Origin of the sequence: Janthinobacterium sp. GW456P, assembly GCF_002127655.1 — a bacterium.
In the GTDB taxonomy this organism is placed as follows: Bacteria; Pseudomonadota; Gammaproteobacteria; order Burkholderiales; family Burkholderiaceae_D; genus Janthinobacterium.
The window spans coordinates 414,911-525,944 of the sequence record NZ_NEHB01000001.1 but is presented as its reverse complement, the minus strand read 5'-3'; the positions used below and the strand labels follow the sequence as shown (position 1 = coordinate 525,944).

The 111,034-nt window shown below is 63.1% G+C and carries 116 protein-coding genes and 5 tRNA genes (1 of these 121 only partly in view); 27 read left to right on the top strand and 94 right to left on the bottom strand.

Translation table 11 applies throughout. The features are described from left to right. The 19 genes from nuoG to rpsO all read right to left on the bottom strand — a co-directional run. Positions 1-1,569, bottom strand: partial view of an NADH-quinone oxidoreductase subunit NuoG gene (nuoG, locus tag CBW66_RS02305; RefSeq protein WP_086140201.1) — the 5' portion only. Its footprint begins 765 nt before the window's first position; the window shows 1,569 of its 2,334 coding nt (coding positions 1-1,569); it begins with the start codon at positions 1,567-1,569; its stop codon lies beyond the left edge, outside the window. A 22-nt stretch (positions 1,570-1,591) separates the two neighbouring features. Then, positions 1,592-2,887: an NADH-quinone oxidoreductase subunit NuoF gene (gene nuoF / locus CBW66_RS02300; protein WP_086140200.1), complete on the bottom strand. Its 1,296-nt coding sequence runs from the start codon at positions 2,885-2,887 to the stop codon at positions 1,592-1,594. Further along, positions 2,884-3,363, bottom strand: coding sequence for an NADH-quinone oxidoreductase subunit NuoE (gene nuoE, locus CBW66_RS02295; RefSeq protein WP_035820520.1), 480 nt, complete (start codon positions 3,361-3,363; stop codon positions 2,884-2,886). Before nuoE ends, nuoF begins: the two co-directional genes overlap by 4 nt. Positions 3,364-3,375: 12 nt before the next feature. Then, positions 3,376-4,629, bottom strand: coding sequence for an NADH-quinone oxidoreductase subunit D (locus CBW66_RS02290; protein ID WP_034749992.1), 1,254 nt, complete (start codon positions 4,627-4,629; stop codon positions 3,376-3,378). Next, the gene (locus tag CBW66_RS02285; RefSeq protein ID WP_086140199.1) at positions 4,629-5,222 is read right to left on the bottom strand and encodes an NADH-quinone oxidoreductase subunit C; all 594 of its coding nucleotides are present in this window, start codon (positions 5,220-5,222) and stop codon (positions 4,629-4,631) included. The genes CBW66_RS02290 and CBW66_RS02285 overlap by 1 nt, the downstream gene beginning before the upstream one ends. 17 nt (positions 5,223-5,239) lie before the next feature. Beyond that, the gene (locus CBW66_RS02280; RefSeq protein ID WP_010399733.1) at positions 5,240-5,716 is read right to left on the bottom strand and encodes an NADH-quinone oxidoreductase subunit B family protein; all 477 of its coding nucleotides are present in this window, start codon (positions 5,714-5,716) and stop codon (positions 5,240-5,242) included. A 3-nt stretch (positions 5,717-5,719) separates the two neighbouring features. Beyond that, positions 5,720-6,079, bottom strand: coding sequence for an NADH-quinone oxidoreductase subunit A (locus CBW66_RS02275; RefSeq protein WP_010399734.1), 360 nt, complete (start codon positions 6,077-6,079; stop codon positions 5,720-5,722). Positions 6,080-6,256: 177 nt separating this feature from the next. After that, positions 6,257-6,341, bottom strand: a tRNA-Leu gene (locus CBW66_RS02270). Between the two features lie 191 nt (positions 6,342-6,532). Continuing rightward, on the bottom strand, positions 6,533-6,937 hold the full coding sequence (gene secG / locus CBW66_RS02265) for a preprotein translocase subunit SecG (RefSeq protein WP_034749996.1): 405 nt from the start codon (positions 6,935-6,937) through the stop codon (positions 6,533-6,535). Between the two features lie 28 nt (positions 6,938-6,965). Continuing rightward, a complete protein-coding gene (gene tpiA, locus CBW66_RS02260) occupies positions 6,966-7,715 on the bottom strand; it encodes a triose-phosphate isomerase (RefSeq protein WP_086140198.1) in 750 nt (249 codons plus the stop codon). A gap of 73 nt (positions 7,716-7,788) precedes the next feature. Then, positions 7,789-8,769, bottom strand: a complete 981-nt coding sequence (locus CBW66_RS02255) for an NAD(P)H-quinone oxidoreductase (protein ID WP_086140197.1) — start codon at positions 8,767-8,769, stop codon at positions 7,789-7,791. A gap of 73 nt (positions 8,770-8,842) precedes the next feature. Beyond that, positions 8,843-9,451: a tetratricopeptide repeat protein gene (locus CBW66_RS02250; protein WP_070288760.1), complete on the bottom strand. Its 609-nt coding sequence runs from the start codon at positions 9,449-9,451 to the stop codon at positions 8,843-8,845. A 62-nt stretch (positions 9,452-9,513) separates the two neighbouring features. Next, positions 9,514-10,275, bottom strand: a complete 762-nt coding sequence (locus CBW66_RS02245; RefSeq protein WP_070224115.1) for a DUF2807 domain-containing protein — start codon at positions 10,273-10,275, stop codon at positions 9,514-9,516. Between the two features lie 109 nt (positions 10,276-10,384). Continuing rightward, entirely contained in the window at positions 10,385-10,594 is a 210-nt protein-coding gene (locus tag CBW66_RS02240) for a hypothetical protein (RefSeq protein ID WP_086140196.1), read from the bottom strand. A gap of 154 nt (positions 10,595-10,748) precedes the next feature. Next, entirely contained in the window at positions 10,749-12,701 is a 1,953-nt protein-coding gene (locus tag CBW66_RS02235) for a methyl-accepting chemotaxis protein (RefSeq protein ID WP_172402223.1), read from the bottom strand. A 135-nt stretch (positions 12,702-12,836) separates the two neighbouring features. Next, positions 12,837-13,133: a hypothetical protein gene (locus tag CBW66_RS02230; RefSeq protein ID WP_086136418.1), complete on the bottom strand. Its 297-nt coding sequence runs from the start codon at positions 13,131-13,133 to the stop codon at positions 12,837-12,839. A 9-nt stretch (positions 13,134-13,142) separates the two neighbouring features. Then, on the bottom strand, positions 13,143-13,838 hold the full coding sequence (locus CBW66_RS02225) for a hypothetical protein (protein ID WP_086136417.1): 696 nt from the start codon (positions 13,836-13,838) through the stop codon (positions 13,143-13,145). A gap of 216 nt (positions 13,839-14,054) precedes the next feature. Continuing rightward, positions 14,055-16,172 carry a polyribonucleotide nucleotidyltransferase gene (pnp, locus tag CBW66_RS02220; RefSeq protein ID WP_086136416.1) on the bottom strand — a complete coding sequence of 706 codons (2,118 nt, stop codon included), beginning with the start codon at positions 16,170-16,172 and terminating at the stop codon, positions 14,055-14,057. 221 nt (positions 16,173-16,393) lie between these two features. Beyond that, positions 16,394-16,663 (bottom strand): 30S ribosomal protein S15, encoded by a 270-nt coding sequence (gene rpsO, locus CBW66_RS02215; protein ID WP_010399743.1) that lies wholly within the window; start codon positions 16,661-16,663, stop codon positions 16,394-16,396. Positions 16,664-16,848: 185 nt separating this feature from the next. On the opposite strand from rpsO, the gene bamE reads away from it, so the two are divergent. Continuing rightward, complete coding sequence (bamE, locus tag CBW66_RS02210; RefSeq protein WP_086136415.1) at positions 16,849-17,346, top strand: outer membrane protein assembly factor BamE; 498 nt, start codon at positions 16,849-16,851, stop codon at positions 17,344-17,346. A gap of 141 nt (positions 17,347-17,487) precedes the next feature. On the opposite strand, the gene CBW66_RS02205 is transcribed toward bamE, so the two are convergent. The 9 genes from CBW66_RS02205 to CBW66_RS02165 form a co-directional block, all read right to left on the bottom strand. After that, a complete protein-coding gene (locus tag CBW66_RS02205) occupies positions 17,488-19,032 on the bottom strand; it encodes a 2-isopropylmalate synthase (RefSeq protein ID WP_086136414.1) in 1,545 nt (514 codons plus the stop codon). A 48-nt stretch (positions 19,033-19,080) separates the two neighbouring features. Further along, on the bottom strand, positions 19,081-19,932 hold the full coding sequence (pssA, locus tag CBW66_RS02200) for a CDP-diacylglycerol--serine O-phosphatidyltransferase (protein ID WP_086136413.1): 852 nt from the start codon (positions 19,930-19,932) through the stop codon (positions 19,081-19,083). 155 nt (positions 19,933-20,087) lie between these two features. Further along, complete coding sequence (locus CBW66_RS02195) at positions 20,088-20,852, bottom strand: SIMPL domain-containing protein (RefSeq protein WP_086136412.1); 765 nt, start codon at positions 20,850-20,852, stop codon at positions 20,088-20,090. A 113-nt stretch (positions 20,853-20,965) separates the two neighbouring features. Continuing rightward, on the bottom strand, positions 20,966-21,721 hold the full coding sequence (locus CBW66_RS02190) for an SIMPL domain-containing protein (protein WP_086136411.1): 756 nt from the start codon (positions 21,719-21,721) through the stop codon (positions 20,966-20,968). A 208-nt stretch (positions 21,722-21,929) separates the two neighbouring features. Next, positions 21,930-23,138, bottom strand: a complete 1,209-nt coding sequence (locus CBW66_RS02185) for an MFS transporter (RefSeq protein WP_230491971.1) — start codon at positions 23,136-23,138, stop codon at positions 21,930-21,932. 207 nt (positions 23,139-23,345) lie between these two features. After that, positions 23,346-23,756 carry a hypothetical protein gene (locus tag CBW66_RS02180; RefSeq protein ID WP_086136409.1) on the bottom strand — a complete coding sequence of 137 codons (411 nt, stop codon included), beginning with the start codon at positions 23,754-23,756 and terminating at the stop codon, positions 23,346-23,348. A 150-nt stretch (positions 23,757-23,906) separates the two neighbouring features. After that, positions 23,907-24,923: a ketol-acid reductoisomerase gene (ilvC, locus tag CBW66_RS02175; protein ID WP_086136408.1), complete on the bottom strand. Its 1,017-nt coding sequence runs from the start codon at positions 24,921-24,923 to the stop codon at positions 23,907-23,909. A gap of 77 nt (positions 24,924-25,000) precedes the next feature. Next, positions 25,001-25,492, bottom strand: a complete 492-nt coding sequence (ilvN, locus tag CBW66_RS02170; RefSeq protein ID WP_086146454.1) for an acetolactate synthase small subunit — start codon at positions 25,490-25,492, stop codon at positions 25,001-25,003. A 2-nt stretch (positions 25,493-25,494) separates the two neighbouring features. Then, positions 25,495-27,225 (bottom strand): acetolactate synthase 3 catalytic subunit, encoded by a 1,731-nt coding sequence (locus CBW66_RS02165; RefSeq protein ID WP_086136407.1) that lies wholly within the window; start codon positions 27,223-27,225, stop codon positions 25,495-25,497. A 496-nt stretch (positions 27,226-27,721) separates the two neighbouring features. Here CBW66_RS02165 and CBW66_RS02160 point away from each other — a divergent pair, with 496 nt between their 5' ends. From CBW66_RS02160 to CBW66_RS02140, 5 genes are all read left to right on the top strand, one after another. Beyond that, on the top strand, positions 27,722-28,291 hold the full coding sequence (locus CBW66_RS02160; RefSeq protein ID WP_086136406.1) for an RNA polymerase sigma factor: 570 nt from the start codon (positions 27,722-27,724) through the stop codon (positions 28,289-28,291). Next, complete coding sequence (locus CBW66_RS02155; protein WP_086136405.1) at positions 28,288-28,692, top strand: DUF3619 family protein; 405 nt, start codon at positions 28,288-28,290, stop codon at positions 28,690-28,692. Before CBW66_RS02160 ends, CBW66_RS02155 begins: the two co-directional genes overlap by 4 nt. Further along, positions 28,693-29,457 (top strand): DUF3106 domain-containing protein, encoded by a 765-nt coding sequence (locus CBW66_RS02150; protein WP_086136404.1) that lies wholly within the window; start codon positions 28,693-28,695, stop codon positions 29,455-29,457. It abuts the gene before it with no gap. Further along, a complete protein-coding gene (locus CBW66_RS02145) occupies positions 29,447-29,980 on the top strand; it encodes an RDD family protein (RefSeq protein WP_086136403.1) in 534 nt (177 codons plus the stop codon). Before CBW66_RS02150 ends, CBW66_RS02145 begins: the two co-directional genes overlap by 11 nt. A gap of 62 nt (positions 29,981-30,042) precedes the next feature. Further along, entirely contained in the window at positions 30,043-30,471 is a 429-nt protein-coding gene (locus CBW66_RS02140) for a group III truncated hemoglobin (protein WP_086136402.1), read from the top strand. Here CBW66_RS02140 and CBW66_RS02135 read toward each other — a convergent pair. The 12 genes from CBW66_RS02135 to CBW66_RS02080 all read right to left on the bottom strand — a co-directional run bounded on the left by CBW66_RS02135 (position 30,468) and on the right by CBW66_RS02080 (position 39,809). Then, entirely contained in the window at positions 30,468-31,226 is a 759-nt protein-coding gene (locus CBW66_RS02135) for an rRNA pseudouridine synthase (protein ID WP_086136401.1), read from the bottom strand. The genes CBW66_RS02140 and CBW66_RS02135 overlap by 4 nt on opposite strands. Positions 31,227-31,428: 202 nt before the next feature. Next, positions 31,429-32,268 (bottom strand): SAM-dependent methyltransferase, encoded by an 840-nt coding sequence (locus CBW66_RS02130; protein ID WP_230491992.1) that lies wholly within the window; start codon positions 32,266-32,268, stop codon positions 31,429-31,431. Between the two features lie 64 nt (positions 32,269-32,332). Next, the gene (gene iscX / locus CBW66_RS02125) at positions 32,333-32,527 is read right to left on the bottom strand and encodes a Fe-S cluster assembly protein IscX (protein WP_086136400.1); all 195 of its coding nucleotides are present in this window, start codon (positions 32,525-32,527) and stop codon (positions 32,333-32,335) included. A 13-nt stretch (positions 32,528-32,540) separates the two neighbouring features. Next, on the bottom strand, positions 32,541-32,882 hold the full coding sequence (fdx, locus tag CBW66_RS02120; RefSeq protein WP_034750070.1) for an ISC system 2Fe-2S type ferredoxin: 342 nt from the start codon (positions 32,880-32,882) through the stop codon (positions 32,541-32,543). A 71-nt stretch (positions 32,883-32,953) separates the two neighbouring features. Then, on the bottom strand, positions 32,954-34,834 hold the full coding sequence (gene hscA / locus CBW66_RS02115; protein WP_086142853.1) for a Fe-S protein assembly chaperone HscA: 1,881 nt from the start codon (positions 34,832-34,834) through the stop codon (positions 32,954-32,956). Positions 34,835-34,942: 108 nt separating this feature from the next. Continuing rightward, complete coding sequence (hscB, locus tag CBW66_RS02110; RefSeq protein WP_086136398.1) at positions 34,943-35,458, bottom strand: Fe-S protein assembly co-chaperone HscB; 516 nt, start codon at positions 35,456-35,458, stop codon at positions 34,943-34,945. Positions 35,459-35,524: 66 nt separating this feature from the next. Then, complete coding sequence (iscA, locus tag CBW66_RS02105; RefSeq protein WP_034750079.1) at positions 35,525-35,845, bottom strand: iron-sulfur cluster assembly protein IscA; 321 nt, start codon at positions 35,843-35,845, stop codon at positions 35,525-35,527. Between the two features lie 51 nt (positions 35,846-35,896). Beyond that, complete coding sequence (iscU, locus tag CBW66_RS02100; protein ID WP_076567031.1) at positions 35,897-36,286, bottom strand: Fe-S cluster assembly scaffold IscU; 390 nt, start codon at positions 36,284-36,286, stop codon at positions 35,897-35,899. Between the two features lie 54 nt (positions 36,287-36,340). Beyond that, positions 36,341-37,567 (bottom strand): IscS subfamily cysteine desulfurase, encoded by a 1,227-nt coding sequence (locus tag CBW66_RS02095; protein WP_276206280.1) that lies wholly within the window; start codon positions 37,565-37,567, stop codon positions 36,341-36,343. Positions 37,568-37,637: 70 nt separating this feature from the next. Then, positions 37,638-38,114: a Fe-S cluster assembly transcriptional regulator IscR gene (gene iscR / locus CBW66_RS02090; RefSeq protein WP_065310626.1), complete on the bottom strand. Its 477-nt coding sequence runs from the start codon at positions 38,112-38,114 to the stop codon at positions 37,638-37,640. A gap of 325 nt (positions 38,115-38,439) precedes the next feature. Then, on the bottom strand, positions 38,440-38,991 hold the full coding sequence (locus CBW66_RS02085) for an NADAR family protein (protein WP_086136396.1): 552 nt from the start codon (positions 38,989-38,991) through the stop codon (positions 38,440-38,442). A gap of 38 nt (positions 38,992-39,029) precedes the next feature. Beyond that, positions 39,030-39,809 carry a uracil-DNA glycosylase gene (locus CBW66_RS02080; RefSeq protein ID WP_086136395.1) on the bottom strand — a complete coding sequence of 260 codons (780 nt, stop codon included), beginning with the start codon at positions 39,807-39,809 and terminating at the stop codon, positions 39,030-39,032. Positions 39,810-40,078: 269 nt separating this feature from the next. Between CBW66_RS02080 and CBW66_RS02075 the strand changes: the two genes are divergently transcribed. Further along, entirely contained in the window at positions 40,079-41,824 is a 1,746-nt protein-coding gene (locus CBW66_RS02075; RefSeq protein ID WP_086136394.1) for a diguanylate cyclase, read from the top strand. Between the two features lies 1 nt (position 41,825). On the opposite strand, the gene maiA is transcribed toward CBW66_RS02075, so the two are convergent. From maiA to CBW66_RS02060, 3 genes are read right to left on the bottom strand one after another with little or no spacing between them, the layout of a single operon-like run. Then, on the bottom strand, positions 41,826-42,476 hold the full coding sequence (gene maiA, locus CBW66_RS02070; RefSeq protein WP_086136393.1) for a maleylacetoacetate isomerase: 651 nt from the start codon (positions 42,474-42,476) through the stop codon (positions 41,826-41,828). A gap of 12 nt (positions 42,477-42,488) precedes the next feature. Beyond that, on the bottom strand, positions 42,489-43,511 hold the full coding sequence (locus CBW66_RS02065; RefSeq protein WP_086136392.1) for a fumarylacetoacetate hydrolase family protein: 1,023 nt from the start codon (positions 43,509-43,511) through the stop codon (positions 42,489-42,491). Between the two features lie 52 nt (positions 43,512-43,563). Further along, positions 43,564-44,097 carry a VOC family protein gene (locus tag CBW66_RS02060; RefSeq protein ID WP_070224143.1) on the bottom strand — a complete coding sequence of 178 codons (534 nt, stop codon included), beginning with the start codon at positions 44,095-44,097 and terminating at the stop codon, positions 43,564-43,566. A gap of 126 nt (positions 44,098-44,223) precedes the next feature. Here CBW66_RS02060 and CBW66_RS02055 point away from each other — a divergent pair, with 126 nt between their 5' ends. Both CBW66_RS02055 and CBW66_RS02050 read left to right on the top strand, forming a co-directional pair. After that, positions 44,224-45,189: a LysR family transcriptional regulator gene (locus CBW66_RS02055; RefSeq protein ID WP_086136391.1), complete on the top strand. Its 966-nt coding sequence runs from the start codon at positions 44,224-44,226 to the stop codon at positions 45,187-45,189. 29 nt (positions 45,190-45,218) lie between these two features. Continuing rightward, positions 45,219-45,854: a gamma-glutamylcyclotransferase gene (locus CBW66_RS02050; protein WP_230491993.1), complete on the top strand. Its 636-nt coding sequence runs from the start codon at positions 45,219-45,221 to the stop codon at positions 45,852-45,854. A 105-nt stretch (positions 45,855-45,959) separates the two neighbouring features. Here CBW66_RS02050 and CBW66_RS02045 read toward each other — a convergent pair whose 3' ends face one another. The 12 genes from CBW66_RS02045 to CBW66_RS01990 all read right to left on the bottom strand — a co-directional run bounded on the left by CBW66_RS02045 (position 45,960) and on the right by CBW66_RS01990 (position 58,817). Further along, positions 45,960-47,102, bottom strand: a complete 1,143-nt coding sequence (locus CBW66_RS02045; protein WP_086136454.1) for a PA0069 family radical SAM protein — start codon at positions 47,100-47,102, stop codon at positions 45,960-45,962. Between the two features lie 128 nt (positions 47,103-47,230). Then, positions 47,231-47,938: a tRNA-uridine aminocarboxypropyltransferase gene (locus CBW66_RS02040; protein ID WP_086136389.1), complete on the bottom strand. Its 708-nt coding sequence runs from the start codon at positions 47,936-47,938 to the stop codon at positions 47,231-47,233. Between the two features lie 71 nt (positions 47,939-48,009). After that, positions 48,010-49,767: a methyl-accepting chemotaxis protein gene (locus CBW66_RS02035; protein ID WP_086136388.1), complete on the bottom strand. Its 1,758-nt coding sequence runs from the start codon at positions 49,765-49,767 to the stop codon at positions 48,010-48,012. A gap of 264 nt (positions 49,768-50,031) precedes the next feature. Further along, complete coding sequence (locus tag CBW66_RS02030; protein WP_086136387.1) at positions 50,032-50,544, bottom strand: lipocalin family protein; 513 nt, start codon at positions 50,542-50,544, stop codon at positions 50,032-50,034. 21 nt (positions 50,545-50,565) lie between these two features. Beyond that, a complete protein-coding gene (locus tag CBW66_RS02025) occupies positions 50,566-51,378 on the bottom strand; it encodes an ABC transporter substrate-binding protein (RefSeq protein ID WP_086136386.1) in 813 nt (270 codons plus the stop codon). Positions 51,379-51,411: 33 nt separating this feature from the next. Continuing rightward, positions 51,412-52,449 (bottom strand): type VI secretion system protein TssA, encoded by a 1,038-nt coding sequence (gene tssA / locus CBW66_RS02020; protein WP_086136385.1) that lies wholly within the window; start codon positions 52,447-52,449, stop codon positions 51,412-51,414. A gap of 34 nt (positions 52,450-52,483) precedes the next feature. Continuing rightward, a complete protein-coding gene (tssH, locus tag CBW66_RS02015; protein ID WP_086136384.1) occupies positions 52,484-55,126 on the bottom strand; it encodes a type VI secretion system ATPase TssH in 2,643 nt (880 codons plus the stop codon). Beyond that, positions 55,123-55,599: a type VI secretion system baseplate subunit TssE gene (tssE, locus tag CBW66_RS02010; protein WP_086136383.1), complete on the bottom strand. Its 477-nt coding sequence runs from the start codon at positions 55,597-55,599 to the stop codon at positions 55,123-55,125. The genes tssH and tssE overlap by 4 nt, the downstream gene beginning before the upstream one ends. Before the next feature lie 65 nt (positions 55,600-55,664). Next, a complete protein-coding gene (locus tag CBW66_RS02005; protein WP_034750126.1) occupies positions 55,665-56,156 on the bottom strand; it encodes a type VI secretion system tube protein Hcp in 492 nt (163 codons plus the stop codon). 31 nt (positions 56,157-56,187) lie between these two features. Beyond that, the gene (gene tssC / locus CBW66_RS02000; protein ID WP_086136382.1) at positions 56,188-57,678 is read right to left on the bottom strand and encodes a type VI secretion system contractile sheath large subunit; all 1,491 of its coding nucleotides are present in this window, start codon (positions 57,676-57,678) and stop codon (positions 56,188-56,190) included. A 1-nt stretch (position 57,679) separates the two neighbouring features. After that, positions 57,680-58,189 carry a type VI secretion system contractile sheath small subunit gene (gene tssB / locus CBW66_RS01995; protein WP_086136381.1) on the bottom strand — a complete coding sequence of 170 codons (510 nt, stop codon included), beginning with the start codon at positions 58,187-58,189 and terminating at the stop codon, positions 57,680-57,682. A 37-nt stretch (positions 58,190-58,226) separates the two neighbouring features. Further along, complete coding sequence (locus CBW66_RS01990) at positions 58,227-58,817, bottom strand: tetratricopeptide repeat protein (protein WP_086136380.1); 591 nt, start codon at positions 58,815-58,817, stop codon at positions 58,227-58,229. Positions 58,818-59,089: 272 nt separating this feature from the next. Here CBW66_RS01990 and tssJ point away from each other — a divergent pair, with 272 nt between their 5' ends. From tssJ to icmH, 3 genes are read left to right on the top strand one after another with little or no spacing between them, the layout of a single operon-like run. Beyond that, positions 59,090-59,686: a type VI secretion system lipoprotein TssJ gene (gene tssJ, locus CBW66_RS01985; RefSeq protein ID WP_086136379.1), complete on the top strand. Its 597-nt coding sequence runs from the start codon at positions 59,090-59,092 to the stop codon at positions 59,684-59,686. 37 nt (positions 59,687-59,723) lie between these two features. Further along, the gene (tssK, locus tag CBW66_RS01980) at positions 59,724-61,094 is read left to right on the top strand and encodes a type VI secretion system baseplate subunit TssK (RefSeq protein ID WP_086136378.1); all 1,371 of its coding nucleotides are present in this window, start codon (positions 59,724-59,726) and stop codon (positions 61,092-61,094) included. Further along, positions 61,091-61,876 carry a type IVB secretion system protein IcmH/DotU gene (gene icmH / locus CBW66_RS01975; protein WP_086136377.1) on the top strand — a complete coding sequence of 262 codons (786 nt, stop codon included), beginning with the start codon at positions 61,091-61,093 and terminating at the stop codon, positions 61,874-61,876. Before tssK ends, icmH begins: the two co-directional genes overlap by 4 nt. Positions 61,877-61,890: 14 nt before the next feature. Here icmH and CBW66_RS01970 read toward each other — a convergent pair whose 3' ends face one another. The 4 genes from CBW66_RS01970 to CBW66_RS01955 all read right to left on the bottom strand — a co-directional run bounded on the left by CBW66_RS01970 (position 61,891) and on the right by CBW66_RS01955 (position 68,532). Then, entirely contained in the window at positions 61,891-62,676 is a 786-nt protein-coding gene (locus CBW66_RS01970) for an OmpA family protein (protein WP_086136376.1), read from the bottom strand. 9 nt (positions 62,677-62,685) lie between these two features. Further along, entirely contained in the window at positions 62,686-63,666 is a 981-nt protein-coding gene (gene tagF, locus CBW66_RS01965; protein ID WP_086136375.1) for a type VI secretion system-associated protein TagF, read from the bottom strand. Next, positions 63,663-67,475 carry a type VI secretion system membrane subunit TssM gene (gene tssM / locus CBW66_RS01960; RefSeq protein ID WP_086136374.1) on the bottom strand — a complete coding sequence of 1,271 codons (3,813 nt, stop codon included), beginning with the start codon at positions 67,473-67,475 and terminating at the stop codon, positions 63,663-63,665. Before tssM ends, tagF begins: the two co-directional genes overlap by 4 nt. A 217-nt stretch (positions 67,476-67,692) precedes the next feature. After that, entirely contained in the window at positions 67,693-68,532 is an 840-nt protein-coding gene (locus CBW66_RS01955; RefSeq protein ID WP_086136373.1) for a M15 family metallopeptidase, read from the bottom strand. Between the two features lie 139 nt (positions 68,533-68,671). Between CBW66_RS01955 and CBW66_RS01950 the strand changes: the two genes are divergently transcribed. Further along, positions 68,672-69,358, top strand: coding sequence for a hypothetical protein (locus CBW66_RS01950; RefSeq protein ID WP_086136372.1), 687 nt, complete (start codon positions 68,672-68,674; stop codon positions 69,356-69,358). 23 nt (positions 69,359-69,381) lie between these two features. On the opposite strand, the gene CBW66_RS01945 is transcribed toward CBW66_RS01950, so the two are convergent. Next, positions 69,382-69,759 (bottom strand): VOC family protein, encoded by a 378-nt coding sequence (locus tag CBW66_RS01945; protein ID WP_086136371.1) that lies wholly within the window; start codon positions 69,757-69,759, stop codon positions 69,382-69,384. After that, complete coding sequence (locus CBW66_RS01940) at positions 69,756-70,547, bottom strand: alpha/beta fold hydrolase (protein ID WP_070288798.1); 792 nt, start codon at positions 70,545-70,547, stop codon at positions 69,756-69,758. Before CBW66_RS01940 ends, CBW66_RS01945 begins: the two co-directional genes overlap by 4 nt. Positions 70,548-70,887: 340 nt before the next feature. On the opposite strand from CBW66_RS01940, the gene CBW66_RS01935 reads away from it, so the two are divergent. Further along, the gene (locus CBW66_RS01935) at positions 70,888-71,271 is read left to right on the top strand and encodes a hypothetical protein (protein WP_230491972.1); all 384 of its coding nucleotides are present in this window, start codon (positions 70,888-70,890) and stop codon (positions 71,269-71,271) included. A gap of 151 nt (positions 71,272-71,422) precedes the next feature. Here the strand turns inward: CBW66_RS01935 and CBW66_RS01930 are convergent. Beyond that, positions 71,423-71,498 (bottom strand) — tRNA-Asn (locus tag CBW66_RS01930). A 270-nt stretch (positions 71,499-71,768) separates the two neighbouring features. Between CBW66_RS01930 and CBW66_RS01925 the strand changes: the two genes are divergently transcribed. Further along, the gene (locus tag CBW66_RS01925; protein ID WP_086136453.1) at positions 71,769-72,476 is read left to right on the top strand and encodes a GntR family transcriptional regulator; all 708 of its coding nucleotides are present in this window, start codon (positions 71,769-71,771) and stop codon (positions 72,474-72,476) included. 70 nt (positions 72,477-72,546) lie between these two features. On the opposite strand, the gene CBW66_RS01920 is transcribed toward CBW66_RS01925, so the two are convergent. The 6 genes from CBW66_RS01920 to CBW66_RS01895 all read right to left on the bottom strand — a co-directional run bounded on the left by CBW66_RS01920 (position 72,547) and on the right by CBW66_RS01895 (position 78,604). Then, positions 72,547-73,845 carry an NCS2 family permease gene (locus CBW66_RS01920; protein WP_086136369.1) on the bottom strand — a complete coding sequence of 433 codons (1,299 nt, stop codon included), beginning with the start codon at positions 73,843-73,845 and terminating at the stop codon, positions 72,547-72,549. A gap of 71 nt (positions 73,846-73,916) precedes the next feature. Next, a complete protein-coding gene (locus tag CBW66_RS01915; RefSeq protein WP_086136368.1) occupies positions 73,917-74,318 on the bottom strand; it encodes a GtrA family protein in 402 nt (133 codons plus the stop codon). A 132-nt stretch (positions 74,319-74,450) separates the two neighbouring features. Beyond that, positions 74,451-75,929 (bottom strand): c-type cytochrome, encoded by a 1,479-nt coding sequence (locus CBW66_RS01910; protein WP_329957597.1) that lies wholly within the window; start codon positions 75,927-75,929, stop codon positions 74,451-74,453. Next, entirely contained in the window at positions 75,926-77,584 is a 1,659-nt protein-coding gene (locus CBW66_RS01905; protein WP_086136367.1) for a GMC family oxidoreductase, read from the bottom strand. Before CBW66_RS01905 ends, CBW66_RS01910 begins: the two co-directional genes overlap by 4 nt. After that, positions 77,581-78,240, bottom strand: coding sequence for a sugar dehydrogenase complex small subunit (locus tag CBW66_RS01900; protein ID WP_086136366.1), 660 nt, complete (start codon positions 78,238-78,240; stop codon positions 77,581-77,583). Before CBW66_RS01900 ends, CBW66_RS01905 begins: the two co-directional genes overlap by 4 nt. A gap of 130 nt (positions 78,241-78,370) precedes the next feature. Further along, complete coding sequence (locus tag CBW66_RS01895) at positions 78,371-78,604, bottom strand: hypothetical protein (RefSeq protein ID WP_139841534.1); 234 nt, start codon at positions 78,602-78,604, stop codon at positions 78,371-78,373. A 536-nt stretch (positions 78,605-79,140) separates the two neighbouring features. Here CBW66_RS01895 and CBW66_RS01890 point away from each other — a divergent pair. From CBW66_RS01890 to CBW66_RS01875, 5 genes are read left to right on the top strand one after another with little or no spacing between them, the layout of a single operon-like run. Continuing rightward, a complete protein-coding gene (locus tag CBW66_RS01890) occupies positions 79,141-79,467 on the top strand; it encodes a GNAT family N-acetyltransferase (RefSeq protein WP_086136364.1) in 327 nt (108 codons plus the stop codon). Continuing rightward, positions 79,452-79,676, top strand: coding sequence for a hypothetical protein (locus CBW66_RS01885; RefSeq protein ID WP_086136363.1), 225 nt, complete (start codon positions 79,452-79,454; stop codon positions 79,674-79,676). The genes CBW66_RS01890 and CBW66_RS01885 overlap by 16 nt, the downstream gene beginning before the upstream one ends. A 1-nt stretch (position 79,677) precedes the next feature. Next, the gene (locus tag CBW66_RS29655) at positions 79,678-79,806 is read left to right on the top strand and encodes a hypothetical protein (protein WP_268992631.1); all 129 of its coding nucleotides are present in this window, start codon (positions 79,678-79,680) and stop codon (positions 79,804-79,806) included. After that, positions 79,803-80,408 (top strand): hypothetical protein, encoded by a 606-nt coding sequence (locus CBW66_RS01880; RefSeq protein ID WP_139841533.1) that lies wholly within the window; start codon positions 79,803-79,805, stop codon positions 80,406-80,408. Before CBW66_RS29655 ends, CBW66_RS01880 begins: the two co-directional genes overlap by 4 nt. Before the next feature lie 34 nt (positions 80,409-80,442). Then, positions 80,443-80,748, top strand: a complete 306-nt coding sequence (locus CBW66_RS01875; protein WP_086142851.1) for a hypothetical protein — start codon at positions 80,443-80,445, stop codon at positions 80,746-80,748. Between the two features lie 117 nt (positions 80,749-80,865). Here CBW66_RS01875 and CBW66_RS01870 read toward each other — a convergent pair whose 3' ends face one another. The 3 genes from CBW66_RS01870 to CBW66_RS01860 form a co-directional block, all read right to left on the bottom strand. Then, on the bottom strand, positions 80,866-81,483 hold the full coding sequence (locus CBW66_RS01870; RefSeq protein WP_139841531.1) for a choice-of-anchor C family protein: 618 nt from the start codon (positions 81,481-81,483) through the stop codon (positions 80,866-80,868). Between the two features lie 370 nt (positions 81,484-81,853). Next, a tRNA-Asn gene (locus CBW66_RS01865) sits at positions 81,854-81,929 on the bottom strand. 73 nt (positions 81,930-82,002) lie between these two features. Further along, entirely contained in the window at positions 82,003-82,329 is a 327-nt protein-coding gene (locus tag CBW66_RS01860; protein WP_086136359.1) for a Dabb family protein, read from the bottom strand. Positions 82,330-82,508: 179 nt separating this feature from the next. Here CBW66_RS01860 and CBW66_RS01855 point away from each other — a divergent pair, with 179 nt between their 5' ends. Continuing rightward, positions 82,509-83,459, top strand: a complete 951-nt coding sequence (locus CBW66_RS01855; protein ID WP_230491973.1) for an alpha/beta fold hydrolase — start codon at positions 82,509-82,511, stop codon at positions 83,457-83,459. On the opposite strand, the gene CBW66_RS29765 is transcribed toward CBW66_RS01855, so the two are convergent. The 4 genes from CBW66_RS29765 to CBW66_RS01835 all read right to left on the bottom strand — a co-directional run bounded on the left by CBW66_RS29765 (position 83,428) and on the right by CBW66_RS01835 (position 85,665). Next, positions 83,428-83,952, bottom strand: a complete 525-nt coding sequence (locus tag CBW66_RS29765; protein ID WP_367301868.1) for an alpha/beta fold hydrolase — start codon at positions 83,950-83,952, stop codon at positions 83,428-83,430. The two genes, CBW66_RS01855 and CBW66_RS29765, sit on opposite strands and share 32 nt — an antisense overlap. A gap of 78 nt (positions 83,953-84,030) precedes the next feature. Beyond that, positions 84,031-84,106 (bottom strand) — tRNA-Asn (locus tag CBW66_RS01845). Positions 84,107-84,243: 137 nt separating this feature from the next. Next, positions 84,244-84,319: transfer RNA gene (locus CBW66_RS01840), tRNA-Asn, on the bottom strand. A 131-nt stretch (positions 84,320-84,450) separates the two neighbouring features. Then, positions 84,451-85,665 carry an amino acid aminotransferase gene (locus CBW66_RS01835; RefSeq protein ID WP_170932902.1) on the bottom strand — a complete coding sequence of 405 codons (1,215 nt, stop codon included), beginning with the start codon at positions 85,663-85,665 and terminating at the stop codon, positions 84,451-84,453. A gap of 112 nt (positions 85,666-85,777) precedes the next feature. On the opposite strand from CBW66_RS01835, the gene uvrB reads away from it, so the two are divergent. Further along, positions 85,778-87,865: an excinuclease ABC subunit UvrB gene (gene uvrB / locus CBW66_RS01830; protein ID WP_086136356.1), complete on the top strand. Its 2,088-nt coding sequence runs from the start codon at positions 85,778-85,780 to the stop codon at positions 87,863-87,865. Between the two features lie 35 nt (positions 87,866-87,900). Here uvrB and CBW66_RS01825 read toward each other — a convergent pair whose 3' ends face one another. Then, positions 87,901-88,398 (bottom strand): DUF3224 domain-containing protein, encoded by a 498-nt coding sequence (locus CBW66_RS01825; protein ID WP_230491974.1) that lies wholly within the window; start codon positions 88,396-88,398, stop codon positions 87,901-87,903. Positions 88,399-88,454: 56 nt separating this feature from the next. Between CBW66_RS01825 and CBW66_RS01820 the strand changes: the two genes are divergently transcribed. Next, positions 88,455-89,297, top strand: coding sequence for a helix-turn-helix domain-containing protein (locus CBW66_RS01820; RefSeq protein WP_230491975.1), 843 nt, complete (start codon positions 88,455-88,457; stop codon positions 89,295-89,297). Positions 89,298-89,325: 28 nt separating this feature from the next. Here the strand turns inward: CBW66_RS01820 and CBW66_RS01815 are convergent, their stop codons facing one another. After that, positions 89,326-90,240, bottom strand: a complete 915-nt coding sequence (locus CBW66_RS01815) for a LysR family transcriptional regulator (RefSeq protein WP_086136354.1) — start codon at positions 90,238-90,240, stop codon at positions 89,326-89,328. A gap of 296 nt (positions 90,241-90,536) precedes the next feature. Between CBW66_RS01815 and CBW66_RS01810 the strand changes: the two genes are divergently transcribed. Beyond that, entirely contained in the window at positions 90,537-91,334 is a 798-nt protein-coding gene (locus tag CBW66_RS01810) for a substrate-binding domain-containing protein (RefSeq protein ID WP_086136353.1), read from the top strand. 32 nt (positions 91,335-91,366) lie between these two features. Beyond that, positions 91,367-92,695: an MFS transporter gene (locus CBW66_RS01805; RefSeq protein ID WP_086136352.1), complete on the top strand. Its 1,329-nt coding sequence runs from the start codon at positions 91,367-91,369 to the stop codon at positions 92,693-92,695. 12 nt (positions 92,696-92,707) lie between these two features. On the opposite strand, the gene CBW66_RS01800 is transcribed toward CBW66_RS01805, so the two are convergent. Beyond that, complete coding sequence (locus CBW66_RS01800; protein ID WP_086136351.1) at positions 92,708-93,334, bottom strand: flavin reductase family protein; 627 nt, start codon at positions 93,332-93,334, stop codon at positions 92,708-92,710. A gap of 199 nt (positions 93,335-93,533) precedes the next feature. On the opposite strand from CBW66_RS01800, the gene CBW66_RS01795 reads away from it, so the two are divergent. Continuing rightward, complete coding sequence (locus CBW66_RS01795; protein WP_086136350.1) at positions 93,534-94,595, top strand: AI-2E family transporter; 1,062 nt, start codon at positions 93,534-93,536, stop codon at positions 94,593-94,595. A gap of 130 nt (positions 94,596-94,725) precedes the next feature. Beyond that, positions 94,726-95,385: a glutathione S-transferase family protein gene (locus CBW66_RS01790; protein WP_086136349.1), complete on the top strand. Its 660-nt coding sequence runs from the start codon at positions 94,726-94,728 to the stop codon at positions 95,383-95,385. 6 nt (positions 95,386-95,391) lie between these two features. Here CBW66_RS01790 and CBW66_RS01785 read toward each other — a convergent pair whose 3' ends face one another. The 16 genes from CBW66_RS01785 to CBW66_RS01710 form a co-directional block, all read right to left on the bottom strand. After that, positions 95,392-95,697 (bottom strand): NIPSNAP family protein, encoded by a 306-nt coding sequence (locus tag CBW66_RS01785; protein ID WP_034752016.1) that lies wholly within the window; start codon positions 95,695-95,697, stop codon positions 95,392-95,394. Continuing rightward, the gene (locus CBW66_RS01780; RefSeq protein WP_086136348.1) at positions 95,694-96,620 is read right to left on the bottom strand and encodes a WD40 repeat domain-containing protein; all 927 of its coding nucleotides are present in this window, start codon (positions 96,618-96,620) and stop codon (positions 95,694-95,696) included. The genes CBW66_RS01785 and CBW66_RS01780 overlap by 4 nt, the downstream gene beginning before the upstream one ends. Then, positions 96,617-97,126 (bottom strand): GNAT family N-acetyltransferase, encoded by a 510-nt coding sequence (locus CBW66_RS01775; RefSeq protein WP_086136347.1) that lies wholly within the window; start codon positions 97,124-97,126, stop codon positions 96,617-96,619. Before CBW66_RS01775 ends, CBW66_RS01780 begins: the two co-directional genes overlap by 4 nt. A 65-nt stretch (positions 97,127-97,191) precedes the next feature. Beyond that, on the bottom strand, positions 97,192-97,737 hold the full coding sequence (locus CBW66_RS01770) for a phosphoribosyltransferase (protein WP_086136346.1): 546 nt from the start codon (positions 97,735-97,737) through the stop codon (positions 97,192-97,194). Between the two features lie 66 nt (positions 97,738-97,803). Then, positions 97,804-99,117 (bottom strand): adenylosuccinate synthase, encoded by a 1,314-nt coding sequence (locus CBW66_RS01765; RefSeq protein ID WP_086136345.1) that lies wholly within the window; start codon positions 99,115-99,117, stop codon positions 97,804-97,806. 3 nt (positions 99,118-99,120) lie between these two features. Next, entirely contained in the window at positions 99,121-100,281 is a 1,161-nt protein-coding gene (locus CBW66_RS01760; RefSeq protein WP_086136344.1) for an ATP phosphoribosyltransferase regulatory subunit, read from the bottom strand. 269 nt (positions 100,282-100,550) lie between these two features. After that, on the bottom strand, positions 100,551-101,438 hold the full coding sequence (gene hflC, locus CBW66_RS01755; RefSeq protein WP_086136343.1) for a protease modulator HflC: 888 nt from the start codon (positions 101,436-101,438) through the stop codon (positions 100,551-100,553). Further along, entirely contained in the window at positions 101,438-102,730 is a 1,293-nt protein-coding gene (gene hflK / locus CBW66_RS01750; protein WP_086136342.1) for an FtsH protease activity modulator HflK, read from the bottom strand. Before hflK ends, hflC begins: the two co-directional genes overlap by 1 nt. 2 nt (positions 102,731-102,732) lie before the next feature. Continuing rightward, positions 102,733-103,956, bottom strand: a complete 1,224-nt coding sequence (hflX, locus tag CBW66_RS01745) for a GTPase HflX (protein ID WP_086136341.1) — start codon at positions 103,954-103,956, stop codon at positions 102,733-102,735. Positions 103,957-104,070: 114 nt separating this feature from the next. After that, positions 104,071-104,307 (bottom strand): RNA chaperone Hfq, encoded by a 237-nt coding sequence (gene hfq, locus CBW66_RS01740; RefSeq protein WP_008450615.1) that lies wholly within the window; start codon positions 104,305-104,307, stop codon positions 104,071-104,073. Positions 104,308-104,548: 241 nt separating this feature from the next. After that, complete coding sequence (gene der / locus CBW66_RS01735; protein ID WP_070221915.1) at positions 104,549-105,895, bottom strand: ribosome biogenesis GTPase Der; 1,347 nt, start codon at positions 105,893-105,895, stop codon at positions 104,549-104,551. Positions 105,896-105,899: 4 nt separating this feature from the next. Then, entirely contained in the window at positions 105,900-107,045 is a 1,146-nt protein-coding gene (gene bamB / locus CBW66_RS01730; RefSeq protein WP_086136340.1) for an outer membrane protein assembly factor BamB, read from the bottom strand. 88 nt (positions 107,046-107,133) lie between these two features. After that, positions 107,134-107,802: a tetratricopeptide repeat protein gene (locus CBW66_RS01725; RefSeq protein WP_070221913.1), complete on the bottom strand. Its 669-nt coding sequence runs from the start codon at positions 107,800-107,802 to the stop codon at positions 107,134-107,136. A gap of 54 nt (positions 107,803-107,856) precedes the next feature. Continuing rightward, complete coding sequence (hisS, locus tag CBW66_RS01720; protein WP_086136339.1) at positions 107,857-109,218, bottom strand: histidine--tRNA ligase; 1,362 nt, start codon at positions 109,216-109,218, stop codon at positions 107,857-107,859. An 83-nt stretch (positions 109,219-109,301) separates the two neighbouring features. Then, on the bottom strand, positions 109,302-110,576 hold the full coding sequence (gene ispG, locus CBW66_RS01715) for a flavodoxin-dependent (E)-4-hydroxy-3-methylbut-2-enyl-diphosphate synthase (protein ID WP_086136338.1): 1,275 nt from the start codon (positions 110,574-110,576) through the stop codon (positions 109,302-109,304). Between the two features lie 38 nt (positions 110,577-110,614). Further along, positions 110,615-111,034: RodZ domain-containing protein (locus tag CBW66_RS01710; RefSeq protein WP_139843040.1), on the bottom strand; the 420-nt coding region annotated here is incomplete at its 5' end.

Sequence of the window (111,034 nt, the reverse complement as noted above, 5' to 3'; positions counted from 1 at the left end):
GGCGCGCGGCTTGGCGACCAGGTGCGCGCCGACCGTGTTGGCCGCTTCCGTCAGGTAACCGAGCTTGGCGCCCGTCTGTTCGGCGATCCATTGCGCGGCAGCATGCAGTTGCGACGCTTGCGGGTGTTGCGTTGCCGCGTTACCCAGCAGCACGGCGCCGTGGTCGCCGGCCATCAGGCTGGCGGCGATGGCCACTGCCACGTCCGAAGCGGTCACCGCTTCAAAACCGGCTGGCGCGGCGATTTCTTTTGCTTTAGCAACAGCAACGACCACTTCCGACAAGGCCGCCAGCCAATCGCTTGGTGCGACAATCATCTTGTTGGCGATGGTGATCAGCTGGTCATCGTCGGAGGCGTGCAGGATCGACAGCTTGGCGCCGCCCTTGACGGACGCGCGCAAACGCGTGGCCAACAATGGGTGATCCTTGCGCAGGAAGGAGCCGATGACGAAGGCGCGCTTGATCTGGCCAAATTCGCTGATCGGCATGCCCAGCCATGGCTTCACGCCGGCGTCCAGCGCGAAGTCGGTCTGGCGCAGGCGGAAGTCCACGTTCTCGCTGCCGAGACCGTTGGCCACTTTTTGCAGCAGGACCAGTTCTTCGACGGTCGAATGCGGGGTGGCCAGCGCGGCGATGGCGTCGGCGCCATGTTCGTGCTTGATGTTTTTCAGGCCGTGCGCCACGTATTCCAGCGCCGTCTGCCAATCGACTTCTTTCCACTCGTTGCCCTGTTTCAGCATCGGCGAGGTCAGGCGTTCGGCACTGTCCAGCGCTTCGTACGAGAAACGGTCCTTGTCCGAGATCCAGCACTCGTTGACGGCTTCGTTTTCCAGCGGCAGTACGCGCTTGACCTTGCCAGCTTTCACTTGCACGATCAGGTTCGAACCGAGGCCGTCATGCGGGCTGACCGATTTGCGGCGCGACAGTTCCCACGTACGGGCGCTGTAGCGGAACGGCTTCGAGGTCAGTGCGCCGACCGGGCACAGGTCGATCATGTTGCCCGACAGTTCGGAGTCGACCGACTGGCCGACGAAGGACACGATTTCCGAGTGTTCGCCGCGGCCGATCATGCCCAGCTCCATCACGCCGGCCACTTCCTGGCCAAAGCGTACGCAGCGGGTGCACTGGATGCAGCGCGACATTTCTTGCATGGAGACCAGCGGACCGGCTTCCTTCGGCGTGACGACGCGCTTGTCTTCCTGGTAGCGCGATTCGCCCTTGCCGTAGCCCACAGCCAAGTCTTGCAACTGGCATTCGCCGCCCTGATCGCAGATCGGGCAGTCGAGCGGGTGATTAATCAGCAAGAATTCCATGACCGACTTTTGCGCCTGCACAGCTTTATCGCTGGCGGAACGCACGATCATGCCGGCACTGACCGGGGTCGCACAAGCGGGCAAAGGCTTGGGCGCCTTTTCCACTTCGACCAGGCACATGCGGCAGTTCGCTGCGATCGACAATTTCTTGTGATAGCAGAAGTGCGGAATGTAGGTTCCCAATTTGTTGGCGGCGTCCATCACCATGCTACCAGCAGGGACTTCGACTTTTTTGCCGTCTATTTCGATTTCAACCATGGTGATCGTTACCTGACGCAGCTTAGATATATGCGGGCACTAAGCAATGCTTGTGCTCGATATGATATTCAAATTCTTCACGGAAATTCTTAATGAAGGCCCGTACCGGCATGGCAGCCGCATCGCCCAGCGCGCAAATGGTGCGGCCCTGGATGTTGTCGGCGATCGAGTTGAGCATGTCCAGGTCGTCTGGACGACCCTGCCCCTGCTCGATGCGGTGCACCATGCGGTACATCCAGCCTGTGCCTTCACGGCAAGGCGTACACTGGCCGCACGATTCTTCAAAGTAGAAGTAGGACAGGCGTTCCAGCGCCTTCACCATGCAGCGTGTTTCGTCCATCACGATGACGGCGCCCGAACCCAACATCGAACCGGCTTTCGCGATCGAGTCATAGTCCAGGTCGGTCTGCATCATGATGTCGCCGCGGATCACCGGAGCGGACGAGCCGCCAGGGATCACGGCCTTGATCTTTTTGCCACCGCGCATGCCGCCTGCCAGTTCCAGCAGGGTCGCAAACGGGGTGCCGAGCGGCACTTCGTAGTTGCCCGGTTTTTCCACGTCGCCCGAGATCGAGAAGATCTTCGAACCGCCGTTGTTCGGCTTGCCCATCGCCAGGTATTTCTCTGGACCGATGTTCAGCACGAAAGGCACGGCCGCGAAGGTTTCCGTGTTGTTGATCGTGGTCGGCTTGCCGTACAGGCCAAACGAGGCAGGGAAAGGCGGCTTGAAGCGCGGCTGGCCTTTCTTGCCTTCCAGCGATTCGAGCAGGGCCGTTTCTTCGCCGCAGATGTAGGCGCCATAACCATGGTGCGCATGCAACTGGAACGAGAATTCGCTGCCCATGATCTTGTCGCCCAGGAAGCCGGCTGCGCGCGCCTCTTCCAGCGCTTCCTCGAAACGCAGGTATTCCTGGAAGATCTCGCCGTGGATGTAGTTATAGCCCACGGTGATGCCCATCGCGTAAGCGCCAATGGCCATGCCTTCGATCAGCGCATGGGGATTGTAACGAATGATGTCGCGGTCCTTGAAAGTGCCCGGCTCGCCTTCATCTGTATTGCAGACGAGGTATTTCTGGCCCGGGAACTGGCGCGGCATGAAGCTCCACTTCAAGCCGGTAGGGAAACCCGCGCCGCCACGGCCGCGCAAGGACGAGGCCTTGAGGTCGGCGATGATCTGTTCCGGCGTGATTTTCTCTTCCAGGATACGCCGCAGGGCCGAATAGCCGCCGCGCTTCACATAATCTTGCAAATGCCAGTTCTTGCCATCCAGATCCTTCAGGATCAATGGATCGATATGGCGGTTGTGGAGTGACGTCATTTCTTGAGTTCCTCCAGCATGGCGTCGATCTTCTCGTTCGACATCCAGCTGCACATGGTTTTATTACTGACCAGCAAGACAGGCGCATCGCCGCAAGCACCCATGCACTCGCCTTCAACCAGGGTGAACTGGCCGTCTGCGGTGGTTTCACGGAAATCGATACCCAGTTTCTGCTTCAGGTACTCTGCAGCGCGCACGCCGCCCGACAGGGCGCATGGCAGGTTGGTGCACACGGTGATCTTGTGCTTGCCCACGGGTTTCACGTTGTACATATTGTAGAACGTGGCCACTTCCTGCACGGCAATCGCCGGCATGCCGATGTAGTCGGCCAGTTCCTTCATGGTTTCCGGCGCCAGCCAGCCCAGTTCATCCTGGGCATGGGCCAGCGCGGCCATGACGGCCGACTGACGCTGGTCGGCCGGATACTTGGCCAGCTCGCGGTCAATTTTCTTATAGCATTGCTCTGATAACAACATACTTTTTGCCTCTTAGCGGTCAATACTGCCGAACACGATATCTTGCGTCCCGATGATGGTCACGGCGTCGGCAAGCATGTGCCCACGCGCCATCTCGTCGAGCGACTGCAAGTGGGCGTAGTCTGGCGCGCGCAGTTTCATGCGGTACGGCTTGTTGGCGCCATCGGACACCAGGTACACGCCGAACTCGCCCTTCGGGTGTTCCACGGCGCTGTAGGCCTCGCCTGGTGGCACGTGGAAACCTTCCGTAAACAGCTTGAAGTGGTGAATCAAGGACTCCATGTTGGTCTTCATGTCGACGCGGCCCGGAGGCGCCACCTTGCGGTTGCTGGTCATGACAGGACCTTCATTGTTGCGCAGCCACTCCACGCATTGCTTGATGATGCGGTTCGACTGGCGCAGTTCTTCCACGCGGACCAGGTAGCGGTCGTAGCAATCGCCGTTGGTGCCGATAGGAATGTCGAAGTCCATCAGGTCGTACACTTCGTACGGCTGTTTCTTGCGCAAGTCCCACTGCACGCCCGAGCCGCGCAACATGGCGCCCGTAAAGCCCATGGCCAGCGCATCTTCCGGCGAGACCACGCCGATGCCGACGGTACGCTGTTTCCAGATACGGTTGTCGGTCAGCAGGGTTTCGTACTCGTCCACCGAGTTCGGGAAACGGCGCGCGAAGTCTTCGATGAAGTCCAGCAGGGAACCCTGGCGGTTTTCATTGAGCTTGCCGATGGCCTTGGCGTTGCGGATGATCGACGCCTTGTGCTGCGGCATCGCGTCCGGCAGGTCGCGGTATACGCCGCCCGGGCGGTAGTAGGCCGCGTGCATGCGCGCGCCCGACACTGCCTCGTAGGCGTCGAACAAGTCTTCGCGGTCGCGGAAGCAATACAGGAACGGGCCCATGGCGCCGACGTCCAGCGCGTGGGTACCGAGCCACATCAGGTGGTTCAGGATACGCGTCATCTCGTCGAACATGACGCGGATGTATTGCGCGCGCAGCGGCACTTCCAGGCCCAGCATCTTTTCGATGGCCATCACGTACGCGTGTTCATTGCACATCATCGACACATAGTCGAGACGGTCCATGTACGGCACGGATTGCAGATAGGTCTTCTGTTCGGCCAGCTTTTCGGTGGCGCGGTGCAGCAAGCCGATATGCGGGTCGGCGCGCTGGATGACTTCGCCATCCATCTCCAGTACCAGGCGCAGCACACCGTGCGCGGCCGGATGCTGCGGCCCAAAGTTCAGGGTGTAGTTCTTAATCTCAGCCATTATTTCATCCCGTAATGTTCTTCGCGGATCACGCGCGGCACGTTTTCCCGCGGCTCGATCGTCACGGGCTGGTAAATCACGCGCTTTTGTTCCGGATCGTAACGCATCTCGACATAGCCGGAGACGGGGAAATCCTTGCGGAACGGATGGCCGATGAAACCGTAGTCGGTCAGCAGGCGGCGCAAGTCGTTGTGGCCTTCGAAGAGGATGCCCAGCAGGTCGAACGCTTCGCGCTCGTACCAGTTGACCGAACGCCAGATGCCGACCACGGAGGGCAGCAGCGGCATGTCGTCGTCGGGCGCGAATACGCGCACGCGCACGCGCCAGTTGTGCTTGACCGACAGCAAGTGCGAAACGGCCGCAAAACGCAGGCCGTCCCAGCTGCCGTCTCCATAGGTCGAGTAGTCGACGCCGCACAAGTCGATCAATTGCTCGAAGTGCAGGCTCGGATCGTCGCGCAAGGTCTGCATCACGGCCAGGTAGTCCGCGGCCTTGACCTGCAAGGTGACTTCGCCCAGCGCAACCGTCGTGCTAACGCGATCGCCCAGGGCAGTGCCGAGGGCGTTTTGCAATACTTCTAAATGTGTTGTCATAATCTGAAGCGGCCCGGTTAGCGTGCGATCGTGCTGGTACGCTTGATCTTGTTCTGCAACTGCATGATGCCGTACAGCAAGGCTTCAGCGGTCGGCGGACAGCCAGGCACATACACGTCGACGGGCACGATACGGTCGCAGCCGCGCACCACGGAATAGGAGTAATGGTAGTACCCGCCGCCATTGGCGCAGGAACCCATCGAGATGACCCAGCGTGGCTCTGCCATCTGGTCGTAGACCTTGCGCAGGGCCGGCGCCATCTTGTTGCACAGGGTACCGGCAACGATCATGACGTCGGACTGACGCGGCGACGGACGAAACACGACGCCGAAACGGTCCATATCGTAGCGGGCTGCGCCCACATGCATCATTTCGACCGCACAGCAGGCCAGACCGAACGTCATCGGGAACATAGACCCGGTGCGCGCCCAGTTGATCAGCTTGTCGGCCGAGGTGGTGATGAAACCTTCGCTTAATACGCCTTCAATAGCCATGGCTTATTCCCAGTCAAGGGCACCTTTCTTCCAAATGTACCAAAATCCGACCACGAATTCAGCGATGAACACCATCATCGTGACGAAACCGGCCCAACCCAGGTCGCGCATTGCAACGCCCCATGGGAAAAAGAATGCCGTTTCCAGATCGAACAAAATAAACAGGATTGCGACCAGATAGTAGCGCACATCGAATTTCATGCGCGCGTCTTCGAATGCTTCAAAACCACATTCGTACGGGGAGAGTTTTGCTGCGTCAGGCTTGTTAGGACCTAACAGGCGCCCCAGGAGCTGGGGAGCGATACCGACACCGAGGCCGATAATAATGAACAGCAGGACGGGGAAGTAATTTTCGAGGTTCACGATTGATAAGCTTATATTGAACGATCGGTTAAATGAGGACGCTGCGATCATTTGCAGCGTATCTAACGCACGACCCCAATCAAAGCTAAGACCAGGATCGAACGACACATCCTCGTAAAAAAAGCCAGCAACTTTGTACGAGCCATGGCTCGTGCGCCGTTGCTGGCTTCTGATTTCTGGTGCCGACGACGAGACTCGAACTCGTACAGCTTGCGCCACTACCCCCTCAAGATAGCGTGTCTACCAATTTCACCACGTCGGCGGTAAGGCCCGTATTCTACTCTGCTTTGCCGCTAAAGTTAATGCACAAATGCATCAAAACACAGATAAAAACGATAAATTTTTACATCTTCCAGCGCGCCACGATTTTTTCCTGCCGCACTGCTAAAACATTGAGCAATAATCTGCCCGTAATGAGAATTACTCTCGATGAGGCATCGAGTCGATACAAAATTACTTCGGAATTGCGCCGGCCGGGGTGCTGGCAACCGGTGCCGCCGCTGCCGGAGCGCTGGCCGCCGGCGCTGCCGCAGGCACCGTCGTCGGGATCGCGCCCGCGCCGGTCACTGGCACCGGCTTGACGACTTTGTCCATCACGCCGCCGCCCACCGTGGTGGCGCGCTGATTGGCCATCAGCGACAGGGCCAGGGTGGCGCCGAAGAAGATCGCGGCGGCAACGCCGGTCGACTTCGACATGAAGTTCGACGAACCCGTCGCACCGAACAGGCTGCCCGAGGCGCCCGAACCGAAGGCGGCACCCATGTCGGCGCCCTTGCCGTGCTGCAGCAACACCAGCGCGATAATCGACAATGCCGAAATAACCTGTACTACCACTACCAGATTGAACATCATGTTCATTGCAATTCCATTCTTAGTTTAAATTAATTCAATCGGCGGCGTGAATAATCGCCAGGAAATCCGCCGCCTTCAATGCCGCTCCACCGATCAGACCGCCATCAATATCCGGCATCGCCATCAATTCTTTTGCGTTCTCCGGCTTCATGCTGCCGCCGTACAAGATCTGCACGCCGGCGGCCGCTACCGCATTCTTTGCCGCCAGCTGGGCGCGCAATACCTGATGCACGTCCTGCGCCATTTGCGGCGTGGCCGTCTTGCCCGTACCGATGGCCCACACTGGCTCGTAAGCGAGCACCAGTTGCGCCACGTCGTCGGCCGCAATCGCCGCCAGCACGGCGCCCAGCTGCTGCGCCACGACCGCGTCGGTCTGACCCGCTTCGCGCTGCGCCAGGGTCTCGCCGATGCAGACGATAGGCGTGATGCCTGCCGCCAGCGCGGCAACCGTCTTGGCCGCCACTTGCGCATCGCTCTCGCCATGGTAGGCGCGGCGCTCGGAATGCCCGATCACCACATAGCCGCAGGCAAAATCCTGCAGCATGGCGGCCGAGATTTCGCCCGTGTAGGCGCCGCCGGCGTGCGCGGACACATCCTGCGCGCCCCAGCCCAGTGCCGTGCCTGCCAATTGAGCCTGGCACTGCGCCAGATACGGCGCGGGCACACAGACGGCGCTGGCGGCGCCAGAAGCAGGCAGGCCAGCCACTATTTCAGACAATAACACCGCGTTCGAGGTGCGACTGCCGTTCATTTTCCAATTTCCGACGACGAGTTTGCGACGCATAGTAGCCTAAATTCTTAATAACCCGTCATTCTAACTCCGGCACCGATGCCGGTCAAACAGGCAGTGCTCCGTTTCAGGCAACCTGCAACATGATCTTGCCCACGTGCGTGCTCGCTTCCATCAAGGCATGTGCCTCGTTGGCCTTTTCCAACGGGAAAGTTTGATAGATCACGGGCTTGATCTTGCCCGCTTCGATCAGCGGCCAGACGGTCGTACGCAGGTGGTTTGCGATGGCCGCCTTGAAGGCGACGGAACGGGGGCGCAGGGTCGAACCGCTGACGCTCAGGCGGCGGCGCAGCAAGGCACCCAGGTCCAGTTCCGCCCTGGTGCCGCCCTGCACGGCGATCAGGCCGATGCGGCCATCGTCGGCCAGGCAATCGATTTCACGCGGCAGGTAGTCGCCGCCCACCATGTCGAGGATGACGTCAACGCCTTTGCCATCGGTCAGTTCCTTGACGACGGCGACGAAATCTTCCGTGCGGTAATTGATACCGCGCTCGGCGCCCAGCGCCTCGCAGGCGCGCGCCTTCTCGTCGCTGCCCGCCGTGGCGAACACGCGGTGGCCGAGCGCGGCTGCCAGTTGAATGGCCGTCACGCCGATGCCGGACGTGCCGCCCTGCACCAATAACGTTTCGCCGTCGGCCAGCGCGCAGCGGTCGAACACATTGCTCCAGACGGTAAAGAAGTTTTCCGGCAGGGACGCGCCTTCCAGCGCCGTCAAGCCTTTCGGCAAGGGCAGGCACTGGCCGGCGGGTGCGGCGCAGTATTCGGCATAGCCACCGCCCTGCACCAGCGCGCAGACCAGGTCGCCCTTCTTGAATTCGGTGTTGCTGAAATCGCCATCGACGACTTCGCCCGCCACTTCCAGGCCAGGCAAGTCGGAGGCGCCGGCGGGCGGCGCATACTTGCCCAGGCGCTGCAGCACGTCGGGGCGGTTGATGCCGGCCGCGTGCACCTTGATCAGCAGTTCGCCCGCCTTACATTGCGGCATGGGACGTTCGGCGATCCGCAAAACGTCGGCGGGACCTGGCTGGCTGATGGCAACTGCACGCATGGCGGGACTCTTTCAAGGGAAAACGGCGATTGTACGCCAAGCCGTCCACCCTTGCAGGCCGCTACACGGTCGCTCAGCCACCGCCCGTTTTCGACTGGCGCGGCAAGGGCGTGCCCGGCTTCCATTGGGCCGACAGGGCCTGCCCTTCCTCGACCTGCTCATGCGTCATCTTGCGCACCACGGCGGCGCGCTGGTCGGCCGCATTCGCGTTGCCATTCGCGGCCGCCAGGTTCCACAACATGTAGGCGATGACGTTGTCCTGCTGCACGCCGCCCATGTGATAGCGGTACATCAGGCCCAGCACCTGCTGCGCCTCGGCATGGTTCTGCTCGGCCGCCTTGCGGAACCAGCCGACGGCCTGCTTATGGTCCTGCAGCACGGCGTTGCCCGTGTAATACATGGCGCCCACCACGTACTGGGCGTCGGCCTTGCCCTGCTCGGCCGCCTTGCGGTGCCAGAACATGGCTTGCTTGTAATCCTGCGGCAAGCCCCGCCCCATGTAATACATCAAACCCAGCAAATGCTGGGCATCGGCATTGCCGGTCTTAGCAAGGGGCAATATCTCCTTGTAAGCCAGCGCGTAATTCTTGTTGTTGTAGGCGCTGGCGCCTTCGGCGAAGCCAGCCCGCGCGGGTAGCTGTATCGTCAACAGCATGAGTAATGTAATGATCAGTTTTTTCATCGGAATGGGATGTGGTCTGACTGCTTGTTCTTGTCCTGCAGAAGGCCTGCGGCAGGATGCTTTTATTTCCAGCTAACTTTGCCCAGGCCCTCGACGCTGACATCGCGATTGGCCGGTTTGCCGTACACCACCACCGAACCGAGTCCACTCAGGTTCAGCTTGGCATTCGTATGGGCATTCACCGTAGCATTACCCAGGCCGCTCAATTCCAGGTTGACGGCATCGACTTCGAACTGCTGCGCATTCAGGCTGCCCAGGCCGCCCAGGCTCGCTTTCAGCAGGCGTCCGCGTCCGCCCAGCACCACGGAACCGGCGCCCTGCAAGTCCAGCTCCGCGCGCTCATTGTTGCCGATCCAGAGTTGCATGCTGCCCACGCCGCCCAGGCTGGCATTGAGCTTGCGGTAGTCGCCGACCAGCTTGATGCTGCCCGCCCCTTCCAGCGACAGGGTCAGTTCCTCGCCCTTGAAACCCGTGATGTCCGTGCTGCCAAAGCCTTCCGAGCTCAGTTCGCGCAAGTTCGGCAAGACCAGGTCGGCGCGGATCGACGAAGGGCCGAGCTTGAAGCCGCGCACTTCCGTTTCAATGTGCAGGGTGTCGCCGCTTTGCGCCGTGCTGACGTCGGCGATGTAGCGCTTGTCGGCCGTGATGCTCAGTGAAGGCACGTTGCCCTGGCGAATGCGCACCTCCATCACGCCGTCGAGCTTGACCCGCACCACGCGGGCGTCGACGTTGCGCATTTCCAGCAAGCGGGTCTCGGCGGCCACGCCGCGCACCAGGCCCAGTGTCGCCAGGAACAGCAGCGCCAGTTGCAGTATCTTTTTCATGTAGTGCATCCTCGGTATCTTGTTTTTATGTATTGCGGCGCCCGCGTCGGGCGGCCGGCATTGCATCGCGCCTTGCACTCTAGCAGCGCGGAAAATGACTGGCAATCAATTATGCGAAACGGGCTTTTTCGGCGGCGTTCAGGCGCTTGGCCTTGACGACCACCACTTGCATGGCAGCCTTGTTTGCCGGCGCAGCCACGGTGGCCGTGGAACTGGCCACTTGCAGGGCCGGGGCGGCCGGAGCGATGGCGTAGCAGCCGGCGCCGAGCAGGATGGCGGCGGCAACGGCGATGATTTCCATGTTTTTAGCGACGTTCATGTTGTTCTCCTCGGGTCTCTGGCAGTGGGCTTGCGGTATGGTGTCACTATAGCCATACCGCCCCCGCCAGACACGCCGATTGCGACGAACTGCGCTTTTGGCAGGCTGGCCTGACAAAAACGCGGATGAACGCGCAGATCGCTACGCTTGCAGCTTAAAACTCTTCCCACTCGTCGGCGCCGGACTTGGCCGCCTTGACGGGCTTGGCCGGCGACAGCGCGCGGGCCGGCGCGCGCGGCACGGCAGCCGGCGCGGCCGGTTTCGCCTTGAGGCGCGTCACGGGCGCCGGTGCCGCGGCAGGGCCAGCATCGCCCAGGCGGAACATGCCGACCGCCTGCGCCAGGTCCACGGCCTGCTCCTGCAGGCTTTCCGCGGCGGCCGCCGCTTGCTCGACGAGGGCCGCGTTTTGCTGCGTCATGGTATCCATGTGCGTGACGGCCGTATTGATCTCGCCGATGCCGGCGCTCTGTTCGCGGCTGGCCACCGTGATCTCGCTCATGATGGTCGTCAGTTGCTGCACCGAGGCGACCACCTGGTCCATGGTCTGGCCCGCTTCATTGACGAGGCGGCCGCCCGCATCGACCTTCTCCACCGAGTCGCCGATCAATTCCTTGATTTCCTTCGCCGCGCCAGCGGAGCGTTGCGCCAGGTTGCGCACTTCGGACGCGACCACGGCAAAGCCCCTGCCCTGCTCGCCCGCGCGCGCCGCCTCGACGGCCGCGTTCAGGGCCAGGATATTCGTCTGGAAGGCGATGCCGTCGATCACGCCGATGATGTCGACGATCTTGCGCGAGCTTTCCTGGATGCCGGCCATGGTGCCCACCACCTGCTGCACCACGCGGCCGCCCTTGGCCGCCACTTCCGAGGCGGACACGGCCAGCTCGTTGGCCGCATGCGCGTTTTCCGCATTCTGCTTGACGGTCGAGGTCAGCTCATCCATCGAGCTGGCTGTTTCTTCCAGCGCGCCCGCCTGCGCTTCCGTGCGCGAGGACAGGTCGGCATTGCCGGCGGCAATATCGGCCGATTCGCTGCGCACCAGGGTGCTGATGCTGCGGATCTGCACCAGCACGGTGGCGATCTTTTCGACGAACAAGTTAAACGCCTTGGCGATCTGCGCCAGCTCGTCCGAACCTTCCGCGTCGAGGCGGCTGGTCAGGTCGCCGTCTCCCGTGGCGATCGCTTCCATCGCATCGCGCACCAGGCCCAGGCGGCGCAAGGCGCGTGCCACCAGCACGCTCAAGACCGTGGCGGCCAGGGCCAGCACCAGCAAGGCCGTCAGGACCGAGGCGCGCAGCATGGAAGTCAATGCCTGCGTCGCTTCCGCCCGGTCGAGCACGGTAGCCAGCAGCCAGTCGCTGCCCGGCACTTTACTCACATGCAAGATGCCGTTACGGTCGCCCAGGCGGATGGCGGCACCGTCGCCGCTCTTTTCGATATCGGCCAGCGCCTGTGCGCTCAGGCCAGGGTCCAGTTCGGCCAGCGGCTTCAGGGTCAGCTTGCCGTCCGGGTGGGCGATGATCTTGCCGCCGCCGTCGACGAGGAAGGCGTAGCTCGATGCCGTTGGCTTGATCGAGGCGACGTTTTGCACCACCGCATCCATCATCACGTCGGCCGCCATCACGCCCGTCACGCTGCCCTTGCCGCCCAGCGGCTCGGCAAACGTCACCACCAGCTTGCCCGTGCTGGCGCCGATATACGGCGCCGTGATGATGGGGCCGCCCACTTCGGACGCCAGCTTGTACCAGGGCCGTGCCGTGGGATCGTAGTCGGCGGCGCGCTTGCGCTCCTGCGAGAAGACGGCGTGCTTGTCGGCAAAACCGATATACGCCATGTCGAACGTGCCAGCCTGCTCGGCCGCCTTCAGGGCCGGCAAGGGATCGGCCGCCGTGGCACCCTGCTTGAGCGAGCCCACGACGGCTTGCTTGGAACGCAGCCATTCGGCGATGGCTTGCGCATGGCTGTGCGACAACTGCAGCATCTGCGTGTCGAGCGCGGCCAGGGTGCTTGCGCGGGTGGTGAAGAAATTGGCGATGGCGACGGCCAGCATGGCCAGCACGACGATGGAAACGGCGATGGCGATCAGCCGCGCCTTAAGGGAGGACAACATGGTGCATCCAATAAAAAGAGAAAATCGGGAGGGATGCACCATGGTCGGCGAATAAGATTTTGTCGTCAAGCAATACTGACTATCAATTACCCATAAACAACAATTGATACCATGCATTAATCGAACAATTGCCAATCAGATATCGCCGCGCAGCTTGCGCAAGGCCGGCGATTCGCCGCCCGTCGTTTCAATGCGGAAGCGGGCAAATGCCTGCTCCAGTTCAGGGTACTGGCGCAAGCCGCCTTCCGTAAAATAGCGCCCGCCCGGGATATCGCCCCATGGCAGCGGTGCGCTCAAGGCGCCGCTGCCCGCCAGGGCCAGCAGCGGCTCGAGCGCGCTGCGCAGGTCGGCCACCTCGCCGTCGGCGGGCGCCAGGCGCGCCAGCAACTGCGCCAGTTCGGCGGCATGGGCTTGCAAACGCTGCTGATCCATCTTCTCTCCTCAATTCTTGATCGTGCCGATCAGCACGGGTGCCGACCATAAGCTGCGATTGGGAAGCAAATACTGCTGCGCCCCGCCCTTGCGCCGCACCAGCCCGCCCAACTCTTCCGTCGGCGCCACCTGGCTGACGAACACGTTGACGGTGCCCTTGGGCATGATCTGATACACATCATACAGCGGCGCCTCGCTCTTCAAAGGCAAGCCGAAGCAGTCGGCCAGGGTGGCGCAGCGGCCCGATGCCAGCTGCAATTGCGCGCTGGTGGTGAAATACGGCGAATACGGCGACACATTCTGGCCATGCGGCACGATTTTTACCAGCGCGGCGGCCATCGGCTGCAGGGCCGGCAAGGTGCTGCCGGACGCGAGCTGCTCGACGGCCCGCGCATAAATGGTGTCGGCCGAAGCGGCCGGGTCGGCGGCGCGCAGTTCGCGCAGGAATTGCTGCCCTGGCCCGCTATCGAGATAGGAGTCGATAGCCTCACGCGGCAAGCCGGCCGTCCTGAAGGTGCTGAGGTCATTGATTTCGCGCGCATGCACGGCGCGCAAGGCGTCGAGGTCTTGCGCCGGCATGGCCGTGGACGCGGCGGCAATGGGGATGGGCAGCGGCACCGGCGTGGCTGCGTTGTCCAGCTGCGCCCAGGCCCCGGGCGCGACGGCAAGCAGAAAGGCGGCGGCCAGCCCGCGGAATGTGCGCATGCTGCATCTCCTTGGAAGACTCGTTCGAGGGAAAATCCCACTCCGAATCTACAAGGCGCGGCAGCGGCCGATACGCGCTGGATCAATGTGGATGCACGAACCGGCACCCGCGTTCGATACAACGCAAACGACGCGCATAAAAAAACCGCCAGGGCTAGCGCGCTGGCGGTTTTTGAGCATGCGGACCAAGCCGCACTCAGGCTAACTCAGACGAACTTAAGCGGCTGGCGCTTCGTTGCCTTCGGCAGCTTTCATCGACAGCTTCAGGCGGCCGCGGTCGTCCGTTTCCAGCACTTTGACGCGCACCAGCTGGCCTTCTTTCAGGTAGTCGGCCACGGCGTTGACGCGCTCGTTGGCGATCTGCGAGATGTGCAGCAAGCCGTCCTTGCCTGGCATGACTTGCACGATGGCGCCGAAGTCCAGCAGTTTCAGCACGGTGCCTTCGTAGGTCTTGCCCACTTCGACGGAAGCGGTCAGTTCCTCGATGCGGCGCTTGGCTTCCTGGCCCGCTTGCGCGTCGACGGAAGCGATGGTGACCACGCCTTCGTCGCTGATGTCGATCTGGGTGCCCGTCTCTTCAGTCAGCGCGCGGATCACGGCGCCGCCCTTGCCGATCACGTCACGGATTTTTTCCGGGTTGATCTTGATGGTGATCAAACGCGGTGCGAAATCGGACAATTCGGTTTTGACGTGCGGCATGGCTTTTTGCATTTCACCCAGGATGTGCTCGCGGCCTTCCTTGGCTTGCGCCAGTGCCACTTGCATGATTTCCTTGGTGATGCCCATGATCTTGATGTCCATCTGCAGCGCCGTGATACCGTTGCGGGTACCGGCTACCTTGAAGTCCATGTCGCCCAGGTGATCTTCGTCGCCCAGGATGTCGGACAGCACGGCAAACTTGCCGCCTTCCTTGATCAGGCCCATGGCGATACCGGCCACGTGTTCTTTCATCGGCACGCCGGCGTCCATCAGTGCCAGGCAGCCGCCGCACACCGATGCCATCGACGAGGAACCGTTCGATTCCGTGATTTCCGACACCAGGCGCACCGAGTAGCTGAACTCTTCAGCTGCTGGCAAGGCGGCGATCAGCGCGCGCTTGGCCAGGCGGCCGTGGCCGATTTCGCGGCGTTTTGGCGTACCGACACGGCCCGTTTCGCCGGTGGCGAACGGAGGCATGTTGTAATGCAACATGAACGAATCGGTGAACTCGCCCATCAGCGCATCGATCTTCTGGCTGTCGCGGGCAGTGCCCAGGGTAGCGACGACCAGCGCCTGCGTTTCGCCGCGCGTAAACAGGGCCGAACCGTGGGTGCGTGGCAGCACGCTGGTGCGGATCGAGATCGGACGCACGGTGCGCGTGTCGCGGCCGTCGATGCGTGGCTCGCCGTCCAGGATTTGCGTACGCACGATTTTCGCTTCGATGTCGAACAGGATGTTGTTCACTTCAGCGCTGTCGATCGACGCGCCGCCGTTGGCAGCCGCTTCGGCCGACAGGTCGGCGATCACTTCCGACGTCGCCGCTTTCAGCTTGGCCGTACGCTCTTGCTTGTCCTTGGTTTGATACGCGTCATTGATCTTGGCGTTGGCGAAATGCGCGACGCGGGCGATCAGTGCTTCGTTTTTCGGCGCAGGCGCCCATTCCACTTCCGGCTTGCCGCCGTCGCGCACCAGATCGTGGATCGCGTCGATGACGACTTTCATCTGGTCGTGGCCGAAGACCACGGCGCCCAGCATGATTTCTTCGGACAGTTGCTGCGCTTCCGATTCGACCATCAGCACGGCCGTTTCGGTACCGGCGACCACCAGGTCCATTTGCGAGGTTTTCAATTGCTGAACGGTCGGGTTCAGGATGTACTGGCCATTGGCGTAACCGACGCGCGCGGCGCCGATAGGACCATTGAAAGGCACGCCCGACACGCACAGGGCAGCGGAAGCGCCGATCATGGCGGCGATGTCCGGATCGATTTCCGGGTTGACCGACAACACGTGAATGATGACTTGCACTTCATTCAGATAGCCTTCCGGGAACAGCGGACGGATAGGACGGTCGATCAAACGGGATGTCAGTGTTTCTTTTTCGGAAGGACGGCCTTCGCGCTTGAAAAAACCGCCCGGGATTTTACCGGCAGCATAAGTTTTCTCGACATAATCAACCGTCAAAGGGAAGAAATCCTGGCCTGGCTTGGCATCTTTGCGTGCCACCACCGTTGCCAGAACGACGGTATCTTCGATCGACACCAGCACTGCGCCGGATGCCTGACGTGCGATTTCGCCGGTTTCCAGGGTCACTTGGTGTTGACCGTACTGGAAGGTTTTCGTAACTTTGTTAAACATTGGGGTATCCCTTTTCTAATTGCCGACAGATTTTCAGGGGCTGTCGTTCACCTCACCACAGGCGGCGGAAACATCGTTGCCGCCTTTACCACTTTACTTTTAAAACATGATATCGGTAGAGAATACTGTACTTCTCGACATAAATCCGGAATTCAAATGACAAAATGCCCGCGTCAGCGAACTGGCGCAGGCATTTCTGTATAAACCTTGTACGGCAAAAATTACTTGCGCAGACCAAGTTTAGCGATCAGGTCGCGATAACGGGTAGCGTCTTTAGCCTTCAGGTAGGACAACAGGCTCTTACGACGGTTGACCATCATGATCAGGCCGCGGCGGGAGTGGTGATCTTTCGAGTGGGCTTTGAAGTGGCCGTTCAGTTCGTTGATACGAGCTGTCAGCAGTGCAACTTGCACTTCAGGGGAGCCGGTGTCGTTTTGACCACGTGCGTTGTCCGCGATGATAGCGGCTTTGTTGATGTTTTCTACTGTCATGATAAACCTTTCACATGCGGTGCACAGAGTCTGAACCCTATCCACCGTGAACTACGATTATTAAAAGTCTGGCCCTAGCTACAAACCAGACGCGCAAGTATATCGGAAAAATGCCCGCCTGTATCCTGCCGTGCGCGCTTTTCTCGGTGCATGATAGGGTTTTCCTGCATTTCAGGAGGTCAAACATGAAAAAACTGCTCAAATTAGCAACGCCGCTGCTGTTTGCCGTGCTGGCCGGCTGCGCCAGCTGGAACGTCCCGCCGCCCCAGCCGGGCGAGCCGCGCGCCGCCGTGGAAGCGCGCCTGGGCCGGCCGACCAATATCTACCAGCTGCCCACGGGCCCGGAACTCGAATACGCCACGGGCCCGTACGGCCAGTACACGTATATGGCCCGCTTCGGTCCCGACGACAAGCTCATTTCTTATGAACAAGTGCTCGACACGCCGGGCTTTGCCCGCATCAAGGTGGGCGTCTCGACCCAGCAGGACGTGCTGCACATCCTGGGCCGCCCGACGGAAACCTCCTACCTGGCGCTGCCCAAACTCCATGTCTGGTCCTACCGCTACAAGGAATCGGGCGTCTGGGATTCCATGATGCACGTGCACTTCGACCACGACGGCATCGTGCGCATGATGATGAACGGCCCCGATCCGGCCAAGGAAGAGCGGCGGTTTTTTTGGTAAAACATTGCCGGCATAACGACGCCTGATAAAAMCGTAGCGAGCGGAAGAGAGAGGTGGCTAAGAAGCGCAACCGTACTCTAGTACGGTGAGCATCGCAGGCCACCTATATCGACGCGCAGCAGGTTTAATCAGGCGTCCTCCCTAAGGCTGCGGATCAATCCTCTCATCCTTGGCATGCAGCTTGTTCAAGGCCGACAAATACGCCTTGGCCGACGCGACGATGATGTCGGGGTCGGCGCCCACGCCGTTGACGATGCGCCCGTCGCGCGACAGACGCATCGTGACTTCGCCCTGCGACTGCGTGCCCGTGCTGATCGCATTGACGGAGAACAAGACCAGTTCCGCGCCGCTGGCGGCCGCACTTTCGATGGCGTTGACGGTCGCGTCGACGGGGCCATCGCCCCGCCCTTCGCAGCTGCGCTGTTCGCCGCCGACGAGGAATTCCACGCGCGCATGGGGCACGGCGCCCGTCGTCGACTGCTGCGCCAGGGAAATGAAACGGTAGTGCTCACTCTCCTGCGCCTGCTGCTCCTCGCTGACGAGAGCCATGATGTCTTCGTCGAAAATCTCGGATTTACGGTCGGCCAGTTCCTTGAAACGCAGGAAAGCCGCGTTGACGTCCACTTCGGATTCGAGCGCGATGCCCAGCTCCTGCAGCCGCTGCTTGAAGGCATTGCGGCCCGACAGTTTTCCCAGGACGATCTTGTTGGCGGTCCAGCCCACGTCTTCGGCACGCATGATTTCATACGTCTCGCGCGCCTTTAAAATGCCGTCCTGGTGGATGCCGGACGCATGCGCAAAGGCGTTCGCGCCGACGACGGCCTTGTTCGGCTGCACGGCAAAGCCCGTGATCTGCGACACCATTTTCGAGGCGGCCACGATTTGCGTCGTATCGATGCCCACCGTCAGATTGTAATAGGCGGCACGCGTGCGCAGCGCCATCACCACTTCTTCCAGCGCCGTGTTGCCGGCCCGCTCGCCCAGGCCATTGACGGTACACTCGATCTGCCGCGCGCCGCCGATCATGACGCCGGCCAGCGAATTGGCGACAGCCAGGCCCAGGTCGTTATGGCAATGCACGGACCAGATGGCTTTATCGGAGTTCGGTATGCGTTCGCGCAAGCGCTTGATGGTGGCGCCGAAGATTTCCGGCACGGCGTAGCCCACCGTATCGGGGAAATTGATGGTGGTGGCGCCCTCGGCGATCACGCCTTCGAGCACGCGGCACAGAAAATCCTCGTCCGAGCGGCTGCCGTCTTCGGGACTGAATTCGATGTCGTCCGTGAACTGGCGCGCGTAGCGCACCGCGTTCTGCGCCTGCAGCAGGACTTCCTCGGGCGTCATGCGCAGCTTCATCTGCATGTGCAGCGGCGACGTGGCGATAAACGTGTGGATGCGCCTGCGCTCGGCAGGCTCCAGCGCTTCGGCGGCGCGGGCGATGTCGCGGTCGTTGGCGCGCGACAGCGAACAGATGGTCGACTCGCGCACGGCGCCGGCAATCGCGCGTATCGACTCGAAGTCGCCCTGCGAGGCGGCGGCGAAGCCCGCTTCGATCACGTCGACCTTCATGCGCTCGAGCTGCTTGGCGATGCGCAGCTTTTCCTCGCGCGTCATGGAGGCGCCCGGCGATTGCTCGCCGTCGCGCAAGGTGGTGTCAAAAATAACGAGTCGGTTGCTGGTGTTCATGGCTGCTCCTGGCTGGCTGAAGACTGGCGACGCTACCGACTCGCCGCATTAATGCTCGGGGTCGGTCTGGATGATGCTGACGGGCTTGCCCTTCGCCATGCGCCAGAAAAACACGGCGTAGCCGGACAGGCCATAGGCAACGAAAATCGGGAACAGCACTTTCGGCGGGTCGATGGAAATGAGCGCGAAGAACAATGCCAGCAGGAATACCACGATGAAAGGCACGGACTTGCGGAAATTCACATCCTTGAAACTGTAGAACGGCACGTTGGTGACCATGGTCAGGCCGGAAAACAAAGCGATCGTCCACGACACCCAGGCCAGCTGGTTACCGGCGAATTCCAGGTCGTTCATCAGCAGGATGAAGCCGGCCACCATGGCCGCCGCCGCCGGGCTGGGCAAGCCCTGGAAGAAGCGCTTGTCGACCACGGCTATGTTCGTGTTGAAGCGGGCCAGGCGCAGGGCGGCGCCGGCGCAATACACGAAGGCGGCCAGCCAGCCCAGTTTACCCATGCCGCGCAGCGACCATTCGTAGATCACCAGCGCCGGCGCGGCGCCGAACGACACCATGTCGGACAGGCTGTCGTACTGGGCGCCGAATTCGCTCTGCGTATTCGTCAGGCGCGCGATGCGTCCGTCGAGGCCGTCGAGGATCATGGCGATGAAGATGGCCCAGGCCGCGTGTTCGAATTTCTGGTTCATGGCCATGACGATGGCGTAGAAGCCGCAGAACAAGGCTGCCGTCGTGAAGGCGTTCGGCAACAGATAGATGCCGCGGCGGCGCAAGGTTTTCTTGCCAGTGCCATCGGTCACCGGCTGGCGCACGAATTTGCTGAAGCGGGACGCTTTGGATGCTGCGGGAGTGCCGTTCTTGCCTCTACGACGGGGGAAGTTTGCCATGTTGTTCCATATTTTGTGTGCTACGGGAATCGGTGCCAGATGGCAGGCGCAAGACTGTCAAGGCATGCGCCCGCCGATGTTGTCATTATAGAGGAGCCGCCGCCAAAGAAAAGCGCGGCGGCGTCAAGCCGGCAATATTGACGCCGATACACGCCTTATTTGAACTTGATCTTCGCCACCAGGCCCATGTTGAGGGTCGTTTCGCCCGCTTCGAAGCTCGGTTCAGCCACCTGGCTGCCGCCATACGCCATGGCGTCGGCGCTCATGGCGCGCGCGCCGGCCACGTTGGCCCGCTGCGCATAGTTGCCCGAACCTTCGAAATCGATGGTGTCGATCACGGCGTCATTGACGTTGCGGCCCATGGCGCCGGCGATGGCGGCCACGCGCTCGTTGAGGTTCTTGTAGGCGGCGGCGATGCGCTGGTCGTCGAGCTTACGCACGGTGGCGGGCGCCAGGCCGAAGTTCAGGCGGTTCAGGGTCAGCACGCCTTGCGCTGCGGAAACGGTCTTCGGTAAGGCGGCCAGGTTGGTCGTCGTTACCTGCAGATACTGGCCGACTCGCCAGCCGGTCGGCACGCGAGGTTTGGCGGCGACGCCCGGCGGCAAGGGCGCCGTTTCCGGGTACACGGCATACGTGTAATAACCCTGTGTCTTCAGCACGGCTTGCGGGTCGGCCTTCTTGACGATGGCCACGCCCTGATTCATCTTTTGGTTCACGCGCGAGGCGGCGGCGGCCTTGCCCTTGTCCTGCTCTTCGATGGCCAGGGTGACGGTCACCTGGTCGTTCGCATGCACCACTTCGCCGTTGGCGGGCACCACCACGAGGGTGCCGAGGGTGGCAGAGGCGGGCAACGCCTGGGCTTGTGCGCCCAGGGCAACGGTGGCGGCGGCTGCGGCCAGCAGCGATTTCATGAAGGTCATGGTGTTCTCCTGGAAAATAATGGGGCAAAAACGACCATGGGGCCAACAGCCCCATGATCTTTTTAAAACATGCTGACGCGGAAATCTTCCTGCGTTAATCAGCTTACTTCAGCTTACTTGAACTTGACCTTGCCGACGACGCGCATGTCGAGCGTCGTTTCGCCCGGTTCGAAGCTCGGTTCGGCGACGGTGCTGTCTTCGGCCATCTTGGCGCTGCGCATCATCATCGGCGCGGCGGCAGGACGGCTTTCCGTGGCGTAATTGCCCGAACCTTCGAAGTCCACCGTATCGAGCACGGCGTCCGAGACGTTGCGGCCCATGGCCTTGGCGATGGCGGCCACGCGCTCGTTCAGGTTTTTATAGGTGGCGGCGATGCGCTGGTCGTCCAGCAAGCGGATGGTTTCCGGCTTCAGGCCGAAATTCAAACCATTCAGGGTCAGTACGCCTTGCGCCGCCGACACGGTTTTCGGCAGGGACGCCAGATTGGCCGTCGTCACTTCCAGGTACTGGCCCACGCGCCAGGCCGTTGGCAGGCGCGGCTTGGCCACGGCGCCGGCGGGCAATGGGCGCTCTTCCGGATACACGGGATAGGTGTAGTAGCCGTACGATTTCAGCGCGGCGGAAGGATCGGCCTGCTTGACGATGGCGATACCCTTGTTCATCTTCTGGTTGACTCGCGACGCGGCGGCAGCCTTGTCCTTGTCCTGTTCTTCGACGGCCAGCGTAGCGACCACCTGGTCATTGACATGCTTGACTTCACCAAATGCGGGCACGACCACCAGGGTGCCGGAAGTCGGCAAAGATTGGGCTTGCGCGCTCAGGGCAACGGTGGCTGCGGCGGCAACAAGGACGGATTTCATCACGGTCATGGGGTACTCCTAGGTAGTTAATGTGGCTGACAAGGAGCAATGGGGCGCGCTCTGCACTACCCCATTTCTCTTGAGAAACTTGTCAAACTGTGTAGATTCTAACGCCTCGTTCCTTCCCGTGGCGCAAATTAACAAATCGTCACAAAATGCGCTTGCCTGTCACATCTGCTCACATTTCAACACACTGCCATTCAAAATAACAATGTTATTAGTGACCCAGCACCGCGCCGCCGCTACGCCGGCCTGGCTTGAAACTGTGGCGGCGCGCGCACCAGGCGACGGTCAGGGCCACCAGCAGCAAGGCCAGCATGGCCCAAGGGAACGACGCCGCGCCATAGCCGTCGAGCAGCATGCCGCCCGCCAGGCCGCCGCCCGCGATGGCCACGTTCCAGATGGTCGCCACCATCGCCTGCGCCACATCCATGCCGTCGCCGGCCGCGTCCGCCGATGCCGTCTGCAGCAAGGTGCCCGCGCCGCCAAAGGTGATGCCCCAGATGGCCATGCTGACATAGATCACGATGGGGGAATCCATCGCCAGGCCCAGCGCGACCATCACGAGGGCAAAGGCGGCGATGCAGCCCAGCACGAGCGGGCGCAGCCAGCGATCGATCAGCTGGCTGACCAGCCAGATGCCGGCCAGCGAACCCACGCCATACACGAGCAGCACCAGGTCGACGCGGGGACGCAAGCCGGACGGCGCCAGGAACGGTGCGATATAGGTATATAAAATGTTATGCGCCAGCATCCAGGCGACGATCACCGCCAGAATCGGCCGCACGCCCGGCGTCACGAACACCTGGCGGATCGACAGGCGCTCGCCATTCTTTTGCCCCGGATAATCGGGCACGGCCAGCAGCACCCACGCGACCAGCACCACGGCCATGGCGGACATGATGCCGAAGATGCTGCGCCAGCCCAGCATGCCGCCCATCAGGGTACCCAGCGGCACGCCCAGCGACAGGGCCAGCGGCGTGCCGATCATGGCGATCGCCATCGCCCTGCCCTGCTGCTCCACGGACACCATGCGGCGCGCATAGCCGGCCATCAGGCCCCAGGCCAGCCCGGCGGCCATGCCTGCGACGAAGCGCGCGACCAGAGCGACGATATAGTTAGGCGCCAGAGCCGTCGCCGTATTGAAGATCAAGAAGCCGACGACGGCCAGCAGCAAGACATTGCGCCGGCGCCAGCCGCTCGTCAGGGCCGTCAGAGGAATCGCCGTCAGAATGGAACCGATGGCGTACACGGTCACCAGTTGGCCCGTCATGACTTCGGAAATGCCGAGGTCCCGGGCAATCTGCGGCAGCAAGCCGGCCGGCAAGGTTTCCGACAGAAGGGCGAGGAAGGCCGTCATGGCCAGGGCCAGCAAGGCGAGGATGGGAAGTCGCGCGGGAATGGAAGAGTCTGCAGTGCCCGGCATGGGCACTGCGGCGGTAATACGGTCGGTCATAGGGGTCCTTCAGATTGCGCAGGCGATTAAATAACCAGCGCCTGGCGTGCTACAAAAGCGGTGATGCGCGTTGCGGTCGGCAGATACCGAAACAGATGCAGTCCACAGGAAACTGCAAAGGAAGGGCGGAATTGTAAAGCAAACGCGGCAACAGCGTGCGTACGAAAACAACCGTGCTCAAGCTGGCGTCATGCAGGCATCATTGGCTGCCTTGCGCGGCGAAAACCAGGCATTCGATTTCGGGCTGTACAGGAAGGCGCAGATGACGACGAACGTGAGCGTGCCAGGCAAGACATCCATCTTGAGCGGCACGGTCGCCAGGCAGATCACCGTATCGATCACGCCCCACGCCAGATACACGGTGCGCGCGCCACGCTGCCTTTGCAGCATGGCCAGCGCTGCCACCAGGGTGATGCCCTGACTGAAGATCAAAATCGCGTACTGCACCTGGGCGGGAATCGCGCCGTGCGCCATCGACGCCAGCATGGCGGGATCGTTGCGGCCGAGGTAAGCCGACGCCAGGGCGCACAGCGCGCCGATGATCAGGAACCAGCAGCTGATGGCGACCGAGACGGGGCGCTTGAGCACATGAAGATTCCCGACAAACACTTTAGAAAAAACAAGCATGGCGCTGGCGGTATTTTTGAAGGGCCCTGATTGTAACGGATGTGGCTGACCAGGCGCCTGCGCACAAAAAAAGCCGGCTTGCGCCGGCTTCTTGTGAAGCACACCAACTGCTTAGTTTTTCGACTGGTCAACCATCTTGTTCTTGGCGATCCAAGGCATCATGGCGCGCAGTTTCGCGCCCACTTCTTCGATCTGGTGCTCGGCCGTCAGGCGGCGGCGCGAGATCAGGGTCGGGGCGCCTGCCTTGTTTTCCAGGATGAAGCTCTTCGCGTATTCGCCCGTTTGAATGTCTTTCAGGCATTGACGCATCGCATCCTTGGTGGCCGAGGTCACGACCTTAGGACCGGTCACGTATTCGCCGTATTCGGCGTTGTTCGAGATCGAGTAGTTCATGTTGGCGATGCCGCCTTCATAGATCAGGTCGACGATCAGCTTGAGTTCGTGCAAGCACTCGAAGTACGCCATTTCCGGCGCGTAGCCCGCTTCCGTCAGGGTCTCGAAGCCGGCCTTGATCAGTTCCACGGCGCCGCCGCACAGCACGGCCTGTTCGCCGAACAAGTCCGTTTCGGTTTCTTCACGGAAGTTCGTTTCGATGATGCCGGCACGGCCGCCGCCGTTGGCCGACGCGTACGACAGGGCGATATCGCGGGCGATGCCCGATTTGTCCTGGTACACGGCGATCAGGTGGGGCACGCCGCCGCCCTGGGTGTAGGTGGCGCGCACGGTGTGGCCCGGCGCTTTCGGCGCGACCATGATCACGTCCAGGTCGGCGCGTGGCACGACTTGGCCGTAATGCACGTTGAAGCCGTGGGCGAAGGCCAGCACGGCGCCTTGCTTGGCGAACGGCGCGATGTTTTCGTTGTAGACCTGGGCGATGTTTTCATCTGGCAGCAAGATCATGATGACGTCGGCCGCTTTCACGGCGTCGTTGACTTCCGCCACTTTCAGGCCCGCTTGCTCGACCTTGGTCCACGAAGCGCCGCCCTTGCGCAGGCCGACGGTGACGTTGACGCCCGAATCGTTCAGGTTTTGCGCGTGCGCGTGGCCTTGCGAACCGTAGCCGATGATGGCAACGTTTTTACCCTTGATCAAGGAGAGGTCAGCGTCTTTGTCGTAAAAAACTTTCATGGTATTTCCTATCTATTTTGATGATGCGTTGTTGTTTTAAATGCGGCGCCAGGGCCGCGCAATGCTGTTGTGTGCTTTTATACTTTGAGGATGCGTTCGCCGCGGCCGATGCCGGAACCACCGGTGCGGACGGTTTCCAGGATGGCGGCGCGGTCGATCGAATCGATGAACGCGTCGAGCTTGACCTTGTTGCCGGTCAGTTCGATCGTGTACGTCTTTTCGGTGACATCGATGATGCGGCCACGGAAGATATCGGCGGTGCGCTTCATTTYCTCGCGCTCCTTGCCCACGGCACGAACCTTGATCAGCATCAACTCGCGTTCGATATGCTGGCCTTCGGTCAGGTCCACCACCTTGACTACCTCGATGAGGCGGTTCAGGTGCTTGGTGATCTGCTCGATGATGTCGTCCGAACCGCTGGTGACGATGGTCATGCGCGACAGGGTCGAGTCTTCCGTCGGCGCCACCGTCAATGTTTCGATGTTGTAGCCGCGTGCCGAGAACAGGCCCACCACGCGCGACAGGGCGCCCGCTTCGTTTTCCAGCAAGACAGAAATAATATGGCGCATGATTACAGATCCTCCGAACCGAGCATCATTTCGGACAGGCCTTTGCCGGCTTTCACCATTGGCCACACGTTTTCGGACTGGTCGGTAATGAAGTTCATGAATACCAGCCTGTCTTTCATGCCGAACGCCTCTTTCAGGGCGCCGTCGACGTCGCCCGGTTTTTCAATTTTCATGCCCACGTGGCCGTAGGCTTCGGCCAGCTTCTCGAAGTCGGGCAGCGAATCCATGTACGACTCGGAATAGCGCGAACCGTAATCGATTTCCTGCCACTGGCGCACCATGCCGAGGAAACGGTTGTTGAGCATGATGATCTTCGGCGTCAGGTGGTATTGCTTGCACGTGGCGAGCTCCTGGATGCACATCTGGATCGAGCCTTCGCCGGTAATACAAGCGACGGTGGCGTCCGGATTGGCCATCTGCACGCCCATGGCGTACGGCAAGCCGACACCCATGGTGCCCAGGCCGCCGGAATTGATCCAGCGGCGCGGCTTGTCGAAGCCATAATATTGCGCCGCCCACATCTGGTGCTGGCCCACGTCGGACGTGATGAAGGCGTCGCCCTTGGTAATCTGGAACACTTTTTCCACCACCGCTTGCGGCTTGATGACCAGGTCGGAGGTCGGATACTTCAGGCATTCGCGGCCACGCCATTCGGCGATCTGCTTCCACCAATTGCTCAAGGCATTGACGTTCGGCTTGGCTTCGGCCGCGTCGAGTTGCGCGAGGAACTCGATCAGCACGTCCTTGACGTTGCCGACGATGGGGATATCGACCTTGACGCGCTTGGAAATCGACGATGGATCGATGTCCACGTGGATGATCTTGCGAGGATGCGAGGCGAAATGTTTCGGGTTGCCGATCACGCGGTCATCGAAACGGGCGCCGATGGCGATCAGCACGTCGCAATTCTGCATCGCCATGTTCGCTTCGTAGGTGCCGTGCATGCCGGGCATGCCGACATACTGCTCGCTCGAGGCGCGGTAGCCGCCAAGGCCCATCAAGGTGTTGGTGCACGGGAAACCCAGGCGGTCGACCAGCTTGTTCAGCTCGGCCGAGGCACTTGCCAGGATGACGCCGCCGCCCGTGTAGATCATCGGGCGTTCGGCTTGCAGCAGCAGCTGCACGGCCTTGCGGATCTGGCCCGAATGGCCCTTGTCGACGGGACGGTAGGAACGCATCTCGACTTCCTTCGGATAGTCGAAGTTGCATTTGTGCATGCTGATATCCTTGGGGATATCGACCAGCACGGGTCCCGGACGGCCGGTACGGGCGATGAAGAACGCTTTCTTGATCGTCGCTGCCAGGTCCTTGACGTCCTTGACGAGGAAGTTGTGCTTGACCACGGGGCGCGTGATGCCGACCGTGTCGCATTCCTGGAACGCATCCTGGCCGATGGCGTGGCTCGGCACCTGGCCGGAGATCACCACCATGGGAATCGAGTCCATGTACGCGGTCGACAGGCCCGTGACGGCATTCGTGACGCCCGGACCGGACGTGACGATGGCGACACCGACTTTGTTCGAGCTGCGCGAATAGGCATCGGCGGCGTGGATCGCGGCCTGCTCGTGGCGTACCAGGACATGCTGGAATTTGTTTTGCTGGAAGATGGCGTCGTAGATGTAGAGTACGGCTCCGCCCGGATATCCAAAGACGTGCTCGACGCCCTCTTCAGCCAGACAGCGCACGACAATTTCTGCGCCGGTGATAGGTCCTGCTGCTGCTTCGGTATTCATGAAACATTCCTTTCAAGGTCCATTGGAGATTGATCGGATGTTCTTTCCTGACGAGGTACGCCTAACGCAACAGTGCTCCTGCTTCCCTTTTCATGCGGTCACGCAATTTCTTTGGGCACCCATAGATACCTTACAAAACAACGCTTAACGCAACTCGTTTGGCCGGAGTTTCTGTGGCGCCTGTACGAACCGCTCGCGCTTGTGGCGCGGGTTAGAACAAACTGCCTACAAATGAAAGCGCGTCTTGCCGCTGCTGGCCTTGTGTGCCGGTCGCGACCTGACCATAGGGCTTTGGGGTGTTCAAAGCGTCCCATACGTTATCGCGTTGCACCATTATGGTCAAGGAAAATGTCGGCCTCGCTGCATTTTTGCTCGCACAACGTGCAAAAACCCTGCGGAAACGCACATTTTTTGCTAGCATGCACGGGGTTGCAAAAAGCATACCCGCCCCCATTTCGCCCACCGCACCCCGCAGCCGCTAAGATCCCCATACCGCATGGCAACAGACAAAGAATTATCCGACTTTCTAGAAAATGTCGAGCGGCGCGCTTTCAAGCAGGCCGCCTACGCGGTCCGCAAGGAAGAATCGGCCCTCGACATCGTGCAGGACGCCATGATCAAGCTGGCCGAGAAATATGGCGACAAGCCGGCCGCCGAGCTGCCGATGCTGTTCCAGCGCATCTTGCAGAACACCATTCTTGATTATTTCCGCCGTGAAAAAGTTCGCAACACCTGGGTCAGCCTGTTTTCCGGCATGAAGCCCTCGGGCGACGAGCATGAAGATTTTGATATACTTGACACGTATGAATCGGAACAGGGCTCCAGCGCCGCCGAATCGTCGGCCGACAAGGTCGAACGCGCGCAAATCCTTGATTTGATTGATGCAGAGGTACAAAAACTGCCCTCACGTCAACGCGAAGCCTTCCTCATGCGTTATTGGCAGGACATGGATGTGGCTGAAACAGCGGAAGCGATGGGTTGCTCCGAAGGTAGCGTGAAAACACATTGCTCTAGAGCTACCCACACGCTCGCCGAATCGCTGAAAGCCAAGGGAATTAAATTATGAACACCGACGATCTCAATTTCGCTTATAAAGTGCGCCATGCACTGAACGAAAAACTCGACGACCTGCCCGCATCGACCGCCGATCGCCTGGCAGCGGCACGCAAGCAGGCCCTGTCGCGCAAGAAGGCGGACGCGCCCGCCGCCGTCGCCGTGCGCCAGAACGTGTTCGCCGGCGTGGCCAGCAGCCTGTTCGTCGAGCCGCTGTCGTGGCTGGGCCGCATGAGCGTCATCATCCCCCTGCTGCTGCTGGTCGGCGGCCTGGTGGGCATCTATCGGTTTGAGCAGGAACAACATATTGCCGAGCTGGCAGAAATCGACGCGGCCGTCCTGTCCGACGAATTGCCGCTGTCTGCGTACATGGACCATGGCTTCAACGCCTACCTGACGAAACGCGAGCAATAAATGGCAGGCACGAGCGTACGTAAAGGCTGGCTGGCCGGCGGCATCGGCCTGGGCGCCTGCGCCCTGGCGGGCGCCGCTTGGGTAGGCGCGCAGCAACATCCCGCGCCCGCCGCGCCTCCCGTGGCGGCAGCGCCCGTGGTGGCGCCGGCGCCGGCCGTCAAGCCCGGTTCGCCCCGCACAGCCGGCAAGGGCGGCACGCCGCCCAAGGCCAGCGAGAATCCATCGTGGAACAAACTGTCGCGCGCGCAGCAGGAAGCCCTGCAGCCGCTGGCGGGCGAATGGAACAAGCTGGAAACCTTGCGCAAGCAGAAATGGCTCGATATCGCCAGCCGCTTTGCCTCGATGACGCCGGACGAGCAAATCCGCGTGCATGAACGCATGCGCGAATGGATCAAGCTGACGCCGGAACAGCGCCGCTTGGTGCGCGAAAACTACACGCGCACGAAGAAGATTGATCCAGGTCAAAAAACCGCGCAATGGGAGCAATACCAGCAATTGCCGGAAGATCAAAAGAAAAAGCTGGCGACGGAACTCGTGCCGAAAAAACCGCTGGGCAAGGTGCCGGCGATCAATTCGACCACGAGCAAGCCGCCCGTGATCGTGCCGCCCGCCATGCCGGCAGCGCCTCCCGCCGCAGCGCCCGTCCTGCCGCCCGCCGCCACGCCTTCGGTGGCCGTGCCGCTCACGGATCCTGCCGCGCCCCCCGCCGCCGTGCCTGTCACGCCACCCGTCACGCCCGTACCACTGCCGACCAATGTCAAATAACACGCCTGCCGCCAGCATCACCCATCCCACGATCAAGCGCCGCCTGATCTCCATGGTGTACGAGTCGCTGCTGGCCCTGGCCGTGCTGTTTCTGCCCTTCCTGCTGTTTGAACTGGCCGTGCAGGGCGCGCATACGCCGTTGACGGAACACATGCGCCAATGCCTGGCCTTCCTCGTCATGGGTGCGTATTTCATCCATCAGTGGAGCCGCGAAGGGCAAACCCTGGCCATGAAGACGTGGCGCCTGAAAGTCGTGCTGCCGGGCCACGCCCACGTGCCGCTGCGCGTGGCCGCGTACCGCTACATCCTGTCATGGATGTGGCTGCTGCCGGCCCTGCTGGTGTCGTATTTGCTGGACTTGCAGCACTGGACAGCGCTGGGCGCCATCGGCGTGGGCATCCTGGTCTGGTCGGCCACGGCCCTGTTCACGGGCAATGGCCAATTCCTGCACGACAAGCTGGCGGGCACGCAGATCGTGCAATTGCCGGCCCCCGCCAAGAAACCGAAGAAAGTCGCCGCCTGAGCTTTATGCGGCTTGACCTGGGTCATTGAAGCGCCACGGGGGCTCTGCGATCATGGCATGCCATGAAGAATACCGCCCCCCTCCCCCACACGCGCTTCGCCCCCTACCGCGAGGAAGTCTGCAGCGAAGACGAAGTCAAGCACCTCGTCCACACTTTTTATGCGGCCGCGCGCGACGACGCCATGCTGGGCCCCATTTTTGCCGCCGAGGTCAAGGATTGGGATGCCCATCTGGCAACATTGATCGATTTCTGGTCAGGCTTGCTACGCGGCACCATGCGCTACCACGGCAAGCCGCTGGCCCAGCACGCGCAAATGGAAAACCTGACGCCGTGCATGTTCCGCCGCTGGCTGACCCTGTTTTTTGCCACGACCGAGAGCATGGGCAACCTGGCCTTGCAGGAAAAGGCCGATACCATCGCCTTGAATATTGCCGAACGGCTATGGAAAAGCTTTGCGGAAAACCACGCCATCGTGGCGCCGCAGCTTTAGAACCGTTCGTAGCCCTGCAGATAGCGCCATTGCCCCACGGGCATGGCGCCCAGCGGAATGCGGCCGATGCGCAGGCGCTTCATGCCGACGACGTCCAGTCCGACCATCTTGCACATATGGGCGATCTGGCCCGGCTGCACGTTTTTCAGGGCGAAACGCAGGCGCGTCTCGTTCTGCCAGCTGACCTTGATCGGAGGTAAAGGCTTGCCATTGAAGGGCAAGCCGTGATTCAGCAGCGCCAGGCCGTTTTCAGCGATAGTGCCCGACACTTCCACGATGAATTCCTGCTCCACCGTTTTCGCTTCATCGACCAGTTTGCGGGCGACGCGGAAATCCTGCGTGAACACCAGCAGGCCGGACGCCATGGTGTCGAGCGGATTGGTGATCGTCAGACCGATCAGGTGGCGCTTGAGAAAGCGCGTGACGGAGCTGGGCGCCACGTTCTCCGGCGTAAAAATCTCTTCCGGACGCAAACAGCTCAAGGCCGGCTTGCCTTCGCTGCCGACGCCGCCGTTGATGCCGGCCGGCTTGTGCAGCAGGATGGTCACGGGCGGCATTTCATCGAGTGTCGCGTTTGGCAGCAGCACCACTTCCTGCTTGTCCGCCACGCGCGCGCCCGCCTCTTCCACCAGCACGCCGTCGACCGTCACCCAGCCGCCCTCGATATACAGCTCGGCCTCGCGGCGTGAGCAGGGCAAGTCTTCAGCGAGGCGTTTGGCCAGGCGGACGGTGGGCATGTCAATTGGTGTGGTCATGGGGAGGCGCAAAAAGCAAGAGGAGGAGAAAGCCGGTATTGTAACCGACCCGCTCCTCGCCTTTTGTCGCTGTGTGGTGGTTGTTTGATTACGCTGCCGATTGTCGGATTACGCTGCGCTAATCCGACCTACCCGACCTGCCCGACCTGCGCGGTCGTGGCGGGTGTGGTAGGTTGGATTAGCGGAACGCGTAATCCAACAATCAGGCTTGCGCCTTCGCCAACTCTTCGGCAAAGAAACGGTGCCCCATCTCTTCCAGGCCCAGGGTCTGCAGCACTTCCTGCAAGCGCTCGGTCGGGCGCTGGCGCGGCAGGTTTTTATAACTGGCGATGATCAGTTCATTCTTCATCGAATGTTCCCAGCCCACCAGCTCCGTCACGCTGACCTGGTAGCCGTGCGCTTCCAGCTGCAGACAGCGCAGCACGTTGGTGATCTGGCTGCCGAACTCGCGCGTGTGCAGCGGATGGCGCCACAATTCCGTCAAGACGTTCTTGCCCAGGCTCTTGCCCTTGTTCTTCTTCAGGACGGACGCCACTTCCGCCTGGCAGCACGGCACCAGCACCATGAACTTCGCCTTTTTCTTCAGGGCGAAGTGGATGGCGTCATCGGTGGCCGTGTTGCACGCATGCAGGGCCGTGACGATGTCGATCTGCTGCGGCAGCAAGTTCGATTCCGTCGATTCGGCCACGGACAGCGGCAGGAACGACATGCCGGGGAACTTGAACTTAGCGGCTAGCTCTTGCGAGCGCTGCACCAGCTCTTCGCGCGTTTCGATGCCGTAGATGTGCGAACCGTCGTTGCCGTTCTTGAAGAACAGGTCGTACAGGATGAAACCGAGATACGACTTGCCGGCGCCGTGGTCGACCAGCGACACGCCGGGGTGGTCGAGCTGCACTTCGCGCAGCAGCGGCTCGATGAACTGCGTCAGGTGGTACACCTGCTTGAGCTTGCGGCGGCTGTCCTGGTTCATCTTGCCGTCGCGCGTCAGGATGTGCAATTCCTGCAGCAAGGCGACCGACTGGCCATCCTTGATCTCGGGCATGTTGCTGGCGGCCGTGATGACATCTTTCGGCGCGGAAGCTGCGGTGGCGGCGGGTGCCGCGCCCTTAGCGCGCTTCATCGATCCACGCCATCTGTATCGCTTCGAGCACTTTTTCGCCGCCGCGCGTGTGGTCATCGTCGAAGCCGTCCAGCGCCACCACCCAGTTATGCAGGTCGGTGAAACGCACGGTCAGGGGATCGATGTCCGGATGCGCGTCGAACAAAGCCTCGGCGATCGCGTGTATGTCGGACCATTTCATCTTAGTTGCCATACTAGTGGCTGCCTTCGCTGACCTGGTTGATCGTGTATTTCGGGATTTCAACGACGAGGTCGGCCTCGGCCACGATGGACTGGCACGACAGGCGCGACACGGCTTCCAGGCCCCAGGCCTTGTCCAGCATGTCTTCTTCCAGTTCCGTCGCTTCGTTCAGCGATTCGATGCCTTCGCGTACCAGCACGTGGCAGGTGGTGCAGGCGCACGATTTTTCGCAGGCGTGCTCGATGTCGATGTCGTTTTCCAGCAGGATGTCGCAGATGGACTTGCCGGCCGGGGCTTCGATGACGGCGCCGTCCGGGCAAAGCTTGGCGTGCGGCAGGATAACGATTTGTGGCATGGTTTCTTCTTTCAGTCTGTCATTCGGAGCGCGGCCGCGGCGAGTGCCTGCGGCGCGCTGTTCAATTATTTTTAAACGACCTGGTCCAGCGTTTTGCCCGTCAAGGCCGTGCGCACGCTGCGGTCCATGCGGCGCGAGGCGAAATCCTCGGTGCCGTCGGCCAGTGCTTCGATCGCCAGCTTCAAGGCCTGGTGGTCGATGGCGCCGCTTTGCGATTGCGCGATGGCGTCGCGCACCTTGTTCATCAGGCCGTCGACGGCTGCGCGTTCCGCGTCGTCGAGCAAGCCGCCGTCTTCGTCCAGCGCCGATTGCGTGGCCAGCAGGATGCGTTCCGCTTCCACCTGCTCTTCGCGCAAGGCGCGCGCCACCATGTCGGTGTCGGCCGAGGTGTAGGAATCCTGCAGCATGCGGGCGATGTCGTCGTCGCCCAGGCCATACGCCGGCTTGACGCTGATCGACGCTTCCACGCCCGAGCGCAGTTCGCGCGCCGAGACCGACAGCAAGCCGTCCGCGTCGACTTGGTAGGTGATGCGGATGCGCGCGGCGCCCGCCACCATCGGCGGAATGCCGCGCAATTCAAAACGCGCCAAGGAACGGCAGTCGCTGACCAGTTCGCGCTCGCCCTGCAGCACATGCACGGCCAGCGCCGTCTGGCCATCTTTAAAAGTCGTGAATTCCTGCGCGCGTGCGCACGGGATCGTCGAATTACGCGGGATGATTTTTTCCACCAGGCCGCCCATGGTTTCGATACCGAGCGACAGCGGGATCACGTCCAGCAGCAGCCAGTCGTCGCCGGCGGCGCGGTTACCGGCCAGCAAGTTCGCCTGGATGGCCGCGCCCAGCGCCACCACTTTGTCCGGGTCGATGTTCGCGTGCGGCGTCGTGTGGAAGAATTCGCTCACGGCGCGCTGCACGTGCGGCATGCGCGTGGCGCCGCCCACCATCACCACGCCGTCAACGTCGTCCGCATCCACGTTCGCGTCGCGCAGTGCTTTCTTGATGGCGTTCATGGTCTTGGCCACCAGGTGCTGCGTCATGGCGGCAAAGTCAACCGCCGTGATGCGCAGGTGGATCTCTTCGCCCGAGTTCAGCTTGGCGTCGATCGTCGTTTCCGGCTTGGTCGACAGCAATTCCTTGATTTCGCGCGCCTTCACCATCAGGATGGCCGTGTCTTCATCGGACAGCGGCGCCAGCTTGGCGTGCTCGCTGATCCAGCAGAACAGACGGCGGTCGAAATCGTCGCCGCCCAGGGCCGAGTCGCCGCCAGTGGACAGCACTTCGAAGACGCCCTTGCTCAGCTTCAGGATCGAGATGTCGAAGGTTCCGCCGCCCAGGTCATACACGGCGTACACGCCTTCGGATGCGTTATCGAGGCCATACGCGATGGCGGCTGCGGTCGGCTCGCTCAGCAGGCGCAGCACGTTGATGCCAGCCAGTTGCGCCGCATCTTTCGTCGCCTGGCGCTGCGCATCGTCGAAATAGGCGGGCACAGTGATGACGGCGCCCACCAGGTCGTCGCCCAGGGAATCCTCCGCGCGCTGGCGCAGGGTGGCGAGGATTTGCGCCGACACCTCAACCGGGCTTTTCACGCCGGCCACGGTTTTCAGCTGCACCATGCCAGGCGTGTCCTGGAAATCGTATGGCAGGTTTTCCGCGTAGGCGATGTCGGCCAGGCCGCGGCCCATGAAGCGCTTGACGGAGACGATGGTGTTCTTCGGGTCGGTGGTTTGTGCGGACAGGGCCTTGTAGCCGATGTTGGCGTGGCCGTTCGGCAGGTAGCGCACGACGGACGGCAGCAAAGAGTGCCCTTCGTCGTCGTTGAGCACCTCGGGAATGCTGTTGCGCACGGTCGCGACCAGGGAATTGGTGGTGCCAAGGTCAATGCCGACGGCCAGGCGGTGCTGGTGCGGCGCGGTCGACATGCCTGGTTCGGAAATTTGCAGAAGTGCCATTGTATTCGTGCCTCGATTAATTTATTGCGTGATGCAGCTGATGCCTGGTGCGCATTATAAGACGCGCGCCAGACTGGCGCTTGGCACGCCGGTCAAGCGATCGCCTGGTCAAGCCTCGATGGCCTCATAGGCAAAACGGACTTCCTCGCCGAACTTGTCGAGGAACATCAGGGCGCGCACGCTTTGCGCGGCATTCGCATAGTCGCCCGCGTCGAGCTGGGCCGCCACCTGCGCCAACAAGGCCTTGCGTTCGCCGCGCAGCTGGCGGTCCAAGGCGTCGAGCGCGTCGGCGTCCTTGCCGGCGCGCGCGTCGCCCAGCTCTTCGCGCCATTCCATCTGCTGCATCAGGAAGCTGACCGGCATGGCCGTGTTCGATTCCGTCTGCAAATCGACGCCATGGAGCTCGCACAGGTACTGCGCGCGTTTTTGCGGGCTTTTCAGGGTTTGATAGGCTTCATTGGCGCGCGTGGCCCATTGCATCGCCACGCGCTTTTCAGCGCTGCTGGCGTTAATGAAACGGTCCGGGTGGACCTTGCCCTGCACGTCGCGGTAGGCCGCGTCGAGCGCGCTCATGTCGAGCGAGAACTGCGCCGGCAACTGGAATAATTCGAAGTGGTTTTGCATAATGGTCGGTGGTCGCTGTACCGCAATCGATGGGTACAGCGCACCGACCGGGGTCTTGCCAGCTGTTTAAATCCTGAAGGACTCGCCGCAGCCGCAGGCGTCTTTTTCGTTCGGATTGTGGAACTTGAAGCCTTCGTTCAAGCCTTCGCGCGCGAAATCGAGTTCCGTGCCGTCGATGTAAGGCAAGCTTTTCGGGTCGACGAAGACTTTCACGCCGTGCGATTCGAAGACGCTGTCTTCGGCCGCCGCTTCGTCGACATATTCAAGCTTGTAAGCCAAGCCCGAGCAGCCCGTGGTGCGCACGCCGAAGCGCAAGCCCATGCCCTTGCCGCGCCGCTCGATATAACGGTTGATGTGTTTCGCCGCTTTTTCGGTCAGTGTGATCATGTATTTCTCCGCAACTGCCCCGGCCTTGCGGCTGGGGCGGGCTGCCAACGTTTAAGCTGCTACAGGATGGCGGGTCTGGTAATCCAGAACGGCCGCCTTGATGGCGTCTTCCGCCAGGATGGAGCAGTGAATCTTCACTGGCGGCAGGGCCAGTTCTTCGGCGATCTGCGTGTTCTTGATGGCCAGCGCCTGATCCAAGGTCTTGCCTTTGACCCATTCCGTCACCAGCGAGCTCGAGGCGATGGCCGAACCGCAGCCGTAGGTCTTGAATTTCGCGTCTTCGATCAGGCCATCGGCGCCGACCTTGATCTGCAGTTTCATCACGTCGCCGCAGGCGGGCGCGCCCACCATGCCGGTGCCGATGGTTTCATCACCCTTGTCGAAAGCGCCCACGTTGCGCGGGTTTTCGTAGTGATCGAGTACTTTGTCCGAGTAAGCCATTTTGATGCTCCTTTAATATTCTTGCCGGCCCCGTGAGCGGGACCTTCGTGTTGGTTAGTGTGCCGCCCATTGGATCGAATTGATGTCGATCCCTTCCTTGAACATGTCCCACAGCGGCGACAGTTCGCGCAATTTGTGTACTTTCGATTTCAGCAGGTTCACGGCGAAGTCGATGTCTTCCTCGGTCGAGAAGCGGCCGATGGTAAAGCGGATCGAGCTGTGCGCCAGTTCGTCGCTGCGGCCCAGGGCGCGCAGCACGTACGATGGTTCCAGGCTGGCCGAGGTGCAGGCCGAACCGGACGACACGGCGATATCCTTGATCGCCATGATCAGCGACTCGCCTTCAACGTAGTTGAAGCTGACGTTCAGGTTGTGCGGCACGCGGTGGTCCATGTCGCCGTTGATGTAGACTTCTTCGATCTCTTGCAGGCCCTTGGCCAGGCGGTCGCGCAAGGACTTGATGCGGCCGATTTCGCTGTCCATTTCTTCCTTGGCGATGCGGAAGCTCTCGCCCATGCCCACGATCTGGTGCGTCGGCAAGGTGCCCGAGCGCAGGCCGCGCTCATGGCCGCCGCCGTGCATCTGCGCTTCCAGGCGCACGCGCGGCTTGCGGCACACGTACAGGGCGCCCACGCCTTTCGGGCCGTAGGTTTTATGCGCGGTGAAGGTCATCAGGTCGACCTTGGTCTTTTGCAGGTCGATGACGACCTTGCCCGTCGCTTGCGCGGCGTCGCAATGGAAGATGATGCCTTTCGAGCGGCAGAACGCGCCGATCTCGTCGATCGGCTGGATCACGCCGATTTCGTTGTTCACCAGCATCACCGACACGAGGATGGTATCCGCGCGCACGGCCGCGGCCAGCTGTTCGACGGTGATCAGGCCGTTGTCCTGCGGTTCCAGGTAGGTCGCTTCGAAGCCGATGCGTTCCAGTTCGCGCACCGTGTCGAGCACCGATTTATGCTCGGTCTTGACGGTGATGATGTGCTTGCCCTTGGTCTTGTAGAACTGCGCCGCGCCCTTGATGGCCAGGTTGTTGCTTTCCGTCGCGCCGGACGTCCAGATGATTTCGCGCGGATCGGCGTTCACCAGGGCCGCCACGTGGCCGCGTGCCTCTTCCACGGCTTTCTCCGCCGTCCAGCCGTACATGTGGCTGCGCGATGCCGGATTGCCGAACTGCTCGCGCAGATAGGGAATCATCTTGTCGGCGACGCGTGGATCGATCGGCGTGGTGGCCGAGTAGTCCATGTAGATCGGGAAATGCGGTGCCGTTTCAAAGTGCACTTGGCCTACGTTTTTTTCTGGGGCGTTCATCAATAACTCCTGCAATCAGCAACTTGGTATTTTGTTATGTTCAACCGAGGGCGGCGTGGTTACGGTGCATCACCATCACGCTTTGCTCGGCATTCTTTTGTCTCTGCTGGTCGACCAGGTCCTGCAAGGACACAGAATCCAGATAATCGACCATTTTTTCGTTGAGTGTGGACCACAATTCATGCGTCATGCAGCGCGCGCCCGTGGCCGCGTCGGCACCGTGGCAATGTTCCTTGCCGCCGCACTGCGTGGCGTCGAGCGGCTCGTCGACGGCGATGATGATGTCGGCCACCGTCACCTTGTCGGCACGGCGCGCCAGGCTGTAGCCGCCGCCGGGGCCGCGGATCGATTCGACGATTTCATGGCGGCGCAACTTGCCGAACAGCTGTTCCAGGTAGGACAGGGAAATCGACTGGCGCTGGCTGATGCCCGACAAGGTGACCGGTCCCTTGCCCTGGCGCAGGGCAAGATCGATCATCGCAGTCACGGCAAAACGGCCTTTTGTAGTCAGACGCATACATCCTCTGGTCAACTGGTTTAAAATATTGCGGTTTTTCAACTCCTCAAACCCTGAGTAGTTGAATGATTTAGTCAAGTATAACAAATTCGGCGGGGTTTGTCAGAGCGCCCGCGATGACCACAGGGCTGGCAGGGGCATGGCCGGCCGCGCCAGGCGCGGCGGCATCAGGAAAACAACAATATGGACAATCACCTGCTTCACGGCACCTGACAAAACCGTCGCGAGCGAAAGGGAGAGGTGGCAGAGAAGCGCAACCGTACTCTAGTACGGTGAGCATCGCAAGCCACCTATGCCGACGCGCAGCAGGTTTGGTCAGGCGCTATCATCCGCGGAGAGCGCTGCGTACTTTCATCAGTTCAAAACCCAGCAGGTTCAAGCCGTCCCAGGTGGCGGGGTCGCCAATGCGCGGATTGTCCGACGCCAGGCCCACGCCCCAGATGCGGTCGACGGGACTGGCTTCGACGATGACGCGCTCGCCCGTGCCCAGCAAGAACTTGCGCAGCGCGGCTTTTTGCGAGAACTTGGCGAAGTTGCCATCGAAGACGATGCCGGCGCGCGCCGCTTCCCACACCTTGGCGTCAAAATTGGCCACTTCGCGTCCCAGCTTCTTCACTTCCGACGGCCGCGCGGCCGCCACGATGCGCGCCTGCACGGCAGTATCGCCAAACAGGGCCGCCTTTTGCGCCATCATGTAGTGCTCGGCCGTGGCATACGTCACGCCGGCGAGGCTGAATGGCGACGGAAACCACTGGCTGAAGCAGCTTTTGTCGGGCACCTGCGGCTGCGCCGGCGTGTGCCCCCAGAAATACAGATAGTCGGGCTCGCCGCCCGCCGCGATCCACGCCTTCAATTCTTCCACGTTACTGATTTGCATATTCCCCGCACTTCCGCCAGACCGGCGATGATTCAAGCTCAAGCACGCAACAGTTGCATCGGGCCAAACAAGGCCTGCATGTCGCTGTTGCCGATAAAGGACAGATTATACGGATGTTCCGCCGTCACCTGCGGCAAGGATGCGGCCACCGGCAGGCGCTTGATGAGCTCGGCAATCTTGCCCCACAGCACCAGTTGCGGCGGCACCGCCCCGCCCGGCTGCGCCAGCGCTTCGAGCACCACCTGCAGGAACGGCAGCCAGCCGCGCGCATCCTGCACGGGCGGCACGTGGGAGCGGAATACCAGCGCCGCGTTCAGCAGCAGGAAGCCCTGCTCCGTCATCTTGCGCTGCAAGTCGGGCAGGGTCTGGATCACGCTGCTGCCGGCTTGCAGCGCGGCGGCCGCCACGGGCGCCATGGCCGCGCCGGACGTGTCGCCGCCCTGCAGCCGGCCATCGGCCACCAGCAGCATCTTCATGAAGTTGCGCAGGGAGGTGGCGCGGTTGACGGGCTTCGACAGGCCCGTGGCCGACCACAGGCTGCCGACGGCGCCATCCATGAAGCACACGCCCGTGGCGCTGTCGGCGCGCGGATACGGTCCCTCGCCCACCAGCACGTAGCGCACCTGCTCCAGCGGCAGGGCAAAGGCGGCGAACAGCCGGCCCTGCGTGGGCAGGTAAGCGTCGACGGCCAGCGCCGGCAGGTAGGCGGGATCGGCCGCCATCACGGCGTGCAAGCCGCGCAGCAGGATGGGGCGCCAGGAAGCATGCGCCAGGGACAGGGCATCGGTGATGCTGACAGGAATGGTGGTAGCGGTCATGGCGCGTCAGTAAAATATTTGGGCAAACGCAAATTGTAGCGTACCGGCAAGCTCACCTTGTCGATTACGTCGCATTGACACACCCCCAAGCAATACCAATAGCGCAACAATATTGTTGAAAATTGCAATACCCATGCGCCAAGCGAGCCAGGCAATGCTAGACTGGTTTCCTTGGGACTTGCGCCTTATCAAGAAATAGTGCTTACCGGATTTTCCTATCCACCTACGCTTATTGCGTCCGGGCAAGTTCTAAACAAACTGCCTCCCACATGCACGAACACGACCGCACACGATGGCGCGACGCCGCGCGCCGGCTTTGGCCGGGCCTGCTGCTATGGCTATGCTGCGCCGTGCCGCTCCCCGGCCACGCACAGACGGCGGCGCCCTCCGACGCACCGCATCCGGCGCCCAGGCAAGTGCTGGTGCTGTATTCACTGGGCAGCGATGCCTCGTCGCTGTGGCAAACGCTGATCCACAGGGGCATGAGCGCGGAACTGGGCAACCAGAACCTGAGCGTCACGCCCGGCCTCTTTGAAGAACGGCTCGATTCCGTGCGCGTGGGCGAGCTGCCCGCCGTGGCCGGGCTGGAAGCCTACCTGCAGACCAAGTACCGGATGGTGCAGCTCGACGCCATCATTACGGAAAACTACCTGGCGGCCCAATTCCTGCGCCAGCACCCGAAGCTGTTTCCCGGCGTGCCCCGCTACTACGTCAACCAGGGACGGCAGGACTGGATACCCGCCGACGGCATCAATCTCGACGTGCGCCACGATTTCGGCAAGGCCATCGCCATCATGCTGCAAGTGCTGCCGGGGCTACGCCAGATCGCCATCGTCGGCGATGGCAGCGCGCGGGGCCAGGCCTGGATCGCCGACCTGCGCAGCGCCACCCGGCCCTACCAGGGACGGCTGCAGATCGATTTCTGGGATCACCTGAGCCAGGAAGAGCTGCGGCGCCGGACCGGGGAGCTGGGCAGCGGCAGCGCCATCTATCTGCTGCCCGTCTACCGCGACGTGCTGGGCGAGCGCACCACGCCGCCAGCCGTGGCGCGCGACCTGGCTGCGCGCAGCGCCGTGCCCATTTTCACCAGCGTGGAATCGATGATCGTGCCCGGCGTGACCGGCGGTTATGTCATCAGCGGAGAAGAAGTGGGGCGCACCATCGCGCGCATCCTGCAAGGCAAAACACCGGCCGCGGATGGCATGCAGGCATATATCTTCGACGATGCCGCGGTACGGCGCTTCGGCTTGCGCAACCTGCCCGACGAGGCGCGTATTCTGAACCGGCCGCAGGGAGTCTGGGCGCAATATCACTGGCAGATCATCGCGGGGCTATCGCTGATCGCGCTGCAGGCGGCGCTGATCACGGCCCTGCTGCTGGCCCAGCGCAGCCGGCGCGCCAGCGTGGCGGCCCTGCATGCGGAGCGCGACGTGCTCGAGGAACGGGTCTTGCAGCGCACCCTGGAACTGCTGGTCGCCAATTCCCGGCTGGAGCAGCAAGCCACGACCGATCCGCTGACAGGTCTGGGCAACCGCCGCATGATGACCCTGCGGCTGGGCGAGGAACTCGAACGCGCCCAGCGCTTTGGCCACACGCTGTCGCTGCTGATGATCGACATCGACTACTTCAAGCGCATCAACGACGGCCATGGCCACAATGCGGGCGACCGCGCCATCGTCGCCATGGCGCAGGTGCTGCGCGGCGTGACGCGGGCCATGGATACGGCGGCGCGCTTTGGCGGCGAGGAGTTCGTGCTGCTGATGCCGGAAACGCCGCTGCCGGTGGCGCTGGAAGTGGCGGAGCGCCTGCGCATGGCGGCGGCGTGCCTGAGGGTGGAGTGCGATGACGGCCAGCAGATCAACCTGACCATCAGCATCGGCGTGACGGCCAGCGTACCGCAGCCGGCCGCGCCCAACAGGCGCGACGCGGACAGCCTGACCGACCTGTTGATCCGTGCCGACCAGGCCCTGTACCGCGCCAAGCACGGCGGACGGGACAGGGTCGAGTCGGCCTGAACTATTCGGCGTCAGGCTGCTGCGACGGATGGGCGGCGGCAAAGGCGGGCAAGCCGGCGCAATGCGCGTGGATGCGCGCCACGCGTGGGTACGGAGCCAGGTCGATGGCGAAGCGCTGCGCGTTGAACACTTGCGGCACCAGGCAGCAGTCGGCCATCGTCGGGCTGTCGCCATGACAGAACAGGCCAGTTCCGGCCGGATCGCCCTGCGCCAGCAGCGCTTCCACAGCCGCCAGCCCTTCGGCCATCCAGTGGCGGTACCATTCCTGCTTGGCCTCGTCCGACAGCCCGAGGGTGTTTTTCAGGTATTTCAGGACGCGCAGATTCGTCAGCGGATGCGCGTCGCAGGCGATCGCCAGCGCCAGCGCGCGCACGCGAGCCCGTCCCAGCGCATCGACCGGCAGCAGCGGCACGGCTGGCCGCGTCTCGTCGAGGTACTCGAGCATGGCCAGCGACTGCGTCAGGATGGCGCCGTCGTCATCGAGCGCCGGCACCAGGGCCGACGGGTTGACGGCGCGGTAGGCCGGCAGCAGCTGCTGGCCGCCGTCCTGCAGCAGATGCACGGGAATGCTGTCGTAGGCGATGCCCTTCAGGTTCAGGGCAATGCGCACGCGGTAGGCGGCCGAACTGCGAAAATAAGTGTACAGCTTCATGGGGCGCCCTCCTCAGGCGCGGCCGGCGTACAGCGCGACCGTCTGCTCGATGCTGCCGAAGATGCTGGCGCCGGCCGCGTCGCGCATCTCGATGCGCACCGTGTCGCCGAACTTCAGATAGGCCGTCTTTGGCGTGCCGTGTTCGATGGTTTCATACATGCGCACTTCGGCCAGGCAGCAGTAACCCACGCCGCCGTTTTCGATGCTGGAACCGAACAGATTGCCCTGCTTGTTCGACACGGTACCCGAGCCGACGATGCTGCCGGCGCCCAGTTCGCGCGTCTTCGCCGCATGGGCGACGAGTTGCGCAAAATTGAAGGTCATGTCTTCGCCCGCATTCGGCTTGCCGAACGGCTTGTCGTTCAAGTCCACCAGCAGCGGCAGGTGCAGCTTGCTGTCCGCCCAGTCGGCACCCAGTTCATCGGGCGTGACGGCGACGGGCGAAAACGCGCTGGCCGCCTTCGACTGGAAGAAACCGAAGCCCTTGGCCAGTTCGCCCGGGATCAAATTGCGCAAGGAGACGTCGTTGACCAGCATGACCAGGCGGATCGCTTTCGCCGCGTCGTCCGCGCTGGCGCCCATGGCCACGTCGCCCGTAATCACCGCCACCTCCGCCTCCAGGTCGATGCCCCACTCTTCCGACAGGGCGAAGATGGGGTCGCGCGGGCCGATGAAACTGTCGGAGCCGCCCTGGTACATCAGCGGGTCCGTGTAGAACGAGGCCGGCACTTCCGCGTTGCGCGCCTTGCGCACCAGTTCCACGTGGTTGATGTAGGCGGAACCGTCGGCCCACTGGTAGGCGCGCGGCAGCGGCGAGTGGCACAGACTGGCGTCAAACGGCTGCGCGTCCGGCGCCTGGCCCGCGTTCAGGTCGGCGTAGGCCTGTTCCAGTTTCGGCGCCACGGCGTCCCAGTTGTCGAGCGCCGCCTGCAGGGTGGGGGCGATGGCGGCCACGCGCTGGTACTGGCGCAGGTCGCGGCTGACGAGGACCAGGGCGCCGTCGCGGCTGCCGTTTTTCAGGGTTGCGAGTTTCATGGAGTGTGTTCCTTGTTTGGCGTATTGTTCAGATGTTTTCCCTATGCGGCGCTCAGGCTTCGGCCGGCGCATGCATCCAGGCGGCGTGCTTCGGCGCGCGGCGCGTCTGCGACCATTCTTCCAGCATTTCCCATTTGACGGCGTCCAGTTTGGCCATCATCTCGGGCGTGCCCACGTTGGCCGCCAGCTCCAGGCGGTGGCCGTTCGGATCGAAGAAATAGATCGACTGGAAGATGGCGTGATTCACGGGGCCCAGCACCTCGATGCCGGCGGCCACCAGGCGCTCCTTGGCGGCCAGCAATTCCTCCATGCTGCCCACTTCCAGCGCCAGGTGCTGCACCCAGGCCGGGGTATTGCGGTCGCGGTCCATCGGCGGCTGCGTCGGCAGTTCAAAAAAGGCCAGCACATTGCCCTGGCCCGCGTCGAGGAAGACGTGCATGTACGGGTCCGGCGCCTTGGTCGACGGCACCAGGTCCTCGGCGATGGCGAGGACGAAATTCATGTTCAAATGCTTGACGTACCACTCGACGGTTTTCTTCGCGTCGATGCAGCGGTAGGCGACGTGGTGGATTTGCTTGATCTTCATGGTGTTTGTCTCCAATGGATGCGCCCGGGGCGCGATGGCTGGCCTGTTTTTCAGCTTTTCACCATTAGAATCGAGTTACAGCTATCATACAAACAATTTTTAACCATTGATTTATCGGATTATCTTATGAGTCCCAGCCTGCGGCAAATGCGCGCCTTCGTGGCGCTGGCCAAGACCGGCAGTTTTACCCTGGCCGCCGAATACCTGCACGTGACGCAATCGGCGCTGAGCGGCTTGATCAAGGAACTGGAAAGCGTGCTGGGCGTGCGCGTGGTCGAGCGCAGCACGCGCAAGACGCAGTTGTCCGAAATCGGCCGCGAACTGTATCCGCTGTTTGAAAAGATGATCGAGGACCTCGACGGCGCCATGGCCGGCATCGCCCAGCGCAAAGCCCTGAAGACGGGCCTGGTGCGCATCGCCGCGCCGCAGATGATGGCGTGCACCCTGCTGCCGGAAGTGATCGCCGCCTACCGCCAGGCGCACCCGGACGTGCAGCTGCGTCTGGTCGACTGCCCCGTGGAAAACGTGTCGGCGCGCGTCTTCAGCGGCGAAGTCGATTTCGGCATCGGCCCCGAGCGTGATCCGACGGCGGAAATCGCCGCGCAAGTGCTGTTCGAGATGCCCTTCGTGCTGGTCTTCCCCGAGCGGCACCCGCTGCAGCGGAAAGAGCGCGTCACCTGGGCCGACGTGGGCGACTATCCGTTCATCTCGCTGCAGGGCCAGTTCACGGAACGCCTGCTGCGCGACATGCACGGTGCGTTTCGCGAACTGTCGCTCAATCCCTATAACGAAGTGACCTTCATGACGACGGCGCTGGCCATGGTCAGCGCCAAGCTGGGCATCACGGTCTGCCTGCCGTACGCGGAACCGATGGTCAAACTATACAAATTGCACATGCGGACCCTGCACGAGCCTGAACTAACGCGGCGCTTTTTCGTCTACACGAAGACGGGGCGTTCGCTGTCGCCGGCAGCCGAAAGCTTTATGGCCTTTTTATTCCAGTTCGTCGAGACGCACGAGTGGAACGTCGGCGGCAGCAACGGCGCACGCGATGCCCTGCCGGCCGGCGGCCCGGCGGGCAGCCACTTATAATGGCGCCATCGCCCTTTTCCGCCTGCACCATGACCCAGCCTGACCAGACCGCCCTGTCACCCAACGACACCGCCACCATCGCCATCAACCAGCGCATGAACAAATTCGACGGCCATGAGCAGGTGTGGCTGTTCGGCTATGGCTCGCTGATCTACAAGGCGGACTTCCCCTATATCGAACGGCGCCCCGCCAGTATCGAAGGCTGGACGCGGCGCTTCTGGCAAGGTTCGCACGACCACCGGGGCACGCCGATGGCGCCGGGCCGGGTCGCCACCATCGTGCCGCAAGCGGGCGCCGTGTGCGGCGGTATGGCCTACCTGATCACGCCCGAAGTCTTCGCCCACCTCGACCACCGCGAAAAAAACGGTTACCTGCGCCTGGCCACCGACATCACTTTCGACGATGGCAGCAAGGTCGAAGGCCTGGTGTACATCGCCAACGAGGAAAACGCCGCCTTCCTCGGTGCCGCCCCGGAACTCGATATCGCGCGCCAGATCGCCCGGTCAAACGGCCCGAGCGGCCCGAACAGCGAGTACCTGCTGCACCTGGCCAGCGCCCTGCGCGAACTGGGCAAGAGCGATCCGCATGTCTTTGCTATCGAGCAACATCTGGCGCAACTCCAGACATCGCCCCAAGACAGCGCCACGTCGCCCTCCGGCGCCTGAGATAGCCGGATGCAGCCTGAGCCCTGCCCCAGCCGCAGGCCAGCCTCGCCCGCATTGCTGCCCATGAGTGCAACCGTGCGGCATCCGCGGTGACGACGGTTTAATTTAAAACAAATCCAGCTGTCCCGCATTGCCTTTCTTTACTTTTGCGCCCAGCGGCGGCACCACCAGTGGCCGGCGGAACTGCGTGCAATCGAGCTGCTTGAAACGGCCGCCCTTGCCGTGCAGGCCCAGCCGGTGCACGGCTTTTTCAAAGCGCTGGCGGATAAGGTCAGCCCACACACCCTCGCCCCGCATGCGCGCGCCGAACGCGCTGTCGTAATCCTTGCCGCCACGCATTTCGCGCACCCGGTTCATCACGCGCTGGGCCCGCTCCGGGAAGTGCGCTTCCAGCCACTGCTGGAACAAGGGGCTCACTTCCCACGGCAGGCGCAGCACCACGTAATGGGCGTGGATGGCGCCCGCGTCGCGCACGGCTTCCAGCAACTGCTCGATTTCCGGCTCCGTCACGAACGGGATGATGGGCGCGATGCTCACGCCCACGGGAATACCCGCCTCCGTCAGGGTGCGGATGGTGCGCAGGCGCCGCGCCGGGGCGGCCGCGCGCGGCTCCAGGGTGCGCGCGATGGCCGGGTCCAGCGTCGTGACAGTGACGGCCACGGCAGCCAGGCGCCTGGCCGCCATGGGCGCCAGAATGTCGATATCGCGCTCGATCAGCGATGATTTCGTGATCAGCGCCACGGGGTGGTCGCATTCGTGCAGCACTTCCAGCACGCGCCGCGTCAGCTGCCGCTCGCGTTCGCACGGCTGATACGCATCGGTATTGACGCCCAGGGCGATCGGTTCGGGCACATACGACGGCCTGGCCAGTTCGCGCCGCAACAGTTCGGGGGCATTCACCTTGGCGTAGATGCGGCTTTCGAAATCCAGGCCCGGCGACAGGCCCAGGTAGCTGTGCGTGGGGCGGGCAAAGCAATAAATGCAGCCATGTTCGCAACCCCGGTATGGGTTCAGCGACACGTTGAAGGGCAAATCGGGCGAAGCGTTGCGCGTGAGAATGGTGCGCGCCTGCTCGTCGCTGACCTGCGTCTTCCAGCCCGGTACCTCCGCCGCCCCGGCCGCCTCGTCCAGGCCGCCCACGCTCCAGCCGTCATCGAAACCGGCGCGCGCATGCGTCTCATGGCGCCCTTGCAGGTTCGAGACGGCCCCGCGGCCCTTGTGCGCTTTCAGCGACTGCGGCGGCAACATGGCTTGCCCGGCGAAGCTGTCATCGTGCTCTGGAATGATTGCTTTCATGAACGGCCCCATCAACTGTATATACATACAGTATACTATGCCGCTGTGCGGGCAAGATCAAGGGCTACCGTACTGCCGTTTCAAGCTTTTTCGCCGTGTGGCATGACATAACTCAACTGCTGCGCGACAAAGCCGTCAAATGCCGTGATCAGGGGAACGAAACTGGATGCGTCCTGCTCCAACTGCATCAGAGCATAGCACGTCGCTTCCAGGGTCGATAACTGGTCTGGCGCATGCGCCTTGCGGATCAGATAATGGGAAGCGGGGGTATCGCGCAGCGGCAGGCGCGGCAGCTGTTGCAATGGAGGATTCAGGTACAGCATCTTGCGGCTCTTGCGCCAGGTGGCGTCCAGCACCACCAGCCGCAATTGGGCCGCAAATCGGGCCGGATCGAGCAAGATGGCGGGGTCGAGCGCTGGCGGCGGCGCGATGCCCAGCGAACGGTCGCCGGGCGTATCCGGGTACAGCAGCACATTGTGCTTGCCAGCCAGCAGTTCGGCGAGCGCGTCCGGGGCGAACTGTTCGCCCGTCAGCAGACGGCTGTTGGGCAGGCTCAGGTGCAGCAAGCGGGCACTGCCTTTGGCGTTGTGGACTTCCAGCGGATGCTGGAGGATCAGCACTTCCACGGCGTGGGCAACGGGGGTGGTCCAGCGGCAGATGCAACTGGCTGCGGCGCGCAGGCAGACCGGGCAGCGTGCGCGTTTGGCTGGTTCAGCCTGGAAGGAGGATGCGGCGCCAGGGCTGGCGATAGCGCTGGAAATAGAGCTGGAGGTACGGCGGGTGGTCATGGCGGAGCGCGTTCGCGGCTGTCTTCAAGCCGCGATTGTAGCGCCCACGCCATGCCAAAGGGAATCTGCGCTTAAAACTCTTCCCAGTCGTCGGTGCCGGATGCCACCGGGGCCTTCGGCGTGCGTGCGTGCACAGCTTCCGCTGGCGCCGCCTTGCCCGGCGTGGGCGCGGCCATGGCTGGTGCCGGCGCGCGCCGCGTGACGGGCCGCATGCCAGGTCGCGTGCCGGCGCTGATTGGCGCAGAGGCCGCCACAGACGGAGCCGCACTGGCCGAAACATAGCGCTGCGTAGCATCGAGCTTGAACACGCCCACCACGTCGGCCAGCTTGGCTGCCTGTTCCTGCATGGATTCGGCTGCCGCGGCCGCTTCTTCCACCAGGGCCGCGTTTTGCTGCGTCACCTGGTCCATCTGCCCAATGGCCTGGTTGACTTGTTCGATGCCGGTGCGCTGCTCATCGCTGGCGTCGGTGATCTGATTCATGATCTGCGTCACATGGCTGATGCTTTGCACGATTTCGTCCATGGTGCGGCCCGCCTTGTCCACCAATTGCGAACCGGCCTCGACCTTTTGCACGGAATCGTCGATCAAGCCCTTGATTTCCTTGGCCGCGGCGCTCGAGCGCTGCGCCAGGTTGCGCACCTCGGAGGCCACGACGGCAAAGCCGCGGCCCTGCTCGCCGGCCCGGGCCGCTTCCACGGCCGCGTTCAGGGCCAGGATATTCGTCTGGAAGGCGATGGCGTCGATGACGCTGATGATGTCGACGATCTTGCGCGAGGAATCGTTGATCGAGCCCATGGTGCTGACCACCTCGGACACCACCACCCCGCCCTTGCTGGCGATCTGCGAGGCGTCGATGGCCAGCTGATTGGCGCTGCGCGCATTGTCGGCGTTGAGTTTCACGGTGGAAGTCAGCTCTTCCATGGAAGACGCTGTCTCTTCCAGCGAACTGGCCTGCTCTTCCGTGCGTGAGGACAAATCCAGGTTGCCGGACGCGATTTCGCTCGACGCCGTGCTGATCGATTCGGTACCGGCGCGCACCTGGCCGACGATACTCACCAGTTTATCGTTCATGTTTTTCAGCGCGTGCATCAATTGCCCCGTCTCATCGCGGCTTTCCACCACGATTTGGCTGGTCAGGTCGCCAGCGGAAACGGCTTGCGCCACCTCGACGGCGCGCGTGATGGGACGCGTGATCGAGCGCGTGATCCAGTAGGCGCAGGCAATGCCCAGCAAGATGGCCACCACGCCCAGCGAGATCAGCAGCGAACGGCCGTTTTCGTAGCGCGAACGGATTTGCGCTGCCATTTCATCGAGTAATCTGGCTTCCAGCACTTCCAGCTTCTTCAGCGACGCCAGATAGATGTCGCGCTTGACGGCCATGTCGCCTTCGTACAGGCGCTTGCCCAGTTCCAGGTCGCCCGCATTCTTGGCCTTGAACACATTCTTGCGCACTTCCGTATAGGCTTTGCGCGTGCTCAGCACTTCCTGGTACAGCGATTGCTCTTCGGTGTTCAGCTCGCTCTTGCCGATGGCGTTCTGGATTTCCGTGGCGCGTGCCGACGAGACCGCCATTTCCTGTTCAAACTGCTTCTGGTGTTCGGGATCGCTGACCTTCCAGGCGGCCGCCGTGCGCGCCGCGTTGACCTCGATGACTTTGGTCCATTCGCCGATCAGGCGCTCGTTGCGCACCTTGACGTTGACGAGCGCATCGGTTTCCTTGCTGGCGCTTTGCATCTGCACGATGCCCACCACGGTGAGGCTGGTCAACAGGAGCAGGACGGCGGCAAAAGCGCCACCGAGACGTACGCCGATTTTGAGGTTTTTCATTGCGTGATTCCTATCTGAAGAAAACAATGCACAGACGCCACGAAACCGACTTACTGCTACAAATCACTATAGCAGGCGTCTGCCGTGCGGCAATCACGGGCGATGGCGCGAGAGTAACGTCGCCACCGGGATGGCGGCGCACCGCAGCGCACCACTTTGGAGCAGATTGTGAGTGAATCAGAATGGTATTGCAAGAAATAACATGCAGAAAAGCAACAGCCAGAAGGGGCTATGCCGCCACGAACGGGCGGCAGGCAAGCAAGGTCAGTTTTGCTTCACATAGATCAATTTTGATGTATCGAAACCCAGGCTGCGGGCTTTCTCGATCAGGCGCTGCTGCAAGGCGGGGGCCATGCTGGGCGTGCGCGACAGCAACCAGAAATAGGATTTGTCGGGGCCGCTAATCATGGAATAGCTGTAATCATGCTGGTCCAAATCAAACACGATGTAGGAACCATAGAAGGGGCCGAAAAACGACACTTTCAGGTAGCCCACGTCTTTCTTATCGACGAAATACGCCTTGCCTTCCGCGTCCTTCCACTTCGCGTCCGCATCCTTGTAGCCGCGGTTCAGCACTTTCAGGCCGCCATCCTGGCGCAGGCTGTAATCGGCCGTCACATGGCTCAGGCCCCGTTCGAACGAATGGTCGAGGCGCGCAATCTCATACCACTTCCCCAGGTAGCGTTTCGTGTCGAAATTGCTGACAGGTACAATATTCTCGGGCCGGCCTACACAACCGGCCAGCACGAGCACACATAGCAATAATATTCTTTTCATGTTTTTCTCCATCGGGTTGAATCAGTCAGGTAGCAGCGCGTGGTCGACGATGCGGCGGATCGCGCCGCTGGTTTGCATGCGCACGATGGCGGCATTGAATTGTTCGATAAAATCATCGCGGTACGGGTAGGCGGCGGGCCGGCGCTCCGTCACACCCAGGTGGCCCTGCTGGCTGGCCAGCTGCGCGGTTTCCTGTATCGCCTGGATCGCCAGCGCCGGCGTCCCCGGCGCACCCTCGCGCCGGATGCGCTGCAATTCCCACTGTGCCGACAGACGGTCGCTGACATAGCAATCGATACGCCCGCGTATCAGCTTGAGCAGATTCGTGCGCGTGCCCTTGGCCGTATCGAACACGACATTGGCCGCTTTCAGGGCTGCAGTCTGCTTCGCATCGCCCAGCAGAAAACCAGCGTTCACGCCGATGTGCAGGCCGCCGTAATCGGCGGGCCACTGCCGCAGCGTGCGTTTCGCCAGCACCTCCTGGTTGCACAGCACCACCAACTGCTCCATCAGCAGCGGCACGGAATAGCGCACGTACGGCCGCTCGCTGCGCCACGAATACGGCGGATACAGGGCAAACGCCTCGCCCGTCTGCAACATCAGCACGCCCCGTTTCCAGGGCACGGGACGCAGTTGCACCGCATACTGCGGCATCGATTGCACGGCTTCGCGCACGATCTCCGTATAGATGCCTTTCAGCTGGCCGTTCTCGACGTAGGAGTACGGCGGATAATCGTCGTCGCCATAGATCACCAGCGGCGTCGCACCCTCGGCCCGCGCGCCGGCGGCGACGAATAGGCATAGCGCGGCAGGCAGGATGAACATTCTGGACATGCCGGAAGAGTAGCATGGAAGCGCGAAAACCAATCATCCGTTCGCGCTGTTCGTGCCCAGCATGTCGTCGAGTTGCGCCAGAGTGCCTGAGTCCTTCACGACGGCGCGCAGCCACAGGTGCAGCGGCAGCTCGCCCCAACTGGCGGCCTTGTCGGCCAGGTAGGCGACGGGGCTGTGCGGTTCCGTGCGGCGGAAGAAATCGGCCACCTGGCGCAGCTGGGCCAGCGCCTGCTGGCGCTGCACGATGGCGCCCCCGCCTCCTCCCGCCTCGACGCCCCGGCCAGCGGCCGGCGGCGCATCGGCAAAGTCCGCGCCGGGCGAAAGCGGCGCGATAAAATGAATGGCGTTTTCCAGCGCTTCGCGCGCGGCGCGAAAACTCGGGCCATCGACGCCGAAACGCGCGTCGACGCTGCGCTCGAAGGCCAGCAGCGACTGCATGCAGTATTGGGCATCGGCCAGCAAGCCGTCGGAAAAGGCGCGCGAGTTCCTTTGCCGCACCGCCTCCATCTGCGCCAGGGTCACCCCTTCGTCGTGGCGCGCATCGCCCCAGCCCTGCTCCGCTGCGCCAGGCGCCAGGCTGGCGGCCGCACGCTGACGCGCCGCATCGAAATCTTGCAGCGAAAACAGGCCGTCGGCGCCTTCGGTCAGCGGAATCTCGCGCAGCAGCTGCGGCGTGCGCGAGAGAAGCCAGAAGACATTGCCGATGCGCTGTTCCTGGTCGCCCTCTTCCGCCGGCGGATACAGGCTATCCCAGTAACGCTCGCACAGGCCGGCCAGCAGCGCGTAGCCGTCGCCCAGGCCGCGAAAGTGGCGCGTTTTCGCGTGCGCCTCGGCCAGCCAGACGGCCACGCGCAAATCCTTGCTGTGCGTGGCGATCAACTGTTCGCAGCGCGTCGCCACGAAAGGCCAGTCGGCTTCCTTCAGCGCCGTCACCCACTCGCCCTGGTCCAGGCTCGGGTCGTCGTGCTGGCGCGCGCGCGCGATGGCGTCGAGCTCCTGGCTGAAGGTGATGTCTTCGCCGCAGGGACTGACGGCGCTGACGGGGTGCAGCAACTGCTCCAGATTGAACATGGTGCCCTCCGCGGGGTGACGTTACTTGCTGACGTTATTTGATGGTGTATTTGAACTGCCCCTGCTTATTTGCAGTGACGCGTATCGATGCGACCGGCTCGCCTGCGGCCATGCGCGCCAGCACCGCTTCGGCGATCGCCGGCAGCAGGCTGCCGTTGAGAATTTGATCGACATTGCGCGCGCCAGAATCGACCTCGGTGCAGCGCGCCAGCACGGCGTCGACCAGGCCAGCATCGTGACTGAACTGCGCCTGGTGGTTGCGCGCGATGCGTGCGCCTATCCTCGCCAGCTTCAGGGCGATGATTTCGGCCAGCACCGCGTCGTTCAGGGGATAAAACGGCAGCACTTTCAGGCGTCCCAGCAGGGCCGGCTTGAAGTGCGCCACCAGTTGCGGGCGCACCAGCTCTTCCAGCGCGGCCGGCGTGGGCAAGTCTTGCGCAACCCGGTTTATGCAGGCGGCCATCATGGCGCCGGAACCCAGGTTCGACGTGGCGATGACGATGGTGTTGCGAAAATCGACTTCGCGTCCTTCCGCGTCATCGAGCACGCCCTTGTCGAACACCTGGAAGAACAATTCGAGCACGTCGGGGTGGGCCTTTTCCGCCTCATCGAGCAGCACCACGCTGTAGGGCTGGCGCCGCACGGCTTCCGTCAGCACACCGCCTTCGCCATAGCCGACATAGCCGGGCGGAGAGCCTTTCAGGCCGGCCACGCTGTGTGCTTCCTGGTACTCGCTCATGTTGATGGTAATGAGCTTGCGCTCGCCGCCATACAGCAGATCGGCCAGCGCCAGCGCCGTTTCCGTCTTGCCCGTGCCGGACGGCCCCGTGAACAGGAACACGGCTTGCGGCTTGTTCGGGTCGTCCAGGCTGGCGCGCGCCGTGCGCACGCGCTGCGCCACCGCGTCGATGACGTGGTCCTGTCCCAGCACCCGTTCGCGCAGCGCGCCCTCCAGAGTCAGCACCGTGCGGATCTCGTCCTTGAGCATTTTTCCCAGCGGGATGCCGGTCCAGCCGGCGACGATGCCGGCCACCACCTGCGCATCGACTTCCAGCGGCGACAGCGGCGCTTCTCCCTGCAGGGCCGCCAGCTCTTCCTTCAGCGCCAGCAGGCGCGCAGCGCCGATCTCGCCCGGCCGCTCGCCGCGCAACTGCGCGCGCAAGTCACCGATCTGCGCCACCAGCGTTTTTTCGCGCTCCCAGCGCTGCGCCAACGCCGTGATCTGCGCCTGTCCTGCGTCATGCTCGCGCCGCAGCTGCGCCAGGCGTGCGGCGCCCGCCTTGTCGGGTGCTTCGCCATCGGCCGCCTCGCGGCTCAGGGCGGCGATTTCCGCGCCGATGCGTTCCTGCCGCCGGTTCGCGTTTTCCAGCTGCGCCGGCGTGGCGCGCTGGCCCAACGCCACCTTGGCGCACGCCGTATCGAGCACGCTGATGGCCTTGTCGGGCAGCTGGCGCCCGCTGATGTAGCGGTGCGACAGGCGCACCGCCTCGACGATGGCGGCGTCGCGCACGCGGATGCCGAAGTGGCGCTCCATCAACGGCGCCATGGCGCGCAGCATGGCGCAAGCGATGTCTTCGCCCGGCTCTTCCACCTTCACCACCTGGAAGCGCCGCGCCAGCGCCGCATCCTTTTCAAAGTACTTTTTGTACTCGCTCCAGGTGGTGGCGGCGATGGTGCGCAGGGCGCCGCGCGCCAGCGCCGGTTTCAACAGATTGGCCGCGTCGTTCTGCCCCGCCTGGCCGCCGGCGCCGATCATCGTGTGCGCCTCGTCGATGAAGAGAATGACGGGGTGCGGGCTTTTCGCCACCTCGTCGATGACATTTTTCAGGCGGCTTTCGAACTCGCCCTTCACGCTGGCCCCCGCCTGCAGCAAGCCCATGTCGAGCGCGTGGATGTGCGCGCCCTGCAGCACCTCGGGCACGTCGCCCGCGGCCATGCGCAGGGCCAGGCCTTCCACCACGGCCGTCTTGCCCACGCCCGCCTCGCCCGTGAGTATCGGATTGTTCTGCCGCCGGCGCAGCAGGATGTCGACGGCCTGGCGTATCTCGGCCTCGCGGCCGATCACGGGATCGAGCTTGCCGTCGCGCGCCAGCTGCGTCAGGTCGGTGGTGAACTGGTCCAGCGCCGGGGTTTTGCTGGCCAGGGCGGCAGCAGGATCTTCGGACAGGTCGGCAAGCTGCGGCACTGCCGCGTTTTCCTCTTCATCAGAACCTTCCGTCAGCTTGTCCGGATGATGCTTCAATTGCTCGACGCTGAAGCGGGCGAACAGCTTCGAGCCGCGGTACGCGAGCTGCGAAAGTTCCGGCTCCGTCAGCAGCGCCAGCAACAGATGGCGGCTGCGGATGGGCCCTGGCCGCGTCGTGTCCAGCGAAGCGATCAGCCAGGCGTGTTCGAACAGCAGCGGCAAGTGCCGCGAAAACACGGGCGTGCGCGCGCTGCCCGTGCGGAAGCCGCCGATCTCGCGGCGCAAATCCGCCTCCAGCGCCGTCAGGCTGATTTCGCTGCGCCGCGCGATGGTGACGAAATCGCTGCGCTCCTGCTCCAGCAGCGCCAGGAACAGGTGCTCGACATCGACTTCGTACTGACCCAGTCCCACGCAGATGGCGGCGGCGCGGGTGGCGGCCGTGCGCGCCGTGTCATTGAGTTTGGCGATCAGGGTTTTCAAATGATTGCTCATGCGGCGGCTCCCTTGCGGTTGATCGAATAGCGCAGCGACGACGGCTGCAGCACGGCGTCGAAATTGACCGCCTCGCCGCCGGCCATCACGGCCAGGGTGCCGCTGATGACGAAGCCGACGCGGTTGATGCTGCCCGCTTCGCGCTCGAGGCGGGCGCGCACATTGCGCAGGCGCGGTTCATGGCGTTCGATGGCCGCCTTCAGCGCGGCGCAGATGCGGGCGCGGTCATCGCTGCTGGACAGGCACATGCCGGCAAAATCGATGAGGCCATAGTTGACGATGGAGGCCGCGCATTCCGGATAGGCGTCGAGCGCGCCGGGCGGCAGAGCCACACGCGTGTTGAGCAGATCTTCGAGGTCGCGCGCCACCGCATCCTTCAATTGTTCGAGCGACAGGCGCACCGCCACGCCGCCCGCTGCACCGCCGCCGTCACCCATCAGGCGGTCGAACAAGCCAGGTACATAACTGTCCATGCGCTCTCCTGAAAAATCGGCGCGGCGCGCGGGCGAAGGTGGCCGCCGCGCGCCGCGCACCATGATCAAGCCACGCGGTTCGCGGCCAGATCCCAGCCGCCCGAGGTATTGCCGCCGGCGCCGCCCGTCACTTTTTGCTGCGTGTATTTCCACTTCACTTTCGAGAATTTGAAGCCGACGTGTTCACCGAGGATGTCGCCTTCTTCCACGTTCGGCGTCACGGCGCCGATCAATACGTTCTCGATTTCGATCTCAAAGTACTTGACGCGCTCCCCTTGGCCATCGGCACGCATGAATTCGAAGCGCGCCTTGGGGATAGTCTTGCCGGCCGAGCAGGTCTGCAACAGCACCGGCGAGGCCAGATCGGCCAGCTTGGAGATGACGATGTCCTTGTGTTCGCAGCGTTCGGCCGTGTGGCCGCCGCCCGTCGAGGCGGTGGCGGACTTCGGCTGCTCGACGCTCCAGCTGACCGATTTGCATTCGATCCAGTCCTTGTGCTTGTCATCGGTGGACTCGCCCTTGATGCCGTCTATCTGCAGATATACATCGATTGCCATGGTGTGCTCCTCTGGTTGAAAGATGGGTGACTCAGGAATTGGTCGACTTCGGCAACTCCGCGACCAGTCGGAGCGAAACGGATAATTCATCGAGCTGGAAGTGCGGCCGCAGGAACGACACGGCGCGGTACACGCCGGGCCGCCCCGGCACTTCATGCACCTGCACGGACGCTTCGCGCAGCGGGAACTGCGCCTTCTGTTCCTGGCTGGCGTTATCGTCGAGCAGCACGTACTGCATCAGCCAGCGGTTCAGAAAGTCTTCCACGCTGGAGGCGGCGGCAAAGCTGCCGATCTTGTCGCGCATCATGGCCTTCATGTAGTGCGCGATGCGCGAGACGGCGAAGATGTACTGCAGCTGCGACGACAGCACCGCGTTCGCATTGGCCGCGTCGCTGTTGTACTTGCGGCTTTTCTGCGCCGACTGCGCGCCGAAAAACGCCGCATACGCCGTGTTCTTGCAATGCACCAGCGAGATGAAGCCCAGGTCCGACAACTCCTTTTCGCGCCGGTCGGTGATCGCCACTTCGGCCGGGCATTTCAGGGCCACGTCTCCCTCGTCCGTCTTGAAGGTGTGGGTCGGCAGGTCGTCCACCAGGCCGCCGCCCTCCACGCCGCGGATGGCGGCGCACCAGCCGTAATCGGCAAAGGCGCGCGTCAGCTTGCTGCCAAACGCATACGCGGCGTTACACCACAGGTATTTGTGATGGTCGCTGCCATCGACTTCCTCGACAAAGTTAAAACCGTCGACCGTGGTGCCGTCGACGGGATTGAACGGCAGCCGGCCCAGGAAGCGGGGCAAGGTCAGGCCGACATAGCGCGCATCCTCGGATTCACGGAAGGCTTTCCATTTCGCGTACTCGACGGTGTCGAACACCTTGGCCAGATCGCGCGGCTTGCCCAGGTCGCCGTAACTTTCCAGGCCAAACAGTTCCGGCGCAGCCGAGGCGATGAACGGCGCGTGCGCGGCGGCGGCGACGTGCGACATCTGCTCGACGAAATACATGTCTTCCGGCTGGCGCGAGATGGCGAAGTCGCCCAGCAACGCGGCAAATGGCGCACCGCCAAAGGTGCCGAATTCCTCTTCATACACCTTCTTGAACATGCTGCTCTGGTCGAACTCCAGCGCGGCCTGGAAATCCTTCACCAGTTCGCGCTTGGTGGCGTTGAACATGCGGATCTGCAGGCGCGTGCCCGTGTCGGAATTGCCGACCAGGTAGCGCAGCCCCGTCCAGCTTTGTTCGAGCTGCTGGAACGGCGCCGCGTGCATGATTTCGCTAAGCTGGGCCGAAATCAGGCGGTCGATCTCCGCCACGCGCGCGTCCAAGGTGGCCGACAGGCTGCTGGACATCAGCACCGTGCCGTCGAGCACCTGGGCCACCAGTTCCGAGATCAGGTCACGCGCGCGCGCATGTTCAGCGCCGGACTTGGCGACGCGGCTTTGCTCGACGATCTGGTCCAGCAAATCGGTCGCGGCCGGCGCATCGGCGGTGGATACTGCTAGGGCCTCTGCCTGGGTACTCATCTCAATTCTCCTGCGCTGGGAACTGCGGTTTCAGGGTAGCCAGGCTGTCCGTGTTGTTCAGCACTTCCGTCAGCAAGTCTTCCAGCTTGTCGTTGCCGGCCAGCTTGTTGCGCAGGTCGGCCAGCTTGGTGCGCGCCTCGAGCAGCTTGCGCAAAGGGTCGACCTGGCGCACCACCGATTCCGGGCGGAAGTCGTCCATCGAGCGGAAGTGCAGATCGACGGCGAAGGTGCCGCCCGCCTCGCTGAGACGGTTCGGCACGGCGAAACGGGCCACCGGTTCCACGCCGCACAGCACTTCGTCGAAATTGGCGCTGTCGATGGAAACGAACTTGCGGTCCTTCAGGCGCTTTTTCTCGCTGTCAGGGTTGCCGCCAAAGTCGCCCAGCACGCCGACCACGAAGGGCAGCTCCTTGTTTTCAATCGCGTCGCCGATCTCGACGTCATAGGTCATTTGCACGCGCGGCGCGCGTACCTGCTTCAGGCGTTTCTGCACGCTGTCGGACTTGGACATGTCGCTTCCTTTGCAAGGAGATGGTGGGGATGCTCGTTTATTTCAGGCCGCTGAACGGGTCGGCCGCGCTGCCTTGCTGCGCCGCGCCCTTCGCCGCCGGCGTACTCGAACCGGCCGCGCGCTTGCCGGCCGCCGGCGGGCGCCTGGCCGGCGGCACCAGTACGTCTTCGCCTATGCTCGCGCGCAGCAGCTTGGCCAGGTCCTGCGCTTCCGAGCGCAACGAACCATTCAGATTATTTTGCCGCGACAGATCGGCCAGCGCCTTGCCGGACAGGCGCAAGCCGCTGACGGCGACGATGCTGTTGGCCACCTTGTCGTCCGGGTCGCGCTCCAGCGCTTCAAGCGCATGGCCGATGGCATCGCCGTACTGGCCGCGGTCGAACTTCATTTGCGCCATTTGCAGCCACGGCGCCTTGTCGGCCGGGTAGCTCGCGCCGCCGCGCTGAAGCAGGGTCATGGCACGCTCGTACTGGCCCGCGCGCGCCGCCGCATCGGCGTCGCTCATCACTTGCGCCAGGGTCGGTGCGGCAGGTTTGGGGGACGCCGACTGGTCCGGCGTGGCGCAGGCGGCCAGCAGCAAGGCGCTGGCAAGGCAGACAATACGGAGCGATATCGTGGCTGGCTTCATCGGGGGTACTCCTTCACGTGGAGGACGCTACCACTGGGAAAGATGGGCGGCGTGAAGACTATTATTGATCGGCAATTTTTTACCAAATTGAGATTAATCAGCAAAGAAGAAGTTCCACGCTACAGCCGCGTAAGACGACATGAATCCTGATCTGGCGCAGTAATTGTCTTGATCGCAGACTGATCTTGCGCCAACGCAAGCAGGTCGCCCGTGCATGCGTTTAAATGACTGCAACACTTTTGTTTCCACACTTCATCTTGCAAAGGTCGCCCATGCCACCTGACGCCCTGGTTCACCCGGCACGAGCCACCGCGCTACTGCTGCTGGTGTTGCTGCAAGCGTTGCTGCTGACCGGCTGTGCGGGCGGCGCCATCGGCACCCTGGCCAACGCGGCGCTGCAAATGGCCGGCGTGGCCAAGCCGCCGCCGGAACTGCCCGACGCGCAGCAGCCGCCGCGCAATGTCAGCATCCGGCTGCACGCGGCGCAGCGCCTGAACACCGATGCCGACGGCCGGCCGCTGGCGTTGGTGGCGCGCATCTACAAGCTGCGCCAGAGCGCCGCCTTCGAGCAGGCGCCTTACGACAGCTTCCTCGACGCCCAGCGCGAAAAAGCGGCGCTGGGCGCCGACCTGATGGAAGTCAAAGAAGTGCTGCTGGTACCGGGCCAGCGCTACGAGGTGCAGGAAAAAGTCAGCAAGGAAGCGTATTTCATCGGCGTCGTGGCCCTGTTCCGCGCGCCTGCGGCACAGCGCTGGCGCGCCACCTTTGCCGCCGCCGACGCGGAACGCGGCGGCATCACCGTCGGCCTGCATGCGTGCGCGCTCAGCATCAGCGGCACGTCCACGCTGTCGGCCCCGCGCTGCCAGTAGCACCAGCAGACACGCCACACATTCAAGGAGAATCGAGATGGGCATGGCAGCGAAAGTCTTGTGGGGAGAGGGCCTGTTCCTGCGGCCGCAGCATTTCCAGCGCCAGGATCAGTATCACGAAGCGCGCCTGCATCACACGGCCAGCGCGCTGCATCCCTACCTGTGGGGCGTGGCGCACATGGAGTGGGACCTGGCGGCGCTGAAGACGGGCACCCTGCGCCTGCAGGCCCTGTCGGCCATCTTCCGCGACGGTGAAGTGTTCGAGGCGCTGGGCGACGGCGCGCCCGGCAGCGATATCCTGCCCCCGCCGGTGGACCTGGAAGCGCTGCCGCCGGCGGTGCAGGAAGTGACGTATTACGCGGCCCTGCCCATCCTCAACCGCGAAGGCATGAATTACACGGCGCAGGCGCCAAATGCGGGCACGCCGGCGGCCACGCGCTTCGCGCACGCCATGCGCGCCACGCCCGACCTGTTTACGGAGTCCGCCGTGGCCGACGTGGCGTATCTGAAGAAAACCGTGCGCCTGATTCCCGACAGCGAAGCGCGCGGCTCCTACGACTGCCTGCCGCTGATCGCCCTGCGGCGCACGGTATCGGGCGGCTTCGAGCCCGTGCCCTCGTTCATGGCGCCCAGCCTGGCGATCGCCGGCGCGCCGCGCCTGCAGGGCGTGCTGGAACACCTGCTCGACGCCTTGCAGGCGAAGGTGAGCGCGCTGCACGGCCACCACCGCGAACCGAGCCGCAACGTGATCGAGTTCCGCTCGGGCGACGTGTCCTCGTTCTGGCTGCTGCACACGGTCAGCACGGCCGCCGCCGCGCTGATGCACTATGTGCGCCACCCGGCCCTGCATCCGGAGCGCCTGTACGAGGCGCTGCTGGGCCTGGCGGGCGGCTTGCTCAGCTACTCCAGGCACTACACCCTGGCCAGCCTGCCCGCCTACGACCACGCGCAGCCGGGCGCCTGCTTCGATGCCATCGACGCCATCATCCGCGAACTGCTCGATACCGTCATCTCGTCGAAGTATTTTTCCATCGCCCTGCTGGAAGACCAGCCATCGTACTACCTGGGCAAGCTCGATTCGGGCAAGATCGACCAGCACACCACCTTGTACCTGGCGATACGCGCCGCCATGCCCGCCATCGAGCTGGTGGAGGTGGTGCCCGTGCGGGTGAAAGTGGGCGCGCCCGACGACGTGGAAAAATGCGTGCTCACGGCCATGCCAGGCCTGAAGCTGTCGCATGCGCCGCAAGTGCCGGCGGCCATTCCCGTGCGGCCCGACACCTATTATTTTGCGATCGAAAACCGCGGCGCGCTGTACGAGCAGATGCTCAAGGCACAGTCGATTTCCGTCTACGTGCCGGCCGGCATACGCGACCTGCAGCTGGAACTGATCGCGGTGACGGCATGAGCCAGCTCATCGAACGGCGCGCGGCGCCCTCCCTGCTGGGACCACGCGGTGCCGCCCCGGCAGACAGCAGCCGGCATGCGGGCAGCGCCCTGCTGGACCTGATGCACGAAGGCTTTTACATGCTGTTCATGCTGAAGCACGGTTCGGCGCCCGGCGACGAGCAAAGCTTCATGGACCGCATCACGGCCTTCCTCGGCGACTTCGAACGCGAAGCGAAAAAGATCCGCGCCGATGGCGACGATATCGAGGCGGCCAAGTATGCGTTCTGCGCGGCCGTCGATGAAATCATCCTCGCCTCGCCTTTTACCCTGCGCAAGCAGTGGGAGCGGCGCCCGCTGCAGCTGCTGATCTTCGGCGACCAGCTGGCCGGCGAACATTTCTTCGACCGCCTCGACGCCTTGCGCGGCAAGGGCGCCATGCGCGTGCAGGCGCTGCAGGTCTTCCACATGTGTTTATTGCTGGGATTCCAGGGCAAGTATGCGATCGACGGCGGCGAAAAACTCAGCTACCTGACGGCGCGCCTGGGCGACGAGATCGCCCACATCAAGGGCAAGAGCCGCGGCTTCGCGCCGCGCGCGGAGCGCCCCGATCAGGTGGTCAACAAACGCGGCAGCGACGTGCCGCTGTGGGCGCTGTCGAGCTTTTTCGCCCTGCTGGCCATCTGCGCCTACCTCGGTCTGAAAACGCATCTGACGCGCGGCACGCAAACGACCCTGGCCGCGTATGCGGACCTGGTCAAGCTGGCGCCACGGCCGGCGCACCTGACGATCACACTCCCCTGATCATTGCGCGCGAATCATTGAGCAATGCGGAACTCGATGCGCCGGTTTCTCGCCCGGCCATCGGCCGTGGCGTTGCTGGCCACGGGGCGGTCCGGCCCCTGGCCCGACACCAGCACGGTATCGGCCGCGATGCCCTTGCCGGACAGATAGGCGCGCACGGCTTCGGCGCGCGCCTGGCTCAGGGCCACGTTGCTGGCGCGCAGGCCCGTGTCGTCCGTGTGGCCGATCACCTCCACCTTGCGGCCCCGCAGCTTGAGCATGGCGGCCGCCATCTCGTCGAGGATGGCCAGGCCGGCCGGCGTGATGGACGCCTTGCCGCTGTCGAATTCGATGATGCGTTTATCGAGCGCCGCATCGAGCAAGCCCTGCTCGGCCTCGGGCGCCTTGACCCGCAAGCCATTGTTGACGATGTAGGTGGGATTGAGGCTGGTGGCGATGTCGCTGGCGATCTGCTGGCGCTGCGCCTCGTTCGCCACTTCGCCGCGCACGCTGACGTTGTTGCCGGCTATGCTGATCTGCCCCCGTGAAATGAGCTTCAGGTTCGGCGCAATCAGCTTTTGCACGTAGCCGTTCCAGTTGGCCGGCACGGCCACATTGCCGATGGCGATCTGGTCGACCACGCGCTCGGCGCCATACAGTTCGCGCAGGCGAGCCAGCACGGCCGCCTTGCCCGCCTCGTCGGCCAGGGTGCCCGTGACGAGGATCTGCCCCGGCATCGGCGTCTGCGGCACTTGCGCCTGCGCCTGGGCGATGCAGGGAACGGCGGCGGCAAGCAGCAGGAAGATAACGGTTGGTTTCATCGCAATCCCTCAAACAAAAGTATCCGTGAACATGGCGCAGGCCGAGCGCAGCGACAGCTGCTCCTGCTGCAGACAGGCGGAAAACCGGCGCAGCGCCGCATCGCGTCCCAGCTGCTCCTCGACCCAGTCGAGCTGGTCGAACACGATCAGCCGTTCGCTGCCGGCCTGCGGATCGATCAGCGCGCGCAAGCCATGCGGGTCGGCGCCGCAAAAACCGATCACCAGCACGGGCGCCTCGTCGAGGTGGGAAAAGAACAGCGCCAGTTCGAAATCGGCCTGGCGCAGGAAAGGCGCGATCAGTTGCAGCCAGAAGCTGGCCACCAGTTCGCGCAACTGCGCGTCCTGCGGCAACGGCAGGACCAGGCTTTTTTCCAGGCGCGGCAAGCCGCTCCGGCGCACCGGCCGCAGCAGCAGGCCCAGGCCCAGCAGCAATTCGCGCACCGTCACGGGGAACGCGGGCGAAGCGAGCATCGCTTGCAGGCCATGCACGGTCTGCGCCTGCAAAAAGGCGGCCAGCCGCGCCGTGTGGCACGGTGCGGCCGGTTCGATTTCCACCACGTTGCCGGCCAGCGCCAGCAAGGCCGGACCCGGCTCCGGGCTGCTCACGATGCCCTGCGACAGCTGCTCCACGCGCTGCCACAGGGGCGCCAGCGCCAGCGGGCTGCAGCCGACAAAGGCTTCGGCGTCGTCGATTTCCAGCGCGCCCATGGCCATGAAGGGAAAGCGCCGCAGCGACTGGTCGTTGCTCGCTTCGAGGCGCCCGGCGATGGCGCGCCGGCTGCGCGTGCCGACGAAGGCGAAGCGCAGCGGCGGCAAGGCGTCGTAATTGAGCTTCCAGCGCGGTTCCACCGTCAGGGCTGTCATGACCTGCGCCAGCCAGTCGTCGAGCAGCTGCACCAGCGCGTGATTGTCGCAAGCCTTGATGAAATCGCCGCGCGCGGGGATCTTGCCGAAGTAGCCGAGGCGCACCTGCTGCTGCGCGCGCATCATGGCGACACTCCCGCTGCCGCGGCGATGACCGGCACGGGCGCCGGAGCACCCACGATGGTCTCGGGCAGCTGCATGCCGCGAAAGCCCTGCTCCTGCAGCGCCGCAGTTCCGCCCGCCCCCGTCGCCGTCGTTTCCGCGCTGCTGGTGATTTTCAGGTCGACCGCCACGGCCACCTCGCCGCGCGCCCAGCGCAGTTCGAACACGCCGCCATCCTTGCGCTTCTTGGCCGCCGCATCGATCATGCGCTTCAGGCCGAACTGTCCCGGCTCGTTGAACAATTCCACCGTGCGCCCGTCGAAGGTGACGGCCGTGATGCGCGCCCCTTGCATGCCCGCCGCGCCCTGCGGACCGGGATGCACCATGTTCGTCCACTGCGCCGGCGTGTTGCGGTAGCGCAGCTGCTGGCCATCGATCTCCACCGTGTATTCCAGCGTGCCCGGTGCGGGCGACGGCTGGATCTGGAAGACGGTTTGCGCCGCCGTCGAAGTGGCTGCCACGCCGCCCGCGCCCAGCGGCGCGATCCAGCCGGGAAAGCGCGCCACCACCTGCGGCGACAGGCTGATGCCCATGTCGGCCCAGGTGCGCGGCGCCAGCACGTCGCCGCGCCGCACCACCAGGGGGCCCATGGAGGTCGTGACGAATTTCGCCACCAGGCCTTCCGGGCCGAAGAACTGGCCGATCTCCAGGTTGCTCGCCTCGATGCGCGCCGTGGGCGCAAACGGATATTTGTTGGCCAGCGATTTCTGGAACGGCTCATACACCTGCGCCACCCAGGTCTTGTTGATATCGAGTTCGGCCGGCGCGACGATGACGGCAAAGGTCTGCATCAGCGGACGCACGAGGATGGGGCGTATCGCCTGCTTTTGCGCGTCGCTCATCCCCGTGAGCAGCTGCTCGTCGACCAGTTTCAGGGCGTCGGCCAGCTCGGAGCCGCTGCCCTCCAGCGTCTGCTGCATGAACTGGCGCGCGCCCGGCCCCGCGTCGCCCTGGTTCTTCAGCAAATTCAAACGGCTGCGCAGTTTCGACAGCGCTTCCAGGTAGGCGCGCATCAGCGAGGCATTGTTATCCCTGGCCGCCACCAGCTTGCCCACGCCGGCAAATTCGCGTCCCACGGGGCCCATGGGTTTATCCAGGCGCGCCGGATCGAGCTGCGCATTGAGGCCCGGACTGCCCGTCAGCTGCGACGGCGCGCGGCGCAGCACGGTTTCCTTGAACCAGGCGACGATGCCCCGCTCGGCCTTGCGCAATTGAGCATTTTGCAGCGCCGGGTTGTCCCACGAGGTTTCCTCGTAGATCGTCGTCAGCAGTCTGGCGATCGGCGACGACTGCGGGTCACCCAGGCGGTTCATCGCCTGCACGGCGCCGTCAAAACCCTTCAGGTCGGCGACGGCCACGCCCTGCACGAATTTTTGCCATTCGCGCGCATAGTCGGCCTTGTACATGGCCACGAGGTTTTTCTCGATCTGCTCCGGACTGCCTTCCAGGGTCAGGTCGTCGGTGGAGGCGCTTTTCAGCACCCAGTCGGCGCTTTGCAGTTCGCGGTTGGCGGCGTCGCGAAACGCGCCCTCGACGAACTTATCCCAGGCCTGGCGCGTAAAGGCGCCGGAGACGGCATAGCTGCCCGCCAGCAGGGCCTGATCCTGTTCGCCGACGATGCGCGCCACCGTCATGCCGGGAAAACGCGTCGAGGCGCGCGCCTTGATGTCGGCATACACGCGCTCGCGCGCCGGCATGCCGCGCACCACGCGGCGCAGGTTGTCGCGCGCCTGGTCGACCAGCGCCAGCTTCTGCTCGATGCGCGGCCAGGACGGGTCGCCGATCTGCGCCAGGTAAAACGTCAGCAGCCGTTCGGCGCTGCGTATCATCTGCTCGCGCGGCATGGCGCCCCGGTTGCCCTCCAGCCAGCCGCGCCAGAAACGCGTCATCTGGTCGTTCAGATGGCTGCTTTCCGCATGCGTCTTGTCGGCCAGCATCAGATAGGTTTTCAGCGCGTTGTAGGCGTCTTCCACATTCGTCGCGCTGGCCGCCTGGTACTGCACGCTGCGCGGCGCTGCCGTAGGCGACGCGGCGGCTGGCGTCTGCGGCGTGCGCGCCGTGGGCTGCAGCTGGTCGGCGCTGGCGTTCATCTCGAACAGCAAGGCTTCCAGCGCGCCCGCCACGGGGGCGAGCATGACCTGGCGCGCGCCGGCAAAATATTCCTCGCGCAGCTTGCGCTCAAGTAAGTCGCCCTGATACAGGCCCAGGCGCAAGGACCACGGCCTTTGCTCCCGGTACGCTTCCAGCTGCTCGATGCGGTCCTGTAATATTTCGAGCGCTTCCAGGCGCGACTGCAAGTCCAGACGCTTCTCCTGCAGCTTCACCACTTTGTTCAGATCGGCCTCGACGTTGGCCACCAGTTGCCGGTTGCCCAGGTAGGACCAGCTCCAGCCGCCCAGGCAGGCGCCCAGCGACACGGTGGCGGCAAAGAACACGGCATATTTGAAGCGCAGCCTGGCGCGGTTGGCATAGGTGGCCACGAGGTGCTTGTCAGCAAAAATCACCTTGCGGAACAACTCCAGCAGGAAATAGCCATGCTGGCGCGCGCCCGATGGCACGGCGGCCGGGGCCGGCGCGAAGGCCAGGTCGAAGCGGCGCGCCACCTGCTGCGAGGAGGCACTGACGGGCTCGCCCTCCTGCAGCGCGCTGGTAAAGTAAAAACCGCGGAAGACGGGCTGGAACTGGAACGGATTTTCCTCGAACAGGGTGGCGATGAAGGCGCGCAGGGCCGGCTTGATGGCGGCAAATTCCAGCGGAAACGTAAACACGCCCGGAGCCATCGTCTTGCGTTGCCGGTGCGCCATGTTGGCCAGGCTCAGCTCCGTCAAGCCATCGTGCAATTCATCGAAACTCTGGTCGAAAAAACTCAGCAAGTCGGCCGTGGGCAGCTTGCGCTGATACGGCATGGTGGCGCCCCATACGCGCTCGCGCTCGCTGCGTTCGGCGTCCGCGAAAAACTCCGTGAAGCCGGCGATCAGGTCCGCCTTGGTAAACACGATGTACAGGGGCGCGAACACTTCCAGGCGCTCGATGACGTCCTGCACGCGCTTGCGCAGGCTGCGCGCCAGTTGCATGCCGACATCGGGGTCGCCCTTCAATTCGGCGATGCTGACGGCGATGAGGATGCCGTTGATGGGCGCCTTGCGCCGGTATTTTTTCAGCAGGTCGAGAAAGCCGAACCACTCGCCCCGGTGCTCGTCGACGACGGAGTAGCGCCCCGCCGTGTCGAGCACGATGCCGTCGGTGGTAAAAAACCAGTCGCAGTTGCGCGTGCCGCCCACGCCTTGCACGACCTTGCCGTCGGCGAAAGGGAATTGCAGGCCCGACTGCAGGATGGCGCTGCTCTTTCCGGCGGCCGGATTGCCGATGATCATGTACCACGGCAATTCGTACAGGGCGGCGGCGCCCGACTTGAGGCCCAGCTTGGATGTCTTGATGGTCTCGATGGCGGCCAGCATGCCCGTGCGCACGGCATCGAGTTCGCCCTGCTGGGTGTTGCTGGCCGTCGAGGATGAGGCCGCCTGCGCGGCGGCGATCTCGGCCTCGTTGAGGATGGCCTGGCCCAGCGCCTGCGCATTGCGCCGCGCGCGGCGCCGGCGCCACAGCCACAGGCCCAGCCACGTGACAAAAGCCAGCAGCAACAAGGCCAGCGCCCAGATCAGCGCCACTTCCAGCACCTCGGCGCCCAGGTACAGGGACACGGCCAGCGCCACGAAGCCGAGGATGGTCAGATTGCGGCTGTCGGTGAGGAAATGCCAGAGTCGTCGCAGCATGATGAGCCCAGGGTGAGGTCGCAAAACAGGAGGAACGCCGCCGCGCAGCGAGGCGGATTCGGCCCATGCTGACAGCAATGCGGCGCGCCTTTGTTGACATACGACAAGTTCCAAGCGCCAGCGCACGGCACGCGCCGGTGTGCCATTGACGCTGCGCAAGTAAGCTTGCAGTGGTGAAATTCAGGCCGGTACGCGGCGCTAGAATGGCTGGCGCGGCTTACTTGCCCAGCCCGCGCGGTTGCGGCAATTCCGTGTGGCCAAAATCCATCATGGTCCAGCGCCCGCCCCAGCGCAGGCCCACCGATTCGGCCGTCACGCCATATAAACGGTAGCCGCGCATGGCCCAGGCATTTTTTTCAGAAATGATGAGCTTTCCTTCATGCAAGAATGCGCAATCGGCGGCCAGGCCGTACTGGTGATAGCTTTGAAACGCCCTCGCGTTGGTCACGTTCGGCCCGGCCGCCGCCAGCTGGTCCTGGCGCGCCGGGCTGCGGTAGCCTTCCAGCAAGACCATGTCGTAGCCATGCATCTCCTTCATGATCTTGAAGACAAGCAGCAGGCGCTGCGCGTAATCGTGGTCGAGCAATTGCCAGTTGCGGCTGGCGCCGCCCAGCAGCGGACGCAGCTGCGTCACCTCCGCCGTGGAAAACAGCAGCGGCGGCAGGGTCAAAGGCGGCACCAGCTGCTCGCCTTTCAGCAAGTCGCTGACCTGGTCATTGATGACGTGTTGCTGGTCGGCATAGCCGCGCAGGGCGATCCGGTCGCTGGACAGCCAGGCCAGCAGCGGGGGCACGATGACGAGCACGCTTCCTGCCAGGCTCAGCCAGCGATGCCGCCACAGCAGTTGCCTAGCGCGTGCCATGCCCGAGCCCGTGTGCCGCTGCACGCGCTGCCACTGCGCGCCGCCGCCCCGCTGCAACCCTTGTGCGCGCCGCTGCATGCGCCAGCCCAGGTTGACGAGTGTGTGCAGCACGATGGCGCGGCCGCCGGGAAACAGCAGCAGCCAGCAAGCGAGACAGGCGAGCAGGAAATACATCAGGACCAGGGCGACAAACATGGGGCGCTCCGTGACGGGAATCGGCGGGACCGGGCAATCCATTGCTCGGCGGTATCGCTAGATCGTAGGCGTCCGCGGCCCGCATGAGCGCGGTTTACATCAAGGTCAGTCGAATTTGATCCATTGCGGAGGTGATATTTTGTCTTTACTGAAAACCGGAGATGGCCAGGCGCACGGTCCTGACCTGCTGAGCAAGGCGGGCGCGGCAGGCGCGCGCATCGAAGGCAAGGGCATCCTGTCGCAGCTCGAGCACGGCGCCGCCGCGCCCGCAGCCATGCCGGCTCCGCGCTGGCGCCCCGGCTGGCGCTACGGCGCCGCCGGCGCACTGTGCCTGGCGGTGCTGATCACGGCCGTGCTCGCCTACGACACGGAGGTGCCACCCCTGCCGCCGGCGCCCGCCACAGCCATGACCGAGATTCCGCCCGCGCCAGCAGCAACGGTGCTGCCGCACACGGCGCAGGCGGCCACCATCGTCAATACGGCGGCGCCGCCCTTGTCTGCTGCGGTCGCCGCGACAGCAAGCGCCCCGCCCAAGGCGCTGGCGCCCGCGCGCCAGGCGGCCGCCCGCCCACAGGGAGCGAAACCGGCCGCCGCATCCAGCGACAGCGACGTCGCCTTGCTCACGGCGATGGTCGCGCATGCGCACCGGCAGGAAGGCATGGCGCCGCCCGTGCGCGACGTGGTGCTGCGCAGGCAGGAACCGGGACAGGAACAGGAAACGGCGGAACTGTTGCAGCGCTGTCAGCAGTTGGGCCTGATCGAAGGCATGCTGTGCCGTTCGCGCATCTGCTCGGGCCGCTGGGACAGCGATCCCGCCTGCCATTGAACGCCAGGGCGCCGCATGAAACCTCAGGCGCGTTCGGACACTTCGATCAGGTTACGGTCCGGGTCGCGCAGATACACGGAGCGGATGGGCCAATTGGCGCCCGTGCGGGACACCGGCCCTTCCTCGATGGCAATGTCCAGCGCCGCCAGATGGGCGATGAACACGTCCAGCGGCACGGCGGCGATGAAGCACAGGTCGAGCGCGCCGGGTGTGGGCAGGTCCGCCTTGGGCAGGAATTCCTTGCCGGCTTCATGCAGATTGATCTTTTGCGCGCCAAACTTGAAGGCATGGCGGCCGGCGCCGAACGTTTCCAGCTGCATGCCCAGCACGCGCGTATAGAAATCAATGCAGGCCGGTTTGTCGCGGGTGGTCAATACCAGGTGATCGAGGTGGTCTATCATATAGTTTTCGGGTGAGCGGCCGCGTCCATGCGGCCTTGCAAAAAGCCTTCCATCAGCGCCAGCAATGCCTGCGGCTGCTCCTGGTGCGGCGTATGCCCGCACTGCTCGACCATGGCGGGCATGGCGTTGAGGGCCTGCGCCACGATGGTGTCGACCTGGGCCGCGCTGCCGTACTGGTCCTCGCTGCCCTGCACCACCAGCGCCGGGCATTCGACGGAAGGCAGCAGGTATTCGATGTTCCAGAACTGGAAACCGTAGCTGAGCCAGGTGTCCGACCAGGCCTTGAAAATGGTTTCCGTCTTGTCGCCATGGTATTTCGCCAGCGCGCGCAGCTTGCCCGCGCCGAACGCCGCGTCCGCCACGCGGATGCCATCGAGCGTGATGCCTTCGACAAACACGTGCGCCGCCTCGGTAATGATGCCGCGCAGGCGCGGCGGCTGCTGTGCCGCATAGATCAGGGCGATGCTGCCGCCATCGGAGTGGCCGACGAGAAAATGGTCCTGCCCCGGCAGCAGTGCCGCGAGTACTTGCGGCAGTTCGCACAGCGCGTAGTCGTGCAAATAATGGAGCTGGCGCCGCGCCGCCAGCGGCGAAGACCGCCCATAGCCGTGGCGGTCATACAGCAAGCCACGGCACCCCGTCGCCTGGCATAGCTGCGCGGGAAAATCTTTCCACATCGCACAGCAACCGAGTCCTTCGTGCAGGAATACCAGGCAGGGCTTGGCGGGGTCGCCTTCGATCAGTTCGTAATAGATATCGGTTTCGGCACTCAGGTTCAGTATCGGCATGGGCTAGGCTCGCAACGGGTTCCGTATCGGCAGGTCGGCTGGGCCTATTGTGCCATTGTCCTGCGCCGCATGCGTGGCGGCCCCGTAAAAATAGCCTGGGGGAAAAGATCTCGCCACCTGCCTGCAAGGTGTTTGCGCCAGCACAATCGCACGCCGCTTTTCCGGCGGCCCAGCGCGCTTTCCGCCCCTGTGTACGCCTAGAATGAATTACTCCAACAGCATGGAGCAGGCGGCTACCTTATCAGCCAGGACGTGACACTGGCCGTCACGGCAGCACAGATAGGGCGTCTTGCCGCACGACGACAGGCGCGGCGTCCAAACTATCGATCAGGAGTACATCATGGAAATGAAAGTAGAACATCGCACCGGCAGCAACCTGGCACTGGATGAAACCGATACGCCGATGGAGCAGGAAGGCCAAAGCGCCCAAGGCGCGGCCGCGCAGGACTTGAACCTGAGTTCCGCCGCCTTCACCACCTACTATACGTGGACGGCCAATGGCGTGCATCCTTCGGTCAACTTCGTCAATGCCAATGTGCACGCCAATTCGCGCGTATTCCTCAATATCAGCGAATATGGCGCGAATCCCCAGGACCGTTTCATCGGTGCCGCCCGCATGGCCGTGTATAACATCGCGCCCTACAACGGCGGCTTCAAGGCCTGGGTGGAAATCTCCTGGGGCAGCCCGCTCAAGGTGCGCTTCGACGTGTTTGTCGATCCCTGATCCGGGCATCATTGCGCGTGCCCCTGCCACCAGCGGGATGGCATCGCGCAGGCCGTTGCTACACTGACGGGATGGCAAGCATGGATGAAAACCATGCGCACATGACAAAAGGGCCACGTGTTGCCACGTGGCCCTTTGCTGCTGCTTGTTCTGGCTCCCCGACCTGGACTCGAACCAGGGACCTGCGGATTAACAGTCCGTCGCTCTACCAACTGAGCTATCAGGGAAAGGAGGCCGCATTATATACGTCAAAATTTCCCATGTCCAGTCGTTACTACATGGTTGCTGCATGGCCAGCAAAACAGGCAGCCAGGGAGCATGCCTCGCCAGGCGGCAGGCTCCGTCTGCGCGCCGCCAAGCAAGATAGTAGAATAGCCATGCCTTGCCGGCACGCAAGGCGCACAACGGCATGCCGACAGCGGGGCGTCAACCACGCCGCCGCGCGGACATGCGCTTGCAAGGTTCGCCTTGCCCGAGCCTGACTGCCCTTGCCCGACATGACAGAATCAAGCGCAACCCTGGTAGACAAGGCCGGCAGCGGCGACAGCTCGGCGGAAATTGCCGAACATATGGCGGCCGCCATCGTGGCGCGCCAATTGCCGCCCGGTACACGGCTGCGCGAAGAGGCGCTGTGCCGCCTGTATGGCGTCAGCCGCACCAAGATCCGCGCCGCCCTGCTGATTCTTTCGAAAGACAAACTGATCCGCATGGTGCCCGACAAGGGCGCCTTCGTCAGCCAGCCCAGTGAAGCGGAAGCGCGCGACATCTTTGCCGCGCGGCGCACCATCGAAGCGGCCCTGGCGCGCGAATTCGTCGCGCAGGCCAAACCTGCCGACTACCGGATGCTCGATCGGCACCTGAAAGCGGAACGCCTGGCGCTGGCGCAAGCGACGCCGCTGCGCTCGCAACTGCTGGGCGACTTCCACGTCTTGCTGGCCGATATCGCCGGCAACGCCGTTCTGCGCGACATCGTGCGCGAACTGGTGGGCCGCAGCTCGCTCATCACCATGCTGTATCAGTCGGGCCACGCGGCGGCCTGCTCGTGCGACGAGCACGGCCGCTTTCTCGATGCGGCACGCGGCGGCGACGCCGATCTGGCGGCGCGCCTGATGGTCGAGCACCTGGCGCATGTGGAAGCGGCCTTGCGCTTTGACGGCAGCGCTGGCGACACCAGGAAAGACCTGGTGGCGGCGCTGCTGATGTAAGCGGCGCCAAACGCAAAAGGCCGCCCTGCTGGTGCACGGGCGGCCTTGTCACTGCTTGCCGTCAAACTTGCTATTCTCCCAGGTAGATGAACTTGAACAGGAAGATGGCGGCGATGATGTAGGCCACCACCGATACCTGCTTGCCCTTGCCCGTCAACAGTTTCAATACAGCATAGGTGATGAAACCAAAGGCCACGCCGCTGGCCACCGAATACGTAAACGGCATCATCAGCGCCGTGATGGCGGCCGGGATGCTTTCCGTGCTGTCATCCCAGTCGATGAAGGTCAGTTCGCGCAGCATCAGGCAGGCCACGTACAGCAGCGCGGGGGCCGTCGCGTACGGCGGCACCGTGTGCGCCAGCGGGGCGAAGAACAGGCTGCCCAGGAACAGCAGCGCGACGGCGACGGCCGTCAAGCCCGTGCGTCCGCCCGCCTGCACGCCGGCTGCGCTTTCCACGAAGGCGGTGGTGCTCGACGTCCCCAGGCAGGCGCCGGCGGCGATCGCCGTGCTGTCGGCCAGCAAGGCCTTGTTCATGCGTTCCATCTTGCCGTCTTTCAGCAAGCCGGCACGGTTGGCCACGCCCATCAGGGTGCCCGTCGCATCGAACAGTTCGACCAGGAAAAACACCAGCACCACGTTGACGATGCCGATCGACAATGCGCCCATGATGTCGAGCTTGAACAAGGTCGGCTCGATGGCGGGCGGCGCCGAGACAATGCCGTTGAACTGGTTGCCGCCGAAGAAGAAGCTGGCGACGGTGATGGTGAGGATGCCGATCAGGATGGCGCCCGGCACTTTCAGGCGGTCCAGCGCGACGATGATGAAGAAGCCGAGGATGGCCAGGATGGGCGCCGCCTTGTGCAAGTCGCCCAGGGCGATGATGGTGGCCGGGTTCGACACGACCACGCCCGCGCTTTTCAGCGAGATGATCGCCAGGAACAGGCCGATACCGACCGTGATCGCCGTGCGCAGCGCGGGCGGGATGCTGTTGATGATCATCTCGCGTATCTTGAACAGGCTGACCAGGATGAACAGGCAGCCGGAAATGAAGACGGCGCCCAGCGCCACTTCCCAGCTCATGCCCATGCCCTTCACCACCGCGTACGAGAAATACGCATTCAAGCCCATGCCCGGCGCCAGCGCGATCGGATAGTTCGCGTACAGGCCCATGATCAGGGTGCCGATGGCGGCCGCCAGGCAGGTGGCGACAAACACGGAGTCTTTCGGCATGCCCGCGTCGCCGAGGATGCTCGGGTTGACGAAGATGATGTAGGCCATCGTCAGGAACGTGGTCAGGCCGGCCAGCAGCTCCGTGCGCACATTGGTCCCGTTGTCCTTCAGTTTGAAATAGCGTTCCAGGAACTGCATGATTAACCCCTTGTTTTGGTAAAACCGCGCGCCTGGTCTTGGCCACTGCGCATCTCTTTTCTTGCAAAAATTTACTTGGTCGGCGCGCCGGCCGGCTTGAAGGCCCACCAGCGGCTGCCCGCGAAATTCCAGACCAGCCCGATGCCCGTCGCCAGCACCTGCGCCAGCCAGTAATACCAGCCCAGCTGGTGCACGAGCAGCCACATCAGGCCCGTATTGATGCACCAGCCTATGCCCAGCAAGGTGAAATACTTGCTGGCCGCCTCGCCATGACCCTTGTCGCTTTTAAACGTGAAAAAGTAATTGAGCAGGTAGTTGACGACGGAACCGAGGATGTAGCCGATGCCGGACGCAAAGGCGGCGCTGATGCCAGCCCATTCCACGCCCCCCCACAGCACGCTGTATTGCACGGCCGTGCCGGAAGCGCCGACGGCGGCGAAACGCAAGAATTGGTGATGCAGGGAATGGGACATTGTTAATTTTTAAATGAACGCAAGCAGGATCGGGCCAGAATAAAAAATGGCTACGATTGCTCGTAACCATTTTTCAGCCTGCATTTTACTGCAAGTTGCGCCCAACGTTCATATTCGCCGCCGATTCTATGCTTATTCCTTGCCTTGGCGGCGCCGGCGCAGCCACACGAACAGCGCGATCAGCAGCAAGAGGCCGGTGATGCCGCCCGGCAGCATGAACGGCTGAGCACGCGCCAGCACGGGCTTCTCGCCGCCGCTGCGCGCCTGCGCAACATAAGCGGGCGTCACCGACACATCCGGATTGCCATACTGTTTCAGCACGTAATTGGCGATCGAGGCGATCTGCTCGTCCGTCAATGGCTGCACGTAGGAACGCTGGTCGAAACGGGGCATGAACGCTTCGTGCTCTTCCCCGTCGATCTTGCGCTCGACGCCAAACAGGATGGCCGACACCAGGTTGGCCGGCGTGGCGCCGCCCGTCGCCGTGTTGTGGAACAGCGCAGGATAACTTTGCCCCGTGCTGCCGGCGCCGCTGGCCGAATGGCAACTGGCGCAATAGCCGGAAAACAGCACGGCGCCGCTATTCAAGGAATGGCGCTCGGTGGCGCCGGCCATGCCGCGCAGTGCCGCTTCTTCGCTGGCGGCGCTGCCATGGCTGAAGGCGGCCTTGCTCTGGCCCGGCGCGCGCACGGGCGGCACCGTGCGCAGCCACGCCACGATGGCGGCCACGTCGTCATCGCGCAAAAATTGCAGGCTGTTCTGGATGGCTTCGGCCATGCCGCCCGCCGCCTGCCCCTTGCCTTCCACGTGGCCCGTCTTCAGGTAAGCCGTCAGTTCCGCATCCGTCCAGGCGCCGATGCCGCTGACCTTGTCCGACGTGATATTCGGCGCATGCCAGGAGCCGAGCGCGGCGCCCGCCAGGGTCTGGCTGCCGATTTCCGCCATCAGCGCGTTGCGCGGCGTATGGCAGGCGCTGCAGTGCGCCAGGCCTTCGGCCAGGTAGGCGCCGCGGTTGATCTGCGCGCTCTTCGCCGGATCGGGCACGAAGCGTTTATTGTCGAGAAACAAGGTGTTCCAAGCCAGCATCGACAGACGCACATTGAATGGGAATGGCAGCGCCGTCTGGCGCGCCGGTTCATCGACGGGCTTGACTGCCTGCATGAAGTAGTAATACAGGTCGCCCACGTCCGCATCCGTCAGCTGCGCGTAGCTGGTGTAGGGCATGGCCGGATACAGATGGCTGCCATCGGCGCGCACGCCTGCGCGCAGCGCGCGCGCAAAGTCCGCCTCCGTGTAGTGGCCGATGCCGCCTTTTTTCGATGGCGTGATATTCGTCGCGTAGATCGTGCCCAGCGGCGAATCGATGGCGTAACCACCCGCATACGGCTTGCCGCCCGCCGCCGTATGGCAGGCCATGCAGTCGGCCGCGATGGCCAGGTAGCGGCCCCGTTCCAGGCGTGCATCGGGCTTGGCGGGTGTGCTTGCGGCCGGCGCGGCCGGACGGTCCGGCGTCAGGGTGACGGGCGGCGCCGGCGGCACAGGTGGTAAAGCACGCGCGGCCAGCGGCAAGCCGGCCGCCAGGGTCAGGCCCAGCAAGAAACGGCGCATCATGCCGCCTCCCTTGCCAGGGTACGGGCGATATCGTCGGCCGCGCGCAAGCCGAGCGCGGCCATGCTGAGTGTCGTGTTGACCACGCTGGCCGACGGCATGGCGCCGCCACCGGGCAGCCACAGGTTGGCATGGTCGTGGGCGCGGCAATTGCCGTCCACCACGGAGTCAAGACGGTTACTGCCCATGATGACGCCGCCCATGATGTGGTTATTCGCGTTCAGGCTGTCGGTGATATGAAATTCCACGGCGCCGAACAGCTTGCCGATGTGCTCGAGTTGCGCATGCGCGGCCTTCGCGCCATCGCGCACGTAATCGCCCACGTCATAGTAGATGTCGGGACAGGCCAGGCCCAGCGGATCCTTGCGCGTCTTGCTCAAGGTCAAGCGGTTGTGCGCTTCGGGCAGCGGTTCCAGGCTGATCGACAGGTCCACGCCAAACGCGGCGCGGCGGCGGATCTCGTCGTCGAGATCCTTGCCCACCAGGCCCAGCTTCAAGGACTGCTGGGTAGCCGGCCCGACTCTGGTGATGTTATTCAGGATCATCTTGTTGGCCGAATACTGCGCGCGGAACGCGCCGTCGCGCGGGCCTACCAGGCAGCTGCTCTGCGCGGGGCCACGTCCCGTCCAGATCGGTTCATTGGCCAGGAAGGTACAGTGGAAACCCGAGTGGTCCATCATGTTGCGGCCGACTTGATCCGAACTGTTGGCGATGCCATTCGGATTGTTCTGGTTGGCCGCCAGCAGCAGCAAGCGCGGCGTTTCGATGCCATTGCAGGCAATCACGAAAGCCTTGCCCGTCGCCATGTGCGACTGTTTCTTGGCGTCATACCAGTGCACGGCCGTGACGCGGTTGTTGTGGTCCGTATCGATGCGGTAGACGACAGCCTCGGCCAGCACGCCAGCGCCCTTCAGTTCGGCCCGCTCCACGTGGTGGATGCCGTTGTACATGGCGCCAATGGGGCAGATCGGTTGGCAATTGTTATTGCCGCAGCAAGTCGGACGGCCCTGCCATGGGCGCGTCGAGCGGCCTTGCGGGATCGGCACGGAACGGTAGCCGTGCGGGTTGACCACTTCGGCGAAGCGCTTGTCGCCATAGCCCCAGGGCACCATGTCCATCGGGTACGGCGCGCTGCGCTCGCTGGGCGACTGCAGCGCGGGATCGTTGGGGCCGGCCACGCCCATTTCCTGCTCGGCACGGCAATAGTACGGTTCCAGCTCATCGTAGGAAATGGCCCAGTCGCGCCCGACGCCGTAATCGCTTTTCATGCGCATGTCGGACGGCAAGTGGCGCCAGCACGACGCGGCCCAATGCCAGGTCGTGCCGCCCACCGTGCGCAGATAGCCCTGCTGGAAACTGCTGCCGTTGGGACCCGATACTTCCACGTAGTTATTCTTCGGGAAATACAGCGGTGCAGGCGCATTCTCCGCCTGCGGATACAGGCCCTGGAAGTCGGAGCCGACGCGGTTCTCGAACGGCATGTTGCGCCAGTTTTCCACGGCTTGCCCCCGCTCGATACGCAGGCCCGCTTCCAGCATGATCACGGAATGGCCTTGCGCGGCCAGCTGGTCGGCCATCATGGCACCGACGACACCCGTGCCGACGATGACGACATCGGCGACGACGTCGCCATTACTCTTGAATTGCGGTGATTTCATTTTGCTTGCTTGCCTTTCGGTTCGGGAGTGCCCGTAGTGGCCGGGGCCGGTACGGGTTTCGGTGCCACGGGGGCGGAGACGCGCACGGCCGGCGGCGCCTTCAGCCACCACAGGGGGCCGTAATTGCAATACGTCGGCACGACCTGGCCATCGGCCACCGTGCGGTACATCAAGGCTTCCGCATACGCGACAACGATGGACTGCGTGCCCTGCGCCGCATTGCCGGCGACGGTGCCCGTGTACCAGGCGGCAACGATGGCCAGCGCCAGCTCGCGCAGACTCGCATCGGCGGCGCTGGCGGCCGCCAGCAGGGCCTTGGCTTCCTGGCCCGTGACGAGCAGCGCGCCCAGCTGCGGCAAGCGCTCGGCGAAGCCGGGCACGTTCGTGCGCATGGCTTGCTCGATGCGCGCCGCCGTCGCGGCGGACAGATCGCGGTGGCCCGTGATGGTTTGCGACAAGCTATAGAACAGCATGGTGGCCGGCGCCGGTCCGGCAGCCGGCGCGCTGGCCGGAGACGGCATGGCGGCCGACAGGGGATTGCTCCAGAAACCGGCCTGCGCCAGCAAGGCGGCCAGGCCGATCAGGGCGTGGCGGCGGCTGATGCGGGGAAGGGATGAAACGGATGTTGCAGATGGTTCGCTGCCTGGATAGTTCATGAGACTCCCGCAAGACTTGTTGTTTTGTTGACTTCGATGATTGCGTTACATTGCATATGCGCATATGGAACCGGTTCCATATTATCCTACAGAAGTAAATTGTCTGCCAATGTAGTATTACTATTGTGAATCACCCAAGACGATGTCGCCATGCACGCGGATGCGCGTCAGCGATCGGGGCGCCTGCTCCAGCACGTCGGGCAGGCGCATCCGGGGCGCGCCGGTCCAGGCCCAGGTGCACGCTGAGGGACGCCGGCAGCAGCGCCGCCGCGGGCGCCTGCGCGTACAGAGTGCGCGGGGTGGCAACCTGCGCTTCCTTGCCCAGCGCCATATTCATGGTTTCGCTCACGATCACGTCCGGCATGGCGCCGGCAGGAATGCGCCAGGCGGGCCGCGTCGGCGCAAATGTATTCGGCGACGTGGCCGTCCAGGCCCAGGGCAGCAATCAGCTCGCGCGCATACGTCAGGGTCTCCTTGTGCACGTCGAGGATGGCGAACCGCACTTGGCTGGCATCGAGCAGCGCCATCACGGGCAAGGCCAGCAGGGCAAACGGTCCGCAGCGCGCACACGGGCCGCCCGTTACTCACGTCCAGGCGCTCGCGCACGGCCAGCGCCAGGCCCTGGATGAAGGCGGCGCTGCGGTACGGTTTGCGCGCACAGTCCCGCCTGCACGGGCGAGATGGTCCAGCCGCTGGGCAGGAAACTCTCGCCATCGCGCAAGCCGTCCGGCCCGTCCATGGACAGGCGCGAGTGGCGTTCCACGAGCTGGCGCAACTGCAGCGTGTCGCCACCCAGGCTGGCCAGGGAGCGCCGCGCTGTACAGCTCCACGCGCGACGACTTACGCCAGATGCCTGCCGAGTCCGCCGTCATCGAATAGCCGATCGTCATTCAGCAGCGCATGCAAAGCCACGGCTATCGCCAGGCGTATCCGCACGCCGCGTATCTGGTGCTGCAGCGCGGCGACACGCCCATCGGCCGCCTGATCCTGGACCGCCAGGACAAGGTGCTGCACCTGGTCGATATCGCCATCCTGCCCGCCGCGCATGGCCAGGGCGCCGGCAGCGCCGTGCTGCGCGGCCCGCAGGCGCAAGCGGGCGCGGAGCAGCGCGATATCCACCTTGCCCTGAATAAAAGTAACACCGCCGCGCGCGCTGTACCAGCGGCTGGGTTTTCGCCTGCGCGGGGAAAACAGGTGCAGGAACAACTGGAATGGAGCGCGCCATAGCGCCGGCACCGACGCCGTCCAGCACCTGGCTGCAGCTGCCGCTGCACTTTGACGTGGCGCGCATGCAGCGCGACAGCGACCAGTTCGCCGCCGGCGAGTGGATCAGCCATGTCTATACGGGCGCGTACGACCAGGGCTGGAGCTGCGTGCCGCTGCGCTCGCCCGGCGGGGCAGCCGGCCACATCATGCCCGTCGATGGTGCCACCTAAGATGGCGCCCCCCAGCATCAACGATGGCAATGTGCGGGCCATCATCGCCCAGCTGCGGCTCTCGCCTTTGCCTGCCAGCCTGGCGCTGGCCAGCGAACTGGCCGCATTGGCGGACGGGTGCGCGCCATGAGCCCCGCGCCTGGCATGGCCCAGCAAGAACGCTTGCTGGCCAGAGGCGGGACGGTGGCATGGCGCGAGGGAATGCGCGGCTGGTATCCGCTGTACGCGGCACGCGGCGCGACGCCGGCGCACGGCACCATGTGCTGGCGCGACCTGGGACAAATGGCCTCCAGCGACTCCTTCTTTGTCAATACCTTGGGGCGCCAGCCGCACGAGGAGCGCCGCTTCCGCAGCACGCCCGCCTCGGTGTTGGCCAGCATCGACGATTGCCTGGCACCCGATGCCCTCATCCTCCACGTCTCGCGCTGCGGCTCAACCTTGCCGAGCCAGCTGCTGGCGTCGTTGCCGCAATGCATAGTCATGTCCGAGCCGCCCGTCGTCGACTCGCTGTTGCGCCTGCATCACGACGGCGGCGACCCGGCCGCCGGCATCGCCCTGCTGCGCCAGACCATCCTGGCGCTGGGCCAGCGCCGCACCGACGAAGAGACGCACTTCATCATTAAGTTCGACTGCTGGCACATCCACAGCCTGGACTTGCTGCGGCAAGCGTTTCCCAGCACGCCCTGCCTGTTCGTCTACCGCGATCCGCTGGCCGTGCTGGCCTCTCACTAGCGCCAGCGCGGTCCGCAAATGATGCCCGGCATGCATGATGCCCGGCATGCTGCACCCGGCACAGCTGCCGCTGCCCGCGCACCGGCTGGCGCCCGGCAATATCGATGGCTATACGGGCTTGGTGCTGGCCAGCCTGTTCAACGAGCTATTGAACCGCCTGGGCATCGCTCCCACGGCCGCGCAATGGCAAGCGATGCGCGCACGCGGCGGCATGCATGCGAGACACGGCACGCCGTTCCAAGGCGATGCGCCGCTGCCGGCGGCAAGCAGCCTGCCTGGCATTGCGGAGCGAATACAGGCAGCCTATGAGGCGCTGGAAGCCTTGCGCGCAGCAAAGTGAACTGGCGTTCGCGCCGCGGCATGAAAAGCAAAAAGCCCGGCACACGGCCGGGCTTTTATGCGCTTGCGCCACGCTGAGCGCTCAGCCCTGGAGGCAAGCCCCTTGGACAACCCTCTCTCAGGCGCCTGGCGCGCGGCGACGGCGTGCAATCAAGCCCATCAGTCCCAGGCCCGCGGCCAGCATGGCATAGGTCGTCGGTTCTGGCACGGCCGTTACCGATACGTTGTCCAGTGCCGCACCCCACGCGCCGTTTTGGCTGCTACCTTGAAAGTACAGGGTGCTGTTGGCAGCGGTGGCAATAAAGCTGAAACCTTGAGTCACCCAGCCCATGTTGGAATGCGAGCGGCCCGTACTGTCAAAAGTGAAGGTGTGCACGCCGGTGACGCCCGCATCGACCAGCTTCAGACTGCCACCGGCCGCGGCATTACCGGCCAGGCTGAAACTGACGTTGTACTGCTGTCCCACCACGGTGCCGAAGGACTGCGAAATACGTCCGGCAGAACCGCCATTCAAATCCAGGCTGTAGTTGCCCTCCGCGTGCTGCCATAATTGATTGATAAGGTCGATGCTGCCGCTGTCGACGCTCCAGGCGCCCAGATGCGCGCCGCTGTGTATCTCCGTGAACGGTCCGCTAAACGTGCTCGACTCGAAGCCTCCATTGCTCAGCAAATTAGTCGTGGCGTGCGCCATAGGCGCGGCCAGAATCAGTGCGGCCATACCGGCCAATGCAGTCAACTTACGCATAATCCAATATCCCTTATGTTTTACTCAAGAAAGTTATTTTCCCTGAGAAAGCCAGAATAGAACTGGAAAATTAAAAAATCAATAATATTTTTAAGGCAACAATCAATCATTGCGCAGGATCAAACCGCCTGCATTTGGCGATTGCGGGACAGGCCCGATTCGGATACGCACCTGTCTGGCGTAGCGTGACCAGGCCGAGACGATCGCTGACACCGGCGCCGCCGGCCAGGACTCGCGCGCCGGGATGCTTCACGCACCACATCCGATGACACGGCGCTCCGTGCCACGCGCGGGCCAGCCGGCCCTGAAATGCAAAAAGCCCAACCGCTAAGGGCTGGGCTTTTCGATACTGCTGATGTTCTGGCTCCCCGACCTGGACTCGAACCAGGGACCTGCGGATTAACAGTCCGTCGCTCTACCAACTGAGCTATCAGGGAAAAGAGGCCGCATTCTATAGCGCAAATTTTCAGATGTCCAGATTTACGCCAAAAAATTTACGCGCGGCGCCATTCAGCCGGGATTTTCCTGCGGATGATAGTCGAACACGAGTACGCGGCCCAGCCATGGCTTGAGCAACTCGACAAACGCCTGGTGCGCTGGATGGGTCAGGTATGCGTCGCGCGCGCCCGTATCGGCAAAGCTCAAACTGAAGCAATCGGTAAAGCCGTCATCGAGACCTTCCGGGCTGACGTTCGGCCCCCATTCGAATTGCAGCACGCCGGGGATGCGATGTTTAAGCTGGGAAAATTCATAGACCAGCTCGGCATGCTTGGCCGGTGTGATGTCCTCAAGAAAATCACAGAGGACGATATGGCGCAGGGGAATGGAACAGGTCATGGTGGCAACTCTCCTATGGGGTTGCATTCAGGATAGCGCAAAACGGGAAAAGACACAGGCCGCGGCCCGCCATGGCGCCACTGCGGACGCACTGCAGATATTTTTCATATGCAACATGTTATTCGGATAATATCCCCCATGGACACCCTATACCCGCAAGTAACCATTCATATCAGCCCATGACAAAGCTACTGGCAGTGCTATTCCTCACCTTGATGCCATTTTCTGCTGGCAAAGCGCAAGCGCTTGCCATCGACACGCTGCTGACACCGGACATCGGCGGCATCAGGCAGTTTGTGGAAATCAAGACAGATGACTCAAAAAAACCTGTTCTACTCTTTTTATCGGGCGGGCCGGGAAGTTCGATGATGAGGAATGCGGATGCGTTTACCGCCATACTGAAAAAGAGATTTACGCTTGTGCAATGGGATCAGCGCGATGCAGGAAAAACCCTGAAACTGAATCCATCGCCAAGCCTGCCTTCCGTCGCGCAGATGGAGCAGGACACGTACCAGGTCATCACGTTTCTACAAAAAGAGCTCAAGCAGGAAAAAATATACTTGCTGGGCAGTTCCTGGGGAAACGTCCTGGGCTTTTATATCGTCAAGCATCATCCGGAACTGCTGCATGCCTATTTCGCTTCCAATCCTGTCGTGAGCCAGCTGGAAAGCGAGAAAGAATTGCTGAAAACCTTGAAAGTTCATTTCAAGGACAATGCCGTCGCCAGCCAGGAACTGGACAGCGTCAGTTTCCCGTTTGCAAGTGATGAAAGCATGTTTTATTTAAGGAAATGGCTTTTTTACAAGGATGGCAAGGAATTTGCCACGAGCGAGGGCTTCAAGACGGGCTTTCTTCAATGGTCGAAAACCTGGTCGCCAGTCTGGAACGAGGTCATGAACATCGATCTGCCCAGGACCTTGAAGAGCGTTGACTGCCCCGTGTATTTCTTCGTCGGCAAAAACGATATCCAGACCTCGACCAGGATCACGCAAGCGTATTTTGAGACATTGAAGGCGCCAAAGAAGGAGCTGTTTTTCTTTGACCATTCCGGGCATCAGATTCACCAGGATGAACCGGTGCAGTTCCAGGAAGCCATCATCAAAACATTGGATGCGGCGCCGAAGTCCTGATACAACGCCCCGTCGCGGGACGCCACTCCCGGAAGCCGACAGGCTGGCCAGCGCACTGCTGGCAGCGGCCCTGCAGATCAGCGTCGCCACCGCATGGGCTTGCGAAATTGGCATGACCGCCGGCGGCTGTGACCACCTTCGAGGCCGCGCGTGCGGACCTCTCGCGTTGCATCGCCGGCGCAATCATCTTATCCTCAGTCGCGACCAGGTACCAGCTGGGCTTGCTCCTCCACGCTGGCGCGCTGACCACGCCGGTCAGCGCGGCCACTCCCCAGGGCACTTGCGATGCCGCCATGAAGCGGGCCTTATCCCTGGGCACATCGGCCGCGAAGGCGGCCGCAACGTGGCAACCCTCGTCACGCAGCGCCAGGCAAACACCTTCCCACCCCGACCCATCGGCAAGACCGTCATGCACGAGCACGATCGTTGCCGACCCAACACTTGCAACATAGCGCCGGGTGCCTGGCGGCCTATGCGCGGGATCAAGAGTGATGACACGGATGCCTCATGCAGGCCCTGAAACGCAAAAAGCCCAACCGGTGAAGGCTGGGCTTTCTTCAACTACATGTTCTGGCTCCCCGACCTGGACTCGAACCAGGGACCTGCGGATTAACAGTCCGTCGCTCTACCAACTGAGCTATCAGGGAAAAGAGGCCGTATTATATACGGGCAAACAAGCACCTGTCCAGATTCCCCTAGGGAAATTTCTATCCCGGACAGCAGCTGCCCGCCGACAGTGCAAAAACAAAAAAGGCCACGCTTTTCAACGTGGCCTTCTGAATTCTGGCTCCCCGACCTGGACTCGAACCAGGGACCTGCGGATTAACAGTCCGTCGCTCTACCAACTGAGCTATCAGGGAAAAGAGGCAATATTATATGTCGCTTGTTCCATATTTGCAAGACGGATACTGCATCTTCACAAACACGGCCATCGCCGACTTTCTACTGCCATCCGCGCCGCACTTGCATGCAGCGCCGAAGAAGCAAGATATTAAAGTACTTTGGCGATCGCGTCAATGACGATGTCGATATTGCGCGAATTCAATGCTGCTACGCAGATACGGCCCGTGTCGACGGCGTAGATCGATTGCTCGCGCAACGACGCCACCTGCTCCTTGGTGAGACCCGAGTACGAGAACATGCCGATTTGCTGGCGCACGAATTCGAAGTCGTGGCCTGGCGCCTTGGCTTTCAGCTTTTCCACGAAGGCATTGCGCATTTCGCGGATGCGCACGCGCATGCCGGCCAGTTCCTCTTCCCACAGCTGGCGCAGTTCCGGCGTGGCCAGGACGGTGGCAACCACCTTGCCGCCGTGCGTAGGCGGGTTCGAGTAGTTGGTGCGCACGACGCGCTTCAGCTGCGACAGCAGGCGCGATGCCTCGTCGGCGCTGGCGGCGACGACGCTCAGGGCGCCCACGCGCTCGCCATACAGCGAGAACGATTTCGAGAACGAGTTCGACACCAGCAGCGGGCCGCCCGCGTCGGCGAAGCGGCGCACCACGGCGCCGTCTTCGGCGATGCCGTTGGCGAAGCCCTGATAGGCCATGTCGAGGAACGGCACCAGGCCGCGCGCGGTGACCACACTGATGATCTGATCCCACTGGGCCACGCTCAGGTCGGCGCCGGTCGGGTTGTGGCAGCAGGCGTGCAGCACGACGATGGAGCCGGCCGGCATGGCGTTCAGGCTGGCCAGCATGCCGTCGAAGTTCACGCCATGGGTGGCGGCATCGTAGTAGGTGTAGTTATTCACGACGAAACCGGCGTTTTCAAACAGCGCGCGGTGGTTTTCCCAGCTCGGGTCGCTGATGTAGACTTGCGCACCCGGCGCGAAGCGCTGCAGGAAGTCGGCACCGATCTTCAGTGCGCCCGTGCCGCCGATGGCTTGCACGGTGACGGCGCGGCGCTCTTGAATGACGGCGCTGTCGGCGCCAAATACGAGTTCTTGCACAGCCTTGTCGTAGGCGGCGAGGCCTTCGATCGGCAGATAGGTGCGTGGCGCCGCCTGTTCGATCAGGATCGCTTCCGCCTTGCGTACGCAAGCTAACAGAGGCACTTTGCCGTTGTCGTCATAATAGACGCCAACGCCCAGATTGATTTTGGCGGGATTCTGGTCCGCGTTAAATGCTTCGGTGATGCCCAGGATCGGGTCGCGTGGGGCCATCTCGATGGCGCTAAACAGACTGGCAGAAACAGTTGGGTTCGTCATGATAAGATTGGATTCGATTGGAAGCAGGTTCACAGCGGAGTTGTAGACAGCGCCCCAAAATACAACGCCAGGGCCGCCAGCAGAGCACTATTCTAACAAAGGTCTGATTCACATGCCCGAATTATCTACCGCCAGCGAGGCGGAAAGCGCAATTATCTCTTTCCCGGACTCCCCGTTCAAGCTGCACCAGCCCTTCCCTCCGGCCGGTGATCAGCCCACGGCGATCGCCCAATTGTCCGAGGGCATCGCCGATGGCCTGACCTTTCAGACGCTGCTGGGCGTAACCGGTTCCGGCAAGACCTACACCATGGCCAACGTCATCGCGCGCATGGGCCGGCCCGCCATCGTCTTCGCGCCCAACAAGACCTTGGCGGCGCAGCTGTACAGCGAATTCCGCGACTTTTTCCCGCAGAACGCGGTCGAATACTTCGTCAGCTACTACGATTACTACCAGCCCGAAGCCTACGTGCCGCAGCGCGACCTGTTCATCGAAAAGGACTCGTCGATCAACGAGCATATCGAACAGATGCGCCTGTCGTGCACCAAGTCGCTGATGGAACGGCGCGACGTCATCATTGTCGCCACCGTCTCGGCCATCTACGGTATCGGCAACCCGAACGAATACCACCAGATGATATTGACCCTGCGCGTCAAGGACAGGGTCGCCCAGCGCGACGTCATCGCGCGCCTGATCCAGATGCAGTACACGCGCAACGAGGTCGATTTCGGCCGCGGCACCTTCCGCGTGCGCGGCGACACCATCGACATCTTCCCCGCCGAGCATGCGGAGCTGGCCGTGCGCCTGGAGATGTTCGACGACGAGATCGAATCGATCCAGCTGTTCGACCCGCTGACGGGCCGCGTGCGTCAGAAAATCCCCCGCTTCACCGTGTACCCGGGTTCGCATTACGTGACGCCCCGCTCCACCGTGCTGCGCGCCGTCGAAACCATCAAGGACGAGCTGCGCGAACGTCTCGAGTTCTTCCGCAAGGAAAATAAACTGATCGAGGAGCAGCGGCTCGAGCAGCGCACGCGCTTCGACCTGGAAATGATGGCGGAAATCGGTTTTACCAAGGGCATCGAGAACTACTCGCGCCACCTGTCCGGCGCGCTGCCGGGCGAACCGCCGCCCACCCTGGTCGACTACCTGCCGCCCGACGCCATCATGTTCCTCGACGAGTCGCATGTGCTGACGGGCCAGCTGAGCGCCATGTACAACGGCGACCGTTCGCGCAAGACCAACCTGGTCGACTACGGCTTCCGCCTGCCGTCGGCGCTCGACAACCGGCCCTTGAAATTCGAGGAATTCGAACAGAAGATGCGCCAGACCGTGTTCGTCTCAGCCACCCCGGCCGAATACGAAAAGAACCATTCGGACCAGGTGGTCGAACAGGTCGTGCGCCCGACCGGCCTGGTTGACCCGCAAATCATCGTGCGCCCCGCCAGCAGCCAGGTAGACGACCTGATGTCGGAAATCGTCGAGCGCATCAAGAAGGATGAGCGCGTGCTGGTGACGACGCTGACCAAGCGCATGTCCGAGCAATTGACGGAATACCTGGGCGACCATGGCATCAAGGTGCGCTACCTGCACAGCGATATCGAAACGGTGGAGCGCGTGGAAATCCTGCGCGACCTGCGCCTGGGCACCTTCGACGTGCTGGTGGGGATCAACCTGCTGCGCGAAGGCCTGGACTTGCCGGAAGTATCGCTGGTCGCCATCCTCGACGCGGACAAGGAAGGCTTCTTGCGCTCCGAGCGCAGCCTGATCCAGACCATCGGCCGCGCCGCGCGCAACCTGAACGGCACGGCGATCCTGTACGGCGACCGCATCACGGATTCCATGCGCCGCGCCATCGACGAAACGGAACGCCGCCGCGCGAAGCAGATCGCCTTCAATACGGCCAACAACATCGTGCCGATCGGCGTGAAAAAATCGATCCGCGAAATGATCGACGGCGTCTACAGCCCGCAGGAAGCGCGCGAGACCCTGCAGGTGGCGCAGGAAGCGGCCAAGTTCGAATCCATGAGCGAGAAGCAGGTCAGCAAGGAAATCAAGCGCCTGGAAAAACTGATGGTCGATCACGCCAAGAACCTCGAGTTCGAAAAGGCGGCGCAGGTGCGCGACCAGCTGCACATCCTCAAGCAGCAGCTGTTCGGCGCCCCCGGCACCGACAATGTGGCGTCGATACTGGGCAAATAAACGGCTGGCCGTGGGCGGGCCGTGCCTTGGTCCGCCTACGGCGCCGGCAGCGAATAATCGATGTCGTAGAAATGCTGGCCATTCTCAATGCGGATGGCCAGGGTGCCGCTGATGCCCGTCAGCTGCCCCGTGCCGGAATGCGGCACGATCACGATGGACAGCTGCTGCTGGCCATCGGCCATGGTGCCCGCATGCTGTGCCACGAAACTGCCCTCTTTTCCCTGCAGGACGCCCGTGATGGCTTCCATGGCGACATAACCGGCCGCGCCTTTGGTGTCGGTGACGGCGCTGAGCATCTCGCCCTTGGCCGTGGCGACCAGGTCGCCGGCATAGACTTTGTCGAGCAGTACTTTGCCCAAGGTCGTGCGCCCCGCGCGCTGCGGCGCCGCGGACGGCGTCATGGTGATGCTAAAACTTCCCGTAGCGTGCACATGCATGCGATGATCCCCCTCTGTAGACGAAGCGGCGCCGGCTGGCGCCACCGATAGACAACATGCGGCCAGCACCAGGCCCGCCAGGCTGCGTGATTTCATGATTCCCTTTCCATCGATGCGAGAGTAGCAGCTTAAGGCAGGGCAGGAGACAAATATTGGATAAAGCCGACAGCAAGGTCAATCTGCTCAAGACACCTGGACAGGCGCCCAAAGGCATCGTCGATCCGCAGGCGGCGGCGCGCCGCATACGGCTAGCGACCTACCCGCCAGCGGCCGCGCTGGCGCCCTTCGTCGAGTACTTCTGGGTGGTCGAATGGGACAGGCGGGGCTGCGCACCGGAGACGCAGCGCGTGCTGCCGTATCCGAATGCCCACCTGGTGTTCGACCTTGGCCGCACCGCCATTCATGGCGTGGTGCGCGGCGCCTTCGACCGGCCTTTGCTGGGCGCCGGCAAGGTGCTGGGCGTGCGTTTCGCGCCGGGCGGCCTGCGCCCGTTCATCACCCAGCCCCTGTCCACCTTCACCGACACAACCATCGCCGCCGATGGACTGCTGGGCATGCCGGCCGCGCAAGCCGAGGCGCTGGTGCTGGCGCAAGCCGGCGATGCGGCCATGGTGGCGCAGGCGCAGGCGCTGCTGCTGGCCAGGCTGCCGCAAGTCGATGAGACCGCCCTGCTGGCCGCCAGGCTGACTGCTGCGCCGGCGGCCCACCACGGCCCGGCCAGCGTGGCGCAGCTGTGCGCAAGAATGGACATCGGCGAACGCCGGCTGCAGCGCCTGTTTAGCGATTACGTGGGCGTGCCGCCGAAATGGGTGATCCAGCGCTACCGCCTGCAGGAAGCGATCTGGCGCCTGGCGCAGCCCGATGCGCCCGACCTGGCCAGCCTGGCGCAGGCACTGGGCTTCTTCGACCAAGCCCATTTCAGCCGCAGTTTTACGGAACTGGTGGGCAGCACGCCGCTCGACTATCGCCGCTCGCAGCTGGCGCGCGCCGCCTAGCGCCGCACTTCGGCACACCGCGCCGCGCTCATGCGCGCCGCCCCTGCTTGCCGATGCTCGCGCTCATCATGTCGAACAGGGTGCGCGACGCGGGCGGCATCACGTGCTGATGGCGGCTGATCAGGCCCAGTGTCCGCTTCACAACGGGATTGACGAGCGGCACGCCGACCACCGCGCCCTGCCGCTCCGGCAGGATAGACAGCCCCGGCACCGCCGCCACGCCCAGGCCCGACTCCACCAGCGCCAGGATGCCTGACACGTGGTTGATCTCGCACGAGATCCACGGGTGCTTTTCCACGCCGGCCAGCGCCGCATCGAGCACGCTGCGGTTGCCGCTCGACTTGGCCACCGAGATATAGCGTTCATCGACGGTATCCTTCCAGCTCAGCTTCTTGCGCCTGGCCAGCCTGTGATCGGCCCGCATCGCCAGCACGTAGGTCTCGACATAGATGGGCTGAAAGTGGATCTCCGGATTTTCCGCGCCCGTAAAGCAGATGCCGAAGTCCGCCTCGCCGGCCAGCACGAGGTTGAGCACGTCCTGCGCGCTTTCGTCATGCACGCGCACGCGGATTTTCGGAAACTGCGCGCTGAAGCGCTTGAGCACGTCCGGCAGGAAATGCCACACGGCCGAAGGCACGCAGGCGAACGTCACCGTCCCGGTGCGGTGCGCGGCCAGGTCGGCGACTCCCAGCACGGCATCTTCCAGGCCATTGAGCGCATCGCGCACGTTCACCAGGAACACCTGTCCCACATTGGTCAGCTGCACGCGCCGCGTGGTGCGCTCGAACAGCTTGACCCCCAGCGCATCCTCGAGTTTTTCGATACGGCGGCTGAGCGCCGGCTGCGACAGGAACAGGTCGGCCGCGGCCTGGCGAAAGCTGTTGCGCTCGGCCACGGCCACGAAGGCCTGCAAATCATGAAGGTCGTAATTGATGCGTGACATGCATTAATCCCCGGAAAAATTGCAATTATCAAATTATGCCATTTCAACGATGATGGGACCTTAATGCTGAGCCTCGCCAAGAAGGCACCACCCAAAAGGAGACACCATGCGACCTCGTTGTACGTGCGCGCCGTTGTGCGCGCCAGGCGGCACGACGCCTGCCATCTGCCGCGGCATCGACCACGCCAGCCGCCAGCTTCCCCCGAAAAATCGCGCTCACTGCGCGCCAGCGACCGTCGTGGCGCCGGCTTGAGGCCGGGCCACATCAAAAAAAATTAACGCCAGGAGTCACCATCATGCTTCACCCTGCTCTGCCGCGAACATCGCGGCCCCTTCTTGCGGCGCTGCTCCTGCTTGCCGCCGGCACGGCGCATGCCGCCGACATCCGCGTGGTCAGCTCGGGCGGTTTCGCCCAGGCCTACAAAAACCTGGCTCCCGCCTACGAGCGCGCCAGTGGCGACCATCTGCTGTCCGAATGGGGACCGTCGATGGGCACCACCAGGAATGCGATCCCGGCGCGCCTGGCGCGCGGAGAGCAGATCGACGTCGTCATCATGGTGGGCGACGCGCTCGACAAGCTGATGCTGGAAGGCCGCCTGGTCCCCGGCAGCAAGGTGGTCCTGGCCAATTCGCCGATCGCCTGCGCCGTGCGCCACGGCGCGGAAAAACCCGACATCAGCACCACCGAGGGCTTGCGCAGCGCTTTCCTGCAGGCGCGCAAGGTGGCCTATTCGGACAGCGCCAGCGGTGTATACATCGAGAATCAACTGATGAAGACACTGCACATCGCGCAGCAGATGCAGGGCAAGGCCGCGAAAATTCCCGCCACCCCCGTCGGTGAAATCATCGCGCATGGCGAGGCCGATTTCGGCTGCCAGCAGCGCAGCGAGCTGCTGCCGGTCGAGGGCATCGACATCGTTGGCCTGCTGCCGCAGGAAGTGCAGCTGATGACGGAATTCTCGGCGGCGCTGGTCCCGGGCGGCAAGGAACCAGAAGCCGGACGCGCCTTGCTGCGCTTCCTCGCCGCCCCTGCCAACGCCGGCGCGATCGAGGCGACCGGACTGCAAGCGGTGCCCGGCGCAATTGCGCACTAGGCGACGTCACTCATCTTTCATCGAGGTAAATCATGGCCATTCCATCGACCGCCGCACCCATCGCCGAAGCTGCTGCGCCGCGCGCACAGGCACGCCCTCCCTCGCGCATCGCCACCGTCATCCGGGTGACGAGCGGGAACTTCATCGAAATGTACGATTTTTTCCTGTTCGGCTTTTACGCGACGTATATCGCCAAGGCCTTCTTCCCCGCCACCAGCGAATATGCGGCCCTGATGATGACGTTCGCCACCTTCGGCGCGGGGTTTTTCATGCGGCCGCTGGGCGCCATCATCCTCGGCAGCTATATCGACCGCATCGGCCGCCGCAAGGGCCTGGTGCTGACCCTGGCCATCATGGCGTCCGGCACGGCGCTGATCGCCTTCGTGCCCGGCTACGCGACCATCGGTTTGCTGGCGCCCCTCCTCGTGCTGATCGGACGCCTGCTGCAAGGCTTCTCCGCCGGCGTGGAACTGGGCGGCGTGTCGGTCTACCTGTCCGAGATGGCGACACCCGGCAACAAGGGCTATTACGTCAGTTGGCAATCGGCCAGCCAGCAGGTCGCCATCATCTTTTCCGCCGCGCTCGGCTACTGTCTCAACGAAACCTTGAGCAAGGAATTCATCGCGGACTGGGGCTGGCGCATTCCGTTCTTCATCGGTTGCTCCATCATTCCGGTGGTGTTCTACATCCGCCGTTCGCTGCAGGAGACCGAGGCCTATCTGACGCGCAAGTCGCATCCGACGTTCCGCCAGATGCTCAAGACCATCAGCCTCAACTGGCCGCTGGTCGTCAGCGGCGCGATGCTGATCGTGCTGACGACGGTGGCGTTCTATCTGATCACCGTCTACACGCCGACCTTCGGCAAGAGCGTGCTCAAACTGAGCACCGAAGACAGCCTGCTCGTCACCTTGTGCATCGGCCTGTCGAACTTCCTCTGGCTGCCCGTCATGGGGGCGCTGTCCGACCGCATCGGGCGCTGGCCCATCATGGCCGCGTGCGCGGCGCTGACGATGCTGACCGCGTACCCGGCCCTGTCCTGGCTGGTCGCCCATCCCAGTTTCGACCACATGCTGATGGTGGAATTGTGGCTGTCCTTCCTGTACGGCAGCTACAACGGCGCCACCATCGTCGCGCTGACGGAAATCATCCCGGCCAGCGTCAGGACCACGGGCTTTTCGCTGGCCTACAGCCTGGCGACCGCGCTGTTCGGCGGCCTGACGCCGCTGGTGTCGACCCTGCTGATCGAGAGCACCGGCGACAAGGCGGCGCCAGGCTACTGGATGGCGGGCGCCGGCGCCATCAGCCTGCTGGCGACGTGGCTGATCTATCGCGGCATCGTCAAGGAGCGCCATCCAGCCTGACCCGGGCCCGTCTCAGGGCCAGGCTGGCCGGCGCATGTGGAACAGGCTGGCCGGTCCGATCTCGAAATAATCGGCCGGACCGCCGCCGCGCAGTATCGGCGCGGCGGCGGCCGTGTCATACACGCCATCGGTCAACAGATGGCGCGCGATGTGCACGCCCACCACCTCCCCCAGCACCAGCCAGCTGCCGACACCGTCGCCATGGGCGCCTTGCAGTTCGATGATCTGCGTGCGCCGGCATTCGAAGGACACGGGACTTTCGGCCACGCGCGGCACCTGCACGATGCGCGAGGCGGCCGGCGTCAGGCCGGCCAGCGCGAATTCGTCGACCTCGGGCGGCGCGGGCGCGCAGCTGGCGTTCATCGCCTCGGCCAGCGGACGGGTCGCCAGGTTCCACACGAATTCCCCCGTCTGTTCGATATTGCGCAAGGTATCCTTGCGGCCGATGCTGGAAAAGCCGATCAGCGGCGGATGGTAATTGAAGGCGTTGAAAAAGCTGTACGGCGCCAGATTGAGCACGCCCTCGCCGCTGCGCGAGGCGATCCAGCCGATGGGCCGCGGCCCCACGATGGCGTTGAAGGGATCATGCGGCAGGCCATGGCCCTGCGCAGGTTCATAAAAGTGAATGGAGTCAAGCACGCGCGTTCCTGAAGTCAAAGGAAGTCAAAGGCGCCCGGAATGGAACGCCTGGAACGACAGCTTACTGGAATTGCCGCCACCGCGTTGCCGGCCTGCCTGCCGGGTGCGCTCGCGCACGCAGCGCGACAATTGTATGGCGCACGGCCCTTGGCCTCGCTTATGATGGGGCAACTCAACCCTTATCATTGCGCTATCGCCCATGCCTACCCTCACGCTGCACCAGAAAGTGTTCCTGCTCCTCTTGAGCATCGTCACCATCGGCTTCGGCTGGATACTGGCGCCGTATGCGGGCGCCATCTTCTGGGGCGTCATCCTGGCGATCCTGTTCGCGCCCGTCTACCGCTGGCTGCTGCGCAAAACCCGGGGCCGCGCCGGCCTGGCGTCGCTGCTGACCTTGCTGCTGATCATCGTCATCGTCATCCTGCCGCTGTCGCTCATTTCCGTCTCGCTCGTCAACCAGGCGGCCAGCGTCGTGGAAATGGTGCGTTCGGGCGAAATCACGGTCGCCATGTTCTTCAATAAAATCATGGCCGTGCTGCCGCAATGGCTGATCAACCTGCTCGACCGCTTCAACCTGACCAGCCTGGCCAGCCTGCAGGACAAGCTGGCCGAGGGCGCCACGCAGGTAAGCCAGGTGGTGGCCGTCAAAGCCATCAATGTGGGCCTGTACACCTTTGAATTCCTCACCAGCCTGTGCATCATGCTGTACCTGCTGTTTTTCCTCATGCGCGATGGCTCGACCCTGTCGGCCCGCATCAAGAACGCCGTGCCGCTGAGCCGCAAGTACAAGCAGCGCCTGTTCACCAATTTCACCACGGTGATCCGCGCCACGGTGAAGGGCAACATCCTCGTGGCGATCGCCCAGGGCGCCCTCGGGGGCCTGGCGTTCTGGTTCCTCGACGTGCCGGCGCCCCTGCTGTGGGCCGTGCTGATGGCCTTTTTGTCGCTGCTGCCGGCCGTCGGCGCGGCCCTCATCTGGGCGCCCGTGGCCGTCTACTTCCTGGCCACGGGCGCCATCTGGCAAGGCGCAGGCCTGGCCGCCTTCGGCGTCTTCGTCATCGGCCTGGTCGACAACGTGCTGCGCCCCATCCTGGTCGGCAAGGACACCAAGATGCCCGACTACGTGGTGCTGCTGTCGACCGTGGGCGGCATGGCCCTGTTTGGCCTGAACGGCTTTGTCATCGGCCCCGTCGTGGCGGCCCTGTTCATCGCCTCGTGGGACCTGTTCGTCTCGGCCAGCGAATTCCAGGCCGCGGATTAAGGCCTGGCACTGGGGTAGCGGGCAATGCCACGCCCGACATCAGCATGCTCCGGACCGCTTGCATTGATCCGGTCATTGCACTATCGTTGCAGCACGCGCGTGTTGCCAACCTTGCACAGGAGATCCTACCGTGTCGCTGATCCTCTACGGCCATCCCTTTTCCTCGTACACGCAGAAGGTGCTCATCGCCCTGTACGAAAACGCCATTGCGTTCGAATTCCGCTGCCTGGCGCCGGATATGCCCGAACACCTGCAGCAGTGGCTGGCGCGCTGGCCGTTGCGCAAGTTTCCGCTGCTGGTCGATGGCGAGCGCAACGTCGCCGAGACCAGCATCATCATCGAATACCTGCAACTGGCCCATCCCGGTCCGCTGCGCCTGCTGCCGCACGACGCCATGCAGGCGCTGGACGTGCGTTTTCTCGACCGCTATTTCGACCTGCACGTCATGACGCCCGTGCAGCATGCGGTCGGCGCCGCCCTCACGGGCGACCCGGCGAAGACCGAGGAAGGCCGAACGTTTGCGGCGGAAAAGCTGGAGCTCGCCTACGCCTGGCTGGAAAGCCACCTGGCCGGCAAGACGTGGGCGACGGGCGAAAACTTTACCCTGGCCGACTGCGCCGCCGCTCCCTCGCTGTTCTATGCGGACTGGACGCAGCCGATTCCCGCCACCTTGCCCCTGCTGCGCGCCTACCGCGCGCGCCTGCTGGCCCGTCCCTCGTTCGCCCGCGCGGTGGAGGAAGCCCGCCCGTACCGCCACCTCTTTCCCCTGGGTGCGCCGCAGCGCGATTGACCCTGTTCAGGCAAACACGGGGCGGAAAAAACTGCGCTCATAGCTGACGATGCAGCGCGTCTCCTCGGCATAGCGGAAGGCGGCCTGGCATTCGGCGTCCTGCATCGAATCACTGCGGTACTGCTCGTACAAGGCCAGGCTGGGAAACGAGAACATCGCCAGGGCCACGTTGCTGGCGCCTTCCGATGGCAAAAAGTAGCCGTGATGCTGGCCGCCGAAGCGCTCGACCAGCGGTATCCACAGCTTGCCGTAGGCTTCGAATTCCCGCAATTTATACGGGTCGATGATGTAACGCAAATAACAGGTGATCATGCGGTTTCCTTGTGAATGTTCAACTCCATCAGCATGCCGGATTCCCAGGAGCCGATGGCGGCCAGTGGCGCGCCAGGCAAAAAATCCAGCGCGCAGGGATACGTAAAATCTTTCTGCGCCAGGACGTTCAAGCCGGGCCAGCCGTAGAACAGCAGCTTGCCCTTGCCGATGCGTCCCAGCGCGCTGCCGTCGGGCAGCCAGCGCAAGGCGTCGCCCGTGCCGCCGCCCGCTTCCACCGGCACCGTGGCCAGCAAGCGGCCATCGGCCAGCGCATATACCGACAGGAATTCCTCGCCGCCCGCGTGATGCAGCACGGCCAGACACTCCCCGTCCGGCGATGGCGCGCACGACTTCAGTCCTGGCAGCGACAGCACCATGCGCCCGCCGCCCGCTTGCAGGGGCCAGTCCCATACGCTGCAGTAGTCAGGCGGCTGCGCCTGCCCTTCGTCCACCGATTTGACGCCGTGCAGGACCAGCAAGCGCCGCCCGCCATTGATGGCGCAGATGCCGCGCAGCATCTCGCCCGGGTGCTTCTGCATGAAAAGCAGCTCGCCCGTCTGCGCGTCGCGCACCCGCAGGCGGCCATCCCAGCCGCCGTCGGCAAGATAGCGGCCGCACGGCGACCACGCGGGGCCGCACCCTTCGCCATCCTTCTTGTTCTGGAAATTGAACAGCAATTGCCCGGCCGTGGCATCGACCACGGCCAGCTGGCCCGTCGTGCTCTTGATGGCCAGGCGGCTGCCGTCAGGCGAGAAGGCCATGCCCGACATGTGCGCGATGAACTTGCCGCGCCACAGTTTGCTCCGCTTCGCCACGTCCCACAGGACCAGGTCGCGTCCCAGCACGGCCAGGCGCGTGCCGTCGGGCGAAAACCGCACGCCGTAGCTGCGGCCCAGCTTCAGGGGTTTCAGCCTTGCCGTCATGGGCGCGGCAGGCGGTACACGACGCAATCGAGGTCGTAATGGCGTTCCATGCCCACGTACTGCATGCCCAGGCGCGTCATGACCTTGATCGAGGCGGCGTTGTCGGGGTGCGCCACGGCCACCACTTCCGGTGCGCCGACGACGTCGAAGGCATGCGCGACGATGGCGACGGCCGCTTCGCTGGCGTAGCCCTGGCCCCAGCCGGTGCGCGCCAGGCGCCAGCCGATTTCATGCGGCTTGTTGATGTCGCCATCGAGATGCTGCAGGCAGGCCATGCCCACCATCTCGCCATCGTCGAGGCGGATCAGCGCCCACCACGAATAGCCCCACTCGGCCCAGCGGCCCGTGATGCGGGCGATGGCCGCGCGCGTCACCTCTTCCGTCTCGGGCTGGCCCGCGTTCAGGTAGGTCATCACCTCGGGATCGGTATTGAGCGTGCGCATGCGCTCGTAGTGGTTCTCGGTGATCGGCTCCAGGCGCAGGCGCGCCGTCGTCAGTATGGTCATCGCATTTCCTTGGACGAAAAAAAAGACGATACACGATCGTCTTTTTTTTGCAAGCGCGCACGCAATTACTTGCCTGCTTCGCCTTTCTTGATCCACGCGGCCAGCTGGTGCGGACGCAGGCCGTCGTAGTCTTCGAACGGCTGGTGGATCCACGGATTGTGCGGCAGTTCGTCGAGGAAGTAGTCGGGACGAACGACGGAGCAGCCCTTGAGCCAGATCACGGCCGATTTGACTTCGGTCACGCCCGGGAAGTTGTCTTTCAGGTGACGCGTGACTTTATCCAGCGTGACGCCCGAGTCGGCCAGGTCGTCGACCAGCAGGATGCGGCCGGCCAGCGGGCCCTTGGTCATGGTCATGTACTTGGCGATATCCAGGTCGCCCTGGGTGGTGCCCTTGTCTTCGCGGTAGGAGCTGGTCGACAGGATGGCCAGCGGCAAATCAAAGATGCGCGAGAAGACGTCGCCGGGACGCACGCCGCCGCGCGCCAGGCACAATACCTGGTCGAATTTCCAGCCCGATTCGTAGACTTTGAGCGCCAGGCGCTCGATCAGGCGGTGGTATTCTTCCCAGTTGACCCAGAGATGTTGATCGTTCGATTGAGGGGTAGTCATGATAGTGGAATCTTATTATTAGCGTGATTAAAAAAATCCGCCTTGCGGCGGATTGTGTCCAGCAGCTTACTCGAATGGGTGGCGCAGCACGATCGTTTCTTCACGATCCGGACCGGTCGACACCATGTCCACCGGTACGCCGACCAGTTCTTCGATGCGCTTGATGTAAGCGCGCGCCGTGGCCGGCAGGGCCGCCAGCGATTTCGCGCCGACCGTGCTTTCCGTCCAGCCCGGCATCTCTTCGTACACGGGTACGCAACGCGCCGCTTCTTCAGCGCCCGACGGGAAGATATCCGTGGCTACGCCGTCGATGGTGTAGCCGGTGCACAGTTTCAAGGTTTCGATACCGTCCAGCACGTCCAGCTTGGTCAGGCACATGCCCGTCACGCCGTTGATCTGCACGGAGCGGCGCAGCAAGGCGGCGTCGAACCAGCCGCAGCGGCGGGCACGGCCCGTCACGGTGCCGAATTCATGGCCGACTTGCGCCAGGTGGTGGCCGACGCCCGCATCCGTTGGCAGTTCCGAAGGGAACGGACCGGAACCGACGCGCGTCGTGTAAGCCTTGGTGATGCCCATGATGTAGTGCAGCATGCCCGGGCCCACGCCCGAACCGGCGGCGGCATTGCCGGCCACGCAGTTCGACGAGGTGACGAACGGGTAGGTGCCGTGGTCGACGTCGAGCAGGGAACCCTGCGCGCCTTCGAACAGCAGGTTCGCGCCGGCCTTGTGCGCCTTGTACAGCGCGCTCGACACGTCGGTGACCATCGGGCGCAGACGCGGCACATAGGCCAGCGCGTCGTCGAGGGTCTTCTGATAGTCGACTTTCGGTGCCTTCAGGTAGTGCTCCAGCACGAAGTTGTGGTAATCGAGGTTTTCGGCCAGCTTTTCGGCAAAGCGCTTCTCGTTCAGCAGGTCGGCGATACGGATCGCGCGGCGCGCCACCTTGTCTTCGTAGGCCGGGCCGATGCCCTTGCCGGTGGTGCCGATCTTCGCGTCGCCACGCTTGGCTTCACGCGCCAGGTCGATCGCGGTGTGGTAAGGCAGGATCACAGGGGCCGCGTCCGACACTTTCAGGCGCGAGGCGACTTCGACGCCGACGGCTTCGAGCTTGTCGATTTCGCGCAGCACGTCCGGCACGGAAACGACCACGCCGTTACCGATGTAGCAGGCGACGCCTGGACGCATGATGCCCGACGGGATCAGCTGCAGCGCGGTTTTCACGCCGCCGATGACCAGCGTGTGGCCTGCATTGTGGCCGCCCTGGAAGCGCACCACACCCTGGGCGTGATCGGTCAACCAATCGACGATCTTGCCTTTACCTTCATCGCCCCATTGGGTGCCGATGACAACAACGTTCTTTGCCATAATTTTCTTTGACATCACTCAACCTAAGTTTTTAAGAATCCAGCTACTACCATTATCGGCAAGTACCAGCACGCGATCGCACTCGAACTCGTCTTGTTCATTACTGTGACCCGGCATACTCTGGATCACGACCTCGCCCGCCTTGCGCAACTCGGCGATTTTTTCCTTCAATTCTGGCGCGCTGCCCCACGGCGCGCGGATCGAATGCTTGCGTTCCGCGGTCGGCAACAGGCGCGCCAGTTCGCGCAAATCGAGCGAGAAGCCGGTCGCGGGACGTGCCCGGCCGAACGCTTCGCCGACGTGGTCATAACGGCCGCCGCGCGCAACCGCGTTCGGCAAGCCTGGTACATACAGCGCAAACATCGCGCCGCTTTCATATTGGTAGCCGCGCAGGTCGGCCAGGTCGATCGCCACTTCGGCGCGGCCCAGCGCAGATCCTGCGAGCGCGGCCAGTTCGGCCAGCGCCTTGAGCACACCCGGCAGCGGCGGCAGCACTTCGCGCGCACGCGCCAGCACGTCGATGTCGCCGTACAGGTTCGGCAAGGCCAGCAGCGCATCGCGCGTGACGGCATCGTAGGAGGCGGTCAGCGTGCGCAGGCCCGGCGCGTCTTTCGCACGCAGCAAGGCGTACAGCGCCGCCTCGTCGCGCCCGGCGGCGGCATCTTGCGCAATGATAGCGCGCAACAGGCCGACGTGCGACAAATCCAGGCGGACAGAGTCGAAACCGGCCAGTGCCAGCGAGGCGAGCGCCAGTTCCTGAATCTCGGCATCCGCTTCCAGGCCCGCATGGCCATAGATTTCGGCGCCGATCTGCAGCGGCTCGCGGGTGGCGTGCAGGCCCGACGGACGGGTATGCAGCACGCTGCCGGCGTAGCACAGGCGGGTGACGGTGGCACGGTTGAGCAGATGCGCGTCGATGCGCGCCACTTGCGTCGTCATGTCGGCGCGCAGGCCGAGCATGCGGCCCGACAGCTGGTCGACCAGTTTGAACGTGCGCAGGTCGGTATCCTTGCCAGCGCCGGTCATCAGCGATTCCAGATACTCGAGCAGCGGCGGCATCACCAGTTCATATCCGTACAGACGGAAATTATCCAGCATGAGGCGGCGCAGCTCTTCGATCTTGCGCGCTTCCGACGGCAGAACATCGGCAATATTTTCGGGCAAAAGCCAATTCGGCATGAGGGAGCGAGATACGGAAGAAAGTTGAAAAAATGCATCATGCGAGGCAGCGGCGGGCGCGCCAGGCAAGAGGCCGAACCTGATATTTTACGCGAAAACACGGGCCTTTAGGGATAAGTTGTCCGAAACGCTGGCGCACAGCCCTAAAAACACCGCATTTTACGCCTTCCCGCAACAGCAGGGCAGGCACAAAAAAACGGGGCCGGCATTCACGCCGGCCCCGCTGCTGCCGCCCTGCCCTTGCGGGCCGGGACGGTCTGGATGCTGCCTTACTTCTTGGCCGGACCGGCCGTGCCGTTGCCCTTGAAGTACTTGAAGAATTCCGAGCTCGGATCGACCACCATCACGTCGCCCTTGTCCTTGAACGTGGCGCGGTAGGCTTCCAGGCTGCGGTAGAACTTGTAGAACTCCGGATTCTTGCCAAACGCTTCCGCGTAGATCTGCGATGCCTTGGCGTCGCCCTCGCCGCGGATTTTCTCGGCTTCGCGATACGCTTCGGCCAGGATCACCGTGCGCTGCTTGTCGGCGTCGGCGCGGATTTTCTCGGAGTCGGCCGAACCGGTCGAACGCAGTTCATTCGCCACGCGCACGCGCTCGGACTTCATGCGCTCGTACACGGAGTTGTTGATCTGCTCGACGTAGTCGACGCGTTTCAGGCGCACGTCGACGATGCCCACGCCGATGGCCTCGGCCTCGGCCGCCACCTTGGCCTTGATCGCCTGCATCACCTTGCCGCGCTCGCCCGAGATCACTTCGCGCACGGTGCGCTTGGTGATTTCGTCGTTCAGGGCCGCCTTGACGATTTGCGACATGCGGTTGCGGGCGCGGCTTTCATCGCCGCCGAAGCTGCGGAAATAGGTCTTCGGATTGACGATGCGCCACTTCACGTACGCGTCGACGAGGATGTTCTTCTTCTCGGCCGTGATGAAGCGTTCCGGCTCCGGCGTGTCCAGCGTCAGGATGCGCTTGTCCAGGTAGATGACGTTCTGGAACGGCGGCGGCAGCTTGAAGTACAAGCCTGGCTTGCTGATCTCGTCCTTGACTTCACCGAGGGCGAAGACGATGGCATACTTGCGCGCGTCGACCACAAACACGGTCGAAGACAAGAGCATGATCGCGATAAAGCCCGCGATCAGGGCGGCAACGATACGGTTCATTAGCGGCTCTCCCGTTCACGCGAAGAGCGGCTGTCGCGACGCGAATTGACTTCTACTGTCTGCATGGCTTCCTGTGGCATTACGGTATTGGCTGCGGGTGCGGCCGCTGCGGCGCGCGCTGCCGCGGCCGAGGCGTCCGACGCCGCCTGCTGGGCGATCAACTTGTCGAGCGGCAGGTACAGCAGATTGCTGCCCGTCTTCGCGTCAACCATGACCTTGCTGGCACTGCTGAACACTTGCTGCATCGTTTCCAGGTACATGCGGTCGCGCGTGACGGCCGGCGCCTTCTGGTATTCGACCAGCACCTGTTTGAAGCGCGAGGCATTACCTTCGGAATTCTCGGTCACCATGGCCCGGTAGGCCTCGGCTTCCTGCACCAGGCGGAATGCCGCGCCGCGCGCTTTTGGAATGACGTCATTGGCGTAGGCCTGGCCTTCATTCTTCTGACGCTCACGGTCCTGGCCGGCCTTGACGGCATCGTCGAACGCTGCCTGCACCTGCTCGGGCGGCTGCACGGCCTGCATCGTCACGTTGTTAATCAACACGCCAGCCTTGTAACCTTCAAGAATCTGCTGCATCAATTTCTGCGTGTCGAAGGCCACTTTTTCGCGGCCTTCATACAGCACGAAGTCCATCTTGCTGCGGCCGACCACTTCGCGGATGGCCGTCTCGGCGACCTGGCGCAAGGTGTCTTCCTGGTCGCGCAGGCTAAACAGCCATTCCACGGGGTCTTTCAGCGTGTACTGCACCGCGAACTGGATGTCGATGATGTTTTCATCGTCCGTCAGCATCAGCGACTCGCCCGTCTGCTTGTTGCGCAGCGACTGGCGGTAACCCACTTCCACCGTGCGCACCTGCGACACGTTGACGGTTTCATCGGTCTGGAACGGATACGGCCAGCGCCAGTTGAAACCGGCCGGCGCCGTGCGCGTGTATTGGCCAAACGTCAGCACCACGCCGCTCTGGCCCTCTTGCACGATGAAGGCGCCGCTGGCGAGCCAGATGAAGACGGCGATCACGCCGACCACGCCGGCGGTGATGCCGGCGCCCTTCATGTCGGGACGCGGGCCACCGCCACCGCTGTTATTGCCGCCATTGTCCGGACGGTTCTTCTGTCCGAAAAAGGCATTCAGGCGCTGATTGAAATCGCGCCACAACTGATCGAGGTCCGGCGGACCTTCGCCTGGCTTTTTGCCTTCTTGGGCTTTCTTGCCGTCGTCCTTGCGATTGCCCCAGCGGGGATCGTTCAGGGACAACTTCAAGCCTGTTTTTTTGAGTAGGGAGACAAGCATAACTATCGTGTTCCGACTTGGGAGTGGGTGGAAATCCTATCGTCCTCGCCAGGCTCTTCGTCCTGGTCCGGGGCGGCGCCATCGTGCTGGTCGTACTGACCGTCAAACTGATCTTCCTGCGGTACTGCGTCGTTCTGATACAGGTGGGCCGAACGGGGCGCCTTCCTGGCCATTTCGACGATCGCGTCGCGCAACAGGTCGAGCCCGCTGCCCTTCTGCGCACTGACGAACACGCGACTGATCGTAGCATATTCGTCGCGCTCCACCGATGGCTCCAGCCCGGCCGCATCGATCTTGTTCCACACGAGGATTTGCGGAATATGATCGGCGCCGATCTCTTTCAAGACCAGGTTGACCTGCTCGATCTGCTCCATGCGCACCGGCGACGCGGCGTCGACGACGTGCAGCAGCAGATCGGCATGGATGGTTTCTTCGAGCGTGGCGCGGAAGGCGGCCACCAGCTGGTGCGGCAATTCGCGCACGAAGCCGACCGTGTCGGAAATCACCACGTTACCCACTTCCTGGCCCAGGTAAACCCGGCGCGAGGTGGTGTCGAGGGTGGCGAACAACTGGTCGGCGACATACACGCCGGCCTTGGTCACGGCATTGAACAGCGTCGACTTGCCGGCATTGGTATAGCCGACCAGGGACACCGAGAATGTGTGATTGCGGCCGCGCGCGCGGCGCTGCGTTTCGCGCTGCTTGTGCAGTTTTTCCAGGCGCGCGCGCAAGGCCTTGACGCGCTCGCCGATCAGCCGGCGGTCGGTCTCGAGCTGCGTCTCGCCGGGACCGCGCAAGCCGATACCGCCCTTTTGCCGTTCCAGGTGGGTCCAGCCGCGGATCAGGCGCGTGGCCAGATGCTGCAGCTGGGCCAGCTCGACTTGCAGCTTGCCCTCGTGGCTCTTGGCGCGCTGCGCGAAGATATCGAGGATCAGGCTGGTACGGTCGAGCACGCGCACCTGCAGGCGCTTTTCCAGATTGCGCTGCTGGGCGGGCGAGAGGGCATGGTTGAAGATGACGATTTCCAGGCCATCGTTGACGACGACGTCGCCAATTTCGTCGGCCTTGCCGCTGCCGACGAAATACGCCGAATCGGGGCTGGAACGCTTGGCCGTGATGGTGGAAATCGGGTCCGCGCCAGCCGAACGCGACAACAGCATGAGTTCCTCCATGCTGGCGGCGAAGTCGCTGTGACCGAAGTCAACCCCGACTAGTGCCGCGCGCATGATGGCATCTGATGAGTTGCGGCGAACGCCGACGCCGATGCAAACGCATCAGCGCCGCTGGCGCGGACGGGGGCGATGGAGGGTGAAAGGCGCTGGGCCGTCAAGCTCAACGCTTTACTCCGCTTCAGATTCAATATTGAGATTGACGGCACGGGCCGGCACCACTGTCGAGATGGCATGCTTGTACACCATCTGTGTCACCGTATTGCGCAGCAATACGACATATTGATCGAACGATTCGATATGGCCCTGCAATTTAATGCCATTGACCAAGTAGATCGAGACAGGAACATGCTCTTTGCGTAATGCATTGAGGAATGGGTCTTGTAACAGTTGCCCTTTGTTGCTCATAACAGCTCCGTTGTTTATGTTGTTGTGTAAGAATTGGAGGCGACTCGCTTGATTTCAAGTGCTCTCACACCTTTCAAAGAAAGAAAGATGCATCATAGCTACTGTAACCTGTTTTCGCGATCGCTGTCGCGCATGGCGCATTAACACTTTATTATTTCCATGCACAAGCCATTGAATTGGCCGCCGGCGCCGCATTATCTCCGCGGCGCCTTAATATGCACTTAATCCCGCTGTTAACTCATTACTTGCTTGGCGTGCGTGCAAACGGGTTTTTACCCGTCCGCAATTCGATGCGCAGCGGCGTGCCGACCAGGGCAAACGTATCGCGGAAATGTTTTTCCAGATAACGCTTGTACGGATCGCCCACGGCGTCGAGCGCATTGCCGTGAATAACGATCACAGGCGGGTTCATGCCGCCCTGGTGGGCATAGCGCAGCTTCGGACGAATCGAGCCCTTGCGGCGCGGTTCCTGCTTCTCCACGGCCTCGATCAGGGCGCGCGTCAGCTTCGGCGTCGACAGGTCGCACATGGCGGCCGCGTACGCGGCGTTGAGCGACTTCATCAATGGACCGATGTTGGTACCCTTCAGCGCCGAAATGAAATGCATCTGCGCGAACGACAGGAAATCGAGCTTGCGGTCGATATCGATCTTGATTTCATCGCGCTGGTGCGATTGCAAGCCATCCCATTTATTCACGGCCACGACCAGCGCGCGGCCCGATTCCAGGATGAAGCCGGCGATATGCGCGTCCTGCTCCGAAATATCCTGCTGCGCGTCGAGCATCAGCACCACCACGTTGGCTTCGGAAATCGACTGCAGGGTTTTCACCACCGAGAATTTCTCGATCGCTTCAAACACCTTGCCGCGGCGGCGGATACCGGCCGTGTCGATCAAGGTGTATTGCTGGCCATCGCGTTCGAACGGGATTTCGATCGAATCGCGCGTCGTGCCCGGCATGTCGAAGGCGATCACGCGCTCTTCGCCCAGCAGGGTGTTGATCAGGGTCGACTTGCCCACGTTCGGACGGCCGACGAGGGCGATCTTGATGCCGCGGTCGGTCTTTTCCAGCTCTTCAGGCTCATCCGGACGCTGCGCGAACGCCAGGTCCAGCATCACTTCGACGAGGTCGTTGACGCCGTCGCCGTGCGCCGACGAGATCGCATACGGATCGCCCATGCCCAATTCATAGAATTCGGACACGACGGCCGTGTAGCGCATGCCTTCGCTTTTGTTGACCACCAACAAGACCGGGCGACCGCTCTTGCGCAGGAAGTCGACGATGGTCTTGTCATGCGGAGTCAGGCCTTGACGGCCGTCCACGATGAACACCACCACGTCGGCCTCGGCCACGGCCTGCTTGGTCTGCAGTGCCATCTGGTGCATGATGCCTTCCTTGGCGACGGGTTCGAAACCACCCGTATCGATGACCAGGAAGGGACGTTCGCCGACACGGCCTTCGCCATAGTGACGATCGCGCGTCAACCCAGGCAAATCCGCCACCAGCGCATCGCGCGAGCGGGTCAGACGATTGAATAAAGTCGATTTCCCAACATTGGGTCGACCTACTAGTGCAATTACCGGCTTCATTGTATTACTCGACCGCGAGAGCGGTCACTGTCCCTGATTGGGTTTGAAAAATCAAATTCGAACCGGCAACGACGGGAGCCGAAACAATCGGGCTACCGTCGGTGCTGACACGACCTATTAATGCGCCATCTTCCCGTGACAGGAAGTGGATATAACCTTGATAGTCGCCGACGGCGACGCTGCGGCCGTAGGAGGCCGGCGTCGACAGGCGGCGGCGCGCCAGCGCCTCGTTCTTCCAGGCGCTCTGGCCGGCTTCGCGGCTGAACGCCACCACGGCGCCCTGGTCATCGGCAACGAACACGAAACGCTGGTCGACGGCCACGCCCACATCGGACGAGATCGGCTTGGTCCAGCGCGGCACGCCCGTGGCGGCGTCGAAGCAGCCCGCCTTGCCCTGATACGTGACGGCGCACACTTCGCCTTCGAACACCACCGGCGTGCCGGCGATGTCGGAGACGCGCTCCAGTTCGGTAGCGCCGCGCGGTTCGCTGACGACGATCTCCCAGCGTACCACACCGGTCGCCGCCGTCAGAGCCAGCAGCTTGCCGCCCGGCTGGGCCACATAGATGTTCGCGCCGCCCAGCACCATGCCCGGCGCATTGCGCAAGGTCAAGGCCGGCGTGGCGCGCTGCACCGTCCACTTGCGTTCGCCCGTCTTGGCGTCGAAGCCGACGATGCGGTTGTCCACGCTGCGCACCACGACCACGCCCTGCCCCACGACGGGCGCCGTCAATACTTCGCTGGACGCCTGCGCCTTCCACAGCTGCTTGCCATCGGCGTCAAACGCCAGCACGGCGCCCTTGGCGGCGCCCACGGCGACGACCGTGCCATCGCTGCCGGCGCCCGAGGTGATGTCGCTGCCGGCCTTGACGCGCCACGTTTCACGGCCGCTGGCCGCATCCAGGCGCGCCAGCGCGCCATCGGCGCTGACCACGTACAGGCTGCTGCCGGCCAGCGCAGGCGCAAACGCATACACGCCGGCCTTGCCGATCGAATACTTCCAGGCGTCGCGCACGGCAATGCTCGATTTTAACTCGACCAGCTTGGCCGGCTCGACTTTCGGATCTTTCGAGGCGAACGGGTTCCAGGACGAGCAACCGGCCATCAGGGCCAACAGACTTGCAGCTACCAGCTTTTCAGTGACACGCATAAGTGTTATCCAACCTTTTTCTTGTACTTGTAAGGGCAAGGCAGGCGGCGCGCAACGCCGCGCGGCCGCACCACCATCAGTGTTCCTGTCAGGCGGCGGCCTTGTCAGCCTTGGCCTTGTCTTCCGGTACCGTGCCACCGATCGCTTCCAGTTTGACCTGGATCAGTTGACGGCCTGGATTGTTCTTGTCCGTCGCGGCGATCGCGGCCAGGTAGGCCGTGCGGGCATCGGCCAGCTTGTTTTGCGCCACCAGGATGTCGCCCTTGCGGTCGGCCACCGCGCCGGCAAATTGCGCCACGGTGGCCGTCGCCAGCACCTTCAGCGCTTCATCGTAGGCTTTTTCGTCCAGCAGGACGCCGGCCAGGCGCAGCTTGGCGATGGCCTTGTACTCTTCCGTGCCGTGCTCGGCCACCCATTGCAGCTGGGTCTTGGCCGTTTTCAGGTCGTTCGCGTCGAACGCCACCTTGGCCGCGGCCAGGGCGCTCATCTGTGCATATGCCGTCCCGCTGAAACGCGATTGCATGTCGCTGGTCGCGCGCATCACCTTGGCCGTGTCCTTGGCGGCGATGGCGTTCTGCAGTTCGTCGTACAGCTGGCCCGCTTGCGCGGCCTGCGTGCGCTGGTAGTACTGCCAGCCAGCCCAGCCGCTGTAACCGGCCAGCGCCACGATCAGGACCCAGGAGGTCAGATTGCCATTGCGCTGCCACCAGGCCTTGAGGGTTGCCAGTTGTTCTTGTTCTTCGTGATCGTATGCCATGGGTCGTCAGTTTGAATGAGTAGTTGATCGAGGGTAGTACGGTCTTGCTTCAAATCAGTGGTGGTGATGCACGTGGCCGCCAGGACCGTGGTCGTGGCCGCAATCGTGGTCGCCGATGATCTGGTCCACCACGTAATCGACGACATCGTCGAACGGCACCGTGCTCTGCTGCGCACCCGCATCGGCTTCGCGCATGGCTTTCACCGTCGCGACATGGTTGGCGATTTCATCGTCGCCCAGGATCACGGCAAACGCCGCGCCGCTGGCATCGGCCTTTTTCATTTGCGTCTTGAAACTGCCGCCGCCGTTGCTCGCTGCGCAATGTAGCACAACGTCGAGGCCCGCATCGCGAATCCTCTCGGCCAGCACGAAGGCTTGCAAGCCCGCCTGCTCGCCCTGATGCACCAGGTAGACGTCGCATTGCGCCGGCGCTTCCGGCTCGGCCGCATCCTTCATCAGCAGCACCAGGCGTTCGACGCCCATGCCGAAGCCGACGGCGGGCGTCGATTTGCCACCGAACATTTCCACCATGCCGTCATAGCGGCCGCCCGCGCACACCGTGCCTTGCGCGCCCAGCTTGTCGCTGACCCACTCGAACACCGTGCGGTTGTAGTAATCGAGGCCGCGCACCAGGCGTGGATTGATGGTGAACGGAATATTGTTGTGGTTCAGAATCTTCTGCACGCCGTGGAAGTGGGCCAGCGATTCCTCGCCCAGGTAGTCGAGCAGCTTCGGCGCGCCATTGACCAGGTCCTGCATGGCAGGGTTCTTGGTGTCGAGGATGCGCAGCGGATTGCTGTGCAGGCGGCGCTTGGCTTCTTCGTCGAGCAGCTCGCTGTGGCTTTCCAGGTAGGCGATCAGGTCGGCGCGGTGGCGCAGGCGCTCTTGCGCGTCGCCGATCGAGTTCAGTTCCAGGCGGATGCCTTCCAGGCCCAGGTCATCCCACAGGCGGCGCGACAGCATGATGATCTCGGCGTCGATATCGGGGCCCGTAAAACCGATGGCTTCCACGCCGAACTGGTGGAACTGGCGGTAGCGGCCCTTTTGCGGGCGCTCGTGGCGGAACATCTGGCCCTTGTACCACAGGCGTTTCGGACCTTCGTAGACGAGGTTGTGCTCGACCACGGCGCGCACCACGCCGGCCGTGCCTTCAGGGCGCAGGGTCAGATTGTCGCCGTTCATCGAATCGGTGAACGAATACATTTCCTTTTCCACGATATCGGTGACGGCGCCGATAGCGCGCGCGAACAATTTCGTCTCTTCCACGATCGGCGTGCGGATTTGCTGGAAACCGTAGCTTTGCAGCACGGATTGCGCCGTGTTTTCAAACAACTCCCACAGCGGGGCGTCGGCCGGCAGGATATCGTTCATGCCTTTGACGGCGGTGATTTTATCGAGCTTTTTATTTTCGGACATAGTGTTCTTCTTTTCTGTTCTTTGCTTGTTGCTGTATCTAAGTTGTCGGATTACGCGCGTGGCGCTAATCCGACCTACCCGACCTACGCCGTTGCCGTGGCTGCGGCGCCGTAATGGCTTTTCACATAATTGAGGACGATGTCCTGGAATTCCTCGACGATGCGTTCGCCGCGCAGGGTGACGACTTTTTCGCCGTCGACAAACACGGGGGCGGCTGGCGACTCGCCCGTGCCGGGCAGGCTGATGCCGATGTTCGCATGCTTCGACTCGCCGGGACCGTTGACGATGCAACCCATGACGGCCACGTTCATCGCTTCCACGCCCGGATACGCTTTCTTCCACTCCGGCATCTGCTCGCGCAGATACGTCTGGATGTTGTCGGCCAGCTCCTGGAAGGTGGTCGACGTCGTGCGCCCGCAGCCGGGGCAGGCGATGACCATGGGCGCGAACTTGCGCAAGCCCATGGTTTGCAGGATTTCCTGGCCGACGATCACTTCGCGCGTGCGGTCGCCGCCCGGCTCGGGCGTGAGCGAAATGCGGATGGTGTCGCCGATGCCCTCTTGCAGCAGCACGGCCAGGGCCGCCGTCGAAGCGACGATGCCCTTGCTGCCCATGCCCGCTTCCGTCAGGCCCAGGTGCAGCGGATAGTCGCAGCGCTGCGCCAGTTCGCGGTACACGGCGATCAAATCCTGCACGCCCGACACTTTGCACGACAGAATGATCTTGTCGCGCCCCAGGCCCAGCTCTTCGGCGCGCACGGCGTTTTCAATCGCCGACGTCACCAGCGCCTCGTACATGACGGCTTGCGCCGGCCATGGCTCGGCGCGGCCCGCGTTTTCATCCATGATGCGTGCCAGCAAGGCCTGATCCAGGCTGCCCCAGTTCACGCCGATGCGCACCGGCTTGTCGTAGCGGCATGCCGCCTCGATCATTTGCGCAAATTGCGTATCGCGCTTGGCGCCCTTGCCCACGTTGCCCGGATTGATGCGGTACTTCGACAGCGCGCGCGCGCAATCGGGGTAGTCGTTGAGCAGCGTATGGCCGTTATAGTGGAAATCGCCCACCAGCGGCACATCGATGTCCATCTTGTCGAGCTGCTCGCGGATGTAGGGCACGGCCGCGGCCGCTTCCGGCCGGTCCACCGTCAGGCGCACCAGTTCCGAACCGGCACGCGCCAGTTCCTTGATCTGGATCGCCGTGCCGATGGCGTCGGCCGTATCCGTGTTCGTCATCGACTGCACCACCACGGGGGCGTCGCCGCCCACCCAGATCTGGCGCTGGCCGTGCGCGATCAGCACCTTGCGGCTGTCGCGCCGGCCGGACGGGCCGGAGCCGATCGCTGTTTTCGAGGTAGCCATAATATTATCTTCTGAGTTTGCTTGAACGATTACTGCACTTATTTGATGCTGACACGGGAAATCGTGCCGCCGGCAACGGTCGGCAGATCCAGCTTGGCGCCGCGCAAAGTTGCTTGCACGACACCGGGCTTGCCCACCACCAGGGTGGCCGGTCCCGTGATATCGAACGTTTCCGTGCTGCCCGCCTTGACCATGCGCGAAATCAGCGGCGAACTGCCAGGGCGGCGGATCTCGACCCAGGAATCCTGCTCCACCTTCAGCACCAGCGCATTTGCGCCCACGGCGGGGGCCGCGGCGGCAGCGGGCGGCGTGACGGCAGCCGTCGTCGCTGCCGCCGGAGCTGGAACGGCGGCTGGCGGCACTGCGGCGGCGGCCGGCGCCGAAGCGGCGGCAGCGGCAGGGGCGCCCGTCTGCGTATCGTTGCCTGGCGGCGGCGGCACGGAAATCAGGGGCACGGG

What these genes read in the sequence shown, in the direction of transcription:
- nuoF (WP_086140200.1), bottom strand. Translation starts at nt 2,887, where the DNA reads ATGACGTCACTCCACAACCGCCATATCGATCCATTGATCCTGAAGGAT.
- nuoE (WP_035820520.1), bottom strand. Translation starts at nt 3,363, where the DNA reads ATGTTGTTATCAGAGCAATGCTATAAGAAAATTGACCGCGAGCTGGCC.
- CBW66_RS02290 (WP_034749992.1), bottom strand. Translation starts at nt 4,629, where the DNA reads ATGGCTGAGATTAAGAACTACACCCTGAACTTTGGGCCGCAGCATCCG.
- CBW66_RS02285 (WP_086140199.1), bottom strand. Translation starts at nt 5,222, where the DNA reads ATGACAACACATTTAGAAGTATTGCAAAACGCCCTCGGCACTGCCCTG.
- CBW66_RS02280 (WP_010399733.1), bottom strand. Translation starts at nt 5,716, where the DNA reads ATGGCTATTGAAGGCGTATTAAGCGAAGGTTTCATCACCACCTCGGCC.
- secG (WP_034749996.1), bottom strand. Translation starts at nt 6,937, where the DNA reads ATGAACATGATGTTCAATCTGGTAGTGGTAGTACAGGTTATTTCGGCA.
- tpiA (WP_086140198.1), bottom strand. Translation starts at nt 7,715, where the DNA reads ATGCGTCGCAAACTCGTCGTCGGAAATTGGAAAATGAACGGCAGTCGC.
- CBW66_RS02255 (WP_086140197.1), bottom strand. Translation starts at nt 8,769, where the DNA reads ATGCGTGCAGTTGCCATCAGCCAGCCAGGTCCCGCCGACGTTTTGCGG.
- CBW66_RS02250 (WP_070288760.1), bottom strand. Translation starts at nt 9,451, where the DNA reads ATGAAAAAACTGATCATTACATTACTCATGCTGTTGACGATACAGCTA.
- CBW66_RS02245 (WP_070224115.1), bottom strand. Translation starts at nt 10,275, where the DNA reads ATGAAAAAGATACTGCAACTGGCGCTGCTGTTCCTGGCGACACTGGGC.
- CBW66_RS02240 (WP_086140196.1), bottom strand. Translation starts at nt 10,594, where the DNA reads ATGAACGTCGCTAAAAACATGGAAATCATCGCCGTTGCCGCCGCCATC.
- CBW66_RS02235 (WP_172402223.1), bottom strand. Translation starts at nt 12,701, where the DNA reads ATGTTGTCCTCCCTTAAGGCGCGGCTGATCGCCATCGCCGTTTCCATC.
- CBW66_RS02230 (WP_086136418.1), bottom strand. Translation starts at nt 13,133, where the DNA reads ATGGATCAGCAGCGTTTGCAAGCCCATGCCGCCGAACTGGCGCAGTTG.
- CBW66_RS02225 (WP_086136417.1), bottom strand. Translation starts at nt 13,838, where the DNA reads ATGCGCACATTCCGCGGGCTGGCCGCCGCCTTTCTGCTTGCCGTCGCG.
- pnp (WP_086136416.1), bottom strand. Translation starts at nt 16,172, where the DNA reads ATGTTTAACAAAGTTACGAAAACCTTCCAGTACGGTCAACACCAAGTG.
- rpsO (WP_010399743.1), bottom strand. Translation starts at nt 16,663, where the DNA reads ATGACAGTAGAAAACATCAACAAAGCCGCTATCATCGCGGACAACGCA.
- bamE (WP_086136415.1), top strand. Translation starts at nt 16,849, where the DNA reads ATGAAAAAACTGCTCAAATTAGCAACGCCGCTGCTGTTTGCCGTGCTG.
- CBW66_RS02205 (WP_086136414.1), bottom strand. Translation starts at nt 19,032, where the DNA reads ATGAACACCAGCAACCGACTCGTTATTTTTGACACCACCTTGCGCGAC.
- pssA (WP_086136413.1), bottom strand. Translation starts at nt 19,932, where the DNA reads ATGGCAAACTTCCCCCGTCGTAGAGGCAAGAACGGCACTCCCGCAGCA.
- CBW66_RS02195 (WP_086136412.1), bottom strand. Translation starts at nt 20,852, where the DNA reads ATGACCTTCATGAAATCGCTGCTGGCCGCAGCCGCCGCCACCGTTGCC.
- CBW66_RS02190 (WP_086136411.1), bottom strand. Translation starts at nt 21,721, where the DNA reads ATGACCGTGATGAAATCCGTCCTTGTTGCCGCCGCAGCCACCGTTGCC.
- CBW66_RS02185 (WP_230491971.1), bottom strand. Translation starts at nt 23,138, where the DNA reads ATGCCGGGCACTGCAGACTCTTCCATTCCCGCGCGACTTCCCATCCTC.
- ilvC (WP_086136408.1), bottom strand. Translation starts at nt 24,923, where the DNA reads ATGAAAGTTTTTTACGACAAAGACGCTGACCTCTCCTTGATCAAGGGT.
- CBW66_RS02165 (WP_086136407.1), bottom strand. Translation starts at nt 27,225, where the DNA reads ATGAATACCGAAGCAGCAGCAGGACCTATCACCGGCGCAGAAATTGTC.
- CBW66_RS02160 (WP_086136406.1), top strand. Translation starts at nt 27,722, where the DNA reads ATGGCAACAGACAAAGAATTATCCGACTTTCTAGAAAATGTCGAGCGG.
- CBW66_RS02155 (WP_086136405.1), top strand. Translation starts at nt 28,288, where the DNA reads ATGAACACCGACGATCTCAATTTCGCTTATAAAGTGCGCCATGCACTG.
- CBW66_RS02150 (WP_086136404.1), top strand. Translation starts at nt 28,693, where the DNA reads ATGGCAGGCACGAGCGTACGTAAAGGCTGGCTGGCCGGCGGCATCGGC.
- CBW66_RS02145 (WP_086136403.1), top strand. Translation starts at nt 29,447, where the DNA reads ATGTCAAATAACACGCCTGCCGCCAGCATCACCCATCCCACGATCAAG.
- CBW66_RS02140 (WP_086136402.1), top strand. Translation starts at nt 30,043, where the DNA reads ATGAAGAATACCGCCCCCCTCCCCCACACGCGCTTCGCCCCCTACCGC.
- CBW66_RS02135 (WP_086136401.1), bottom strand. Translation starts at nt 31,226, where the DNA reads ATGACCACACCAATTGACATGCCCACCGTCCGCCTGGCCAAACGCCTC.
- CBW66_RS02130 (WP_230491992.1), bottom strand. Translation starts at nt 32,268, where the DNA reads ATGCCCGAGATCAAGGATGGCCAGTCGGTCGCCTTGCTGCAGGAATTG.
- iscX (WP_086136400.1), bottom strand. Translation starts at nt 32,527, where the DNA reads ATGAAATGGTCCGACATACACGCGATCGCCGAGGCTTTGTTCGACGCG.
- fdx (WP_034750070.1), bottom strand. Translation starts at nt 32,882, where the DNA reads ATGCCACAAATCGTTATCCTGCCGCACGCCAAGCTTTGCCCGGACGGC.
- hscA (WP_086142853.1), bottom strand. Translation starts at nt 34,834, where the DNA reads ATGGCACTTCTGCAAATTTCCGAACCAGGCATGTCGACCGCGCCGCAC.
- hscB (WP_086136398.1), bottom strand. Translation starts at nt 35,458, where the DNA reads ATGCAAAACCACTTCGAATTATTCCAGTTGCCGGCGCAGTTCTCGCTC.
- iscA (WP_034750079.1), bottom strand. Translation starts at nt 35,845, where the DNA reads ATGATCACACTGACCGAAAAAGCGGCGAAACACATCAACCGTTATATC.
- iscU (WP_076567031.1), bottom strand. Translation starts at nt 36,286, where the DNA reads ATGGCTTACTCGGACAAAGTACTCGATCACTACGAAAACCCGCGCAAC.
- iscR (WP_065310626.1), bottom strand. Translation starts at nt 38,114, where the DNA reads ATGCGTCTGACTACAAAAGGCCGTTTTGCCGTGACTGCGATGATCGAT.
- CBW66_RS02085 (WP_086136396.1), bottom strand. Translation starts at nt 38,991, where the DNA reads ATGCAAATCAGTAACGTGGAAGAATTGAAGGCGTGGATCGCGGCGGGC.
- CBW66_RS02080 (WP_086136395.1), bottom strand. Translation starts at nt 39,809, where the DNA reads ATGACCGCTACCACCATTCCTGTCAGCATCACCGATGCCCTGTCCCTG.
- CBW66_RS02075 (WP_086136394.1), top strand. Translation starts at nt 40,079, where the DNA reads ATGCACGAACACGACCGCACACGATGGCGCGACGCCGCGCGCCGGCTT.
- maiA (WP_086136393.1), bottom strand. Translation starts at nt 42,476, where the DNA reads ATGAAGCTGTACACTTATTTTCGCAGTTCGGCCGCCTACCGCGTGCGC.
- CBW66_RS02065 (WP_086136392.1), bottom strand. Translation starts at nt 43,511, where the DNA reads ATGAAACTCGCAACCCTGAAAAACGGCAGCCGCGACGGCGCCCTGGTC.
- CBW66_RS02060 (WP_070224143.1), bottom strand. Translation starts at nt 44,097, where the DNA reads ATGAAGATCAAGCAAATCCACCACGTCGCCTACCGCTGCATCGACGCG.
- CBW66_RS02055 (WP_086136391.1), top strand. Translation starts at nt 44,224, where the DNA reads ATGAGTCCCAGCCTGCGGCAAATGCGCGCCTTCGTGGCGCTGGCCAAG.
- CBW66_RS02050 (WP_230491993.1), top strand. Translation starts at nt 45,219, where the DNA reads ATGACCCAGCCTGACCAGACCGCCCTGTCACCCAACGACACCGCCACC.
- CBW66_RS02045 (WP_086136454.1), bottom strand. Translation starts at nt 47,102, where the DNA reads ATGTTGCCGCCGCAGTCGCTGAAAGCGCACAAGGGCCGCGGGGCCGTC.
- CBW66_RS02040 (WP_086136389.1), bottom strand. Translation starts at nt 47,938, where the DNA reads ATGACCACCCGCCGTACCTCCAGCTCTATTTCCAGCGCTATCGCCAGC.
- CBW66_RS02035 (WP_086136388.1), bottom strand. Translation starts at nt 49,767, where the DNA reads ATGAAAAACCTCAAAATCGGCGTACGTCTCGGTGGCGCTTTTGCCGCC.
- CBW66_RS02030 (WP_086136387.1), bottom strand. Translation starts at nt 50,544, where the DNA reads ATGAAAAGAATATTATTGCTATGTGTGCTCGTGCTGGCCGGTTGTGTA.
- CBW66_RS02025 (WP_086136386.1), bottom strand. Translation starts at nt 51,378, where the DNA reads ATGTCCAGAATGTTCATCCTGCCTGCCGCGCTATGCCTATTCGTCGCC.
- tssA (WP_086136385.1), bottom strand. Translation starts at nt 52,449, where the DNA reads ATGTTCAATCTGGAGCAGTTGCTGCACCCCGTCAGCGCCGTCAGTCCC.
- tssH (WP_086136384.1), bottom strand. Translation starts at nt 55,126, where the DNA reads ATGAGCAATCATTTGAAAACCCTGATCGCCAAACTCAATGACACGGCG.
- tssE (WP_086136383.1), bottom strand. Translation starts at nt 55,599, where the DNA reads ATGGACAGTTATGTACCTGGCTTGTTCGACCGCCTGATGGGTGACGGC.
- CBW66_RS02005 (WP_034750126.1), bottom strand. Translation starts at nt 56,156, where the DNA reads ATGGCAATCGATGTATATCTGCAGATAGACGGCATCAAGGGCGAGTCC.
- tssC (WP_086136382.1), bottom strand. Translation starts at nt 57,678, where the DNA reads ATGAGTACCCAGGCAGAGGCCCTAGCAGTATCCACCGCCGATGCGCCG.
- tssB (WP_086136381.1), bottom strand. Translation starts at nt 58,189, where the DNA reads ATGTCCAAGTCCGACAGCGTGCAGAAACGCCTGAAGCAGGTACGCGCG.
- CBW66_RS01990 (WP_086136380.1), bottom strand. Translation starts at nt 58,817, where the DNA reads ATGAAGCCAGCCACGATATCGCTCCGTATTGTCTGCCTTGCCAGCGCC.
- tssJ (WP_086136379.1), top strand. Translation starts at nt 59,090, where the DNA reads ATGCCACCTGACGCCCTGGTTCACCCGGCACGAGCCACCGCGCTACTG.
- tssK (WP_086136378.1), top strand. Translation starts at nt 59,724, where the DNA reads ATGGGCATGGCAGCGAAAGTCTTGTGGGGAGAGGGCCTGTTCCTGCGG.
- icmH (WP_086136377.1), top strand. Translation starts at nt 61,091, where the DNA reads ATGAGCCAGCTCATCGAACGGCGCGCGGCGCCCTCCCTGCTGGGACCA.
- CBW66_RS01970 (WP_086136376.1), bottom strand. Translation starts at nt 62,676, where the DNA reads ATGAAACCAACCGTTATCTTCCTGCTGCTTGCCGCCGCCGTTCCCTGC.
- tagF (WP_086136375.1), bottom strand. Translation starts at nt 63,666, where the DNA reads ATGATGCGCGCGCAGCAGCAGGTGCGCCTCGGCTACTTCGGCAAGATC.
- tssM (WP_086136374.1), bottom strand. Translation starts at nt 67,475, where the DNA reads ATGCTGCGACGACTCTGGCATTTCCTCACCGACAGCCGCAATCTGACC.
- CBW66_RS01955 (WP_086136373.1), bottom strand. Translation starts at nt 68,532, where the DNA reads ATGTTTGTCGCCCTGGTCCTGATGTATTTCCTGCTCGCCTGTCTCGCT.
- CBW66_RS01945 (WP_086136371.1), bottom strand. Translation starts at nt 69,759, where the DNA reads ATGATAGACCACCTCGATCACCTGGTATTGACCACCCGCGACAAACCG.
- CBW66_RS01940 (WP_070288798.1), bottom strand. Translation starts at nt 70,547, where the DNA reads ATGCCGATACTGAACCTGAGTGCCGAAACCGATATCTATTACGAACTG.
- CBW66_RS01935 (WP_230491972.1), top strand. Translation starts at nt 70,888, where the DNA reads ATGGAAATGAAAGTAGAACATCGCACCGGCAGCAACCTGGCACTGGAT.
- CBW66_RS01925 (WP_086136453.1), top strand. Translation starts at nt 71,769, where the DNA reads ATGACAGAATCAAGCGCAACCCTGGTAGACAAGGCCGGCAGCGGCGAC.
- CBW66_RS01920 (WP_086136369.1), bottom strand. Translation starts at nt 73,845, where the DNA reads ATGCAGTTCCTGGAACGCTATTTCAAACTGAAGGACAACGGGACCAAT.
- CBW66_RS01915 (WP_086136368.1), bottom strand. Translation starts at nt 74,318, where the DNA reads ATGTCCCATTCCCTGCATCACCAATTCTTGCGTTTCGCCGCCGTCGGC.
- CBW66_RS01910 (WP_329957597.1), bottom strand. Translation starts at nt 75,929, where the DNA reads ATGATGCGCCGTTTCTTGCTGGGCCTGACCCTGGCGGCCGGCTTGCCG.
- CBW66_RS01905 (WP_086136367.1), bottom strand. Translation starts at nt 77,584, where the DNA reads ATGAAATCACCGCAATTCAAGAGTAATGGCGACGTCGTCGCCGATGTC.
- CBW66_RS01900 (WP_086136366.1), bottom strand. Translation starts at nt 78,240, where the DNA reads ATGAACTATCCAGGCAGCGAACCATCTGCAACATCCGTTTCATCCCTT.
- CBW66_RS01895 (WP_139841534.1), bottom strand. Translation starts at nt 78,604, where the DNA reads ATGCCGGACGTGATCGTGAGCGAAACCATGAATATGGCGCTGGGCAAG.
- CBW66_RS01890 (WP_086136364.1), top strand. Translation starts at nt 79,141, where the DNA reads ATGCAAAGCCACGGCTATCGCCAGGCGTATCCGCACGCCGCGTATCTG.
- CBW66_RS01885 (WP_086136363.1), top strand. Translation starts at nt 79,452, where the DNA reads ATGGAGCGCGCCATAGCGCCGGCACCGACGCCGTCCAGCACCTGGCTG.
- CBW66_RS29655 (WP_268992631.1), top strand. Translation starts at nt 79,678, where the DNA reads ATGGCGCCCCCCAGCATCAACGATGGCAATGTGCGGGCCATCATCGCC.
- CBW66_RS01880 (WP_139841533.1), top strand. Translation starts at nt 79,803, where the DNA reads ATGAGCCCCGCGCCTGGCATGGCCCAGCAAGAACGCTTGCTGGCCAGA.
- CBW66_RS01875 (WP_086142851.1), top strand. Translation starts at nt 80,443, where the DNA reads ATGATGCCCGGCATGCTGCACCCGGCACAGCTGCCGCTGCCCGCGCAC.
- CBW66_RS01860 (WP_086136359.1), bottom strand. Translation starts at nt 82,329, where the DNA reads ATGACCTGTTCCATTCCCCTGCGCCATATCGTCCTCTGTGATTTTCTT.
- CBW66_RS01855 (WP_230491973.1), top strand. Translation starts at nt 82,509, where the DNA reads ATGACAAAGCTACTGGCAGTGCTATTCCTCACCTTGATGCCATTTTCT.
- CBW66_RS01835 (WP_170932902.1), bottom strand. Translation starts at nt 85,665, where the DNA reads ATGACGAACCCAACTGTTTCTGCCAGTCTGTTTAGCGCCATCGAGATG.
- uvrB (WP_086136356.1), top strand. Translation starts at nt 85,778, where the DNA reads ATGCCCGAATTATCTACCGCCAGCGAGGCGGAAAGCGCAATTATCTCT.
- CBW66_RS01825 (WP_230491974.1), bottom strand. Translation starts at nt 88,398, where the DNA reads ATGAAATCACGCAGCCTGGCGGGCCTGGTGCTGGCCGCATGTTGTCTA.
- CBW66_RS01815 (WP_086136354.1), bottom strand. Translation starts at nt 90,240, where the DNA reads ATGTCACGCATCAATTACGACCTTCATGATTTGCAGGCCTTCGTGGCC.
- CBW66_RS01810 (WP_086136353.1), top strand. Translation starts at nt 90,537, where the DNA reads ATGCTTCACCCTGCTCTGCCGCGAACATCGCGGCCCCTTCTTGCGGCG.
- CBW66_RS01805 (WP_086136352.1), top strand. Translation starts at nt 91,367, where the DNA reads ATGGCCATTCCATCGACCGCCGCACCCATCGCCGAAGCTGCTGCGCCG.
- CBW66_RS01795 (WP_086136350.1), top strand. Translation starts at nt 93,534, where the DNA reads ATGCCTACCCTCACGCTGCACCAGAAAGTGTTCCTGCTCCTCTTGAGC.
- CBW66_RS01785 (WP_034752016.1), bottom strand. Translation starts at nt 95,697, where the DNA reads ATGATCACCTGTTATTTGCGTTACATCATCGACCCGTATAAATTGCGG.
- CBW66_RS01780 (WP_086136348.1), bottom strand. Translation starts at nt 96,620, where the DNA reads ATGACGGCAAGGCTGAAACCCCTGAAGCTGGGCCGCAGCTACGGCGTG.
- CBW66_RS01775 (WP_086136347.1), bottom strand. Translation starts at nt 97,126, where the DNA reads ATGACCATACTGACGACGGCGCGCCTGCGCCTGGAGCCGATCACCGAG.
- CBW66_RS01770 (WP_086136346.1), bottom strand. Translation starts at nt 97,737, where the DNA reads ATGACTACCCCTCAATCGAACGATCAACATCTCTGGGTCAACTGGGAA.
- CBW66_RS01765 (WP_086136345.1), bottom strand. Translation starts at nt 99,117, where the DNA reads ATGTCAAAGAAAATTATGGCAAAGAACGTTGTTGTCATCGGCACCCAA.
- CBW66_RS01760 (WP_086136344.1), bottom strand. Translation starts at nt 100,281, where the DNA reads ATGCCGAATTGGCTTTTGCCCGAAAATATTGCCGATGTTCTGCCGTCG.
- hflC (WP_086136343.1), bottom strand. Translation starts at nt 101,438, where the DNA reads ATGAACCGTATCGTTGCCGCCCTGATCGCGGGCTTTATCGCGATCATG.
- hflK (WP_086136342.1), bottom strand. Translation starts at nt 102,730, where the DNA reads ATGCTTGTCTCCCTACTCAAAAAAACAGGCTTGAAGTTGTCCCTGAAC.
- hflX (WP_086136341.1), bottom strand. Translation starts at nt 103,956, where the DNA reads ATGCGCGCGGCACTAGTCGGGGTTGACTTCGGTCACAGCGACTTCGCC.
- hfq (WP_008450615.1), bottom strand. Translation starts at nt 104,307, where the DNA reads ATGAGCAACAAAGGGCAACTGTTACAAGACCCATTCCTCAATGCATTA.
- der (WP_070221915.1), bottom strand. Translation starts at nt 105,895, where the DNA reads ATGAAGCCGGTAATTGCACTAGTAGGTCGACCCAATGTTGGGAAATCG.
- bamB (WP_086136340.1), bottom strand. Translation starts at nt 107,045, where the DNA reads ATGCGTGTCACTGAAAAGCTGGTAGCTGCAAGTCTGTTGGCCCTGATG.
- CBW66_RS01725 (WP_070221913.1), bottom strand. Translation starts at nt 107,802, where the DNA reads ATGGCATACGATCACGAAGAACAAGAACAACTGGCAACCCTCAAGGCC.
- hisS (WP_086136339.1), bottom strand. Translation starts at nt 109,218, where the DNA reads ATGTCCGAAAATAAAAAGCTCGATAAAATCACCGCCGTCAAAGGCATG.
- ispG (WP_086136338.1), bottom strand. Translation starts at nt 110,576, where the DNA reads ATGGCTACCTCGAAAACAGCGATCGGCTCCGGCCCGTCCGGCCGGCGC.